Source organism: Lentibacillus sp. CBA3610, assembly GCF_013373365.1.
Taxonomy (GTDB): domain Bacteria; phylum Bacillota; class Bacilli; order Bacillales; family Amphibacillaceae; genus Lentibacillus.
Window position 1 is genome coordinate 2,767,981 of sequence record NZ_CP035925.1, and the last position, 115,343, is coordinate 2,883,323.

Here is a 115,343-nt window from a genome sequence, read left to right on the forward strand (position 1 = left end):
TCAATAAAAACAGAACGTCCTGTCCCCCTGCTCATCACGGAAGTATTCAGCCATAAGTCAAGCCTGGTCACGCCGACACGCATACGGGCACCCGGCGTTCGTTCATCTGTCCGAATACCATGGGCCGTCCTGCTTAAAAACCACGGACTCTTTTCATCCTCATAGTAAAAGGTCGTTACCTTCCTTCACGCGTCCGCTCACCAACACCGGCAAACACGGAAATACCACCATGTTCCTGGGCAACGTTGTTGATCAGTTCCTGAATCAGAACGGTTTTACCAACACCGGCACCTCCGAACAGGCCGATTTTTCCACCTCGTGTATACGGCGCTAATAGGTCAACAACCTTAATTCCGGTCTCCAGAATTTCAGTATCTGTTGTCAGGTTTTCAAATTTAGGCGGTTCACGGTGAATGGGGTCCCGTCTTACATCCGCCGGCACCGGATCCTCAAGGTCGATATGATCACCAAGAACATTGAAAACCCTGCTCAGTGTCACATCCCCAACCGGTACTGCAATTGGTGCACCTGTATCTTCAATTGCCATATTACGTTTCAAACCATCTGTGGAGTCCATGGCAATTGTACGAACTGCATTATCCCCAAGGTGAAGCGCTACTTCAAGTGTCAGGTTAATATCCGCATCATCTTCACCGGGCCGGACAACTAATGCATTATTAATATCAGGGAGCTGGCCTTCATCAAATTTAACGTCGACTACAGGTCCCATGACTTGTGTTATGTGTCCTTTGCTCATTAGTTTTCCCTCCTATCCTACTATCGAACGCCTCAAAGAGCTACTCAAGTGCAGCTACACCGCCAATGATCTCAGTGATTTCCTGTGTGATAGCTGCTTGGCGGGCACGGTTATACGATAATGTCAAGTCATCAATAAGTTCGTTCGCATTATCCGTAGCACTGCGCATAGCTGTCATCCGTGCAGCATGTTCACTCGCCTTTCCATCCAGTAAAGCGCCATAGATTAAACTTTCCGCGTATTGTGGCAAAAGCACTTCAAGAATCTGCTTTTGATTTGGTTCGTACTCATACTCACTGGTATCGTTATTTGCCTGTTCATCCATGTTGACCAGCGGAAGTAACTGTTTCGATGTCACTACTTGAGAAATGGCACTTACGTAATGGTTATAATAAATGGTCAGTTCATCAATTTCTTCATCAACAAACATCTGAACCGTTTCAGATGCCAGTTCTTTGATATCGTTAAAATTCGGCTGATCCGCCATTCCCAATACGCTTTTGACTACCGGCATGCCACGTTTTTGGAAAAATTCATAGCCGACACGGCCAACGACAATAATCATGTATTCCTCTGTTGACTGATGATTCTCTTGAATCGTTTCATACAGTTTTTTGAGGACAGAACTATTATAGGCGCCAGCCAAACCCTGGTCGGACGTGATGACAAAGTAGCCGGTTTTTTTCACTTCACGTTCCTGCAACATTGGGTGAACATCATCCATATCGATATTACTATTTGCAATACTGGCAACCACTTCCTGCATTTTTTCGCTGTAAGGCACAAATGATTTGGCATTTTCTTCTGCTCTGCTCATTTTAGAAGCGGAGACCATTTCCATTGCTTTCGTAATTTGTTTCGTTTTGGTTGTCGAATCAATCCGTTTTTGAATATCTCTAAGTGATGCCAAGCTTTTCACCACCCTTCCTTTCAGAGGTCGGAGGTTAGAAGTCAGAGGCCGGCAGACGTAACCGGATCCTCTTTATCCAAACTCTTTTGTATAGATGTTCAAAAAGTCCGGTGAAAATGACACATCATACAGGGGATCTTCTGTGCCTGCGATTACTCGGCACAAAAAAGATTGCTAAAACCGCCCACGTCCTGTGGCGGGCGCAGAAGTCACCACCTCCTGTGGAAGCTCGTTGGCTTGTTTTTGCGCTACTCATGTATCTAAATCCATACATTCGTTGCTCAAAACTGCGCCGCCTCGAACTTCTCGGTCCTTTTCATCCTCCTTTTTGAACACGCACTTATAGCTAATCATTATTGGTCACTTGGCAAGAAGGTTTTCTTGAATGCTTCGACTGCTTCTTTCATATCGTCATCCTCGGCTAATTTGCCGGTTTCACGAATGGTAGAAAGCAGCTCTTTCCGGTTTTCATCAAGCCAGATATGGAACTCGGACTCAAAACGTGTGATATCTTCAACCGGAATATCATCCAGAAGACCTTTTGTCAGGGCATAAATAATCATAACCTGTTTTTCGACAGCCAGTGGTTTATGCAATCCCTGCTTCAGAATTTCCACTGTACGTGCACCGCGATCAAGTTTAGCCTGGGTTGATTTGTCCAGGTCGGAACCGAATTGTGCAAAAGATTCCAATTCACGATACGATGCCAAATCAAGCCGCAATGTTCCGGCTACTTTCTTCATCGCTTTCAATTGGGCCGAACCACCGACACGTGATACGGAGAGACCGGCATTAATGGCTGGTCTGACACCTGAGGCAAACATGTCGGATTGCAGGAAGATTTGTCCGTCAGTAATTGAGATAACGTTCGTTGGGATATAGGCACCGATATCGCCTGCCTGTGTTTCAACAAACGGCAGTGCAGTCAGTGAGCCGCCACCTTTTTCATCATTCAGTTTTGCAGCACGTTCCAACAGACGTGAGTGCAAGTAGAAAACATCACCCGGGAATGCTTCACGGCCTGGCGGGCGGCGAAGCAACAAGGAAAGTTCACGGTATGCTGCTGCCTGCTTGGTTAAGTCGTCAAACACAACAAGCACATGTTTACCGTTGTACATGAATTCTTCACCCATCGATACACCTGCATATGGCGCCATGTAAAGAAGCGGTGCAGGTTCTGACGCGCCCGCAGATACAACAATGGTATTATCCAATGCGCCATAACGGCGGAACGTTTCAACCGTGCTCCTTACTGTTGATTCTTTTTGACCAATGGCTACATAAATACAAATCATATCCTGGTCTTTTTGGTTGAGGATCGTATCAACCGCGACAGTCGTTTTACCGGTCTGACGGGTCACCGATAATCAATTCACGCTGTCCGCGTCCAATCGGTACAAGTGCGTCAATTGCTTTAATCCCTGTCTGCAGGGGTTCATTAACTTCCTGCCGATCCATAATGGAAGGAGCAGGTGGCTCAATCGGCCGCACTTTTGTTGTTTCAACCGGACCTTTCCCGTCAATCGCCTGTCCCAATGGGTTAACGACACGTCCGAGCAGCTCCTCCCCTACAGGTACTTGCATAACCCGGCCTGTGCGGCGAACTTCATCGCCTTCGTTAATATCCGAAAATGGGCCCATGATGGTGATACCGACATTTCCTTCTTCAAGGTTTTGAGCCATACCCATGACACCGTTTGAGAACTCAAGAAGTTCACCGGACATCGCATCATCAAGCCCATGTGCACGTGCGATACCGTCACCGACTTCAATAACAGTGCCGACATCATTGACTTCAATTTCCGAGTCAAAATTCTCGATTTGCTGTTTGATCAGCGAACTGATTTCTTCAGCTTTAATGCTCATACCATTTCACCCCTATCGTCATTAGTCTGCTGTGACAACATTCCGCTCAATTCGTCTTAATTTGGCACTAATGGTTCCATCATAAATGGTGTTGCCGATTTGCAGTTTAATGCCACCAAGCACTGATGGATCCACAATCGTTTGAATCTTAACGGCCTGTTTATTAAAACGCTTTGCAAATGTCTCTTCAAGCTGTTTTCTTTCGTCATCCGACAATTCCCGAACTGAATATACTTTAGCTTCTGCAATTCCTTTCACATCATTTACCATCCGGGTAAAATGGTCAGTAATGGACGGCACGAGGCCAATGCGGTCACGGGTTATCAATAATTTCATCGTGTTTATCACATCATTCGAAAACCCTTGAAATACCTCGTCAATAAATGCTTTTTTCCTGTCATTATTAACACGCGGATGTTCCAGGAATGGTGCAAGCTGTTCATTTTCATCAAAAATCGATTTCAGGACATGAAACTCGCTGGCCAATTGCTCTAATATTCCTTTTTCGTCTCCGAGTTGGAAAAGAGCCTCTGCATAGCGATTGGCAACTACTTCACTCATTGCTCTTCTCCTACCTCTTTAATATATTCGTTAATCAGCTCTTCCTGATCCTGTTCACTGATTTCTTTTTCAATTACTTTACTGGCAATTAATACAGATAATGAAGCGACTTTGTCCTGAAGTGTCTGAATCGCTTTTTCTTTTTCATTTTCGATTTCTTCCTGTGCTGATTCCTTGATGCGATCTGCCTCTTGACGAGCGGATGCGATAATATCCTTCTCCTGTTTCTGGCCGGCATTTCTCGCATCTTCAATAATCTTCTGTGCTTCCTGTTTTGTCTGCTTCAGTTGTTCATTTGCCTCTGTCCGTGCCTTTTCAGCCTCCGCACGGTCCTGTTCAGCAGCTTCAATTTCGCCGGCGACATGCTCTTCACGTTTCTGCATGACGTTCAAGAGCGGTCCCCAGGCAAACTTTTTCAGTAACCATAGCAGTAACAGGAAGAAAAATAACTGGGTAAGCATGTCCCCAACCTGCAGTCCGCCAACGCTGGCTGCAATGACTGGAACACCAATAGATGAATGCACAGTACTCACTCCTTTCACAATACGTCGGGTTGGTTATATTCACAATGAATCATTTAAACGGTCATTGAATGTCACTTTTTTGCTGGTACTTGAAAAGGTTGGCTTTGAAAACATAAAGGATGGCGACAATCCGGGCTTCACCGGACTTCGCCATAACCATATGTCAATGCTCATTAATATAACCATAAAATGCGATAACAGCTGCGATAATTGGATCGCTTCAACTACCGCAACCCCGATAAACATTGTCATTTGAAGAGGGCCGCGCAATTCCGGCTGACGTGCAATCCCTTCTACTGTACGACTGACAATCATACCGTACCAAACTCGCTCCTCCTAAAGCGGCTAAACCGATTGCAATTGCTCCTGCTAAAGCTTCCATTGAAATTTCCTCCTTTTATTAGTAAAGCTGGTTTGTTTTTAATTAATGGTCTGTGCTCACTTTTTGAGACATGTATACCATTGTTAAAATAGTGAAAATAAAGGCCTGTATAGCGCCAATGAATAAACTGAATCCCTGCCATGCCATTAGTGGAACACCTGATCCAATAAAGGCAAAAGCGCCTCCGGATGTAGCCATCGACACGATTAATCCCAGTAAAATTTCGCCTGCATAAATGTTCCCAAACAGACGCAACACCAACGTTATCGTTTGGTAAACTCTCAAAGATATTAAAGGTAATAAGAACGGCATCGGACGCAAATAACTTTACCATATTCCTTGACCCCTTGACCTATACCGTAAAAATGGGTTAAAATAACAACCATCGCTGCAAGGTTAAGGTGATTCCGGCATCGCAGTTGTGATTTCCACCATAAATCATGCCGACAACCCCATTGTTGCGACACGAGGATTACTACAAATATGTAAGAAATTAGTGTGAGTCCCAGAGGCAGAAACACCTTGCCTGTTTTCCAGTCCATCGTGTCGCCGATCATACCTTTCACAAAGTCGATTAACCACTCCATGAAGTTTTGTACGCCTGTCGGTTTCATTTGCAGTTTGCGACTTCCAACAACACCAATGATAAAGACAATTAAAGATGCAACGGCTATCATTAGCACGTTCGATAGGTTGAAATCCAGCCAGGATATTCCAAACACATCATGAACGATTGGTGCTTCATGATTCAATTTCTTCACCTCTTTCTATGCTTGACTTTCAGGAAAATACCTTATTCTAGCTGTTTTCCTTTTGCGGTGAAGGTTCGGATTCCAAACTCCAGCATCATAATACAATAGGATGTTCCCAACCCGGCGACAACAGCGAGAATATGGAAATATTCCTCAAAACGCGATGCAATGACAATAGCTAGTCCCACTGCAGCTAAACGCGAAAAGGTTCCGATTCCGTAAACTGATTTTCCTTCAGCTACAGCCTCACCGAGTAGTCTGATTTTTCGCTGCAAAATCCACATATTAAAAAAGCTGGCTGAACTTCCGAGCAATAGACCGAGGAAAATCGTTGGGTATGAGGAGAATCCTGCTCCCAATACCAAGAGTGCAAGAAGGTACAACATCCACTTACGCTGACGTATTACCATTTGATTATAATGTGACATCGTTCACACTTCCCCCAATAGAGGATGCCCAAAATTTTGAACATATTTTATTTTCTGAGTAGTGAGCATCGTCACGCCATATGTCGCGTTAAAAGGATATGATTAACACAGCATAAATACGTTGCACCTATCATGACTGAATTTGGTGAAACCATTACCATTCCACACTAAGCTAGTGTACATTAGCCGCTATCTATTGTCAATTAGAATCGGGTCAAAAAACACGGCTGCCATGATAAGGGTTTATGCATCGTCAATGGGCTGGTTCCGACATGATTTAAGCACATCCTGATTACTTATTATATAGGAAAAAAGCCACTTTTGTTGTGAACATTATTTGACAATCTATTCCTTTTTTTGATATATATCTGAAATGTTTTTAGAGGGTCTCAGCCAATATGCCGTGCTGTCCTTATGATTGCTCCTCAATATAAATTCCGGTCTGATAGCTTTCCATTTCGCCGGTTTCGAGTTTAACATTGATAACAGCCAGATACTGCCCCGGTTTCCCAAGCTCCGATTGATCAATCTGACCCTTATTCAAACCTACCTGCAGATCATCCGATGTCAGCAGTGTCCGTTCATATACAAGCGTTTGCGGGTGATATAACATAACATCAATGCTCTCAGCCGGATCGGTCAAATAAAGCTGGTAAGCATATGTGTCATCAGAAAATGGCTTCAATGTGAAGTCAAATCCCATTGCTTTCGGGTGGTCGGCTGTTTGATTAACAAAAAGGTAAGGAAGCTGATATTTCTCATCCTGCTGGTTCAATGTCAGCCAGCCTTGATGAATACCTTTATCGATTTGATTTCCATTAACCTTCAACTCGATAGGAACGGTCGTTGTTTCTCCCTTCTCCAGTGTGAAACTTAACGGCAGATCCCAGGTCAGCCCTTTTTCTTTGTCCGGTATGGAAAATCTATACGTCTGTGGCTCATCGGATTTATTTTCAATTTTTATATCCATTGTTTTCGTTTTCTGATTTCCGCCGATTTTGCCGAATGATAATAATGGGTCTTCAATGACCGTTGTACTATTGATGGCTTTTTCCGGCTGAATGTTGCCGGCACCCTGTATTATCGGTTCATAGAATTCTGAACCACCATCCCGGACTCTTGTTGCTGTCGTTTTTAACGCACCGGTCAACTCGCTGGCTGTCCAATCGGGATGAGCTTCCATTAAAAGGGCCATCGCTCCGGTAACTTGTGGAGCTGCCATGCTCGTACCCTGCAGCTCCTGATAGCCACCGGGAATCGTGCTTAAGATGTTTGTACCAGGTGCGCTGACGTCCGGTTTCAAATCCCAGTTCACGGTAACAGGCCCCCTGGAACTGAAATCAGCCATCGTTTGTTCGGTCGTTTCATATTCTGTTTCAAGGTAAAGATTGTTATCTTGACCATTTTGCATGAGCCATTCACCATCTTCCCGAGCGATTGACGCAACAGGTATCTCAATGGAATCTTGTGTATCAGACATCATACCCTGAAAGTGGCCCGGTTCATTATTGTATATGACAGCGGCAACTGCACCTGCTTCCTGTGCCTTGAGAGCCATCTCGGAAAAAGGCATTTCACCGCGTTCCATCAGGGCAATCTTCCCTTGAGCGTTCTGCCCGTTAAAAACGTCCACGTCATAGCTTTTGCCCAGTTTCCATGGCTTCGATCCTCCCATTTCGATCAGAGGAATATGTTTGTCCTGCAGCGATTCCACTAAATATGGAACGGTCAGCGGATTTGACGTCGCACCGACAGAAAGGGCATTGGCCGCTGTTGCCGGCGAACCGACTGTCCAATTTTCCGGACCGGCATTGCCATTTGCTATGACTACAGGCACACCAAGATCCACAGCCCGATCAACTGCAACACTGGTCGGGAAATCCGGGCCATTCACAGCATTTCCCAACGACAGATTGATAATATCGGCACCATCGTCAACCGCCTGTTCCAATGCAGCAATCACTTGGACGGACGTACCCATACCACCCGGACCCAGTGCACGATAAGCATGAATGTCGGCATCCGGAGCAACTCCCTGCAACTCACCGTCTGCAGCTATGATGCCTGCAACATGAGTGCCATGCATCGTTGGCATTCCTTCTGAAGCTTTTGTTTCCATTGGATCGTCATCAAGATCTACCAAATCGTAACCACCGGCAAAATTTCCAGCGAGGTCCGGGTGGTCGTAATCAATTCCCGTATCAATCACCGCAACCTGAACACCTTCTCCTGTGTAGGACGTCCGATTCAGAGCTGACGGCATCACGCTATTTTCAGTTTCCTCCAGGGCCTCCAGCTGTGTTTCATAAGTGGTGACGGGATGAACGGCCTGGATGAAGTCAAGTGATTCTATTTGTTCAAATTGCCTCGGATCTGCTTTCAAGGCCAGACCATTGAATAATGTTTCATATGAAGCAATCACGTCGATCTGGGGATGATATGTTTCAAGATACATTTTATGTTCTTCCGGATTTCCATCGACTTCAATGATGATGGACGCTTCTTCTGTATTATCGGTCATTGCTGTAACGGATGCCGGGAAGAGCGATATGGTAATGGTAATTGTGAGGAGCATTAAGAAACGATGCATGAATGAGACTCCTTTTCATGTTGATATATAGAGGTAGTATTTGAAACAGAAAGGGTTAACATACATTTGGTGCCTGCATATACGTTATGAAAAATGTTGGCTTCGTCTGTCGATGGTTCGGGGACCAATTTTCCTGTTTGTGATCAGACGTTCTCCGTGCTCGCGCCCATAAGGCCCATGTTTCGGTTCTCGCGCCCATGTTTCGGTTTTCCAGCCCATGTTTTAGCTTTCCAGCCCATGTTTCGGCTTTCCCGGCCCATGTTTCGGCTTTTCAGCCCATGTTTCGGCTTTCCGGCCCATGTTTCGGTTTTCCCGGCCCATGTTTCGGCTTTCCAGCCCATGTTTCGGCTTTCCGGCCCATGTTTCGGTTTTCCGGCCCATGTTTTAGCTTTCCAGCCCATGTTTCGGCTTTCCAGCCCATGTTTTGGTTTTTCGGCACATGTTTTAGCTTTCCAGCCCATATTTTGTTTTCCAGCCCATGTTTCGGTTTTCCAGCCCATGTTTTCTCGCACGCGCTCATGTTTCCCGTCTAGTGCCCATATCCTCAGCCTTACATACTTGCCTGAACACAACAGAGGATCCGGCTCATCGCCGGATCCTCCTTTTTCTGTTTATTTAAAGTCTCACTTGAATTATTTCGTCCCATATAACCGGTCACCGGCATCACCAAGCCCGGGAATAATATAGCCGTGGTCACTCAACTTTTCATCAAGAGCACCAAGAAAAATATCAACATCAGGATGATCGTTTTGAATGACCTCCACGCCTTCTGGTGCTGCAACCAGGCACATCAGGCGTATTTGCTTTGCTCCGCGTTTTTTCAAGGAGTGGATGGCATCATTGGCCGATCCGCCCGTTGCCAGCATTGGATCAATAACAATCAATTCACGTTCTTCAATGTCAGAAGGCAGTTTAATGTAATATTCATGCGGTTTCAGGGTTTCCGGATCACGATATAAACCGACATGTCCGACGCGGGCAGCCGGAATCAATTTCAGCATCCCATCGACCATGCCAAGCCCGGCGCGCAGAATTGGTATCAGTCCGATTTTTTTGCCGGCAAGCACCTGTGCTTGGGCTTCCATTACCGGGGTTTCAACCGTTTTTTCCTGCAATGGCAAATTACGTGTGATTTCAAACGCCATCAGCATGGCAACCTCATCAACCAGTTCGCGGAATTCTTTTGTTCCGGTATGTTTGTCGCGTATGTACGTCAATTTGTGTTGAATTAACGGATGATCCAGTACGTGTACATTTCCCATTTCACCGATCACTCCTTAATATTATTGGCATCCTTCAAATTGTACTGAAAAATGGACATGCTTGCAAGTACGATTGAAAGTTGAAAAAAATATGTAATGTAAGCACAGGATTGATCTGATTCTCAAGTCTTGCAATCTTAGACGATGATTTTTGGCCGCTGCCAAAAATCGCCCCCCTTCTGAATTCCGGTACTATTGTTGCGCAAAATCATGTGCTGGTCGCGGAAAATAATATGTTTGAGTGCTCTTGCTTAAGGTTTGAGGCGGATTCGCTCAGGTTCAGACTGCTCTTGCTCTGGTTCAGAATGCTCCCGCTCTGGTTTGAGGCGATCTCGCTCAGATTTAGAGCTGATTCGCTCACTGTGCGAAATCCCCGTTTGTCGCGCGAATAACCTAATTATCGCGCGATTCACTTCCGAATAGCGCGATTCCCCACAATGAAAAAGGATGTCCCCCAAAAAGGAACATCCCTTCACTTACACATATAATGGAAATTGACCAGTCAGCGCTTTGACCCGTTCTTCTGCTTCACGCAAAACATTTTCATCCTCATGATTTCTCAAAACTGAGGCGATAATCCCGGCAATTTCTTTCATTTCCGCTTCTTTAAAGCCACGTGATGTCACAGCTGCCGTGCCGATACGCATGCCACTCGTGACAAATGGGCTTTCTGTATCAAATGGGATTGTATTTTTATTTGCGGTAATCCCGATATCATCCAGTACGTTTTCAGCGACTTTGCCGGTAAGATTTAATGGCGTGACATCAAGCAGCAATAGATGGTTATCCGTTCCACCTGATACGACGCGGACACCCTCATCCGTCAAGGCATCGCTTAATGCTTTTGCATTCTGGATGATTTGCTTCGAGTACGTCTTGAATTCATCAGACATGGCTTCTTTAAAGGAAACGGCTTTAGCTGCGATGACATGCATCAGCGGGCCGCCCTGCATACCCGGAAAGACGTTTTTATCGATTATCTTTGCATACGCATCTTTACATAAAATCATCCCGCCGCGTGGACCGCGCAACGTTTTATGTGTTGTTGTCGTTACAAAGTCAGCATACGCTACCGGATTTTGATGAAGTCCGGCTGCAACAAGTCCGGCAATGTGTGCCATGTCAACCAGCAGATATGCGCCTGTTTCATCGGCAATTTCCCGGAATTTGGCAAAATCAATTTCACGCGAATAGGCACTCGCACCAGCGACAATCAGTTTCGGTTGTACTTCCTTGGCACGCTCGAGTACGGCATCATAATCAAGCCGTTCTGTCTCCTGATCAACACCGTAATCAACGACATGATACATCTTTCCGCTGAAATTCACGGGGCTCCCATGTGTTAAGTGCCCGCCATGATTCAAATTCATGCCAAGAATGGTGTCTCCCGCTTCCAACACGGAAAAGTAGACTGCCATATTGGCCTGCGCACCGGAATGTGGCTGTACATTGGCATGGTCTGCACCGAAAAGTTCTTTCGCCCGGTCGCGTGCCAGATTTTCGGCGACGTCAACATACTCGCAGCCGCCATAATAGCGTTTGCCCGGATAGCCTTCTGCATACTTATTTGTGAGGACTGAACCCATGGCTTCCATAACAGCTTCGGATACAAAGTTTTCCGAGGCAATCAGTTCAATCTTTTCCTGCTGGCGTGTTTTTTCCCCGTGTATTGCTTCATACAATTCATGATCAGTCTGCTTTACATGTTCCATATGTCGTTCCCCCTTGTTTTATGGTGTCGTTTAATCTGCATTATCAATCAAATCAGCATCGCAACCTTGGATCCTGATGGATTGCCTATTCTGTAATGGCTTCGGCAGTTTCTTTATCATAGACTGCGCGCTTGCCGCCGATTAATTTTGGTCGGGTACGTGCAGCCGTCACCCGGGCGTTCCCTATGCTGCGCTGTTCAAACCGGAGCGGTACAGCAATCGGCTTTAAGTGCATGCCGATCATTGTTTCACCAATATCGATGCCGCTGTTTGCCTTAATGGTTTCAACAACGACAGGGTTTTTCATATTTTTATAGGCGAACGACGCCATTGAACCGCCTGCACGCGGAACCGGAATAGCGGTAACTTCCTCCAGGTTGTGGCGCTGCATTGTTTCCTTTTCCACCACCAGGGCGCGATTTAAATGTTCACAGCATTGGAAAGCAATCACAATACCAGTATCCGCTTGCAACGCTGACAGCTCTTCAAAAAGAATGGCGGCCAATTCCTCACTGCCGGACGTGCCAATTCGCTCACCTGAAACTTCGCTGGTGGAACAGCCGACAACAAATACATCACCTGCATTTAAATGACCGCTCCCGAGCCATTCAGTGGATATAGCCTCCATATCGCGCCTGACCTGCTCTTTGAAATCCATCACAACTCACCTGCCCCCTGTTTAGGTTCGCCATATGCATGACCTGCACTCTGCAGGCCGAAACGCCCACAACAACATTTCCAGGCTATTGACTCCTATCAATCTTTCGGGCCAGCTCATCAATATGCTTTTTTATCTCTCCCAATGTTTTCTGATAAATGCCCAAATCACCGCCAAACGGATCCGAGATATCATAATTGATTAAACTGGCTTCAAGCTTTTGAATGTTTTCCCAATCATTCTGCAAATATTTCTTAAGTTCTTGTTCAAGTTTATGATTGTCCATTTTATGCTGATTCTTTTGAATGTATTGCGATCGCTTCTCCTCATAATCAGCATACTGTTGTTTCAATTCATTCCAAATTTTTTTATCAGCATGGGAAACATATTCTTTTAATGTATAATATTTTTCCTGGAAATCAGGGTATTCCATGATCAGTGACTGTTTGTGCTGTGTTGTCATGGTAAGTACCAAATCTGCCCAATGCAGCAATTTAGCGGTTACCGGCTGTGATTTCGCAGTCAGCGTCACGCCCTCGCGTTTCAGCGCTTCAACAGCATGATCATTCGGGCGTTGATTTTTCACAGCAAAAATACCCGCCGATTGCACCTCTGCTTCGGGGATCCTATCTTTCAGCAGTGCTTCCGCCATCGGGCTTCGGCACGTATTTCCTGTACATATGAACAATATCTTCATTGGGAGACCTCCGTATTGAAATCCTATCCAAACTATATCATAGAATGGTATGGTTGTCAGAAAAAAATCAGGAAAAACACGTTATGGAAATCTGCTTGTTCCTGTCACCCAAGTTAAAATGATGGACTTTTTAACGACTCATCGAAAAAAAGACCCTCCATCATTTCACAGAGCGTCTTTAGCCAAACACTATATGTAATCCAAATCCGCAAAGTATGCTGCCGCCCAATATTTCACTGTACACACCGAGCAAGCCGTGCATTTTCCGTCCTAAAATCATACCAGCCCACGTAAGGATCATGCTGGCCATTCCGAAAAATAAGAGCGCAATAACTATTTTTACTTCCGATAAGCCAAGACTGAGGCCCACCGAAAAACTGTCCAGGCTGACACTCAACGCAAAAAAGATCAATCCGATTCCGACCGGTTGTACCAGTTTTTGTGATTCATGATTAAAGGCGGAAAAAATCATTTGTGCACCGATTCCAACAAGCAGCAATCCGCCGGTAAGTGTCGCAAAATCGCCAATCTGTGTCGAGATTGCCTGTCCCAGCACAATACCGATAAACGGCATAAGCATATGGAACAAACCGATAACGGCACCAACGATGGCAATCCGTTTCAGCCTGATTCGCTGCATTCCCATACCGAGACTAACAGAAAAAGCATCCATCCCTAAGGCAACCGCCATAAAAATTAATGAAACGATTTCACCTATATAATAAACCGACATCAAAATCCCCCTCAGACATGCTATTAGACTATATGCCTGTCCGAGGGTGAATATGAGTCAATCAGGTGACTCACAACCTGAAAATCAAGTTGTCCACAGGGTTCATATGCTGGATGATTTAACTGTCCACATACGCAGTGGCAGCTTTTTCCAAGCGATTCATGATAGCCTGTCCAATGTCTGTTCGCGGAAACGTTTCACACACAATCAGGTCTACATCCCCATTTTTAAATACACGCAATGCATCATACAGAGTTGCTGCAATATCACGCAAATCGGAGCCAAGCGTTATGATGCGGTCTGCCTGTAATCTATTTGCCGTTTGGGTACTGGCCATGACGCCAATTCGTTTCGCATCATCCCGTTCTCTATCAATGACCGCCTGAATGTTTTCCGGCGAACCAGCCACCAGCCACATGGGAACGTCAGGTGCATAGTGCTTATATTTCATCCCCGGGGCTTTAGGCTTGTCTGCCGTATTGGCCAGTGCCGGGTCAACCATAACAGAGCCTACTGCCATCTCGAGCTGCGCTTTCGTGATGCCGCCAGGTCTGAGGATTACCGGTATTTCCTGTGTACAATCAATGACCGTCGATTCCAATCCAACACCGGTTGCACCTGCATCAACCAATCCGGCAATTTTCCCCTGTAAGTCTGCCCAGACATGGTCAGCGGTTGTCGGACTTGGTTTTCCGGAAATATTCGCACTCGGAGCGGCAACGGGAATATCGCACGTCTTCAGCAGGTTTTGGGCAACCGGATGGTCCGGAATCCGCACCCCGATTGTGGATAACCCCGCCGTTACATTGCTCGCACACGTGCCATTACTCGGCAAAACGATCGTTATCGGTCCCGGTGTAAAGGTATCAATCAGCTTTTCAGCAACAGAAGGAAGGGTGGTAACCAATCTGCTCAGCTGCTTTTTCGTGGCAACATGAGCAATCAATGGATTATCTTCCGGTCTTCCTTTCGCTTCAAAAATACCTGAAACAGCCGCCTCATCCGTTGCATCTGCGCCAAGACCATAAACCGTTTCAGTCGGAAAAGCTACCGTCCGGCCGTTCCGTAATCGATCAGCCGCTTCTTCAATCGCCTGCTGTTCAGGCTGTCTTTCATCAATGTACCATCGTTTCGTCTGCATCCCTGCTGTCCCTCTTTCCTATCATGTCCTTTTTGAAAACGTGAAGGTATACTACAATTTGCGTATTATTAAGCATAAGTACGCTATTTTCCCATATTGTCTATCCTAAGCTAATTTTGCGGTTTCTTAAAGTATTAAAAAACCGGGACTTATCATGAGGTCTGTGTGCTCCACTTATGCACACGCAGGCCAAAAGAAAAGATAGCCTGCAGAAACTTTTCCACAGACTATCCACAATTCTCCGGAAACACTATTACTTCCACTTTAGTCGGTCATCATCCAAAAACTCCGGGCGTTAACACCAATGGCACCCGAGTAATATCAGCAAAAGCCGATTTAATTTTCCACAATGCTGTGCATAGTTTTTCAAGTTTGTTCACGTGTTTTTAACAGGTTTTCCACAACAAATTGTGCATGAATGTGGATAATGTGAAATTCCTTAGCTTATAACATATCAGGAAACGTTATACGTCCACCAGTTTCCTTCCTTATCAGGTGCTTCACTTACAAACGCGTTTTCTTTTTGTGGATAAAATTGCAATGCTTCAAGCAAAATATCGACCATTGGCTGATGACTGTGGACAAAAACTTGCTTGGCTTGTTTTTCTTTGGCCAATGCCAAGATCGTTTCCAATAAAACAGGCAAAGATGTTGCGGCATTTTTCGTCACGTAAAGTTGTTTCAGCCAGTAAATATCGTCATCAACCGTATCCAGAACAAAACAGCCCTCAATCTTCTCTTTCAGTTCCACGACATAGCCTTTCTCCAGCAATAGTCCCCGTTCGACGTCCTGGTTATGCTGCAAAAATTCTTCCAGTTTTTCCGTTGAAGCATGATTAGCTGCGATGATCTCCATTTTTTCCACCTCTATGATTTGAATTCTTTTCTAGTAAGTTATGCAGAAACTAGAAAATCTATGACCTAACTGAACCATTCAAAGAGAAAAAATTTAACCTCGGCCTCTTCCTCTTCATCTTTGTCTTCATCCTGTGTTTCTTCATCGGTTTCGGCTTCTTCCGCTTCAGCTACACTGGCGCCATTTGAAAAGTCCAGAAAGCAGAGTGGCGGGAATAACACACACCACCAGTTATCACCCTGACCTTCCCCAAGCGTAATCAAAACAGCCTCATATTCACCCGGGGGGTACATATATGAACCATAGAGTTTAGCCGGGAATGTAACATTTTTACCGTATTCAACATTGGCGTCCTGCTGATTATTTTCTGCTTCCAAGACGTCGTTCACAATCGTATTGATCTCCGGGATACGTGATTCAATCAGCTTTCTGGCTTCGTCGATGTCCGTCATGTGCTCTACCCACTCGGTTATGGCATTATTCACCTCATCACGGACCTTCCGCTTTAAAGCCTGATCCTCCTCACTGTCACTATTGGCCAGGATACGCAAACGAATCGCTTCATCCGGAATAACTTTTATATCAGACTGGGCGCTGTACCCATTTTCTTCACTAATACTCTTAACCGGCATGGCAAAAATAATAATAAAAATGATAATAGCCGATACTGCTAACTTTCGCATCGTAAAAAAACCCCTCTCCAATCTGAATGACGTTTCTCTTTAGAAACAGTTTGGACAGGGGGGATTCTTTTCATACTATGAATCTATTAATTTTTTGTGGGACATGGGGTCTGACCCCGCGTCCCACTGATAATCCGATCTTTTCCATTCATGTCTTTTATAATCGCAACATCCATTTCCGGAAAAGCCGTTTGTAATAGGGATTGGACATCTTTGCCTTGCTGATGGCCAATTTCAAAAAAACAAAAGCCGTCTTGTTTCAGGGTTTCAGGCAGCCTGCTAATGATTGCTTTGTACGAAGCCAGACCATTATTATCTGCAAAAAGTGCCTGTTCCGGTTCAAAATTTTTCACTGTATCGGATAGCTCTGTTTTTTCAGCTGGTGCGATATACGGTGGATTGGATACAATTATATCTGCTTGGATATGATGTTCGATCAGCGGCTCCACGTAATCACCCTCAAGGAAAATAACATGTGCACCTAATCGTTCCGCATTTTGACCGGCAATTTCAAGTGCATCCGGGGAAATATCGGTCGCATAAACGACTGCATTCGGCAGCTCCAGCGCCAACGTTACAGCGATGATCCCGCTTCCGGTTCCTATATCAACAATTGTGTGCGGTTCATCTGAGACTGTTTCCACAATATGCTGAATGAGTTCCTCTGTTTCTGGGCGCGGTATCAATGTATGTCCATTAACCTGGAAGCGACGGCTGTAAAAACAGGCATAACCGGTCATATGTTCAAGGGGCATCCCGGTTTTTGCATGCTCGGTTACAGCACGATTGAATTGATTGATGACATCTTCCGGTACCGGGTCGCGCATCATCATGAAAAATTTTGACCGTGACACACCTAGATAATACTGCAAAAGCAGTTCAGCCACTTTTGCCTCGCGATTATTTTCCTCTAAAAAAAGAGAAGCCCGGTGCAGGACTTCATGTAGCTTCGGTTCTTTATCCATTATCTTCATTCACCAATTTCTTCAAGTTTCTGTGTTTGTTCTTCCAGAAGCAGGGCATCGATAAACTCATCCAATTTCCCCTCCATCACCTGATCAAGCTTCTGAATCGTCAAGCCAATACGATGATCCGTTACACGGGTCTGTGGAAAATTGTATGTCCGAATACGTTCTGAACGGTCACCAGTACCCACTGCCGATTTACGATTCTCATCGATTTCTGCCTGAGCTTCTTGCTGGAACTTGTCATAAATCCGTGCACGCAGCACTTTCATCGCTTTTTCCCTGTTTTTGATTTGCGACTTTTCATCCTGACAGGATACAACAATTCCGGTCGGATCATGCGTTAGCCTGACAGCAGACATGGTCGTATTGACACTTTGGCCGCCGGGGCCGCTTGAAGCGAATGTGTCCATCCGAATATCCTTCTCATTGATATCCACTTCCACATCTTCAGCCTCAGGCAAAACAGCTACCGTAGCAGTCGAGGTATGAATTCGGCCGCCGGATTCTGTTTCCGGGACGCGCTGCACGCGGTGTGCACCATTTTCATACTTCAGTTTGGAGTAAGCGCCGGTACCTTTTACCATGAAAATAATTTCTTTATACCCGCCGACACCGGTTGACGTCGCTTCAACGACATCAATTTTCCAACCATGTGTTTCAGCGTATTTGCTGTACATACGGTAAAGGTCACCGGCAAATAAAGCTGCTTCATCTCCGCCGGCAGCTCCGCGAATTTCCATGAAGACATTCTTATCGTCATTCGGATCTTTCGGGAGGAGTAATATTCTTAAGTTCTCCTCAAGCTCTTGTTCTTTTTCGGAAAGATCCTCGATTTCGGCTTTTGCCATTTCCTGCATGTCATCATCGGATTCATCTTCAAGCATTTCTTTTGCATCTTTCAATTGTTTTTCCACGTCTTTATACGTTCGGTAAGTCTGTACAACCTCTTCAAGGTCAGACTGTTCTTTGGAATACTCACGCAGTTTTTTCGTATCACTTATAACATCAGGGTCACTTAGTAACTCGTTCAATTTATCATAGCGCTCTTCCAGCGATTGTAAACGGTCTAACACAACGGTCACCTCTTTTCGATTAACAGTCTAATTATAATATACTCATGCAGGGAGGTCAAAATTAGCAGGGGCTTAATCCCGAAGCAACCCGCTTCTCTACGGACATCACATAGAATCCTTCCCCCGAATGACCTCAAGCATCAATTCCAAACTTCGCTTCATTTCATCATAAAAAAGACTAAGGAGTGGATAAAAATCACCATTATCCGCCTGAGCCAATGCTTGATAATAATCCTCCCGTTTTTCATTTTTTATGACGATCGGAGGGTAACCGGCTTTCATGACAATCAAGTTCATGATCAGCCTGCCAACTCGACCATTCCCATCATCGAAAGGGTGAATCGCAACAAAGCGATGGTGTGCTTTTGCGGCTAATTCTACCGGATGGTATTGGTTGCCATTTTGAACTTCTCATCCATCAATTCCATGATCTCCGCCGACAGCGGTCTGTAGTCATCGAGTGTTTGTTTTAATACCGTTAGTTTACTTAGATCAACCATTTTACCAGCCCCCAAACAGGATTTCCGAAAAATTTGTCAACATTAGTATGTATGATAACCAAGCTTATTGCAATTGTTCCAAACAAGGGGCAGAGGCCAGAAGTCAGACTTGAGGAAATCGGCGAATTAGCCGATTTCAAGATTGAAGTCTTCATCTGAAATGTTATATTTCTGATCTCATAAAAAAGAGCGCCGCAGCACTCTTTTTTACTCAGATATTTCAGTTATGGCTTGTACATTTTTATGACCGGGCTTATTTGGAACGTCGTGATGGTGGCGGCACCTTGGTTCATACGATTCCGAAGCCCCCACCATGATGACCGGATCATCATATGATGCAGGTCTGCCATCAATCAAACGCTGCGTACGATTAGCCGGTGAACCGCAGATCGGGCAAATGGCGTTCAATTTTGAAATGGATTCGCTTTGTGCCATAAGTTTTGGCATTGGGCCGAATGGTTCCCCGCGGAAATTAGTGTCCAGACCCGCGGCAATGACACGAATTCCATCGTTTGCAAGCTCATTAGCTACTGAGATGATATTATCATCAAAGAATTGGGCTTCGTCAATTCCGATGACATCGATATGATGCTGCTGCAGGTATTCCAATATGTTATCCGAATCCTTCACCGGACGTGCAATAATTGACGTACCATTATGCGATATAACTGACTCTTCAGCATATCTGTCATCTATGACCGGTTTAAATACGCGTACCGATAAATTGGCATAAGTTGCACGGCGAACGCGTCGTATCAGTTCTTCTGATTTCCCGGAGAACATACTGCCGCAAATGACTTCAAGCCATCCGCTATGTTTCATCACGTACATATGCCGGAGCTCCCTTCCAAATCGTATTTCTATTATGTATGATTAGCTTATCGTTATTTCAGGCAAATTTTGAAAAAGTCATTTCCAGAGATATTCCCTGTTACAAAGTGAAAAAACAGGCAACGTGTAGACATATTGCCTGTTTTTTATATGAATCCTCAGCTTTTTATTTCATATTATATTTTCTCTTGAATCGGTCGACACGTCCACCGACTTTGTCAGCTTTTTGTTTTCCGGTATAGAATGGGTGTGAAGCTGAGCTGATTTCAACACGAATTAGCGGGTACGTGTTGCCATCTTCCCATTCAATTGTTTCTTCGGAAGATTGTGTTGAACCGCTCAAGAATTTATAATCTGAGCTTGTGTCCAGGAAAACAACTTTTCTGTATTCCGGATGAATTTCATTTTTCATATCCTTCCACTCCTTCTTGCCCTGAATCCTTATGCATTCAGAGTTATTATAAGAGCCGTTACAGGTCTCATGTCCTTATCTACAGAAAGATTATAACAGCGCAACGTTATGATTGCAATAGTCAATCATTGCCTGTCATTTTCTTCATACTTCAGCCTTTTTTCATACAAAATATCATATTTCAAAGAACCGTTTAGAAGGGCTAATTCACAAATTTGTTGCTTTTCGGGTTGCTAGCAAGGCTATATACCCTAAACTATTCCAAAACAACAAAGTTTAAGAAAACAGCCTTAAGCAAACAAACTACCCTTTCGTTCCCTTACGTTTCATTTCATCCTCCATTTGCTGGAAGAATTCATCGTTATTTTTCGTTGATCTGAGACGTTTCAGGAAGCGGTCGAGGAAATTATGGGAATCCTGCATTGTTTTCCGGATGGCCCAGATTTTGTCAAGATGATCTTTCGAGACAAGCAATTCCTCTTTCCGTGTACCGGATTTCAGTATATCAATAGATGGGAAAATCCGGCGTTCAGCGAGACTGCGATCCAAGTGCAGTTCCATATTGCCCGTTCCTTTAAACTCTTCATAGATAACATCGTCCATTCGGGAACCCGTGTCAATTAAAGCCGTCGCCAGGACGGTAAAACTGCCGCCTTCTTCGATATTCCGCGCTGCACCAAAAAAGCGTTTCGGGCGGTGGAATGCTGCTGGATCAATCCCGCCGGAAAGTGTCCGGCCGCTTGGCGGAATGACCAGATTGTAGGCACGGGCAAGCCGTGTGATGCTATCCATCAGGACAATGACATCACGCTTATGCTCCACCAGACGCATCGCCCGTTCCAGAACAAGTTCGGAAACTTTGATATGGCTTTCCGGAACCTCATCAAAAGTGGAGCTGACGACATCCACGTCCTCGTGAACCGAACGCTCAATGTCGGTTACTTCTTCAGGACGCTCGTCCACTAGTAAAATAATCAATTTAGCATGCGGATGGTTCGCTGAAATACTATTGGCAATTCCCTTCAGAAGCACTGTTTTACCGGCTTTTGGCGGTGCAACAATCAGTCCGCGCTGCCCAAAGCCAACCGGTGTCATCAGGTCAATAATCCGGGTCGACAAATTTTTGGTCTCGCGTTCCAGTTGCATGAAACGGTCAGGATATAATGCCGTGAGTGCCGGAAAATGCACACGTTCTTTTGACGTTTCGGGGTCCACCCCGTTCACTGCGTCAACATGCAGCAAGCCGTAATAACGTTCATTTTCTTTTGGCGGACGTACTTTGCCGGATACTTTATCCCCATTTCTTAAATCAAAACGGCGGATTTGTGATGCGGAAATATAAATATCTTCTGCACTTGGGGAATAATTGATTGGACGAAGAAAGCCAAATCCTTCTGAAGGTATTACTTCTAAAATCCCATCCATGAATAAATAACCGTCTTTTTCAGCCTGTGCTTTCAGAATTGAAAAAATGAGTTCTTTTTTTGTAAGTTTTGCATAATACGATACTTTGTATTCCCGTGCCAGAGCATAAATTTCCTTTAACGTTAATGTCTCCAGATGGGAAATAGTTAAGGATGCCATTAAATCACCACACCTATTCATTTTTAAATTGTTCAAAAAGTTTGTTGAAAATGATACAGAGGAACTTCGACCAAACATTGACATGTCCAATGGTGAACGGAGAAATCATCAACTCCGATAAAAGTCCATTGCTCACATTTGCAGAGCGGCTTCTTTTTCGGAGGTCGGCCCCTTAATCCACTTTTTAAACGTTTATTGATTATCGTGAAATTTATGAATGTTTCTCTTTCTATTTATTTGAATGGTAACTATAGGAAGAGTTTGCAGGAAGCTAGAATGGAAGTTTTCCTATTTTACAACTATCATTACCGGGTTTCCCCTTTAATAAACATATCCATCATACCTTTTTCTGGATTGATATTCAATACCATTTCACATATTTTTGCCTGCAGAATGGACGCCTGCATAATAATAGTTAAGGAAGCCAATCAATCATTTGGCTTCCTATCAGGTTATTTATAATTTAGTTCGATTAAGATTTAATCACGAGGTTAGGTTTTTTCTTGAGACTATGATCGCCATCAATAAAACGCACTGTTCCACTTTTAGCGCGCATAACCACCGTTTGTGTTGTTGCTTTTGCCCCTTTAAATTGAACACCTTGCAGCAATTCGCCATCAGTAATGCCGGTTGCAGCAAAAATAGCATCATCACCGCCGCAGAAATCGTCCATATAATAGACTTTATCCAAGTCGGGAATACCCATTTTATGGCAGCGTTCCACTTCTTCATCATTGGACGGGATGAGCTTTCCCTGGATTTCCCCGCCAAGACATTTTAATGCCGCTGCACTGAGAACACCCTCAGGAGCACCGCCGATTCCCATTAAAATATCAACACCGGTATCATCGAAAGCCGTATTCATAGCAGCAGCCACATCACCATCCGTGATTAATTTAATTCGTGCCCCGGCTGCACGGATTTCTTCAATTAACGTTTCATGCCGCGGACGATCCAGAACAATGGCCACGACATCCTCGACCGCTTTATTTTTTGCCTCAGCAACGGCTTTTAGATTGTCCAGTGTCGAAGCGTTAACATCAACTTTACCGACTGCTTCAGGACCGACGGCAATTTTTTTCATATACATGTCAGGTGCATGCAGCATGTCACCTTCATCGGCAATCGCAATGACAGCAAGTGCGTTCCATGTACCTTGTGCAACGATATTGGTGCCTTCTACCGGATCCACAGCAACATCGACTTTCGGACCAGAACCGGTGCCAAGTTTTTCACCAATATACAGCATTGGTGCTTCATCCTTCTCACCTTCACCAATAACAACGGTTCCCTGCATCGGGATTGTATCAAATACATCGCGCATAGCTGATGTAGCCGCATCGTCTGCCTCATTCTTTTTACCGCGTCCCATCCAGCGTGCAGATGATTGCGCCGCTGCTTCGGTAACGCGGACGAGTTCCATTGATAAACTTCTTTCCATATTTCCCTCTCCTTTTTTAAAAATATCCTCATCCCAAAAGGATTTACATATGGAGGGGCTTCTCTTTTTTAAGTTCTCCTCGTGTACTCATCAGGAATCTTGAAATTGTTCGATTTCCTGCTCGTTCATTTCTTCCCGCCATACATTGGCACCAAGGTTGTTTAATTTCTCAGTTATCTTCTCATAACCCCGGTCAATATGGTCGACGCCTGTGATTTCGGTAATGCCATTTGCCATCAGTCCGGCAACGATGAGTGATGCACCGGCACGCAAATCACTGGCTTTCACTCGTGCTCCTTCCAGCTGAACAGGTCCGCTTACAATCACTGATCCGCCTTCCACTTTTATGGCTGCATTCATGCGTCGTAATTCATCGATGTGTTTTAGGCGAGCGGAGTAAATCGTGTCCGTTATAATACCTGTATTGACTGCTTTCGTCAATAATGCTGTGAATGGCTGCTGGAGATCAGTCGGAAACCCGGGATAAACTAACGTTTTGACATCGACACTTTTAAGCGGATGCTTCGGAGCGATGTATAACTGCTCATCGTTTTCCTCCACTGTCACACCCATTTCTTCCAGTTTGGCCAATAATGGTTCCAGGTGCTGCGATATCACATTGTCAATGATCACTTCTTTGCCCTGCGCTGCAGAAGCTATGGCATATGTACCGGCTTCAATCCGATCAGGAATAATCGTATGCTGACAGCCATGCAGTGATTCGACACCTTCAATCCGGATCACATCTGTTCCGACACCTTTAATATTGGCTCCCATATTGGTCAGGAGTGTAGCAACATCAATGATTTCCGGTTCTTTTGCGGCATTTTCAATGATCGTTTTTCCTTTTGCTTTCACAGCAGCAAGCATAATATTAATGGTTGCACCTACACTGACAACATCAAGGTAAATTCTGGCACCACGGAGCTGATTAGCGCGGATATAAATAGCACCTTGCTCATTGGTTACTTCAGCTCCCAAAGCCTCAAACCCTTTAATGTGCTGATCAATCGGACGCGGTCCCAAATGACAGCCGCCAGGGAGGCCGATAACCGCCTGGTTGAATTTTCCAAGCATCGCACCCATAAAATAATAGGAAGCCCTGAGTTTTTTGACTTTTCCGTTTGGCAGGGGCATTGATACCATATTCTCCGGATCAATGTGCACCGTCTGCCCATCCCAGCTGACTTTCCCACCTATTTCTTCCAATAAATCACCAAGTGTATAAACGTCTGATATGTCAGGAAGTCCCTCAATCATGACGTGTGAATCGGCTAAAAGTGCGGCAGGCAGTAACGCAACAGCACTATTCTTTGCGCCGTTTACCCGTACCTTGCCATTTAATGAATGACCGCCTTCAATTAATATTTTTTGCATTTGCAGCACCCCGCTTCCGGACGTCTTACACTTCTGTCCCAGGTCTCCGTTTTTCTCCCTGCCCTGATTTTCCATTTGGATGTTTAGCAAAGTCAATTCTATTCAACCCGCACCCCGAATACACGTGCTCGTCACGTTGCAAGTTATTTCGGCGAAGCCTACGTTCCTCGCAACTCGAAGCTAATTCGGTGGATGATTTGCTCGTCGTGTTGCATGACTTTTCGGTGATGAAGCACTCCTCGCAGAAAAGCATTGCTCGTCGCTTTCCGAGGGCGGCTGGTACGCTTTTCAGATAATAGCCTTCTATTTTATGCATTCATTCTGTGCTAAGAGGCAGCAGAATCTCTATTTCTGTTTATTCCAGTCTGCCAGGAATTTTTCAATACCTTGATCTGTCAATGGATGTTTTACCAGAGAACCAAGCACTTTATATGGAATTGTGGCTATATGCGCACCATTAACAGCAGCATCTGTCACATGCAATGGATGCCTGATGGATGCCGCGATGATTTCCGCTCCAATATCGTGATAATCAAATATTTCCCTGATGGTAGAAATTAAGTCCATACCATCATGACCGATGTCGTCCAGACGGCCAAGGAAAGGCGAGACATATGATGCGCCTGCACGTGCAGCCAGCAGTGCCTGATTCGCATTAAAAATTAACGTAACGTTTGTTTTGATATTTAAATCGCTGAACGCTTTAACGGCTTTCAGACCTTCCAGCGTCATGGGAACTTTAACCGTAATGTTCGGTGCAATTGCAGCCAGTTCTTTCCCTTCTCTGATCATACCATCTGCATCTTCCGAAATAACTTCTGCACTGACGGATCCGGAAACTTCATCCGTAATTTCCTTCAACCGATCATGAAACGAAACACCTTCTTTGGATACAAGGCTCGGATTGGTCGTGACACCTGCCAGAATGCCCAGTTCATTGGCAGAGCGGATGTCATCAATGCTTGCAGAATCCAGGAAAAATTTCATCAGTAAAACCCTCGCTTTCTCAAATTTCACGGCCAATTCGAGGCAATACCAGAATTGCCCCGCAGCCATTATTATGACATTCGATTCTTAAAGTGCCATTACAGTATTATGGAATAGCCAAACGTGCGCATTTTTCAATTTTTCCATCGATACGTGTGGCATACAGTTCATGACTTAGAATAACATATAAATTAATTATAGTATAAGAATACCAACAAGAATTTAAAGGCGCAAGCTGCAAAATCAGATTGTCTGTAATCCGGCTCTTAATCAAAAATACAGCAGGAAAATCTGCTGCATTTTTCACCCTATATATGATGATTATGACAAAAATGACTATTAATTCAATATACGTTTGACAAAACTGTTAAGCTCTTGAATATTGAATGGTTTGGCAAATACCTCCTTTATTAAGCTGAATTGCTGCAGGTCTTTCCTGGCATCTTCAGCCAAACCACTCATAACAATTGCCGGGATATAAATCTGATTATGCTCCAATTGGTTTAACACTTCCAGACCATCAACCACCGGCAATTTGTAATCCAATATAAGCAAATCAAATGATTCACGGTATAGTTTGTCGAGAGCCTCTTTGCCTGTTTCAGCCGTCGTCACATCATACCCTTCTTCCATGAACACCTCCTGTATTAACATTCGTATTCCCGGTTGATCATCTACAACCAATATCTTCTTCGTCATGCTTGAGCCACCCCCTTACTCTATATCAAAATTCGACAAAAAATCCCAAAATCCTTCTTTTTAAAGAACACAGAATTCAATTTGACTATATAAAGGGGCAGCATTTTTATTTAAAAGACTGTTATCGAAATTTATCCTTCTTTAACTAAATTGGCGTTTTTAAAAGAACAGGCCTAAATAAAGAAACGAATAGTTGTTCTTTATCCAGGCCTTTCATCATGGGTCTTTTGATATGCTTTAAAATTCAATCACCGGTTATATACCTGGTGAATTTGGCTGTCATTTTTGGGAGGCGGCACCGACAAACCCCTGAAATAAGCCTTGTGGGCGGGTCGGGCGTGACTTGAATTCAGGATGGAATTGGCATGCGACAAACCACGGATGATCAGCCATTTCGATTGTTTCAACCAGCCGGTCATCCGGACTTGTTCCTGATAGAATCATGCCGTTTTCCTGCATTCGCTCCCTGTAATGATTATTAACTTCGTAACGGTGGCGATGGCGCTCATAGACAAGATCTTCTTCCCCATATGCTTGCTTTGTTTTCGTACCATCCATTAATTTGCATGGATAACTGCCAAGCCTTAATGTGCCGCCCAGGTCGGATATATTTTTCTGTTCAGGCAGCAGGTCAATAATCGGATGTGGGGTGTCCGGATCAATTTCAGCAGAATGCGCATTTTCCAACCCCAGTACATTTCGAGCAAATTCGACAGTCGCAAGCTGCATTCCGAGACAAATACCTAAAAATGGTTTCTTATTTTCACGGGCATAACGAATCGCTTCAAGTTTGCCCTCAATTCCGCGATCACCAAAACCGCCCGGGACAAGTATACCATCCACATCTTCAAGCTCACGTTTGATCGATTCATTATCCTGCTTTTCCGAGTTGATCCATTTAACCTGGATATCTGAATCATATGAAAAGCCGGCATGTTTTAATGCTTCAACAACAGAAAGATAAGCATCCGGGAGTTCAACATATTTTCCTACAAGGCCGATTACAGTGGTGTGAGGCAAATGGTGCACGCTTTCAATCAGTCCTTCCCATTCATGCATATCTGCTTCATCACAGTGAAGCCCCAGATGATCACAGGTCAATTGGTCCAGCTTCTGCTGTTGAAGTGCAATCGGTACCTGATACAATGTGTCTGCATCAAGCATCTCAATGACTGCCTGTTTATCCGTATCACAAAATAGCGCAATTTTTTCTTTCATTTCTTCGCTGATCGGCAGTTCCGAACGCAGAACAATCACATCCGGCTGAATGCCCAATGAGCGCAATTCCTTCACACTATGCTGGGTCGGCTTTGTTTTAACTTCGCCCGCCGCTTTAATATATGGCACAAGTGTACAGTGAATATACATGACATGTTCCCGGCCGATGTCACTTTTGATTTGCCGGATAGCTTCCAGAAATGGCAGTGACTCGATATCTCCGACTGTCCCGCCAATTTCCGTGATGACAACATCGGCTTTGGTCTCCTGTCCGGCACGGAAAACCTGTTCTTTAATTTCGTCAGTAATATGCGGAATGACCTGCACCGTTCCGCCGAGATAATCACCGCGCCGCTCTTTCTTAATGACACTTGAATAGACTTTCCCTGTCGTAATATTGCTGTATTTATTCAAATTAATATCGATGAATCGCTCGTAATGACCTAGATCAAGGTCTGTTTCCGCACCATCTTCCGTTACGAAAACTTCGCCATGCTGATACGGGCTCATCGTTCCGGGGTCAACGTTAATATACGGGTCGAACTTTTGGATGGTCACCTTCAATCCCCGATTTTTTAAAAGCCTGCCCAGTGACGCAGCGGTAATTCCTTTACCTAATGATGACACTACACCACCAGTCACAAAAATATACTTCGTCAATGATTCATCCCTCTTTCTATATAAAATGTAGTGTTTCGGCGATTACTCTGTTTAGGTTATATCGCTTTAGTGAAGGTTAAACATAACACTAAAAACAAGATTCTTTTCCTATCATTGTTGCTTATTGAACGCCGTAGTTGATATAAACTGCGACACACTGAAAAATAAATGAGTGCTGTGAGACCGCTCCGGAAATACACTCCGCTTTCCGCGGGCGGCTGGTGAGCCTCCTCGCGCTGTATGCTCGTCGTGTTGCAAGGTTTTTTCGGTGAAGCAGCACTCCTCGCAGAAAAGCTTTGCTCGTCGTGTTGCAAGAGAATTCGGCGGAGCAGCACTCCTCGCAACTCGAAGCTGATTCGTTGGATGTTGCGCTCGTCGCTCCGGGGTCTCACCTATGCCTGTCCTCCCGCCGGAGTCTCCGCGTATTTCCTCCGCTGTTCTTGACTTTCTGTACATTAAATGTTCTTTCACTAGGACAAAACACGTCACTAGCTGCGGAAAAATGCGAGACTCCTGCGGGAAAGGCAGGCTAAAACCGCGACGACAATCGCTAACGCCTGCATTAGCATGTCCTGTGCGTCGAACTGTCTGAAGACCCCGCAGTGAACGGGCTGAGCGAGGAGGCTGAAGCGTTCCCCGCGGAAAGCGATGAGCAAAACATCCACCGAGTAATCTGCGAGTTGCGAGGTGCTCCCTCACCGAAAGCACTTGCAACACGATGAGCACCCAGTATTTTTCCGTAGCGCCGAAATAGCACTTGGTCCCGATAAACTAGAAGAAAGACATTGCGAAAGTTACGTCGCAGTTTATGAAAACCGCTAAATAATTTTTTTCTTTAAAAAACCGTAAAAAAACGAAAAGCGCTCCCCCTTTGAACATAGGGGGAGCGCTGAGTATTCATTAATTTAGCGAGCCCAATAAAAATTGTACGCATCGGTATATAAAAAGTCAAGCAGCTTCTTTATTTATTTTCTTCCTCGTCATTTTCATCGTTGCTTTCATCTGCTTCTTCTTCGGCATCAAACTCATCATCAACTTCTTCAAATTCATCGTCAAAACCCTCGTATCCGCCAAGTTCTTCGGTATCATCCAGTATTTCCTCGTCAAAGGTGTCTGTCAGTACTTCGACATTATCAGTTGGCGCATCCAGGTTTTCCTCTTTAGACTCTTCACGGGGAGCCTCTTCTTCTTCTTTTTTATTCTTCTTTACCTTGGCTTTCTTCTTTTTCTTCTTAGGTGCCGGAGAAATGATTTCATCCATTTGTTCAACCGGATACCAGCGCTTCAACCCCCACACACCGGAACCGATTGTCAGAAATCTGCCATCTATTGTCAGATCCGTATAAAATTGCCCGATATACTCCTGTCTCTGTTCTTCGGTAAATTCTTTCATTTCAACTACTTGGTTGTAAAGATCATGGAAATCCTTTGCTTTTTGCTTGTCATGTAAAATCTCATTAGCCAGCTCAAGCATTGATGTGACTTCAAGTTCTTCGCGGCTGTAATTTTGCAGACTCACGATACCGCACTCCCTTTTCATATATTTCATAGTCAGGGCTGTAACGCCTGATCATTAACGGTGTTATAAATCGCTTAAATCGTACCATTCATTATAAACAAAAATGGGTAGAATATGCCAGTGTAAACAATAATTAAATCATGAAATATTTTGAGGTCTTTTTTGCATACTTTTGAAATGGCACACACCAAGCAAAACTCAGGGCCTGGCCTCGTTTTTCCAGAGGCCGGAAGCAAGAGGTCGGATTGGGTGACATCGGTGAGAGGGCCGATTTCTGTTTTTAAGACATCATTCTGAATTTTATATTTCCTGCCTCACAAAGATAGGAACCGGCTGTCTGCCGATTCCCTCCAATCCGACTTCTGGCATCTGACCTCTGTTTTTACATGTTCCTTCTGTACTGACCGCCCACTTCATAAAGTGCGTTCGTGATTTGACCGAGGCTGGCAACTTTCACTGTTTCCATTAATTCAGCAAAAATATTACCGCCTGATGCCGCCACCTTTTTCAGGCTTTCCAAGGCTGCATCTGTCTGCTCTTTATGCGCATCCTGGAATTTATGCAGCTCACTGATCTGGTGCTCTTTTTCCTCAGTGGATGCACGTGCCAGTTCCATGGAATTAATATCCTCTGCTGTAGTTGGATTCGGATTCACATACGTGTTGACACCGACAATCGGCAGCTCGCCGGAATGTTTTTTGCCTTCATAGTACAGTGACTCTTCCTGAATTTTACCGCGCTGGTATTGGCGTTCCATGGCCCCAAGTACACCGCCGCGGTCATTCATTTGTTCAAATTCCTGCAAGACCGCTTCCTCAACAAGATCCGTCAGTTCTTCCACAATAAAGGATCCTTGCAATGAATTCTCGGTTTTTGTCAGGCCAAACTCTTTATTGATGATCATCTGGATGGCCATTGCGCGCCTAACAGATTCCTCCGTTGGTGTCGTGATTGCTTCATCATATGCGTTCGTATGCAGTGAATTCGTATTGTCCTGAATCGCTAAGAGTGCCTGCAGGGTCGTGCGTATATCGTTAAAATCAATTTCCTGTGCGTGCAGCGAACGACCGGATGTCTGGATATGGTATTTCAGTTTCTGGCTCCGTTCATCAGCGCCATATTTATCCCGCATCGTTATCGCCCAAATCCGGCGGGCAACACGGCCGATCACGGTATATTCCGGATCCAGACCATTGGAAAAGAAAAACGATAAATTTTGGGCAAATTTATTAACATCCATACCGCGACTCAGATAATACTCCACATACGTGAATCCGTTGGCCAAGGTAAAGGCAAGCTGGGTAATCGGGTTCGCACCGGCTTCTGCGATATGATAGCCGGAAATCGAGACCGAGTAATAATTACGCACATCTTTATCGATAAAATACTGCTGAATGTCACCCATCATGCGCAGTGCAAATTCTGTAGAGAAAATACAGGTGTTTTGGCCCTGATCCTCTTTTAAAATATCCGCCTGAACTGTTCCGCGCACAACCGAAATCGTCTCATCCCTGATCGCTTCATATTCTTCCCGGCTTGGTTCACGGCCATTTTCTTCCTTGAATGTCGCAAGCTGCTGATCGATTGCTGTATTGAAAAACATCGCCAGAATGATCGGCGCCGGCCCATTGATCGTCATAGATACAGATGTTTTCGGATCAGTCAGGTCAAACCCATCGTACAGCTTTTTCATATCATCCAATGTACAAATGCTGACGCCGCTTTCCCCGACTTTTCCGTAAATATCCGGTCTTGGTGCCGGATCCTCTCCGTACAATGTTACCGAATCGAATGCCGTTGACAACCGTTTTGCTTCACTGTCTTCGGATAAATAGTGGAAGCGGCGATTGGTACGTTCCGGTGTACCCTCTCCGGCAAACTGGCGTGTCGGATCTTCCCCTTGGCGTTTAAACGGAAAAACACCTGCCGTAAACGGAAATGAACCCGGAAGATTTTCCTTCATCAGCCAGCTTAGGCGTTCGCCCCAATCCATCATCTGAGGCATGATGACTTTCGGGATTTTCAGACCGGAAATGGATTCGATATTAAGATCCGTCTCAATTTCCCTGTTACGGACTTTATAGGTTACTTTGTCGCCGCTATACTGCTCATTCAGATCATCCCATGAATCCAGCAATTTTTTGGCGTTTGGGTCCAATTTTTCCTCATATGTCTGAATCGCCTGATCAATTGCTGTGGTTTGGGCTTCATCAGCCAGCACATTTTTGGCGCCTTCCAGCTGATAAAGCTTGCGGGCTATATTACTTTGCTTGTTGGTGTTTTCATGGTAGCCACGGACATGCTGGGCAATCTCCCGCAAATAATGGCGCCGCTCGTTTGTAATGATCATGTTTTGTTTTTCAGCAATCGTATGCCGCTCGAAGTCAACGGTATTTTCCCAGCCGTGTCTATCATTCAACGTATCAATCATGGAAGCAAATAGCGCATTTGTCCCCGCATCATTAAACTGACTCGCGATCGTTCCAAAAACCGGGAATTTTTCCTTATCCTCGCCAAACAGCATGTGACTGCGCTGATACTGTTTTCGCACCTGATTCAGTGCATCCTCGGAGCCTTTTTGTTCAAATTTGTTGATTACAATAAAATCAGCAAAATCAATCATGTCAATTTTTTCAAGCTGTGACGGTGCGCCAAATTCAGCCGTCATGACATACATGGAAAGGTCGGTGACATCCGTAATCGCCGCATCACCCTGGCCAATGCCGCTTGTTTCAACAATAATGAAATCATAATTTGACGCGCGCAGTACATCAATGACTTCCTGAAGCGACTGGGATAGTTCCGTTCTGGAGCCTCGTGTTGCAAGCGACCGCATATAAACGCGATCGGTGAAAATCGCATTCATTCGGATACGGTCGCCAAGCAGTGCGCCGCCGGTTTTCTTTTTGGTCGGGTCGATGGAGATGATGGCAATTTTCCTGTCCGGTATTTCATTGATAAAGCGGCGGATCAGTTCATCGGTCAGTGAACTTTTACCGGCGCCGCCAGTCCCGGTGATGCCGAGAACCGGGGCATTGTTTGACTGTGACCGCAATGTGTTTAACAGAGATTCCTTTTCATCATCGCCGTTGTTTTCGATATAGGTGATCAGGCGGGCAATTGCCTGTCGCTCACCTGTTGCAAGCTTTTCCTGAGCATCCTTCAGGTCAACCGGCGGCAATACGTCACACTCCTCAAGCATGCTGTTAATCATGCCCTGAAGTCCCATTTCACGACCATTGTCCGGTGAAAAAATACTGGATACCCCATAATCCTCGAGTTCCTGGATTTCACGCGGAATGATGGTACCACCGCCACCGCCATAAACGTTAATATGACTGGCCCCCAATTCATTGAGCAAATCAATCATGTATTTGAAATACTCCACATGACCGCCCTGATAGGATGAGACGGCAATACCCTGGGCGTCCTCCTGAATCGCTGCATAGACGACTTCTTCCACTGAACGGTTATGCCCGAGGTGAACGACCTCTGCTCCGCTCGATTGAAGAATCCGCCGCATAATGTTGATGGAAGCATCGTGTCCATCATATAAACTTGATGCTGTTACAAACCGGACTGGATTAACGGGTTTATAAATCTGAGCTTGTTCCATGTAACCCCTCCTGTAAAAATTATGACTCACTGCGTCTCGTCACTTCGCACCCGCGTCAATTGACAAAGATTGCATCAGAAAATAAATCTGCCGTTCGATATACGTTTCCAATGTGAATTGCTTTTGCAGCATCCACCTTCTGAATCCCCACATCTGCCCTTGAACGAAAATATTATTGGCGATAAGGGCAGCATCCTGCTCGTTAATGGCATCCGGCAGACAGGTTGCGATTATCTCCTCAAGCATCGCAACCATATCCCGTTCTTTCTGCAGGACATATTCTTTCGTCTCTTTTTTAAGTGACTTGACTTCCTGATACATGATGACAATTTCCTCCTGCATGTCGTCCATCAGGCGAAAATACGATTCAACGACTTTTTCCAAATTGGCGACCGTCGGGTTTTGCCAGTCAATAGCTGCCTCCAGACGTTCCCTTACCTGGTGATAAATGGCATCACATACAAGAAACAGGACATCTTCTTTCGTCCGGATATATTCGTACAAAGTCCCGATACTGAACCCCGATTCCTTGGCGATCTCCCGCGTTGTCGTCCGGTGAAACCCTTTTTCCTTAAATAAGGTGATCGCTCCTTGAATCATTTGGTTCCGCCGCTTCTCCACCAGATCAGCATCTTTGACAGACGAAACGACCTGATTATTCGTCATTCAGTCGCCCCCTTCCTTTTTCCAGTGTTTAAAAATATCTTGTGCCCGTCTGTAAGGGTCATCATCTGCTTCAATCGTTATATCGTTTCTCGTGGCGTATGCTTTAATATCCCGCCAGAGTTCTTCGCGGATCAGTTCATAGACTTCCAGTTCCTGCTCCTGTTTCCGGCGTTTTTGGCCTTCTTCTGTACGGTACAGGTAATCATGATGTGCATTGATTTTTCCCCATAGTTCATCAATGCCTTTGTTTTCTGACGTGATTGTTTTGATAATCGGTGTTTTTTGAGCATCTTTAGACGTCATCATGACAAGCTCTTTCAGGAGACCTTTCAATTTCCCGACACCATCGAGATCGGCTTTGTTGATGACAAACAAATCGGCTATCTCCATAATGCCCGCCTTGAAAATTTGCAGTACATCACCACTGTTCGGTGTCAAAACGAGTGCAGTTGTATCAACGATCTTCATGATATCAAGCTCAGACTGGCCGACACCGACCGTTTCCACAATCACGACATCAAATCCGTATGCGTCACAAATCCGTACAGCATCTTTGGTTGCGCGGGCCAGACCTCCAAGACTTCCGCGTGTTGCCATGCTGCGGATATACACACCATCATCGGTGAAATGCTCATTCATGCGGACACGATCACCAAGAAGCGCACCACCACTGAACGGACTGGTTGGGTCGACTGCAATGACTGCAACCGTTTTGCCTTCATTACGGATATGCGTTATCATGCGATTCACAAGCGAGCTTTTGCCCGCACCCGGTGATCCGGTGACGCCTACAAAGTGAGCATGTTTCTGACTGGAGACAATATCACTGAGCATGGCGAGCTTATCCGGATCGTCATTCTCAACCATGGTGATGGCCCGGGCGAGTGCGCGTATGTTATGTTGTTTTAGCCCTTCAACGAGATGGTGCATAATGTTGACTCCTTTTTCGTTATTTGGTGGTGTCGCTCGGTTAGTGCTATATCTGATCGGTTCCGGTGCTTCTGGTGCGCGTGATGCGGCACGTTTATTGCACGATCCGGCTCGGTTGCTGCGCGAATTTTGGCGGTTGTTGCGCGTAATCTTAGGAAAGCCGCGCGAAATTCGGCTGTTGCTGCGCGAAATTTTAGGAAGTCGCGCGAAATCCGGCTGTTGCTGCGCGAAATTTTAGGGAGTCGCACGAAATCCGGCTGTTGCTGCGCGAAATTTTAGGAAGTCGCGCGAAATCCGGCTGTTGCTGCGCGAAATTTTAGGAAGTCGCACGAAATCCGGCTGTTGCTGCGCGAAATTTTAGGAAGTCGCGCAAAATTGGGCTGTTCTGCGCGAAATCTTAGGAGTGTCGCGCGAAATTGGGATTGCATCGCGCGAAATCCAGCCGTTGTTGCGCGAAATCATGGGATTAACGCGCGAATTTGTGACAACTTCAGCGAAAATATTGTGAACTTGAGCCGATTCTGTGACAATTTGAGCCAAATGAGCCTCTAAAACTATTTCGTCAGCATCCGTCCTATCACGAGACGCTGGATTTCGTTTGTCCCTTCATAAATTTGCGTAATTTTGGCATCGCGCATGTAACGCTCAACCGGATAATCTTTCGTATACCCGTAGCCGCCAAATACCTGCACAGCTTCTGTTGTTACACGCATAGCGGTATCACCGGCAAATAGTTTGGACATCGCGGATGCTTTACCATAGTCTTTACCTTCTGATTCCAGCCATGCCGCCTGATAGGTTAATAGACGGGATGCCTCTATTTCAGTAGCCATATCTGCTAGTTTAAACGAAATACCCTGGTTAGCAGCTATCGGCTTGCCGAACTGTTCACGTTCTTTCGCATAATCAGTGGCAGCATCCAGCGCACCCTGAGCAATTCCAAGTGCCTGTGCTGCGATACCATTACGGCCGCCATCAAGTGTCGACATAGCAATTTTAAATCCTTCCCCTTCTTCACCAAGCAGATTTTCTTTCGGAATGCGGCAGTCTTCAAAAATGAGCTCGGTCGTAGGGGAGGAACGGATGCCAAGTTTCTTTTCCTTTTTGCCTGTTGTGAACCCTTCTGTATCTTTTTCCACAATGAATGCGCTGATCCCTTTATGCCGTGCTTCCGGATCTGTCAGGGCAAAAACAATGTAGATGTCCGCCACGCCACCATTGGAAATCCAAACTTTATTGCCGTTCAGGACATAATCATCACCATCTTTTTTGGCAACAGTTTTCATACCTGCCGCATCACTGCCTGATCCCGGTTCGGAAAGTGCATAGGCGCCGAGTGCTTCACCGGTTGCCAGTCGGTACAGGAATGTTTTCTTCTGTTTCTCGTTACCATATTTGTATATGGGCCAGCTTGCCAGTGACAGGTGCGCTGATAATGTAACACCTGTTGATGCACAAACCCGTGACAATTCTTCAACAGCAATGACATAACTGACAAAATCAGAGCCAATCCCGCCGTATTCCTCCGGCCAGGGGATGCCGGTGAGCCCCAGTTCAGCCATTTTGTCAAAAATATCCCTGTCAAAACGTTCTTCCTCATCACGTTCAGCTGCCGTTGGTTCCACATCGTTCTCGGCAAAGTCACGAACCATCTTGCGCAGCATTTCCTGTTCTTCGGTCAATTGAAAATTCATTTTTTTATCCCCTTTCAAATCGGTTAGTACATCAATGAAGGCTGTTTTCTAAAAGATTGTTGTTCCTGCCACAAAATCCATAAACGGCGACGTAAGTGCTTTGTTGATCTCGGTATCGTTTGTTGCTTTCTGCCCCCGCAGCCCGTACACACTTCGCTTTCCGGGGGCGGCTGGTGAGCCTCCTCGTGCTTACGCACTGCGGGGTCTCACCGATGCCTCAGCTCCCCCAGGAGTCTTCGTGTGTACGGGCTGCTAGTGAGAAAATATTTGCTTTAATATTTCCTTCAAGAAGCAATAAACAAATGTATTGAAAGATTATAAAGCACAACGCGAGCGTAGGAAATACACGAAGACTCCTGAGAGAATAGTGACCAATGTGAGACCCCGCAGCGACGAGCAGAACATCCACCGAGTAGGCTGCGAGTTGCGAGGAGTGCTGCTTCGCCGAACACACTTGCAACACGACGAGCACACAGGGACGAACGAGGAGGCTCACGGGTCACCCGCGGAAAGCGGAGCATATTTCCGAAGCGGTGTAATCGCACTCACTCAACGTTGTCAGTGTGTCGCAGTTTATATCTACTGTTAGGTTAAACAACAACAAAGTTTCCGAAAAGAGCCTCAATGAAAAATTGGTTGAATCGAAAAAAATTATCCTTACTCCGGAATCAGTCCAGCAAATTTTTAGCTATGACAATACGCTGAATTTCATTTGTTCCTTCATAGATTTCCGTTACCTTGGCGTCGCGGAAGAAGCGTTCAACCGGATAATCCTCCGTGTAGCCATAGCCGCCGTACACTTGCACAGCTTCGACAGCGGTTTTTCGTGCTGTTTTTGATGCATACATCTTGGCCATGGATGCTTGTTTACTGCTTGGGACACCTTGCTCAACTAATGCTGCAGCTTGATAAACCAATAGTTTGGCAGCTTCGACTTCTGTTGCCATATCTGCAAGTTTAAATGCCATTCCCTGATTGTTGGCGATTGGTTGACCGAATTGCTCCCGCTCTTTTGCATAGTTCGTTGCATGCTCAAGAGCCGCTTCACCGATGCCTAAAGCCTGAGCAGCAATACCGATGCGCCCGACATTCAAATTGGCCATCGCAATCTTGAACCCATTCCCCTCATCGCCGAGAAGCTGCTCTTTTGGAACACTACAGTTATCAAAACTCAGCTGAACTGTATTCGAACCATGCAAACCCATTTTCTTTTCAGCTTTACCAATCCCCAGACCGGGGGTGTCTTTTTCCACAATAAATGCACTGATGCCTTTCGATCCCGGTTCATCACTTGTACGGGCAAACGTTATATATGTATCTGCCTCCCCGCCATTGGTTATGAATATCTTGGAACCGTTCAGAATATAGTTGTCACCATCTTTTATGGCTTTTGTCCGCATATTGGCTGCGTCGGACCCGGCGCCAGGCTCTGTTAATGCAAATGCGCCAAGGTATTCGCCTGTAGCAAGTTTAGGGAGATAATAGCGCTTCTGCTCGTCACTGCCAAAATTTAAAATCGGATTGGTGCCAACTGATGTATGAACGGACAAAATAACGCCGAGTGTCGCGCTTACTTTGGACAATTCATTAATAGCGATAATATATGACGTATAATCCATGCCACTTCCGTCATATTTTTCCGGGATGGGAATTCCCATCAATCCAAGCTCACCCATTTTTTGGACGATTTCAGCGGGGAAACGATCTTCCTCTTCCATCCGCTTTATTTCCGGCTGTACTTCATTCAGCGCAAAATCCCGGACCATTTTGCGCATCATTTCCTGTTCTTCGGTTAAGTGAAGGTTCATGTACTAAGCACTCCTATTGGTGAATCGTGGTCGTCATGCCTATTTTCATTTAGTTATACTGATAAAAGCCCCTGCCTGATTTTTTACCGAGCCAGCCTGCGTTGACATATTTCCTTAATAGCGGACATGGGCGATATTTGCTGTCACCAAATCCGTTATGAAGCACTTCCATAATATATAGGCACGTATCCAGCCCGATGAAATCAGCCAATGTCAGCGGACCCATTGGGTGGTTCATGCCAAGTTTCATGACGGTATCGATATCTTCAACAGAAGCGACACCTTCATACAGGGCATAAATTGCTTCATTGATCATTGGCATCAAAATCCGGTTGGCCGCGAAACCAGGAAAATCATTCACTTCCACAGCCGTTTTGGAAAGGTTTCTTGCCATATCGGCCACTGCCTGGTATGTTTCGTCACTCGTCTGCAGTCCCCGGATCACCTCAACAAGTTTCATGACCGGTACTGGATTCATGAAGTGCATCCCAATAACCTGATCAGGCCTGTTTGTTTCAGCTGCCATTTCGGTGATTGGAAGTGACGATGTGTTGGTTGCCAGAATCGCACGTTCAGGTGCATTTGCATCCAAATCACGAAATACGTTTGATTTCACGTCCATATTTTCAACAATCGCTTCAATTGCCATATCACAATGTGCGATTTCCTGCATGTCTGTTGTTGTCTTAAGCCTTGAAAGTGTATCGCTTTTGTTCTGTTCGCTGATGCGGTCTTTTTCAACCGATCGCGTCAAATGCTTCTCAATGTTGCTAAGACCTTTTTCAAGTGCATCCTCACTAACGTCATTTAACAAAACGTTATAACCGGATTGAGCGCAGACCTGAGCAATACCTGAGCCCATCTGGCCCGCACCGATTACCATTACGTTTTTGATTGCCATTGGGTTGATTCCCTCCTCCTGAAATTACATAAAAAATTTGTGCGTGAATTTGGCTTTCCACTCATAAGTTGATGCTTTAACATTGAGCTTTGTTGAATTTCTCGTAAACTTTGGCGTTTTTCTCGTGAGCTTTGGCGATTCTCTCACAAACTTTGGCGTTTTCCTCGTAAACTTTGGCGATTCTGCATCAAACTTTGGCGCTTTTGGCGAAAAAACCAAAACCCGATTCAAGACGGATTACTGCTTTGGAACTTCTATCAGCATGGCATCCCCCTGTCCGCCGCCGCTGCAGATGGCTGCAATGCCAAGTCCGCCGCCACGCCGTTTCAGTTCATGAACCAATGTCAAAATAATACGTGCACCACTTGCGCCGATTGGATGACCCAATGCGACCGCCCCGCCGTTAACGTTGATTTTTTCCGGATCGATGTCCGCAATTTGGCCGCTCGCGAGTGATACGGCTGCAAACGCCTCGTTAATTTCATACAAGTCAATATCATCTTTCGTATAGCCGGTTTTTTTGAATAATTTATTAATCACCAGTCCTGGCGTTTTCGGAAAATCGCTCGACGCCACACCAACTTCTGCGTGGCCGTGAATTGTTGCCAGTGGTGTTTTCCCAAGTTGTTCCGCAGTTTCATCAGCCATTACGACAAAAGCGCCTGCCCCGTCATTGACACCGGGTGCATTGCCCGCCGTAATCGTGCCGTCCCGGCCAAATGCAGGTCGCAGTTTAGCCAAAGCCTCAGCACTTGTATCTTTTCGCGGCGCTTCATCGGTATCGACCACAATTGGATCACCTTTACGCTGCGGTACTTCAACCGAAACGATTTCTTCAGCAAATTTGTCGTCCTCTATTGCTTTAACGGCGCGTTGGTGACTGCGGTATGACCACTCGTCCTGTGCTTCCCGCGTCAGACCATATTCCTCGGCGGTCTTGTTGCCGTGGCTGCCCATGTGAACATCCTCAAATGCACACGTCAGACCATCATGGACCATCATATCAACGACTTTTTTATCACCCATCCGATTCCCCCAGCGCGCATCCGGCAGCAGATATGGCGCATTGCTCATACTTTCCATACCACCGGCCACAATAATGTCTTCATCGCCCAGACGAATCAGCTGGTCAGCAAGCGTGACACTGCGCAATCCCGATGCACAGACTTTATTGATTGTCTCCGTTTTGACCTCCCACGGAATGCCTGCTTCACGCGCTGCCTGCCGGGAAGGGATCTGTCCCTGTCCGCCCTGCAGTACATTGCCCATAATCACCTCATAAACTTTTTCGCCATCCAATCCAGCTCGCTCAAGCGCCTCCCGGATTGCTGTGCCGCCAAGCTGTGAGGCAGTTATCGTCCGCAGCGATCCCCCGAATTTACCGAATGGCGTTCTGGCTCCTGATACAATGACCGTCTTGCGCATACAATCAACATCCCTTCTTTAAAATAGATTTATAGTTTCATATGATAACGCTTACCCCTCTATCAAAAATCGATTGAACTACAGCATTATGCGGATTTCAGCGTTTTGATTGAACGCTCGCTCAGGTTCAGTTTCAAAATCAAGAGGGGCGTTATAAACTGCCCCTCTTATTTAGACTGACTTGCTATCTCAATGGTTGATTGTTTCGGTGCTCCTTCTGCGCGAATTCGAAGCTGCGTTGTGCGAAATCGAATTTCACATCGCGCGAAACGGAAATGGCGCTGCACGACATCAGATGAAGGGCAAGCGATTTTGGTGATTTGCCGCGCGAATTGTAAATCCATTCTGCGAGCTTTCGCATTTCAAAATCAAAGCACCTGTATTAAGCCGTTTTCTGTTCATCTTCCACAAGTACGGACAATGCCAGAATCTCAGCAACATCCATGGTACTGATATCTTCTTCAACCTCTTTTGCTTTCGTCCCATCACTCAGCATTGTCAGACAAAATGGGCATGCACTGGATATCATCGTTGATTCCGTTTCCATTGCCTGTTCGGTCCGTGCGACGTTAATGCGGTTGCCTGTTGTGTCTTCTGTCCACATTAGACCGCCGCCGGCACCACAGCACATACCATTTTCCCTGCTGCGATTCATCTCGACCAAATCAAGTCCCGGAATTGACTTCAGAATCTCACGCGGCGGATCATAAACGCCGTTGTAACGCCCTAAATAACAGGAGTCATGATACGTAAGCTTCTGATTGATTTCACGCTGCGGCTTCAGTTTACCGTTCATCACCAGATCATACAGCATTTGCGTATGGTGATAAACTTCTGCTTCAAAACCAAAATCAGGATATTCATTCTTAAATATATTATACGCGTGCGGGTCAATCGTAACAATCTTCTTAACATCGTTTTTCTCAAATTCTTTAATATTTTTCTCAGCGATTTCCTGGAATAAAAACTCATTGCCAATACGGCGTGCCGTATCACCGGAGTTTTGTTCCTTATTTCCAAGAATAGCAAAACTGATGCCTGCCTGGTTCATCAATTTGGCAAACGCAAGCGCAATTTTTTGACTGCGGTTGTCAAATGATCCCATTGAGCTTACCCAGAAAAGATATTCAAAATCTTTATCTTCTTTTTTCAGCTCTTTAACCGTTGGGATATACGCATCCTCATCCTGCTCGCGCCATTTGATGCGGTCTTTTTTGGAAAGTCCCCAAGGATTGCCTTGACGTTCGATATTCATCACCGCACGCTGGGCATCCTGATCCATTTTACCTTCTGTCATAACAAGATAACGGCGCATATCGATAATCGTGCCAACGTGCTCATTCATAACCGGGCATGCATCTTCACACGCACGGCAAGTTGTGCAGCCTTCAAGCTCTTCCTGTGTGATAACATCACCGATCAGGCTGACGCTTTCCATGCCTGCAGCTGCCTCATTTGCGCCGGCAGCACCCAAATTGCCTTTCGTGTTTGAAAAAGCATATTCCGGCACCCATGCAGACTTTCCTGTGACGGCTGCTCCTTTTTCCGTTAGATGATCGCGGACTTTGATCATGATATCCATCGGCGAGAGCATTTTACCGGTGCCTGAAGCGGGACAGACATCTGTACAGCGTCCGCATTCAACGCATGCATAAAAGTCAATCATCTGATGCTGTTCGAAGTCTTCCACTTTTCCAACACCGAATGACATCTCATCTTCGTTTTCTTCATCATCAACATCAAAATTAATCGGCTTCAGCTTCCCTGGCACGCGTTTACTCAAAAACACGTTGATTGGCGCTGCAATCAGGTGTGCGTGCTTGGATTGCGGCACGTAGACTAAAAACGCCAGGATCACAACAGTGTGAATCCACCAGAACACGTAGAACATAGCGGCCGCAGCTGAAGGCGTGAGCCATCCAAAGGCATAAGCTATTAAACTGGCAACCGGCTCTGTCCATGTCAGGGCTTCACCATGCCAGAGGATCGCCATTCCATTTCCGAACAGCACAGAAAGCATCAATGTCCCGATAAACAATAGAACAAGTCCTGCTTTAAAACCGCGCTTCAAACGGACAAGATTTTCTACATAGCGGCGGTAGAATGCCCACACTACCGCTACCAGTATCATTAAGGTTACAAGTTCCTGGAAAAACGTAAACCCCGGATAAAAAAACCCGAATGGCAAATGACTGCCTGGTGCCAACCCTTTCACAAACATGTCGATCGCACCAAATTGTACGAGTATAAAGCCATAGAACATCATGACATGAATCGTGCCTGACTTTTTATCCTTCAGCAGCTTGGACTGGCCAAAAACAATTTTCCCTATACGTCGGAACCGCTCTTTAAAGTCCCTGTCAAACTCGGATTTTTTTCCAAGTTTAATATAGGAAACACGCGTCGCAATGACTTTAGCGAATAAGTATACCCCATAGGCGACAATTGCTATAAATGCCAGCCAGTTGATAAGTAACAATGTGTCCATCATTCGCTCCCCCTTTGTTATAGTATAACGGATTTTGTTAGCGATTGCATTATTTTGAAAATAAAGTCTGGCTTCAATTTATGAATACTTCTCCCGCTGATTGTCAGTTGGCTGCCATTACCCTTATCACTTACTTCCAGCTGGAAGAGAGGTAAAAATGCAAGCACTAAACTTTTATGTTATTACTATTACTTTATATGATGAATGATCATTCAGTCAACAGATTTATAGAAAGTTTAGAAACTATTTCACTATTACAATCGAAACGAAAGGGCAAAAAGGGGCACATTTTTTTCAGAAATTTATGCCCCTTTTTAGTAAGATTTTTCGATTGTAGTAAAAAGAAGGTGTCTTGGTGAAGTTGATCAGCACTCCAGATTAAAGGCTGTATCGTGCGAGTTCAGACGGTTGTTGCGTGAATTAATAAGGGAGCAGCGCGATTTCGCAGTGCTGCCGCGCGATTTGGAAGCATTGTTGCGCGAAATCAGGGCGTCGCCGGGCGAAATTGCATGATAGCTGCGCGAAATAATGTGATCATCGCGCGAAATCGCCCCATTTCCGCGCGAACCAGCACATTTCCCGGGCGTGCCGCACTGCGAGAAAAAACTTGCAGAAGCTCGTCACCTCTGCAAGTTTCGATAAATTTACATTTTCACCGGTGCACTGATCCCGATCAGCCCGAGACCATTTGCCAGTGTGATCCGTACAGCTTTCATCAATCCGATACGTGCTTCCGTTAACGCCGGATTGTCCGGATCGAGCACTTTTTCCGCATTGTAGAAGCTATGCAAGAGAGAGGCCAGATCAAATACGTACTGCGTCACTTTATGCGGTGCATATTTTTCGGCAGCATCAGCTACTGTCTGTGGGAATTCGCCCAATTTTTTCAGTAAGTCTGTTTCTTTTTCAGATGTTAGAAGTTCAGCGTTAATCTCTCCGCTGGCAGAAAAGCCTTTCGCTTCCGCCTGCTCCAGCATTGTACAGATCCGGGCGTGGGCGTACTGGACATAGTAAATCGGATTGTCATTTGACTGGGAACGGGCCAGATCCAAATTAAAATCGAATTGTGTATCGTTGGAGCGCATCACAAAAAAATAACGGGTGGCGTCAATACCGACTTCTTCCATCAAATCGCGCAATGCGACCGCATTACCGGTCCGTTTGCTCATACGGACTTTTTCGCCGCCCTCAAACAGGCTGACCGTCTGAATAATTTCGACAGCAAATTTTTCGGCAGGATAGCCAAGTGCCTGAATCGCTGCACGCATCCGGGATATATAGCCATGATGGTCGGATCCCCATACATTGATGATTTTATCAAAACCGCGTTCGAGTTTATTTTTGTGATAGGCGATATCCGGTGTCAAATATGTGTAGTTGCCGTCCTGCTTGATCAGCACACGGTCTTTGTCATCGCCAAAATCGGTGGATCGGAACCATGTCGCTCCGTCCTGTTCATAGACATAACCGCCGTCCCGCAATGTCTGAACAGCCTCTTCCACCTTGTTGTTATCATACAAGGACTGTTCTGAAAACCAGTTGTCAAAGGTAACGCGGAAATCGGCCAAGTCCTGTTCCAGATTGCCAAGCGCGTGCTTCAAGCCATATTCTTTGAAAAAGGCCAAACGCTCCTGTCTGTCTGCATAAACCCACTTATCACTGTGCTCATCTGCTAACTTATGGCCGATGGCGACAATATCATCGCCGCGATATCCGTCTTCAGGCATGTCAGCTTCATGGCCGAGAGCTTCTAAGTATCGTGTTTCAACAGACAGGGCCAAATTATCAATCTGGCTGCCGGCATCATTAATGTAGTATTCACGCTGCACCTCATAGCCCGCCGCTTCCAGGACATTGCAAAAGACATCACCATACGCTGCGCCCCGGGCATGACCGAGATGCAAATCACCGGTCGGGTTTACGGATACAAATTCAACCTGGACCTTTTCGCCCTGGCCATGATCTGTGCGTCCATAAGCATCTCCAGCTCCTAAAATCGTCGGAATCAATTCACCAAGAAAATCATTTTTCATGAAAAAATTGATGAAACCGGGTCCGGCAATCTCAATCTTTTCAACATTTGCCTCAGCTTCATCCAGTTCCGCCACAATATCCTCTGCAATCTGTCTTGGTGCTTTTTTGGCGATCCGTGCAAGCTGCATCGCAATGTTTGTTGCAAAATCACCATGCGCTTTTTCTTTAGGTTTTTCGAGCGTCACATCCGGGAGCACATCCTCTCCGGCCAGACCCGCTTTCAGGACGGCTGCAGTGATTTCCTGTTTTAATGTCTCTTCTATTTGTGATAATGCATTGCTCATCAGGCATCCTCCTTATGTCGAATCGTTAACGTCAGCTGATGCTTGCGTTCATCCGCTCCGTTAAGCTTCACGTTATAGTCAATTCTCAGAAAACCGTTTTGCTCCCCGGACAACGGCTGATAGTTAATTGCTTTTGTGAATGTTTCCATATGTATGTTGCCATACGGATGCTGAAAGACATTTTCCGTTGTCTGCCGGTCGCGGAATTGCTGATTCATACTGACTAGTCCAGTTCGTTTAACCGTTACTTTATCCTTATGAATCGTCACCATATTTTTGATGGGCGATTCATCTTCAGCTTTTTCTTTATAGGTTAAAACGTCCATCGTATCTGTTTGAAAAAATCGGCCAGTCTGCCTGATAGTATTGTATTCCATCTGTCCATTATCATCAATAGCCGTCTTGAGTTCGACAGCAACTTGCTTCGAATTCCCATCCATCAAAATCGCTCCTGCTTGATATGATTAACCTATTATAGCGATAAATGCCCAGTGATTTCAATATATAAACCGGGCAACATTTATAAATATAACCCGACCACTCAAATGACTTCCAAAATGTATTAATTCTGTCCAGGTGTTTTTTTGAAAATAATTCATGTGTCTATACCATTTAATAAACCATCCCAAGTTTAATTCCGATTATTTTTCCCCATAATGAAACTAGTGAACATGTTCGTGAATGGGGCTAAAAGCTATGAAATCATTATTGCGTTTAAACGGGAATATGCACCGGCTGTTTTACCTTATACCGCTGGGGCTGTTTGCATTAGGGCTGCTTCTGCTTGCCGGGGTCTATTTTGTCAGTTTCCTATTGGGGCCGCCGCAGCTTACCAATGATCAGAACACCATTTATTACAGCATCGATGGCGAGATGATTGGTGAAGAAAGTGGTACAGAAAGCCGGTATTGGGTGGACTTGGAAAACATGTCACCACATTTGATTGATGCAACCCTGGCGATTGAGGATAAATATTTTTACGACCATAACGGTTTTGACCTGCAGCGAATTGTCGGTGCAGCCGTTTCTGATATCAAAAGTTTGTCACTGGATGAAGGTGCGAGTACATTGTCCCAGCAATATGCCCGTAATCTGTTTTTGACTCACGAAAAAACATGGGCACGCAAACTGAAGGAAGCGTTTTATACGGTAAGGCTGGAAATGTATTATACGAAAGATGAGCTGCTCGAAGGTTATTTGAACACGATTTATTACGGGCACGGTGCACACGGAGTGGAAGCAGCCAGCAGGTACTTTTTTGATAAATCAGCAAACGAATTGACATTGGCGGAATCTTCCATGCTGGCAGCTATTCCGAAAGGCCCTTCATACTACTCACCATTTAATCAACCGGAAAATGCCGAAAATCGTCAACAACGGATTTTAAGCCTGATGCGGGAAAACAATCAGATATCCGATCAGGCTTATTTCCTTGCTGTCAGGGAACAATTGGCTTTCACTGACCCGGAAGAGCGGGAAAGTGTGTCAGTCGCTCCCCATTTCCAGGATGAGGTATTAAGAGAGACAGCCAATATTTTGGAACTTGATCCTGAAAAAGTACGTTCGGGCGGCTATCAAATTTATACAACCCTTGATTCCGGGCTGCAGCATCAAATGGAGGAAAATACGAAAAGCGTTATCCAGTCCGGAAGCGAGATCGAAATTGGTGCCATGGCTATGAACCCGGAAACAGGCGGGATTCGGGCTTTAATCGGCGGCAAAGACTATACAGACAGCCCGTTCAACCGTGCAGTTAATGCTGAAAGGATGCCGGGATCTGCTTTTAAGCCATTTTTATATTATGCAGCATTGAATAACGGCTATACACCGACGACGATGCTGATGAGCAAACCGACCGCATTCAGACTGGAAGATGGTGACGTTTATCAGCCGAGCAACTATAACGGTTATTATGCCAATGAGCAAATACCCCTTGCCCAGGCTCTGGCCCTGTCTGACAATATATATGCTGTTAAAACGAATTTGTTTCTTGGACCGGAACAACTCGTTAATACAGCTGAAACATTCGGCTTTAACAGTGACCTGCCCGCCGTCCCTTCCCTCGCATTAGGCTCTGCAGCAGTAACGGTCGAGGATATGGTCACCGGATACGGGATGCTGGCCAATGGCGGCTATGATATCGAAGGACATACAGTCGCGAAAATTGTGGACAGACATGGCGATACCGTTTTTGAACGGGAGCATGAAGAGCGCGAACAGGTACTGGACCCGCAATCAACCTTTGTATTAACCCAGCTGATGACGGGGATGTTTGATGAATCATTGGATGGGTATATGGCTGTAACCGGCTCTTCCATTGCCGATCAGCTCAGCAGAAAATATGCCGGCAAGTCCGGTACCACCGAAACAGACAGCTGGATGATGGGATACAGCCCGTCACTGGTCACAGGCGTTTGGACAGGGTATGACAGAAACGAGCCAATCACGAAGGCTGCCGAAGAAGCTTATGCCAAGGATATCTGGGCTTCGTTTATGGAAGATGCACACGACAACGCTGATGAGCCAACGCTTCGATGTACCACCAGGGTTGTTGGCGTTGCGATTGATCCGGAGCGGCAAACGGGCACACTTATTGCAACACAAGCCGAGTTTATGTATTTTAAAGAAGGGAATGAACCTGAGGAACACTGTACCATCCATATGCATGATGAAGAGGAGCAGCAGGAGGACAACGAGAACGGGAATGATCAAGAGGAAGATGATCAAGGGTTATTTGAACGCGTGTTTGATGTGCTGTTTTGATTGAGCCGCGAGGGCGTTCCCTAGGAGCCTTGGACAGAAGTATGCCGTAATTTATGTAAAATAATGTATATTCGATAATTGATTAAAATTGCTTTAAATATGCTTTGGATGAAATCGCCTAATACCCTTTCAATGCAGGGTTTATAAGGTTTTAACCATAGAAAAAGCACTCTTTTAATGGTACAATGTTTTTTGAGAGAAAAACAAACCAACGAAGAGTGCTTTGATTTCATTGTACCTTATTTTGTTTAAAAACGCCACAGTTTAGCCACTCTTCGTTGGAATCTCAAAAACGAGGAGAAGATTAAATGGCACAACGAAACCCCGATGCCCCTAATCAGATTGTTCTTTTCCAGGATTATTACAGGACAAGATTGAACATAAGCCACATGCTGCCGGTTCTTTTCGTACTTTGGCAGAGGAGTTGGATCTGACTACTATGAACGCTTACGAATGGGGCGCCACCTTACACCCCGCCGTATCGTACGGCTGTTATTTTTTACGCCATGTACCATGGACATTATGCAGCTCAGAAGATCTGTCGGTTTGCCGAGGACAAGTATTGGCGCACAGTGGATATTATCCGGCATGCGTATGCCAAAGTTATAAAACAGTAGAACGAACGATAGATGCTCCTTTTGGCTGAAGTGGGACGCCTTTTCATTCAAGTCATTGGAATCTGTGAGGGTTGTCTGATTGGCGACAACGCATGCATATTTGATGGTACAAGTCAAAGCCAATGCCTCGAAGCACAAAGCGATGGAGTTTTATGAGGCACTGACAAAGAAAATCGATTCGCCAACAAACGATATGGAAGCATTATATGACGTTATTAAACCATACATAGATGAGTGGAGCAGATGCCGGACCATAAGCTGAAAAGCTTTGTATAACATGAAACAGGCGGAGCAAGTGCAGCGTCTTTTGCGGAAACAGCATCAATCAGAATTACAACAAAGGACAGCAGGGTATTCAACCTCGATTCAGAGGTAGAGGAAACGAAACGAAGCATGGTTACGATGAAGAAGTGGTTAAAATCCAGTTGCCTGTTTAAATGATGTGCCCAGCGGAATCATTTGAACTGACAGTGGATGTCTTGACGACGTCGCATTTACACAGGATACTTCACACGATGGGAACAGGCAAACACAACTGGAGCAAAAAGTGGCAAGAGGAAAATGGGAATAAAAAGATCCACCAGGAAACAAATCAATTTTACAGATCCAGATTCAAGTATCCATGCTTACGAAACCATGGTGTGCAGCAATGTTTACAACATTCTCGCCTGGTTGATGTCAAAGCGCATATTATCCTTGGTGCACATACAAGCAACAATGCTTCCGATCACTTGGGGTTTACAACAACGTTGGAACATGGCGGAAATGTGCGGCTCGTTAAAAGACATACAAGCCGGCGCCGATGCCGTTTTTTCTCAGCCAATAATAATTGCTTTCAATGAGAAGGAAAGGGACGGACTTTTATGCCTCGTACGCCGTAGCGAAATCCCGTATGCCAAGGATAAAGTTTTGCGTATGGATGCACAGAGTGATACTACACATGCCCAGAGGGCCAGATGCTTTCACGGCAGAAACAAAGAAATCAGGGAAAGATTGGAGAATACAGCAATAAAAGAAGCCTGCCAGTCCTGCCGCTTAGCCCGCACTGTACGAAAGCAAAAGACGGTAATTCGGAAAATAGAAAGGGATATGGAAATGACCCTATCAGGGAAGAAGCGAAAGCGAGGCTGACAGTGAGAAAGGTAAAGAATTCTGAAACAGAGAAAAGCGTCCCGGAACCTGGTATGGGCAACATTCAAGTGCAGGATGAGTGGGAACAGATGCATGGACGTGGGGATGGACAATGCTTTCACGGTGATTCAAATTGCACTGCGTTCATGCACAATATCCGGAAATCGTGGAAAGTCTACTTTACAGTCCGTCGTATCATGAAACGTCCACCAGAAGGAACATTATACAAGGATACCGGCTAATAAAGCAGACTTAATGAGAGGAGGTGAATAACGTTTTCGCTTCAAGAAATTAAAATACATAGTGAAGCTTATTTGGTGTGCCTTTTTTAAATGTCCTCTAATTCTTACATTAAACAAGCCAAAATGAAAACCCGGGCGTTTTTTTAAAGAAAACTTTTGTCCAAGACTCCTAGGCTGAAGCCAAACCACAAATCCAATAGCAATACAAAAAGGGCTGACCCTCTGTGACGGGTCAGCCCTTTTTGTGTCCTAGTAATTCATGAGTTAGCCCATGTATACATATTTTACAAATTCACTGTTTAAAGTACAAGATTTTAATGAATTGTTCATAAATAAGTCACAAAAAATTCAAAGTCTATCAGCAGGAAAAATTACCGCTGAATAACAGATCACTCAACATTTAACGCATTTTTCAGTTCATCAGTGGAATTTTTCCACATATCGCCGCCTTCAAAATCAGCCAGGAAATCATGCAGCAGTTTTTTGGAGTGATCGTCCATATGTTCAACGACGATTTGTCCTTTTAAGGATTTTTCCATATGTTTAACATGCTCCGGCATCGATTTGTAAGCACGTTTGATCGACCGGTCAACCAGGAGTTCACTCCCGCCTACACCTGCAAAATACGGCCCGTTTTGACCTTTTTCCACCGTTACCCAGACAATCCAATAGCGTTTGCCGTTCGCTACAACTTCTCTGTCATTCTGGAATTTTACACGCCGCTCAACAGCACTTCGGGCATGCATCGCTTCCATGTCGACATAAGCTTGGCCTTCATTCGGGTCAACAATCACCGATGACATATTTTCAAGACTGATCGAGCCGATGCCATAACCGTCATGTCCATCGTTTGGATCGTCTTTTATAATCGTAAATTTATTAGTCTTCTGCTGGTTGGAAGATTGATCTGCCATTACAAGAACCCTCCTAGTCTATATTGGCTCTTATTGTAGCATATCATTTGAACACTTTTCATTCAAAGGTTACTGCACAAGCCTTATTTGCGTAATGTATTCAAATGCTTCATCTATTTCCGAGTCGGTATAGTTTTGCTTCGGCTTGACTGTATGGATTTTTTTCACGATTTCATCTGCCGGCTGCCCTTCAAAATAAAGCATCGTTGAAACAAGCTCGAGAAACCGTGAACTTTTCGCCTTCAGCAACTCAATCTTCTCTGTCATATCCGGCATTTCAATTTGAAACTGGTCTAAAAAAGCTTTCCCATCACCGGTAATCTGATAATGATATTGGACATAATTGCTTTTCATTTCCTTTTCCTCGGAGATAAACCCGAGATCACACAGTTCCTCAACCCGTAATGAAAGTTCATCCGAATAAGGGCCATAAAAATGAAATTGGTATTTTTCTTCAAATGGAACGTGGCATTTTTGCAGAATATAGATCATTTTTTGCATTTTTTTCCGTCCGGTTATGTCATTTGCTGCTGAAAAAAAGTGCATGAGTTTCGCATGATTAGTCAGCATTTTTTCCCTCTCCTTTCGATTGTTCAAGATTTAACAGTTCCATAATGCGTTGTTTGACCGGGTCGTTATTATGAAGTCCCGCCAGCAAATCGCCCGGAAAATACAGCTTATGATCTGTGCGCTTTTTGCCGGATATGGCCTCAACAATGTCCGAGTTCCGGGACAGCTCCTTCAACCTCCCGTCAGGCAACAGCAAATTAATCGGCAAGCGCTCATCCTCTTCACCCGGCCGGTAAAAATCATACGGCAGGTCTGATGATGAATCGACTTCCAAATAATAGTCCGGATTAATTCCGGCCTCCTCAAACAGCTGTGAAAGCTCCTTCCATTCCTTCATCTGCAGGTTCGGATTAAACTCAATATACTTAAACAGGCGGCGGTTCATGAAACGTTCGCACAAATCCCTGAGTATAGCGTCGTCCTCCTCCTGCCAAAGCTGAAAGTAATAGAAGACAATCGACTCATCCAGCTTCAGATAATCCGTAAGGCCGACATCTTCTTTAAAAAATGAAGTGAAATGAAACGGTTTTAATTTGAATGTATAATTGTTTTCAAACAAATACTTGGCACGATGGAGGATTTTTGACAAAATGACCTCGGCACTGCGTGTAACCGGGTGAAAGTAAACTTGCCAGTACATCTGATAACGGCTCATAATATAGTCCTCAACCGCATGCATGCCACTTGATTTGATCACAACCTGGTCCTCAATCGGGCGCATCACACGCAGTATCCGTTCCATATCAAAATGGCCGTAGCTGACTCCTGTGAAATAAGCATCCCGCTGCAGGTAGTCCATCCGATCTGCATCAATCTGGCTGGAAATGAGACTGACGACCAGTTTATCTTCATAGGTCTTATCAATCACATCAGCAACTTTTCGTGAAAATCCCGTCTCCACCCGTTCAAGAATTTTATGTATGTGTGTATCACCCAGTATAATCTGCTGTGTGAAATGTTCGTGATCCAATTTAAAGGCTTTTTCAAATGAGTGTGAAAACGGTCCGTGTCCCAAATCATGCAAGAGTGCCGCACACAGGCAAAGCAATCGCTCATCATCATTCCAGTCATCGCGGTTTTCGAAATTGCCTATGATACGCCGGATAATTTCATAAACGCCGAGTGAATGATTAAAGCGGCTATGCTCAGCACCGTGGAATGTCAGATAGGATGTGCCCAGCTGCTTGATCCGCCTTAATCGCTGAAATTCAGGTGTGGCAATCAGATCCCAGATGACCCGGTCCTGGACATGGACATACCGGTGCACCGGATCTTTAAAAACTTTTTCCTCATGTAATTGTTCGTCTTTATATGGCATTTTTCAACCCGTTCCTATTCGACAATGTTATGATTTATTATATAATAGTTACCCTAAGGATGAAAGGTTTAATCAAAGGTGAAAACAGATGAAAAATTGGAGAGATGTGGTCGCTCACCGGCAATTTCGCTATCTTGACCACTCAGAAAAAAAATATTTCCACGGAAAATCATATACAGCTCTGACGTCGTTTGCTGTCGATGATGTACTTGCACTGTTTACCCGCGGTGAGAATGCTGATCCCGCACTCCGGCTTTGGGTGCATCCGGACACAGTCGTACTGGGTATTCCTGATTCACGGCTGCCATATTTGGAAGAAGGTGTGCAGCTGCTGTCTGAACGCGGCTATTATACGATGGTGCGAAATTCCGGCGGCCTGGCTGTTGCGCTCGATGCTGGTGTATTGAACATTTCACTCGTTCTGCCCAATGTGAAAGGGATATCAATTTATGACTGCTATGAGGCCATGGTAAGCTTTATCCGCTACACATTGCAGGATTTAACGGATGACATTGAAGCATATGAAATCGTCGGATCGTATTGCCCCGGTGATTATGACTTGAGCATTGGCGGGCGAAAATTTGCCGGTATTTCGCAGCGCCGTGTCAAGGATGGAGCGGCCATCCAAATCTATTTGGACGTCGAGGGAAAGGACCGGGAACGCGCACAGCTGATCAGGGATTTTTATGATATTGCCCGAAAAGGCGAAGAAACGAAATTTGATTATCCGGACGTAAATCCATCAGTCATGGCTTCGCTCGCGGAACTGCTTCGTGTGGAATTGACGGTTGATGACATGAAACAGCGTGTGCTGCTTGCACTGGACGCTGTGAGCGACCAAATTGTGACCGACGATTTTTCTGACGACGAGCTGGTGCAGTTTGAAAAGCGCTATAAGCAGATGGTGAAGCGGAATGAGGATGTCGCCGGGATGCAGTAGTTCATACATTTTCTTGCCATTAAGCCGCTCCGGATGAAGTGTGCTTTTCGCGCTCATGTGATGTTTGACGGGCTCATGTTTTGGTTTTCCGGCCCATGTTTTCCCTCTCGCGCCCATGTTGACGTCCGGCGAGCCCATGTTTTGGTTTTCTGGCCCATGTTTTGGTTTTCTGGCCCATGTTTTCATTTTCGCGCCCATGTTGACGTCCGGCGAGCCCATGTTTTGGTTTTCCGGCCCATGTTTTCATTTTCACGCCCATGTTGACGTCCGGCAGGCACATGTTTTGGTTTTCCGGCCCATGTTTTCCGTTTCACGCCCATATTGACGTCCGGCGAGCCCATGTTTTGGTTTTCTGGCCCATGTTTCAGCTCTCGCGCCCATGTTGACGTCCGACCGGCACATGTTTTGGTTTTCTGGCCCATGTTTTCATTTTCACGCCCATGTTGACGTCCGGCGAGCCCATGTTTTGGTTTCCTGGCCCATGTTTTCCTCCTCGCGCCCATATTGACGTCCGACCGGCACATGTTTTGGTTTTCTGGCCCATACTCGTAATCTCGCGCGATTTATGTCCGTCTTCTACTCCAATTCAATTTCGCCGTGAAAGGCCCCTGCAAATCTCCACCATTACGATGCTTTATCCATTTTACTGACAATTAACAGATAAATCCCTACACCGCCAAAACTGATAAATGCGCTTAAAACAAGCATCGTCTTCTGATCCATAGCAGTCATCCCAAGCAGGGGTTCTGGCAATATTAAAAGCGCCAAAATAATCGGTACTACCCATGTCTTAGCCCACCAGGAGACGCCGAACAGAAAAACACCTGTTATAACTGCAGTCAAAACCGTTCCCATTGTGTCAAAGTGAATCACTGGCGTTTCAACAGCACGGTTTAAATAAATCAACCCGAAAAACAAAGCGAGTGGAACGAAAGCCAATGCAGACAGCACACCAATCTCTTTCCGCTTAGAAAGCTGATTCGCAGCGATGTATTTAAACGCAGTGAACGTACCGGCTATAAAAATACCGCCGATGACAACATGTCCGATCAGTTCAAGCAATGAATAGGACAGTGTTCCTTCCATCAGATCATTGGCTATGGTGAACGAAAATGCTCCCAGGATAATGATCACGATGTACTTAATCCACGATTTGTAATCAACCGGCATTTCATCTGACAGCTGTTCCATATATTCCTGTGGCGAACGGCCGACAACTTTCCCGATCGATTTTCCGTTTGTCTCCGCTTCCAGCAAATGGACTTCCAATTCCTCGACGATTTCATCTATTTCGTCTGCGTACTTGCCGCTGGAAAATAAATAAACGCGCAAATCTTCTATAAATCTCCTGCTCTTTGCGGACAGTTTTGATTTTGCATTCATACGCTCATCCCCTTTCCTGAATTTGATCGGATTCGGTTTCATGTTTCAGCACGCGATTGACATTCCCCTGTAAACCGTCCCACCGCTGGATAAACTGCTCTAATTCCTGTTCGCCTTTTGTTGTCAGCGAATAATACTTCCTTTTCGGCCCGGCTGTTGATTTTTTCCGGGTGGATGTCACGAGCTCCTCTTTCTGCATCCTAAGTAAAAGCGGGTAAATTGTCCCTTCACTTAAGGAGTCGAATCCATACAATTCCAGCTGTTCAGCCAACTCATAACCGTACACTTCCCTGTCCTTAATGATCGCCAGCAGACAGCCATCCAGAATCCCTTTCATCATTTGTGTTGTTGACAAAGGCATTTCACCTCACTTATATATCTTGCATTGCAAGGTATATAAGTATTGTATATTTAAATATCTTGTAATGCAAGGTATTTTTTGTGATGATTTTACATTCTTATCATGACAGCAGATAATCAGGTCATTCTATCAACAATTCATGTAGCATTTTGACGTTTAATCTTCGGGTTTATTCTTATCCAGATTATCGTTATCCGTTGACGATTTGATGATCCCGCCCATATTTCAGTTTTCACGCCCAAAATATGTGCTTCCGGCCCAAGTTTTCCGTTTCACGCCCATGTTGACGTCCGGCGAGCCCATGTTTTGGTTTCCTGGCCCATGTTTTCCTCCTCGCGCCCATATTGACGTCCGACCGGCACATGTTTTGGTTTTCTGGCCCATGTTTTCATTTTCACGCCCATGTTGACGTCCGGCAGGCCCATGTTTTGGATTTCCGGCCCATGTTTTCCTCCTCGCGCCCATATTGACGTTCGACCGGCACATGTTTTGGTTTTCTGGCCCATGTTTTCATTTTCACGCCCATGTTGACGTCCGGCGAGCCCATGTTTTGGATTTCTGGCCCATGTTTTCCTCCTCGCGCCCATGTTGACGTTCGACCGGCCCATGTTTTCCGTTTCACGCCCATATTGACGTCCGGCGAGCCCATGTTAAGCTGGTCGCGCTCATGTCTGCAGCAGACGTGCCCATGTTCTGGTGCCACCCCACCCTTTCTCGAGCTCATGATTTGATTTTCACGCCCATGTTGGTGCTGTTCCGAACATGCTTAGCAATATTCATTATATCACCACTGGAGAATCCCACTACTATTAACGCAAAACACTGCCACCGGATATTTTCACAGATTCTCCCACAATATTTGCTCCAGCATCCGTTAATAAAAAGGCGATGGTATTGGCAACTTCACTTGGGCTGGTCATACGTCCTGATGGATTGGAATCCTTTAATCACTTTGACGTGTACGGTCTTGCCGGTCCGCTTTTCTGAGGCAGAGGCTCTTCCATTTCGTATCACAAACCGGGACTGACAGCATTCACCGCACGCCATGTTCATTGCTTCCAAAGCCATTGCATGTGTGAGCCGGTCATGCAAATTTCGACCGGCATAAGCGGTCCGCCGTAAGTACACGCAAGACTGACAATGATGTGACATTGACAATAGCACCTTTTTTCTGCTGTTTCATTGATTCATAAATTAATTGGGTTAACAGAACGGTTGATGTGTAATTCAGATGCATTACCGTTCCAATCTTCCTGCCCAAGCTGTTCAACAGGGCCGCCGCCTGATGCCGGCATTATTGACAAGCATCGAAATCGGTCCGCATGCTTTTTCAGCACTGTTCTACAAGTCTTTCCGCTCTTCTTCCTTCCGAGATCTGCTGTATGTATGAATTATGTGAGCATCTGGCACAGTCTGATGATCTCGGCTGCAAGATCGTTCAGCTATTCTGGCGTCTGCCGGTCACTGTGATGGACGCTCCATCTCAGCAAGTACTTTTTGCGGTTTAGAGCCATACCGGCCTGTTGCCCAGTAACCAGAGCGTGTTTCCCCTTCAAAGCATCATGTGCAAATCGCCATACTCTCATCTCCTCCAATATGAATGGTTAGTTATCGGTTTCCGACTTATCGTCTTTCTATCTAACAGAAGAGCGCACAGTCCTGATTGTACGCTCTTCTACACTCGTTTTAACTTGTGCTGCTGGTTACCATTGCCAGATTATACATCCTCTGCCAACTGCACCGCGTGACAGATCATTAACTGGCTTGTTCAGCCCTTTGCAAATTGGGCGACTGCCTCAAATTCACAAGCCGCTGAGCAATTTTATAACCGATGTTCCCCTGATTCAAGACTTGGAAAATGAGACGTTGGCGTCCACCCTTTGATGTCAGAATCGGGGTGCTTTTTTTCGCGGCAACGCTCCGGCACGAATGCTGCATCCAAACTGAATTCACATCAATACGAGTGATGGATCTTTCCTGCCAAATTGAGCGCTTCGACCACTTTCTCAGTTTCTTCTGACTCAGCCGATCCTTTCGTGGAAAGCTGAGCATAGCAATCCGTGGGTCAACATCGACAGTTTGGCTGTATTTCGCACTTTCACGGCAATTTCCGGCCAAATCTGGCTATCAGGATTCATATGATCGCAGTCAGCGAACATATTTTTCATCATTGCGACCATGATAGACACGGATGTTTTCTTATGCCGTCTTTTGTTTTAATGATTTGCAATGCAGGTCGTACCGTATCAGCGGTTGAATGGGTTGCGCCGCTCACAAGCCGTTCTGCCTGATTCATGTAGACAAGCATCGTCCCCAAGTATTTCATCCAGCGGCTTGACGTGCCTGATCAGTGGTTACCTTTCCTTTGCGGCGTTCAACATCTGTCAAATTCCGGCTCCGGATAATCATGCGGGTCCATCAACACACACGAGGTGACGTCAACGTCTGCGGATTCAGCTTTTTGCCTGATTTCTTCCGCATCACCAAGCAATATCGGTTTCACGATCCCGGCAGCACCCAACTGACTGGCAGCTGTTAAAATCCGTTTATCCCGCCCTTCCGGAAAAACGATTGTTTTATTTTCATTCTTTAATTGATCCTTTATCTGGTCAAAAAGATTACTCATAACGAGCACCTCCCATATTCTATAATAAACGAATCACGTTCGCTTGAAAACAATTGTCACACATACTTTTTGACAGAACCATGACAAGGCATTTTAATTCATGCTTATCCTACCCTAAATATGATATAGTTAAACCGTATTGGAATTACCAGGCTGACGATTTGGTGTCGCCTCGACCGGGAGCAAATCACCGAATCGTCAAAGCCCTTAATGGACAACCATCAGATATGACGTTTTAAAAATAGACAATGAAGGAGAGATTTATTATGGCAGCTGAAGCAGTTAAAACATTGGATGGCTGGTATTGCCTGCATGACATGCGCACCATCGACTGGACATCATGGAAAATGGTATCCACAGAAGAAAGACAGGAAGCCATCGATGAATTCAAAAACCTGCTGACAAAATGGGAAGAAGTCGAAGCGGCTGAAAACGGGAGTCATGTTCTCTATAAGGTGGTCGGTCAAAAAGCTGATTTGATGTTCATGTTTTTGCGTCCAACCATGAACGAACTGACCGATATTGAAACAGAATTCAACAAATCAAAATTTGCCGAATTTCTGCGCCCGGCCTATTCGTATGTTTCCGTTATAGAGCTGTCGCAATATAGCGGTAACAGTTCAGAGGATGATCCAAAGGTACGGGAACGCCTTTATCCAATATTGCCAAAGTGGGAGCATATGTGCTTTTACCCGATGGACAAACGGCGTGAGGGAGACGAGAACTGGTATTCACTCGATTTTAAAGAACGGACGCGGCTGTTGTATGAGCACTCTAAGACCGGTCGTCAATATGCGGGTGAAGTAAAACAGTTTATTACCGGATCATTTGGCTTTGACGACTGGGAATGGGGCGTCACCCTGTTTGCCCATGACGTGTTACAGCTGAAAAAACTCGTTTATGAAATGCGTTTTGACGAGGTGACTGCGCTTTATGGCGAATTCGGTGCATTTTACGTCGGCAATCATCTGGCGAAAGAGGCTATTGATTCGTACTTACAGGTTTAAAAAGCCAACGCTGTTTTGTTACCTTCCATAAACATTAAAGATATAAGTTAAAATGACCATCAATTTGGTGGTCATTTTTTAATGTTGTGTGGAATATCTTTTAACGTTTGTATAGTATTTTGCAGACTTAAGTTACAAACATAATTTATTACTGCCAGCCATTTAGATTCAGAATAAACACAATGCCAGTCCAGAAATTGTCATAAATTATAGCAAACTTTTTTCTCCGCACCTGTCATCAATTTCCCCTCCTGTTCATACATATATCTTGGAGACCAAAACAGCATGACACAACAGAAACGAGGCATTTTTTATGGCAGTCATCCAACATACCGAAGAAGATGTCAAATTGCTGGCACGATTAATGCGCGCTGAGGCAGAAGGTGATGGGCAGCTCGGCATGCTGATGGTCGGGAATACCGGTGTTAACCGGGGCATTGCCGATTGTTTGGATTTCACAGATATTAATACAGTCAGACGAATGGTCTTTCAAAGCCCGGGCGGATTCGAGGCAACGCAAAAAGGTATTTTTACCAGCGGGCGAGACAGCAGGATATACGTCTTGCCAGAAGAGTGATAAATGGTGAACGATTCCATCCTGCAACCAATTCATTATGGTTTTTCAGACCACAAGGCAATTGCCCGGAACAGTGGTTTGGACAGTGGAACACCGGCAGATTTAAATCCCACTGCTATTTCGCACCTGCTTCGTCTGAATGTCCAAGAGTTTATTAATCATTACAGGAGGTTTTTTCATGAGTGAGAAAGACAACAATGCGAATTATCCGTACACAAACTACTATCAGGGATATCCTTATCCATATTATTATTACCCACAATCATCTCCAGCTTATTATCCCGTTTACGATCCACGGCAGGAAACGCAACCCCCGCAAACCCAGCAGCAACAGCAGCAGGCACAGACACAGGACGTCCCGGGTATGCTGCCAATGGAACAATCGTACATTGAAAATATTTTACGGTTAAACGAAGGAAAACGTGCGACGGTTTACATGACGTTTGAAAATAATGAAGAGTGGAACGCTAGAGTTTTTCGAGGAGTCGTTGAAGCAGCCGGAAGAGATCACATCATATTGCGTGACCCGCAAACAGGCAGAAGATACCTGCTCTTAATGATCTATTTGGATTATGTGACATTTGATGAAGAACTGAACTATGAATACCCATACGGTAATGGCAGCCAAATGGCACAATACCCCCCGAGGTAAAGCGAAACTTCATTCAGCGGAACGCTTTTCTCCGCTGAATGTTAGTGAGACTTATCGGACATTTATGGATAGTTGGCCGCCGTTCTTTGGCGGGTTACTGTTCATTACATGCGGGTAAAAAAAGGTGACCATCAGCCCTTCAAATTAATTTGCAAACCAACCTCAACCCTGACTTTTCTAAATGAAGCGCTCGTTGCTCATCGGGCGCTTGCATTGTTTCGTACACAAAGGGGCCATTGTTATGCGAAATCCGTATGAAAAATACATACGCATGGAATTGCTGACGCTGGCACTGGCTGTCGTAATCGGATTGATCGCCATCCTGCAGGGGTATGTGGTCATCATACTATTGTCCATGTATTTGCTTGCATTCAGCATATTTTGCGAAGGTTTCCTGCAGCTCAATACCAATAGAGGTATGGATGGTATCAAACAGTTTGTTAAAGCCGGGATGCTGATGCTTTTGGCTACTATTCTGTTTTTCTCCCTATAATGGTGTGTTAAAGGAGATCAAGTAATCTGTTTCACTATTACAATCGAAACAAAAAGGGGCATATTTTTAGAAACTTGTGCTCCTTTTTAGTGAGTTTTTTCGACTGTAGTAAAAAGAAGGTATGTTGTCGCGGTCATGGTTGGGTATGCTTGTCCGCGCGAAATCGGGTGGTTGTCACGCGAAATTCAGGCATCGTTGCGCGAAATCATGAAGTTGTCGTGCGATTTTGCCCCTTTCCCGCGCGAATCAGCACATTTACCGGGTGTGCCGTGCTCCGCTGATGAGTCCATGAAAATACCACAGTGACAGGAGTTGCGGCAGCCAAACATAGCTATGTTTGGACCACCCTATTTCCTTATAAATACTTTATCCCGCATGTAAAGGGCAGTAAACTCCCAAAGAACGGAAGCTAACTGCCCTTAAATGTCCGATTCTGTTCGGGCCTGCACGATGCAGGTCACAAAGGCGTTGCAACAGGACGCCTGAGGTTTTAGCCTTTGTTCCTTATTATCATCGGGGAAAAACGCCCCGATGAATGAAGTTTCACTTTACAACGGCATACCCGATCAGTACCCAGCCAATCAGAAAAGCAACACCGCCAAATGGCGTAATCATGGCAAATGTTTTGACACTGGTGGTCGAATAGATATAAAGACTGCCTGAAAACAGGATAATACCGATGAAGAACATCCAGCCTGCCCACATCATACCGCTGCTTTCAATTTTAGCCAGCAGTATTCCGGTAACGAATAAAGCCATCGTGTGGAACATTTGATAATTGACTGCTTTCTCCCATGTTCCCAGTTGTTTTTCAGATAGCCTTCCTTCAAGACCATGCGCTCCGAATGCACCAAGGGCTACCGCCAGAAAACCATTAATCGCTCCGAGAATCAGGAATAATTTCATATGGTTGCTCAAGTCCTTTCATTCCATTGTTAAAAGTCAAATATTGAATCGCCATTGGCCCCGTCATGATTAACAGTCGTTTGTACCGGCTTCGATGATTGTTCAGCAGACTTATCGCCCATCATCGCTTTCATCTCCCCGGCGGTTATATCATGTCCGGAACCCGATTCAGCAACAGATTGTTCCTCCATTAATAATTCAGAAAGCAGCTGGATATTGGCAATATGTTTCCTCATGACACTCTCATTTGCAGATTTCCGCTGTGCTTCTTCCAATTCCCGCTTCATTTTTTGCAGAATCGTATCCGTTGCAACTGCCATTTCGGCCACTCCTTTAACGTCACAAAATTTTAATTATGCTAAGTGATATTTGTCAGCATTTCTTAGAAAAAACTCGGCTGCCGTCTAGTCTTTTCAGAGATCAGAGGCCGGGAGTCAGGTTGGAAGAAATCGGCGAACTAGCCGATTACTTTAGTTAAAACAGCCCTGAATTTTATACTTTCCTATTTTATAAAAAAAGTGATGCAAACAATCGATCTTGAAAAAACTTCACAAACCAGTATAACATGAAGCTATTTTTCACCAATAAAAAAGCCTTGGCCGCTCCTCCAAGACTTTTTGAAAGTATTATTATGGACCTGCACTTACACCTTTTTGTTCTTCTTCCGTATAGCGTTTATAAACCCATTGCAAAAAGACAAGTTCGTTTTCATGAAGCTCCCTGCCAAGTTGCTCTTCTGTCGTTTTTCTTACCTGCAAAAAGCTTTCCATAACGCTACATTCCCCCTAAGATTGACGTAAGGCGTATACAATACCGTGTTTAATTATACAGTTAATTTCCAACAATATCAATACCGAATTTTAAATTTACAAAATATACTGATAATCGACATTTCACGATAAAGTGAAACTTCAATCAGCGGAGTGGTTTTCCCCACTGATTGTTAGCCCGAACAGAATCGGACAATCACGGCCAGTTAGCCGCCGTGTTTTGGCGGGTTACTGCCCGTTATATGCGGGGTATTTTTTAACTTTCCTGCTGTTTACGTTCATCTAGCTGTGTTTCCAATTCAGAAATACGGGCACGCAGCTCGTTAATATCTTCTTTTGTTGCTAAACCGAGGTCCTTAGCCATCTTCTGGGTCTGTTCAAATTGCTTCGTGTTCCATTCATCCGTTTTCATTTCACCTTTGTCCATAAAATTACGCATAACTGTTCGGGCCTGATCCTGTGTCAATTCATTTTTCTCAACCATTTCCTGTAATTTTTTGTCTAATTTTTCCTTCCCGGTAACAGCTGCACCAAGTCCTAAAAGAAATCCCTTTTTCAAAAAATCACTCATTATCCACACGCTCCTTTTGAATAGATGAAATCGTTATACTCGCAAACGTAACCATGAGGGGCCAGCATATGAAAAACGCCAACAAAGTTATATAACTAAACCAATTTTAACATGTTCACAAAAAGTATAATAATGAATTGGTTCTCCTTATTGTCTTTTCCCGTAAAAAAGTTTATTTAAACCACTTCAGAATTTCATGCAGGCAGGATATTTTAATAACATGTGCTATGTGCTAATGTTATATTCGCTGAAAGCCTCTCATATGATTGCCATCCTCTAATCGTTTATAAATTCGAACTAGTCAGTTTGCATCACTTCGTATATAATGGAGAAAATACAACTCTATGCGGGGGAAGCTTATGGAAAAGAAATCATATAACGTAAGTGATCATTTAAAGTTTATTATCCCGTCACTTCTCGGGATCTTCCTGTTCATGACACCGGTCAGCACCGGGGACGGTTTGACAATACCAATTGGTGTCTTAGCAAATTGGATTCAGGCGCTGCTGACTGATCATCTTTCCTTAATCATGATGGTCATCATAGTATTGACAGCTATATTAACGGTTTTCGCCAGAATACAGGGTCCGAATGTTTTTGCTGACACGCCTTTCTTTCAGGATTTATTTTACAAAAGTATGTTTTGGACGATAACACGGGTTGTTGCAGCTGTTTTCGCTGTTATGGTATTTTTCCGGCTGGGTCCTGAATTCATTCATAGTGACGTTACCGGACAGACGCTATTAGGGGACCTTTTGCATGTCTTGTTTGCCGTCTTTCTGTTTGCCGGTCTGTTTTTGCCTTTATTAATGAATTACGGTTTGCTGGATTTATTCGGTACATTAATGACCAAAATCATGCGCCCATTATTTAAACTTCCCGGACGTTCATCGATTGATGCATTGGCATCATGGGTTGGAGATGGCACCATTGGGGTGTTGATGACAAGTAAACAGTACGAAGGTGGCTATTATACGAAACGTGAAGCTGCTGTTATCGGTACAACGTTCTCTGTCGTTTCGATTACATTTACACTTGTCATTGTCAGTGAAGTCGGCCTTGGGCATATGTTTGTACCCTTTTATTTAACAGTCATTGCCGCCGGGTTTATCGCAGCACTCATTATGCCGCGAATTCCGCCGTTATCACGAAAAGCAGGCACATATCTAAGTGAATCAGCGGCTGGAACAGAAGAGGAAATTCCACAAGGTTATAACAGTTTTACACTTGGTTATGAAAGAGCACTGAACAAAGCGAGTAAGCAAACGAGTATCTATAAATTTTTTAAAGAAGGCGGACAGAACATTCTCGATATGTGGATGGGGGTTGCACCCATTGTCATGGCTTTTGGTCTGATTGCCCTGGTTATTGCTGAATATACACCAGTATTCGGCTGGCTTGGGCTCCCGTTTGTCCCGCTTCTGGAATTGATGCAAGTGCCATTCGCAAAAGAGGCATCTGAAACCATGTTAATCGGTTTTGCGGATATGTTCCTTCCTGCCGTCATCGGTGCATCAATCGAAGCAGAAATCACCAGGTTTATTATTGGCGCATTATCCGTAACCCAATTGATTTACATGTCAGAGGTCGGCGGCCTATTGCTCGGCTCCAAAGTCCCGGTTTCATTGAAGGATCTGTTTATCATATTCCTGCTGCGGACCATCATCACATTGCCGATCATCACGCTGATTGCCCATATGATATTTTAATCATACGAAAACTGCCCCGTCTTATTATGACAGGGCATTTTTTGTATCTTTTTATATCAGGGGGAATCCTTCATTTTATTTTAACGAAACGTTTGCTTTGTTGTATCCTTTATTTTATCTGTGCTTAATGACGTGTTTTTAGGTATCTCTTCATCCGCTTCTTCATGCTGGGAGGCCTCTTCCACCAATTCTCCTTGATAGCCAAGCTGCTCAGCCATTTGCTGCATGAATTCATAAAAGCTGTGGCGTTTGTCCGGACCGGCATGATAGATACCTGTCAATTCATTTTTTACAAATTCGGCAACTGCCATGGCTAAGTCATTGACATGAACAAATGTCCTGATTAAATCATCACGATACGCCACTGTTTTTCCTAAACGCAATTGGGCTATCAACTTATCGGTTCGGTCATCCAATTGACCGATTTTATTTTCACCATAAATCGGACCGGCCCTTAAAATAGCGTAATTGGTTAATTCCTGCGTGATAAAGTGTTCAGCCTTGACTTTCGCATTTGCATAGGTGCTGAACACATGATCCTCAGGTAACCTGGAAATGGGATCATCTTCATTATACGGTCCGTTGCCCGCCGTAAACACATAGTCTGACGACATATAAACCAATTTTGTTTGTGGTGTCAGATGTGTTATTAAATGTGAAAGTCCCTCTTGAATCAGTTCATCTTCATACGGTCCGCTCATGACCGACCAAACCACAACATCCGGCTGTGTTTGTTTATAAAACTCCGAAAACGATTCAGGCTGATTCACATCTAATTTATATAGATCATCGAACACTGCCGGATCTTCCAGGTACGTGCCAGTGACTTCCGTATTCGGGGTCTCTTGCAATATTTGATAAATCGATGCACCTGCATATCCGCTAGCGCCAAACACACATACCTTCATTTGTGCCACCATCCTTTAAATAGTGTTTCAAGCACTTGCATTATTTCCGTAGTGCTGCTTCCGATGACGGTTATTAAATTTGTCTTTCAAAATGGACATTTTTCCTTCAATAACAGGCTGCCAGATACCCTGAACCGGTCTGCTTGATAGAACTAGTACAATCATTGCTGACATAACAGCAAGCCCAAGCAGGTCTATGACACTATTAACTGTGAATAAATCGGCCTCCCGGAAAAATTGAACAAAAAATCCGTGCAATAAATAGACGTATAGTGTTCTTGTTCCCAAAACAGTTAATCTACTGCGTTTAGCAGGAATCCAAGCTAATACACTGGCCGCCATGACTGCTGACGTTACATAAACAAGCAGCCTTGCGATGATACCATATTCCGGAAGTCCTAAGCTGCTGTAGGATTTGGATGCCAATAACCAGCCCGTGTTGAAGTCCGGTGCATAATAGATCGCAACGGCCGCAACAGCCATGACAACCACCGCCGCTATCCGCAGCTGAAGTCGCTTAAGCCACATGAGGTGGTTTTGTGTCAGCCAATATCCCATAAGGAAAAATGGGAAAAAGACAAATGTCCGTGACAAGCTGAATGTGTGGCCGATCTCACCAAAATAACCAACAATTAATCCGATTCCAACCGATATGGAAAGTCCCATTAAGGCTGGCATTTTTTTGAACCAAATCAGTAACATGTGCCAGCTGAATAAACTGAATAAAAACCACAGCGACCAATGCGGATAAAACATCTCAGTCTGCCAGCCATCTTTACCGATTAAAACATAATAACCTGTATAAAGAATTTGAAAAATCAAGTATGGCACCAATAATTTTTGGGCTAATTTCATGATATATTTTATATTCCCTGATCCCTTTGCAAAAAAACCTGCCAGAAAAATGAATGCCGGCATATGGAACGTATATATCCAGAGATAAAGGGTGTTTACGCCTGCAGATTCACTCACGAATGGCTGGATGACGTGACCAAACACAACAAGGAAAATCAAGATCAATTTCGCATTATCAAAATACGCATTCCTTTCCACATTCTTCATCCCTTTACGTTTATATTCCTGAAGCTTTCTATACCACTATACCCTATGTGAATCTGTATTACTTCAGGTAAATGTCATTTGTTATTGAATCGTAAATGGAATGAAAAAAATAACACGATTTTGCCACTTTTTTGTTTTATAACGGGTGGTAAAATGCTGTTTTATTGCTAATTTGCTGACTACTCCGCCACTTTTTTCTTCTCCTTCTGTGCTGTTGCTTTTTTCCGTTTCGCTTTCGGTTTCGTATCTTTTTGTGCACGATTGAGGGATTCCTGAAGTGCATCCATCAGGTTGGTGACATTATCCGGTGTCTGTTTTTCTTCAGCCGTTGTCACCTCATCACCATTCTTCTTCGCTTCAATCAAATCCATTAGTGCTGTCCGGTACTCATCATGATACTTTTCCGGGTCGAATTCGGCTGACATTTGATCAATCAGCATTTTTGCCGTTTCCAGTTCTTTTTCCTCGGGGTTGTTTTCTGCCGGTACGTTCGGAACATCTTTCACGTCCCGCACTTCATCCGGGTAATGAATGGTTTCCACAACAAGTGTATTCTGATAAATCCGGATAACAGCCAACTGTTCTTTTGAGCGGATCATCATTTTGGCGATGCCGATTTTCCCGGTATCTTCAAGTGCTGAGCGGAGAAGGCCGTATGATTTTGCTCCGCCTTCATTCGGCGACAGATAATAACTCTTTTCAAAATAAATCGGGTCAATCTCATCCAAATTAACAAAATCCATAATTTCAACAGCTTTATCCGTTTGTTCCTTCTTTAAATTTTCCAGTTCCTCATCATCAAGCACGACAAATTTATTTTTGGCATATTCATATGCTTTGACGATTTCATCATTCTCGATTTCACGATTACAGTTTGGACATACTTTTTGATATTTGACCGGTGTCTGGCATTCCTTATGAAGATTCCTCAATTTCACATCCTTATTCTCCGTTGCGGCATGCATCTTTACCGGGATATTTACGAGTCCAAAACTGATTGTCCCTTTCCACATAGTATGCATGAAAAAAGCCCTCCTTTTTCGTATAGTTTGGCTTTTGCTGCATGAATTTATCCAGTCCAATGCGGGCATTTTATGAAGAGAGGTGTTTGATGTGCGATTAATGAAGCCGATTGCCAGTGACGAGACTCCCGGAAGTGAGGAATGGGCCTATGAAGTGAAGTATGACGGCTTCCGCTGTGTGCTGCATTGGGAAGACGATTCAATTCGCCTGGTCAGCAGAAATGATGTCGACTTGAGCAGCAATTTTCCGGAGATCATTGAGGCTTGTCAGGCGCAGCAGCCACTGGTTAAGAAGGTTTTGCCGCTGAAAATTGACGGGGAATTGGTTGTCCTGAATAATGCGTACCAGGCGAATTTTCCCTGGATTCAAAAACGTGGCCGTTTAAAAAAGAGCCACATGATCAAGGAGGCGGCGTCAGCACGCCCTGCCAGCTTCATGGCGTTTGATCTGCTTTCGTATGGGGGTACTGTAACCGTTGAGCAAACATTTGATCAGCGTAAGAGAAAGCTTGCTGACATCTTTGGTGATACGGGTAAATTGGGCGAGCATCTTCATTATGTCAGCTATTGGGAGAATGCCGGGGAGCTGTGGCGGCACATATTTAACCATAAAGGTGAGGGAATCGTTGCCAAACGGAAAGACAGCCGGTATCAGTCCGGCAAACAACACCATGACTGGTTCAAGATCAAAAACTGGCGCGCGATTAAAGGTTTCCTGACGTTTTATGATCCGGAAAATGATTACTTTACTGTCTGTGTTTATCAGGGAGATGACGTGGTGGACATAGGCAAATGTAAGCACGGGCTTGATGAAGAGGCTTTTGCTGCATTAAGCGATTTATTTTTATCAAATGGAAGGAAAGAAAACGGTGGCTGCCGCCTTCCACCGGCCATTTGCGCTGAAATACACACGTTGGATTTGCTGAAAGGTGAACTTCGTGAACCAGAATTCAGCCAGCTGCTCCCGAGGTGGTCTTCAGGCGATTGTACCTGGGAAAGATTGCAACTGGACCTGGCCATGCTGCCGGAAAACGTTGAACCCTCGAATACCGATAAAGTGTTTTGGCCATCGCCGGAGTTGACGAAGGGCGATTTACTCGTATATATGCGGGAAATTGCGCCATATATGATTCCGTTTTTAAATGAGCGGCTGCTGACGATTATTCGCAGTCCGGATGGGGTCCGCGGTGAATCGTTTTTCCAGAAACATCTGCCTGACTATGCGCCGGATTTTATCAAAGGGGTCAGGCAGGATGGAGAAATGCGCTTTATCTGCAATGATCTCGATTCCTTGTTGTGGTTTGCCAACCATGGGACGATGGAATATCATATTCCGTTTCAAACGGCCCGAAGCGGTAATCCGCATGAAATTGTTTTTGATCTGGACCCACCTGATCGGGAGCGATTTCCGCTTGCCGTAAAGGCCGCTAAACTGTTGAAGCAACTACTGGATGACCTTGAGCTGATTTCATTTGTCAAAACATCCGGCGGAAAAGGGCTGCAGATTCATATTCCCATCCCGGCCGACAGCATGACTTATGAGGAGACTGGTGTGTTCACCCAAGCCATTGCCTGGACACTGGAAAAAGGCTATCCGGATTTATTTACGACTGAACGTTTTAAGGATAAGCGCGGTGACCGGCTGTATATCGATTATTTGCAGCATGGAAAAGATAAAACGCTGGTAGCACCCTACTCACCACGAAATCGGCAGGACGCCACGGTCGCGGCACCATTGTTCTGGAATGAGATTAGAGACGATTTACGGCCCGGGATGTTCAGGATTAATAATGTGGCCGAGCGTGTTCAAAAAGTCGGATGTCCGTTTGCAGGCTATTTCGAAATTGGTGAGCAGCAAGTGATGGATAAAGTATTGGGAATGATTCAGAGTTGAGGATTTTCGGCGGCTGCCGAAAATCCATCTATTTGATCCGCTCACGTGAGGGAAGTTCTCGCACGATTTGGTGTGTTGCACCTTCGTGCTACTCGGTGCAAAACACGCCAAACAGGAAACAGCCGCCCCAAATCCGGAGCGGCTGCTTAATAATCACTTAAACAGCTGTTTCCTGTTCAATCGCTGTTTTGTCATTGTACGTTTTTAAGTTAAGCTTTTTCATAATTCGAGCTGTTAACGTTCCTGACAGCATTGAGTCATTTACGTTTAAAGCTGTTCTGCCCATGTCAATCAACGCTTCAATCGAAATCAATAGACCAGCTAAGGCAACCGGCAGTCCCATTGTTGAAAGCACAATCAAGGCTGCAAACGTTGCACCGCCGCCAACACCTGCTACGCCAAACGAGCTGATGCCGATGATCAGAACCAGCTGAATGATAAATTCCGGTGTCATTGGATTGATACCGACTGAAGGAGCAATCATGACCGCAAGCATGGCAGGGTAAATTCCCGCACAGCCATTTTGTCCGATTGTTGCACCAAATGATGCTGACATATTAGCGATCCCCTGATCAACACCAAGCGAATTCCTTTGTGCCTGGATATTTAATGGAATCGTTCCAGCGCTTGAGCGTGATGTAAAGGCAAACGTCAGCACAGGTAATACTTTTTTCAAATACGTCATTGGATTCAGGCCAAACACGCCAACCAGCAAAAGATGTATGATGAACATAACAAACAGCGCTGCATAGGATGCAATCACAAATTTGCCAAGTTCAAGAATGCCTGCTAACTCCGTCGTTGCAACAGTGTTTGCCATCAGTGCTAATACCCCAAATGGCGTCAGACGCAAAATCAGTGTCACAATCCGCATCACGACAGCGAACACGGCATTGACACCTTTTGTGAATAGCGCTGCTTCATCCGGCTTTTTCCGCCGCAGCCCCAATACAGCAATTCCGACAATCATTGAGAAGATGACAATCGCAATAACCGAGGTCGGACGGTCCTGTGTCATATCCTGAAATATATTGGATGGAATGGATACAAGAAGCCCGAATAATAACTCATCCGGATCATCTTGCCAAAGATCTGAATGAATTTTTCCAGATTAAATAAATGACTGAATAATCGATACCATGACAAGCGTATGTGACACATATCATCATTAATAGTTGGATAATAGCCGCTTCCGACAATGTCATACACCAGGCAGTAGTCTGGGTCATCACCTTCTGAGTTCGCACCCATATATACCTGTAAAATAACGCCAAAGACACAATTCCGAGACCAAGCCCGGTAAATACACGTTTACTGAACGAATAATGCTTTTTGCTGCATTCGGATTAAAAGACCCACCAAAAGAAAACAGAACAAGCACGTCAGAAAAAATATAGAATGTTAATCCCATTCCCGCTCCCCTTTAGTTTATCAGTTTTTTTAGTTTTGGCGGAGGACAAGTAGTCTGCCCCCATGCTCCTAATTAACTTATAATTCCTATAAAGTTTAGTTTACTTTAATAATATACAGTCACGTTGCAGTATATGTCAAACTAACTGTTTTCTTTTGCGGCTTTCCTTCAAAATGGTAATGTATGTAAAATTGGTTGTTCAAAAAAAGTCCCGGTAACATTGAGACGACATTCGAATTTTCTTTCGTTGTTTTTCTTCCTTTTTGAAACACGTATGTAAAGGACGATAGAAAAGGAACGGTTTCACATGAAGGACATCTATTATGTGGAAAGACTGGATCAGTTAAAAGGTGCTCAGTTGATCCGCTGAGAGTCAAGAATTTATGGAACGGACCACGGTGCCCAAAACCGGAAAAATGCTCGCCGTCAAACTTGATCTGCCTGCATCTAAAATGCGTTATCACCTGACTGCTCTGGAAAAAGCCGGTCTGGTGGAAATCGAACGAACAGAAGTGATCAATGGTATTGTGCAAAAATTTTATCGGCCAATTGCCAAAGATATTCGCCGAGAAGGTATCTCCCTTATTCAGTACACAGGAAAAAGCAACAATGGAGCCATTCGCGCTCTGCAAATGGCGCTTGAAAGGTTCTGAAGCGGAACGCAGCAGCTCCTGAAAAACAGAAACAGAGGACCGACCTCAGAACCAGATGAACTGACCCCATATCTTCCTATCTGTATCTTTAAAAAAAGAAGATTAATAGTATAGCCCAAGAAAAAAAATGATTGAACTCATCGAATTTTTAAAAAGAGCATGATCCAGCAAACAGATGTGGCTAAAAAACGTTTCATTTTAATATCACAGGGTTCCCGGCTGACGAAAAAGACTAGAAAAACCAGTTGGTATATAGTCTCGTCTTATAAAGAATGTCGAAGTTTTTCTTTTAACGTTTTTTCATAATTTGAAAACTTCTCGACAAATATGGGCCAGGTTTTCCGTCTCCTGGAATCCATACACCTTCATAACTAAAAAGTTAGCCATTCGCCTCCTGGGTCCTTCCGCGAAATACCCCTTTGCTTGAGGACCTCCATGACCATCCACCAGCAGACCAAGACTGACGATGAACGTTATAAACGAGGCAGTGATGATGGTGTATCTTAGCGGGATGATTTCACCGGTAAAAATTCCGATTTAGCAGAATAAAAGGCAAATTCTGAAAAAGCACTCAGTGTTCCGAACACACCATATATCCGTCCGATCATATCTCCGGCATGTTAATTTGGAAGAACGTCATGAAACCTGCAATTGGAAAATGAATTAAAAAACCGATAATGATGAAACGACAGCCACCGACCAGAAATGAAAAGGAGAATGCATAAATCAGATACCGACCGCGGTAAACAATGAAGCCCGCCGCCAATCAAAAAATCTTAATGACAGCTTTTTTTGATAGTACCGATAGAATGATAGCCCCCAATAACCGAACCCACCCCCGAATGCTTACCAACAAACCCATAATCACTTTCCTGACCAATCCCAGCGTCTGCTGGATAAACACAACCTCCTGTGCATCCATGCCCATAAAGAAATAACATGAGCATATAAATCAAATACAATAATCAGAAAATATATAAGGGAAAATTCCGAACTGAAATGAAATACACCTTTCCAGTCATCTTTAAAGGTTTTCCAATTAAATCCCGGGGTGCCCGGCTCGGCTGCAATAATGGGCAAGAAATAGCATAATGACTACCGAAACAAGAAACGAGACGGCCGTCAGCCAAATAATGGCACCTGCCGACATGACGACAAGCAGTGCTCCGGCAATAGCGGGGCCGACCAATTAAAAGCAACCTGAACATAAACAAGACTGGAATACGAATTATATGCCTTTCGATCCTCTTTAAGGTACAAGTTTCGTGATGTAAGTGACCCGATGCAGGGTCAAAAAATGCCTTTGCCACCGACAGGAGAAATAAGCAACCATAAATAACCGGAATAGATGAAACACAAGCGGAATGATTGCCATAAATACAGGCTCTGACTAACAGTAGCGATCATGATTTTTCTTTTGTGCCAGACGGTCAATCAACGTCCCCCGCCAGAACTTTGTCAAAAGAAGAAGCCAGTGGGCCCCATATCCAAAGCCCCTGCAACCGCAGCCCGGTGAATTTTGGTTTACCTGCAGGATCAGGACATTAATCGCAATAAGGTAGATAAAATTCCCCCAGGCGCGAAAATACCAACGCCGATAACAGCAAGTAAAGGCATGTTCCATTTCGTTATGAATGCTTTCCAGGATTGGCCGCAAATCAAAACACCTCTCCCCCATAAAAAAAACGATTATCCGTATTATTTTATTTCAAATCATATTAAAATTTTAATACGATTATACCACTTACACCCAAAAAGTGAACAGGGCAGGGGTCAGACCCCGTGTCCCAGGTTTTTAATTGAATAGTCGCCTGTAATTCCATTTCCACATTGCCTTAACGGCACGGGAAATCATACAGCTTGATTCTTTTTCCCTTTTCACAATTCTGCAGCTTTTTACAGTCGTTTTCTTCAGCACCTTCCTTCAGGGCCACATATGGTTTATGGATGATTTTTTCATATGTGAAGACACCATCTGTGACATCCACTATGCCCTCAGAATCCAGTGACATCTCTTTTAGCGGAAGTTCCGCCCGTTCAATCATAGCCGCGAGTGTTATCAAATAACATGTAGCAGCTGCGCCCAATAACATTTCATCCGGGTTTGTCCCCTCGCCTGGACCATCCATTTCCGGCGGTATCGAGATTTTCGTCTGCAGATTTCCTGCATCAATTAATCCAGTACTATTCCTGCCACCCGGCCAATCAGCTTTCAAATGAAAATGATGTTGTGTCATTAAGCCACCCCCACTTAAAATTCATGCTTGATTCATACCCTAAAAAATATAACTCATGCCAATGCCAAGGATAACACCGATTATGACAACGAGCCACGCTGGTGTTTTTCAAAGATGCAGCAGTCCAAACAGAACATTGTCATATGCCTTTCAGAAATTAGATGAAGGACATTTTTCGGCATCAATTGATTGTGAAAGCAATTCCCCCGGTCCATTCCATGCAACTTAAAGCTGCAATCGACTGTGAGCCTGTTCTCTCGTGCATTTCCAGCGATCTTGAAGACCGTTTTGATCATGACAAGCCTTCTCTCGTGCACCTCAAACGATCTTGAAGACCGTTTTGACCGTGACAGGCCTTCTCTCGTGCATTTTAAACGATCTTGAAGACCGTTTTGATCATGACAAGCCTTCTCTCGTGCACCTCAAACGATCTTGAAGACTGCTTTGATCGTGACAGGCCTTCTCTCGTGCACTTAAACGATATTATAGAACGTTTTGACCGTGACAAGTCTTCTCTCGTGCATTTTAAACGATCTTGAAGACCGTTTTGATCATGACAAGCCTGCTCTCGTGCACCTCAAACGATCTTGAAGACTGTTTTGATCGTGACAGGCCTTCTCTCGTGCACTTCAAACGATCTTGAAGTGTGATTTAACCATGACGGCCAGTGTCACACGGTCATTCGCATTTTTATAACAGCAATCGAGCGGAGTGTTATTTAACCTGGACTGGCAAAATCATCCTTACAAAACACAAAAACAGCAGGGAAAATTTATTATAAATTCTCCTGCTGTTTTATTGCCTTGATAACTACAACCTGCTCATGCTGCAAAAGAGAGCAGTTCACCGATGCACCGGTGATTTTCTATCCACTACTGCCTGTCCAATATTTCCTTCAGCACTCTGGCCTGGTTATGCTCCTCATCTTTCGCCGCAAACAGCAGTGTCAGATGTTTATCATGTTCGTTGGTCAAGCTTTTTAATGTCTGCAATTCTTCCTGCTTCCGCCCTTCCTTTAGCTCTTCTTTATATTTTTGCTTAAATTCATCATATTTATCAGGATCATGTCCGAACCATTTACGTAAATCATTGGACGGTCCAATTTCTTTCAGCCAGTGATCCAGCTTTGCGTCATCTTTTGAAACACCTCTTGGCCATACACGATCCACCAATACACGCAAGCCATCATTCGGTTCAGCCTGATCATAAATCCGCTTCATATTGACAGGCATCTGTTCACCACTCCTTTAAATCACTTTTTTCTTTACGAACTCTCGTGCTGTGGCGTTTTTTCATCGACCTTGCCGGATGCAAACCAGCCAATGACTGCTACTGATACCAATACGGTATAAAATATAAGCTTCCACGCCGTTGAATGCGGAAAGGCATGTGGGATCAAGCCAATATCGTCATGTGCCAATACAAGCAGTGACAGTTTGACACCAACCCAGCCGACAATGGCAAATGCTGCAATTTCAAGACCCGGCCGTTTCTGTAACAATTCCACAAAAATATTGGCAGCAAACCTCATAATGATCAGACCAATCATACCACCCGCAAAGACAACAGCAAACTGGCCGCCATCCAGACTGCCAATGTCCGGCAACGCGGTCGGTGGCAATGCGACCGCCAAGGCAACTGCTGCCAAAATCGAATCAACGGCAAAAGCAAGATCCGCAAACTCCACTTTGACAACCGTCATCCAGAACCCGCTTCCGGCTTTTTCAGGATTCGCTTGAGCGTCATCGTCACCTTTTTTGCTTGAAAACCTGTCATATAAATTTTTACCCGATATACCTAACAAATAGAGTGCTCCCAGGGCTTGTACCTGCCAGAAGTCAACTAAAAATGAAATCATGAACAATGAACCAAATCGCAGTATAAACGCTCCCGCTAAGCCGTAAAACAGAGCTTTTTTCCGTTGCTTTTCCGGGAGGTGTTTCACCATGATTGCCAGTACCAATGCATTATCAGCTGCCAACAGACCTTCCAGACCAATCAGTATGACCAGTACCCACAAATATTCGATCAGCAATTGTGCTTCCACCAGAATCTCTCCTCAAAATTAAAAATGGTCCCCACCAACAGGTAAGGACCATGAAAAAAAGACCCTTACCTTTAGTGGTAAAGGTCTCGCTAACAACATTTGTTGCCAATTAAGCCGGGGATGATATCCATCCCGAAATGACGACTTGAATTGTACAGCTACTCCCCTTCAATTATCGAAAACTATGCTATACTAATTAAACCGCTAAATTCTTAAAATGTCAACATCGAATGGCAAATTGGCCCCTAAATATTCAACATCTGTGCTGCTTAAATTTGGTGTATGACGTTTTCCATATGAGCTTTCAAATCGACTAATCGGGTTTTAGCTGCTTGTTCACTTTCATCACACACGGCAAAATAACATTTGATTTTTGGCTCGGTACCGGACGGCCGCAAACATACCCAACTGTCGCTATCCAAAATGAATTTGACCACATTTTCCTCAGGCAGATCAATCGGTTCTGTCCGGCCACTTTTCAATGTGCGCTCACCTGATGCGTAATCCTCGACCGATTCGACCTGTAAGCCACCAATTTCCTGCAGCGGCTCTTTCCGGATACTTTCCATAATCGCAGCAATTTTTTCCGATCCTTCTTTTCCTTTTAACGTCAGTGACAGCATATCTTCCAGGTAATAACCGTGTGTTTCATACAGCAGGTGAAGGGCATCGAATAGTGTCTTGTCCTTTTTTTTCCAATAATAGGCCATTTCCGCGGCTAAGACTGCTGCCTGGACAGCATCTTTATCACGTGCAAAATCACTGATCAAATAACCGTAGCTTTCCTCATAGCCGAAAATGAATGTTTCATCCGTTTCGTCAAATTGCCGGATCTTGTCGCCGATATATTTAAATCCTGTTAATGTATCAATGGTCTTAACACCATAATAATCAGCAATTTTCCGCCCTAATTCGGATGTAACGATTGTTTTGAGCATCCGGCCGTTTTTCAGTGAGTCCGAGTCGCTATGTGAGAGAATGTAATCCAGCATTAAAGCCCCGAGCTGATTTCCGGTTAACACCGTATAGTCACCGGATAAGTCTTTAGCAGCGATTCCCAGCCGGTCCGCATCAGGGTCTGTACCAATTAAAATCTCACCGCCCGTCTGTTTTCCCAGTTCCATCGCCATCGTAAATGCCTGAGGCTCTTCCGGGTTAGGTGATTCAACCGTTGAAAATTCCGGATCTGCTGCAGCCTGTTCCTCGACAACATCCACCTGCTGAAAATTCAGCTGCTTCAAACCTTTCAGCACTAAATCATGTGCCGTTCCATGCAACGGTGTGAACACAATCTGCAAATCTTTATGCGCGTTTTGTTCGTCAACACCCAGTTTTGAAATGCCCGCAAGCTTCTCAAGATAAGCATGATCAATTTCCTGTCCGATCCATGTCAATACGTTTTGTTCTTCCAGTTGCTTATGGTCAAGATACGGCACTGTTAATTCATCTTCTACCTGCTGGATATATCCGGTGATGTCACGGGCTTCATCCGGTGTTATTTGACCGCCGTCTTCATTGTAAACTTTAAATCCATTATATTCCGGCGGGTTATGGCTTGCGGTTATCATGACACCTGCCACTGTCTCCAAATGCCGTACAGCAAAGGAAAGCAGCGGCGTCGGGTGCAATGTGTCAAATACATACGCCTTAATCCCATGTGCACCAAGGACTTTAGCTGTTTCAAGCGCAAACACACGTGACATATACCGTGAATCATAGGACACAGCAACACCACGATTGTTCACGTCGGCAAAATGATTTTTTAAATAATTGGCAAGTCCATTCACTGCTTTCCTGACCGTATATATATTCATCCGATTAATCCCCGGCCCGAGAACACCCCGCATACCCCCGGTTCCAAAGGCTAATTCAGTATAAAACGCATCCTCCAGCCAATCCCGATGGCCATTCATCTTTTCTAAATCCTGTTTCAAATCCGGATCAAGATCTCGATATGTACGCCATTTTTCAAAAACATTTTCCCATTCACTCATACGTCCTCACCCTTCTCGCATACTATCTTGCCTGAAATTCTATCATACTTTTGACCCGTATTCTATGTTTCTATGTTTATCCTGTTATCATTAAGTATAAAATAGGGAATAGACTTTCTATTAAGTGCTGATAAAGTTAGAATAGAATAATAACTATTTAAATTGGAAAGATGTGATCACATTGATGCAAAAACGGTGGTTTCAATTTTTAATCGTCCTTATTCTTGTTTTTCTGTTAATATTACTCATACGGGCTGCTGACTTCCTTTTCGACCCTATCTTTACATACGTTGGTGCCGTTGCATTTCCGATAATTGGTTCCGGTGTGCTTTTTTACTTATCACGGCCACTGATGCATTTATTGGAAAAACTGAAATTGCACCGCATCGTGGCAATCATTGGCGTCTTCCTGATTCTGGCAGCTGCTGTCTATATTGTCGCCAGATACATTGTTCCGATTCTCGAGACCCAGTTTTCAAATTTGATCAACAACATACCGACGATGGTTTCGGGCATACAGGACCTTATTGCGTACTGGCAGTCCAATCAAAATTTGATTCCTGATGAAATCAATGAGACCATCAATAATCTGACATCTAATCTGCAATCTTATATTGAAATGGCTATGTCTTTCATTTTTGGCTTTATAGGTGAATTCATCAGTATTATATTTGCGCTGATACTCATCCCGTTTTTCCTGTTTTTCATGTTGAAGGATGGGGAAAAATTCGTTCCGTTTATTACGCAGTTTTTTGAAAAAAAGAAAGCAGACAATATTCGTTCGCTTTTATCCAAAATCGACGAAACGTTAACATCCTTTATTCAGGGGCAGTTGATTGTTGCGCTCTGTATCGGCATTTTGTTGTACCTCGGTTATTTGATGATCGGTCTGAATTATGCCCTGACACTGGCCATGTTCGGCGCAATTATTTGTGTGATTCCATTTATTGGTCCCTATATTGCTGTCATACCGGGAATGATCGTGGGATTGTTCCAGGATCCGCTCATGCCGATTTGGGTAGCCATTATCATGATTGTTGCCCAGCAAATTGAAGGCAACCTGGTATCGCCGAATGTTATGGGCAAGGCGCTGCATTTGCATCCATTAACCGTTATTACAGTTGTACTTGCTGCCGGCAGTATCGGCGGCTTTCTGGGTATGCTGTTCGCCATCCCGTTCTATGCAGTCGTCAAAACGATTATCAGCCATTTTTACGAAACCTATCAGGATGCACAGAGAGATGAAAAAGATGCTTTAATCTGATATGAACACGATAGTTCTCACAAAATATACTGCCGTCCCATGACAAAGAAGCAAATTGAAGCAGAAATGGCGGAATTAAAATCGGATTATGTACGGATACAAGGTGATGTTGAAAAAGCAACATCATTTGGCGTCAATACCTCGACCGGAGAAAAAAAGATGGTAGAGATTGAGGAGCGCATGAAAGAATTGAACCAAAAATTGGATGAGATTGAATAACTATACCCGGGGCACCTGTAACAGGTGGCCCGGTTTTTTTGATCATACAGAAGAACCATTCTATAATTTTATTTCGGGAACATGTTTCGGCTTTCCCGCCCATGTTTTCAATTTCGAGCCCATGTTCCGTCGCTCGCGCCCATATTTTCGATTTCACGCCCATGTTCCGTCGCTCTCCGCCCATGTTTTCGATTTCACGCCCATGTTTTGACGCTCGCGCCCATATTATCGATTTCACGCCCATGTTCTGCTGTCCCCGCCCATATTTTCGATTTCACGCCCATGTTCTGCGGCTCTCCGCCCATGTTTTCGATTTCACGCCCATGTTTTGACGCTCGCGCCCATATTTTCGATTTCACGCCCATGTTCTGCGGCTCTCCGCCCATGTTCCAGCAGCCCTACCTATAACCCCGCTCTTGAGAATAAAGAGTGTCGGAGTTTTTATTAATTCATTCAGTACTTCCTGGCATTAAAAGGCATTAAAAAGGACTGCCCCTCTCAGGACAGCCCTCTTTAACTTTTTTTCCCATTACCATTACGCTGGTTTTCCAGACGTTTCTCGATCTTTTTCTGTTCTTTTACCGGTGGTGTCAAACTAACAACGGTATCACCCGGTTCAGGAGTTATTCGCAATTCCTCCGAGTAAAATTTCATCCTGCCTGAAGGTTTCATAACATATAGCAGCACCGTATCATCATCTTTCTCATTCAAGTACTGTTTATAAGGATATTGATTGGTAATCGCCGTCTGCCGGAACACGTAATTTTCTCTGGTCTTCTGATTTAAATCTTCCAGTGATAATTCCTGTCTGAACAAGATTCTTCCACCGACTTTATTGACAATATCACCCATTCCATTAAGGTCATGGCGATATGGACTCACTTTAAATACATTCGTTCTGCCATACTCCGGCATGAACGTTGTACAGATGAGTGCATTGTATGAGTTATACTCGGTGGCGGCAATCATGTACTCATAAGGCATTGTATCCAGCTGGTATTCTGTCTGCTCCGACAGCATCTGCCCATGATAGAAAGGAACGCCTGCTTCACGGGCTTTCCGCAATTTTTCCCAGGATGAATCAACGATAATAACCGGTGCCCTCACTTTTTGCAGTGATTTGGCGAGATTCACCGTGAAATTATTGCTCCCGACAATCAATGTACCGGGTCTGCCCTCTTTGGAAAGATGCAATTTCTTCGCAAGCCAGCCAATCGAAAATCCATGGGCAACAACAGTTGTAAACACTAATGCAAAGGTAATAGTTGTAATAAGCGACGCATCCGCATAACCTGCTTCACTCAGTATTGAAGCAAAATAGCCGGACACGGTTAAGGCAACAATCCCTCTTGGCGCAATCCATCCAAGCAGCAACTTTTCATTTAAAGCCAAGTTCGTTCCGATAGTTGAGAGAAAAATTGACAACGGACGAACGATAAACATCATTAACAATACATACCCCATAATATTCGGGTCAAATACTTGCAACAGTGTATCCACTTGCAACGAGGCCGTCAGCATAATGAATATGGCCGAAATCAGCAACATCGAAACATTTTCTTTGAAATGACGCATATCCTGAACCGAACTGATTCCCATGTTGGCAAGTGTCATCCCCATTGCCGTAACAGCCAGCAGTCCTGTTTCATGTACGATCTCATCTGCAAGCGTAAAGCAGGCAATAACAACGATAAAGACAGCGGGGGATTTTAAAAACTCCGGAATATAGCCATTTTCGAACATCCAGCCGATTCCACGACCGCATGCCCAGCCTAAGATACCGGCAAAAACCGAGGCAGCAAAGAAAATGAACAATGCTGTGCCATCCGGGTTTTCTGCTGTCAAAAATGTTATGATTTCAAAAGCAAAAACAGCAAGCAGTGCACCAATCGGATCAACTATAATTCCTTCCCACTTAAGAATCTTGGCGGGGCGGGGTTTTAATTTTGATTGGCGCAAGAGCGGCATAATAACGGTTGGTCCAGTTACAATAAATAACCCGCCAATGACGAATGCAGCAGCCCAATTCAGACCTGCCACATAATGAGCCGCCAGCGACCCCAGGATCCAGGCGATAAAAGCTCCGATTGTCGAAATCCGGAAAACCGGCCGCCCAAGACCGCGGATTTCCTTGAAACTCAAATTCAGACTGCCTTCAAACAAGATGATGGCAACCGCAACGGATATAATCGGATTATATAAAGGGCCAAAGTCTTCTTCAGGATTTAAAATTCCCAGGATTGGACCTGCAAGCAACCCGGTAATGGACATGATAACAATCGCCGGCATTCTGTAACGCCAGGCAACCCACTGGGAACCTATCCCCAAAAGACCGATTAACATGACCTCAAACAAAAGAGATGGAACCATATCTGTCCCCCCTTAAATTTATAGTTTCCAGAAACACACAGGATATAAGGTGAATTTCCTATCAATCGAGTGCTTCAACATAAAGTACATAGAAGTGCTGCCGGCCGCATAGAACAAGGCAAGCTCCGACAGTAATGCTTCATACGAAGAAGAGGCGCTTTTCTTTTTCGAAGGACATCACTTACTTAGCCTGCCTGGCAACTGTTCACCTTTAATGGATTTAACTTTCAATGACACATAAGATACAGTTATTTTAAATGGGTAAACGGTGTATGTAAACAATTTTATTTGAAAAAATATATATCTGATTTTTATAACCATCACAAAAACGTCATATTTCCCCTTCAAATTGCGTTGACAAACGCTATCTGACTTGTTAAGCTATTTCTTGTTTTACGACATTTTCCGACACTTTAAATCAAGTTTTCTGATTATTTTATCTTTTGGGTAAAATACTATTAGACTGAAAGGACCAAATATCATGAAAAAAGATACCGTCATCATTGGCTTTATGTTGTTCGCACTCTTTTTTGGCGCAGGAAATCTTATTTACCCGCCGACATTGGGGATCGAATCCGGGACGTCTTACTGGGCGGCGATTGCCGGTTTTATTATTACTGGTGTCGGATTGCCGATACTTGCTGTTATGGCCGTTTCGTTTGTTAAAAATGACGCCAGAGAGTTGGGTGATCGCGTCCATCCGCTCTTTGGACTTATTTTCACATCAATGGTGTACCTGACGATCGGCCCGGTTTTCGCTATTCCCCGTGCAGCCACGGTAGCATTTGAAATGGCGGTCGAACCATTTATCACCGGAACAGGTATTTTATTATTCCTGTTTACGACCATTTTTTTCGTGCTCGTTTATCTGGCCAGTCTGAATCCGTCCAAAATGGTCGACCGAATCGGCCAGTATTTAACACCTATTTTATTGGCGGCCATTGTTATACTTTGTATTGGCGGATTCATGATGATGACGGCTGCAGCGGGAGCACCTGCTGACAAATATACAGATTCGCCGCTTTTCTCCGGTTTTGTTGAAGGTTATTTGACGATGGACGCTATTGCGGCGTTAGCTTTTGGGATTATCATTGTCAATGCGTTTAAAGAACGCGGGGTTACGACACAGAAAGGTTTGATTCAATCAACACTGAAAGCCGGGTTGGTTGCTGGGATTAGTCTGACAGCTGTCTATACTTCCATTGGCTGGATTGGCTCAAGAATGGCATCTGCAGGTGACTTTTCCAATGGCGGGGCGATTTTGTCAGCGGCTGCCGAGACGATGTTTGGCAGTTTTGGTGCCCTGCTGCTAGGGGTGATTGTTGCGCTGGCGTGTTATACGACATCAGTCGGATTGGTCGTTGCCTGTGGCCAGTTTTTCCATCGAGTGACCGGTCTTTCATACAAATGGATCATTGCTATTGTGACACTTATCAGTTACCTGGTTGCCAATCAGGGCTTGAATACGATCATCAATGTTTCGGTTCCGGTACTCACGTTTATTTATCCGATTGCCATTGTGCTTATTATCATGACTTTTCTGCATAAATGGTTTGGCGGCTCAAGGAGAGTTTATCAGGGTGCGATTCTGGTGACGGGTGTTGTTGCTCTCTATGATGGACTGGCAGCGTTTGGCCTTAAGATGCCAGCTGTTACATCGGTCATGGAGTACTTGCCGTTTTTCTCAATTGGCCTGGGTTGGATTGTTCCGGCCGTTGTTGGCGGACTAATCGGATACCTGTTCAGAGGACGATCAGGACTACCCCATTCGAACTAGTATTTTAAAAAGGAAAAACGCCTGTACAGGTCAACCTTTGTGCAGGCGTTTTTTAATTGACATTTTGGAAGCATTTGCATATAATCATCTCAAATCTATTCTTTTCCCCTCGTTTAAGCGTGCTTACCTACAATTTTTAACCTCAGTAAAGATTGGCATTCCTTTTGAAATTCATGGTATATGATTTGTTCGATCGTTCCCTTATTCTAAAATCCCGACTTATTAATAGCTTCATATTCTTTGTCCGGGCTTGTCTTATATTTATTTTACACCTCCCCAGTAATCTATTAATAAAGAGCATCCGGATTATTCAAGGTGCTGATCAATAATTATACGTCCTTAGTCATCAAACGCCCTTCATATGATGCTTTTCCAGGTCATACCCATTCAGATTACAATTGTTTTTTCTATGGGTTGCCATTCAAAAAATATGTTAGGATAGTAAAAGGTTAAAAGGAGAATCGGTACTATGACAGAACAGGCTGAACATATTTTAAAGACATATTTTGGCTATGATACCTTCCGTGCCGGCCAGAAACAGACAATCGACAACATAACCGGCCGGCATAACACACTCGCGGTAATGCCCACGGGTGGAGGCAAATCACTATGTTACCAGATTCCAGGTATGGCATTAGACGGAACTGCGATCATTATTTCACCGCTCATTTCACTTATGAAAGACCAGGTTGATGCATTACAGGCGTTGGGAATTCCGGCAACCTACATAAACAGTTCGCTTTCAGCAAGTGAGCAGCAATCACGTTTGAACGATATCGGGGCAGGCAGCTATAAATTCGTTTATGTGGCACCCGAGCGCTTTGAATCGTCATTATTTATTTCGACGATGAAAAAAATCCGGATTTCACTGGTAGCGTTTGATGAAGCACACTGTATCTCCCAATGGGGACATGATTTCAGGCCAAGTTACCGGTCAATCATCCCAAATTTAAAACAGCTGCCGGAGATTCCTGTTACGGTCGCTTTGACAGCTACAGCAACCGAAGACGTGATAGCAGACATCCAAACATTATTACATATTGACAATGACTCTATTATTAAAACAGGCTTTGAACGGGAAAATTTATCGTTTCATGTGGTAAAAGGAAAAGATAAACCGACTTATATCCGCTCGTTTATGAAGGAACATCAGGATGAATCCGGCATTATATACACAGCAACGCGGAAACAGGCGGATACACTGTATGAACAATTGGCAAAACGCGGGATCCCGGCAGCCAAATACCATGCCGGACTTACTGAAAATGAACGAAAACAGGCCCAGGCAGCATTCATTCACGATGAAAAAACCGTCATGATCGCAACAAACGCATTTGGGATGGGAATCGATAAATCCAATGTACGATTTATTATTCATTACGCCATGCCAATGACGATTGAAGCCTATTATCAGGAAGCAGGCAGAGCCGGACGTGACGGGGAGCATAGTGATTGTATCCTGCTGTTTTCCCCGCAGGATGTTCAGCTGCAAAAATTTTTAATTGAGCAGTCATTGATGGATGACGATGCCAAGCAGAATGAATACCGCAAACTGCAGGCGATGATCAACTATTGCCATACGCATGGATGCCTGACATCGTATATACTTGATTATTTTAATGACGAGGAAGCCGCCGGAAGCACATGCGACCGCTGCAGCAATTGCCTTCACCGCCGGGACCGTGTTGACATGACAGAAGAAGCTCAAATGATCTTGTCGTGCGTCAAACGGATGGGTGAACGTTTTGGTGTAAGCATGACGGCAAAAGTGCTGAAGGGATCAAAGGATAGCCGGTTGCGTCAATTTCGCCTGCATACGATTTCCACTTATGGCATCCTGTCTGCCTATACGGAAAAAGAACTCACAGAACGGATTCAGTTTTTAGTTGCAGAACAATTACTGGCAACACAGGAAGGCAAATTCCCGACGTTGCAGTTGAATCAAAATTCAGTAGATGTGCTGAAAGGTAAACAGACTGTTTGGATGTATACAGCACCCATCCCAGCGAATGAAACAGCTGATTATCAGGAAGAACTATTTGCTTCATTGCGGAATCTGCGGAAACAAATGGCGGATGAACAAAACGTTCCCCCATACATATTGTTCTCCGATGCCACGTTAAAGGAACTCAGCCGCTATTTACCGGAAACGAAAGAAGATATGCTTGCCATTAAAGGCATCGGAGAGAAGAAATACGAACAATATGGTGAAGCGTTTCTTGCAGTTATTCGTGACTGGCACGCCAATCATCCGGACACTGCCAGACCGGTTAAAATAGCCGGGACTGACGCTGTTCCCAAAAAAGAAAAACAAGCTGACGACCGTCCCAGCCATGTGATCAGTTATACGATGTTCCAGTCCGGCAAGCCGATCAAAGATATTGCCGCGATCAGGGAACTGACACCACAGACGATTGAGGGACATCTTTTCAAAGCATTTAAAGATGGGCACCCGATTGCATGGGAGATATTTTTTAACCAGGAAGATGAAAAAACGATTTTAACAGCGCGGAGAGAGGTGGATGAGCCAAAGCTGAAACCGTTGAAAGAGGCACTGCCAGATGACTATGATTATACAACAATAAAAGCCGTTTTGGTGAAGAACGGGCTGATGTGATGCCGCTCTAATACTATCAAATACGAAAACAAAAGGTGCCATGATTTACAAAAACATGGCACCTTTTTTGTTTAAGTTTAATTTTTGTTGCTGCCGGGAAGCTGCCGGCTGAAGTAAGATGAACCTGAGCTGGGGCGCAGCGATTTTCCATTGGTTGTTGTACGGTGCTCGCGCGAATTGTAGACGTTCTCGCATGGTGTGCCGCTGTTCTCGCACGATTTGAGATCGCTCTCGCTCGGTTTGACGCTGTCCTCGCACGATTTGAAGACGATCTCGAGCGATTAGATGCTGATTTCGCACGGCCCACCCTTACATGAGTTCGTTAACACTATTACCCTTTTACGTTCAATGCCCATGTTCCATTACGAAATACGGCTTCTGTTGTACCGTCATCCAAAACGCCGTCAATGTCCAGCTTATTCGATCCAATCATAAAGTCAACGTGGTTTAAGCTGTCATTAACACCATGCGAATCAAGTGCTTCATCGTCCATTTCCGCTCCACCTTCAAGATTGGTTGGATAGGCTTTACCCAAAGCGATGTGACAGGATGCATTTTCATCATAAAGTGTATTGTAAAAGATCAGCCCTGACTGGGACACCGGTGATTCGTCCGGAACAAGCGCGACTTCTCCCAGACGGCGTGAGCCTTCATCTGTTTCCAGCAGATGTTTTAATGTTTCTTCACCCTGCTCAGCCTGATAATCAACCACCTTACCGTCTTTGAATGTCAGACTGAAATTGTCAATCAGACTGCCGCCATAGTTGAGTGGCTTCGTGCTGGAGACCGTCCCATTGACACCATATTTGTGCGGCAAGGAGAAGACTTCCTCTGTCGGCATATTCGGATTAAATGTCGTGCCCTGTTCAGAAACTGCTGAACCACCTTTCCAGATATGACCGTCCGGAAGCTCAATTGCCAAATCAGTCCCTGGCGCTTTGAATACAAGCTTGGTATATTTTTTCCGATTTAAAATTTCACGGGCCGTTTCTAATGTTTTATTGTGCTCATCCCATGCGGCAATCGGGTCGTCCTGATCAACACGGACGATTGTCGCAATGGCATCCCATAGACTTTCCACAGCATCCTCACGTGATTTTTCGGGGAAAATTTTCTGTGCCCAGTCACCGGTCGGAATGGTGATGATTGACCAGGTAATACGATCGTTCATTGTATATTGACGAAAATTTTTCATCGCCTGTGCCGACGCTTTATTGGCCATGGCCACTCGGGATGAATCGATATCTTTTAGCAAATCCGGATTCGTTGACCGGATGGACAGCACTGCCGCACCGTCTTCCGCATATGTATCAAGCAGCTTGACCTTCCATTCCGGAAACGTTCCAATCACCTCATCCGGTGCATTTTCATACTTCAATAACGTCAATTCATCATCTTCCCAGTTGATATGTACATCCTTCGCTCCCATTTCATACGCCTTTTTGGCAACAGTTCGGGTGAAATCTGCTCCCTCAATCGGCGCATTGATCATGAGCGCTTGATTTTTTTGTAAATTAACACCGGTCCGCAGTGCGAGCTCAGCATATTTTTCCTTCATTTTTTGATCTGCCATACAGTTACCTCCAAAATAGTTAATGACATGACTATTATTTCATAAATCGAAAAAACCACCAAATGATATCGTACAGTGCTTTTTCGTAAATCTCGTTTACACTTGCCATACAGTTGATATAAACTGCGACACATTCTAAGTTCTTTTGGCAGTATTTAGTGACGCTGCCTAACCACGCAGCTGGAATATACTCGCTTTCCGTGGGCTCACGGGTCACCCGCGGAAAGCGACGAGCGAAACACCCACCGAGTAAGCTACGAGTTGCGAGGAGTGCTGCTCCGCCGAATTCTCTTGCAACACGACGAGCACCAAGTGTATTTCCGGAGCGGTGTCACAGCACTCATATATTTTTCAGTGTGTCACAGTCTATAGATTAACCGCCTGAAACAATAAAAAATTCGATTTACCAAAAGATATACATGTGGTATGATTGTAATAGGTTACTTTTAGTAATCATATTATGATTAATCAGAAAGAGGGTGATCTTGGTGACTGATTTATGTCCGCGTTTTGAAGGTGCCATGGAGATTATCAGCAAACGCTGGGTTGGTTTAATACTGTTTCAGCTGCTTGACGGTACCAAACGTTTTTCTGAAATGGAAACAGATTTGCCAATAAGTGGACGATTGCTCTCTGATCGACTGAAAATGCTGGAAAAGGAAGGCATTGTTGAACGTAATATATACTCTGAATTTCCAGTCCGCATTGAGTACTCTTTATCTGAAAAAGGAAGAGCCCTCAAGCCGGTCATTCAGGAAATTCAAAATTGGGCAAATGATTGGGTATCACCTGAACATCTTAACGAAAATAAAGCTTAATGTGGAGCCTGGCTATTGGGCTCTTTTTCTATGTCGTTTCCAGGTTGGTAAGCATGAGTTGCGCACAACAAATGACACATCTTGTCCGTGACTCCGGGTTAGTATGAAACTTAGCAGGGGGGCAACAACCCCTGCTCAATGAACTTTCGCTTTTTTGAATAAACGTTACATCAGCGACAAAATGTCTGGCCGATTCAGGCAATCAACGTAACCCTAATCCCCCTCATTCCATGGATAGTCAGTTCCAAACGTTGCAGCCATTTCTTTAGAATGTTTACGCCGTTTTTTACGTTCGGCTGCCCGCTCTGATGCTGATTCATGTAATTGCTTTTCTTGAGAAGAGACAGGATAAACCTGGGGGACAGAGGTTGGCTTGCCATTATCATCAACAGCTACAAAAGTCAGAAAAGCTGTCGTGCAAACTTTACGGTTGCCGGTGAGAAGGTTCTCCGTTACAGCTTTAACAAACACTTCCATTGATGTATCGTGTGCCCAGGTTACAAATGCCTCAACACATACGGAGTCACCCTCTTTGACAGGTGCCAGAAAATCAACTGAATCCGTCGATGCTGTAACAACCGGCTTCCGTGAATGTCTGACAGCCGCGATTGCAGCAACATCATCAATATGAGCCATCAGCTTACCGCCGAAAAGTGTTCCATGATTATTCGTATCCGGCGGCAGCACGTGGGATGTTTTAACTGTCAGTGAATTTTTGCAAGGTTTTTTGTCCATATCAGTTCCTCCGTTTCATGACCTTTGCTAGGAGCCTTGGACAGAAGTATGCCGTAATTTATGTAAAATAATGTATATTCGATAATTGATTAAAATTGCTTTAAAATATGCTTTGGATGAAATCGCCTAATACCCTTTCAATGCAGGGTTTATAAGGTTTTTAACCATAGAAAAAGCACTCTTTAATGGTACAATGTTTTTTGAGAGAAAAACAAACCAACGAAGAGTGCTTTGATTTCATGTACCTTATTTTTGTTTAAAAACGCCACAGTTTAGCCACTCTTCGTTGGAATCTCAAAACGAGGAGAGATTAAATGGCACAACGAAACCCCGATGCCCCTAATCAGATTGTTCTTTTTCCAGGAATTATTACAGGACAAGATTGAACATAAGCCCACATGCTGCCCGGTTTCTTTCGTACTTGGCAGAGGAGTTGGATCTGACCTACTATGACGCTTACGAATGGGGGCGCCACCTTACACCCGCCGTATCGTAACGGCTGTTATTTTTTTACGCCATGTACCATGGACATTTATGCAGCTCAGAAGATCTGTCGGTTTGCCGAGGACAGTATTGGCGCACAGTGATATTATCCGGCAATGCGTATGCCAAGTTATAAACAGTAGAACGAACGATAGATGCTCTTTTGGCTGAAGTGGACCGCCTTTTCATTCAAGTCATTGAATCTGTGAAGGTTGTCCCCTGATTGGCCGACAACGCAATGCATATTGATGGTACAAAAGTCAAAGCCAATGCCTCGAAGCACAAAGCGATGAGTTATGAGCACCTGACAAAGAAAATCGATCGCCAAACAAACGATATGGAAGCATTATATGACGTTATTAAACCATACATAGATGAAGTGGAGCAGATGCCGGACCATAAGCTGAAAGCTTGTATACATGAACAGGCGGAGCAAGTGCAGCGTCTTTTGCGGAAACAGCATCAATCAGAATTACAACAAAAGGAACAGCAGGTATTCAACCTCGATTCAGAGGTAGAGGAAACCGAAACGAAGCATGGTTACGATGAAGAAGTGTTAAAATCCAGTTGCCCTGTTTTAAATGATGTGCCAGCGGAATCATTTGAACTGACAGTGGATGTCTTGAACGACGTCGCATTTACACAGGATCGAATTCACACGATGGAACAGGCAAAAACAACACTGGAGCAAAGTGGGCAAGAGGAAAAATGGGGAATAAAAAGATCCCACCAGGAAAACAAATCAATTTTACAGATCCAGATTCAAGTATCATGCTTACGAAACACCATGGTGTGCAGCAATGTTACAACCATCTCGCCTGGGTTGATGTCAAAGCGCATATTATCCTTGGTGCACATACAAGCAACAATGCTTCCGATCAACTTGGGTTACAACCAACGTTGGAACATGCGGAAAAAATGTGCGGCTCGTTAAAAGACATACAAGCCGGCGCCGATGCCGGTTTTTTCTCAGCCAATAATATTGCTTTCATGAGAAGGAAAGGGACGGACTTTTATGCCTCGTACGCCGTAGCGAAATCCCCGTATGCCAAGGATAAGTTTGCGTATGATGCACAGAGTGATACCTACACATGCCCAGAGGGCCAGATGCTTTCACGGCAGAAAACAAAGAAATCAGGAAAGATTGGAGAATACAGCAATAAAGAAGCCTGCCAGTCCTGCCCGCTTAGCCCGCACTGTACGAAAGCAAAAGACGGTATTCGGAAAATAGAAAGGGATATGGAAAATGACCCTATCAGGGAAGAAGCGAAAGCGAAGGCTGACAGTGAGAAAGGTAAAGAAATTCTGAAACAGAGAAAAAGCGTCCCGGAACCTGTATGGGGCAACACATTCAAGTGCAGGATGAGTGGAAACAGATGCATGGACGTGGGATGGACAATGCTTCACGTGAATTCAAATTGCACTGCGTCATGCACAATATCCGGAAAATCGTGAAAGTCTACTTTAACAGTCCGTCGTATCATGAAACCGTCCACCAGAAGGAACAATTATACAAGGATACCGGCTAATAAAGCAGACTTAATGAGAGGAGGTGAATAACGTTTCGCTCAAGAAATTAAAAAATAACATAGTGAAGCTTATTTGGTGTGCCTTTTTTAAATGTCCTCTAATTCTTACATTAAACAAGCCAAAATGAAAACCCGGGCGTTTTTTTAAAGAAAACTTTTGTCCAAGACTCCTAGCATTTTCCCCATTTTTGAGTTCTTTACCCTTAAAGTATTGGTGAAAGAAGTCTCGAGATCGATTCTTTAAATCGAACGCCCAATGAGCGCTTCTTATATAATTCTTTTGTCATTTGAGTGGAGTGCTCGATATCTTGTTCAAATGCTTCCAATAATCTCTCCGACAGCCCTTCATCATACAGAAAAGCGTTAACCTCAAAATTCAGACGAAAACTGCGCACATCAATGTTTGCTGTGCCGACTGAAGCAATCTTTCCATCAACAATAATCGTTTTCGCATGCAGGAAGCCATTTTGATAGATATAGACTTCCGCCCCTGCATTCAGAAGATCACCAATATACGATAATGTCGCCCAATAGACGAATGGATGGTCAGGCTTATTGGGAATCATGATTTTTATATCAACCCCTGATAACTTGGCAATCCGAAGTATATCCTGGAGACTGTCATCCGGAATAAAGTACGGCGTCTGGATATATACATACTCTTTAGCCGACATAATCATTTTTATATAGCCGTTCTTAATCTGTTCCCAGTCAGAGTCCGGACCGCTGGATACGATTTGTATCCCGACATCACCGTCTATTTCATAAGCATAATAGCGCTCGTCATAAACTATATCGTTTCGGGATGCCTGGTTCCAATCCAGAATAAAGCGGGTCTGCATGTTCGCAACTGCATCCCCAACGATTCGCAAATGGGTATCACGCCAGTAGCCAAATTTTTTATTGTAACCAAGATATTCATCACCTATATTAAATCCGCCGATATAACCGATTTTGCCGTCAATGATAGCCAATTTCCGGTGGTTCCGGTAATTAATCTTAAAATTGACTTTCGGAATCTTCGGCGGAAAAAATGATTCAATCTCAACGCCCGCATTTCGCAGACGATGAAGAAACTTTTTACTGATCCCTCTTGACCCCATATCATCAAATAATACCCGAACTTCCACACCTTGTTTTGCCTTACGTGTCAGTATCTCCGCAGTTCTTTTTCCGAGGCGGTCATGGCGCAGGATATAATATAGCAGGTGAATATGGTCTGCCGCTTTTTCCAAATCCTGAAGAAGTGCTTCAAACTTTTCCTTGCCATCTGTAAAAATGCGGACACTGTTATCCTGTGTGAAAATGGCATCATCACTGCGCAGGTGCAAATAATATAAATCTTTATATTTCGCCAGCTCCTCATTTTTATAGCGGAAATTATCATTTTCCAATGCGCGTAATTGTTCCTGCACGGTGAATTTAACACCTAATTTTGCTTTGGTATCCCAGGTGAAAATTCGCTGCCCGCTGATGCGTCTGCCAAAAATTAAATACAATATAAATCCTGCAATCGGAATAAAAAGCAGTACCATCAGCCATGCCCATGTTGAGGAGGCATCCTTGCGTTCCAGAAAGATAATGGTAAATGCCAATACAATATTCATAAAAAGAATGAATCCTAAAAACACCGTCACAAAGTCCACGAACAAAACCTCTCTTTATTTACAATCACCTGTCCCTTTAATATAGCATAATTTTTCCATCATCGTTAGTCCGGTTATTTGAAAATTTACTCAGAAGCCACGTATTGATGACTGTAAGATAAGGTTTAGAAGATAAAATACGCCTGTACCGGAATACGATTTGTACAGGCGTGTTTACCCCGTATTTAACTTGCTGTAACATTCCTCTGACCTGTGATGTCACTTCATTTATATTCTGTCTTTTTACGGTCTGTTACACATGGAAAAATATTCCTTCACATGACAGAATGGATTATAGTCGGTCCAGTGCCTGCTCCAGGTCTCCCCAGATATCATCCCACGCCTCAAGCCCGACAGATAAGCGAATAAGCTGATCCGTTATCCCCATTTCCAGCCGTGAGCTTTCAGGAACGACTGCATGCGTCATCGTGGCCGGATGCTGAATTAATGTTTCAGCATCACCAAGGCTGACAGCAATTTTCACAAAGCCGAGATTGTTCAGTAGTTTCTGAGCATCCTTCTTTGTCCCTTTTATCTCAAAAGAAATGATTCCTCCGCCGCGTTTCATTTGTTTTTGGCGAATATGATAATCAGGATGGTTTGCATCATTCGGGTAAATGACGCGGGATACTTTCGGATGGCTGCGCAGCTTAACATCAATTTTTTCCGCGTTATCACAATGACGGTCGACCCGGATCGGCAGCGTTTTCAGTCCTCTGATTAAGAGCCATGCATCAAGCGGGGACATAATGCCTCCTATATCTTTTTGTGTGGTCATTTGCACGTCATCCAAAAAGTCTTTTTTTCCGACAGCGACCCCGGCAATCACATCGCCATGCCCGCCAATATATTTAGTTGCACTGTGGATAACGACGTCACAGCTGAGTTCAAGCGGCCGCTGCAGATAGGGGGACGCAAACGTGTTATCCACCACGACCGGAATATCATGTTCGTGCGCCACTTCCGCAACCATTTGCAAATCGATCAGTTTCATGGTTGGGTTGATGGGTGTCTCGACATAAACACAGGCAGTCTCCGGTCTAATTAGTTCGCGCAATTCATCTTTTGTTTCCATCGTCGAAAAATCATGTGAAATGTTGTATTTTTCATTCATCATACTTAATAAACCAAAAGTGCAGCCATATAACCCAGAGGAACAAACGATGTGATCATTTGCTTTCGTCAAGGCAACCAGAATGGCCGAAACCGCCGCCATACCGGAAGCAAAACCCAGCGCGCGTTCCCCTTTCTCCAAAGCAGCCATTTTTTCCTCCAGCACAGTGACGGTCGGATTTCCCAGCCTCGAATACATGTAGCCTTCTTCCTCACCTGCAAAACGGCGTTCTCCCTCTTCTGCTGTTTCAAATGTGAATGTGGATGTCTGGAAAAGCGGTGCAGCAAGACTTCCCAGCATATCAGCAGATTCATAGCCATCATGAATGACCGATGTTTCAAACTGCTTATGATGTTTCATTCGTAATCCCCCTTGTAAAATCTTATACTAATAGTTTATTGCATTAGTATCACTTTTGAAAGCGTTTTCCAGGAAATGTCGGCAGAAAAAATACTAAGAAACGCTTGACGAAAAGACCAAATCATGTATATAATGTTCATTAAATTAATAACATTTTGCATCTCTTATCAAGAGCGGTGGAGGGATTAGGCCCTGTGAAGCCCGGCAACCATTAAGGCAAGAAAATTTGCCTTGAAAGGTGCTAAATCCTACAGATCAGGCGGGATCTGGAAGATAAGAGGAGGACCGGTTACATAAACAACCCTCTTCTTATATGAAGGGGGTTTTTGTTGTCCCCTCCCCCAGGCCGCTTAACCTTGTCTTTTCAGGACAGATAATTTCTTAAGGAGGAATCTTTCATGACCAATTTTCACCTGCACAACCAGGAAACACAATTACTTCACGGAGGCCAGGAACCGGATCCGGCAACTGGTTCACGGGCAGTTCCAATCTACCAGACAACTTCCTATGTGTTCCGGGATACCGAGCACGCTCAAAACCTGTTTGGACTGGCGGAACCGGGGAACATCTACAGCCGTATCATGAACCCGACCATCGATGCTTTTGAGAAGCGTATGGCCTTGCTCGAGGATGGTGTTGCAGCCGTTGCCACAGCATCCGGTATGTCCGCGATCACACTAAGCATCCTGAATCTTGCCGGGAGCGGCGATGAAATTATCGCTGACAGCAATCTTTACGGCGGCACATATAACCTGTTTGCCAAAACGTTGCCGCGGTACGGGATTGATGTCAAGCTTGTTGATGGGACAGACCTTGAAAGTATCGAAAACGCCATCACTGATAAAACCAAGGCGATTTTTGGCGAAATCATTACCAACCCAAGCCTGAATGTATTAGATGTGGAAGCACTTGCCGAGATTGCCCATAACCATGATATCCCGCTCATCATTGACAATACATTTGCCACGCCATATGGCACTAAGCCACTTTCCTGGGGAGCTGACATTGTTGTTCATTCGGCCACTAAATGGATCGGCGGACACGGCACAGCAATTGCGGGTGTCGTGATTGATGGCGGCAGATTCAATTGGGGCAATGGCAAATTCCCTGACTACACCGAACCGGATGAAAGTTATAATGGTCTGCGTTATGTTGATGTTGGTCCGGATGCTTTTGCAACAAAATTGCGTGTCCAGCTGCTGAGAGATATCGGACCTGCCTTAAGCCCGCAGAATGCATTCCTGCTGCTGCAAGGTCTGGAAACATTGCATTTAAGAGTTGAGCGCCACAACCAGAACGCTGAAGTGGTGGCCAATTACCTGGAAAACCACCCGGCCGTCGAATGGGTTAACTATCCGGGCTTAAAAGGACATCCATCCCACGAATTAGCCGGCAAATACTTGCAAAAGGGTTATGGCTCGATTATTACGTTTGGCATTAAAGGCGGGCGTGATGCAGGCAGACAATTAATCGACAATATTACGTTGTGGTCACACGTTGCCAATGTCGGCGATGCCAAATCACTGATCATCCACCCCGCATCAACGACCCATCAGCAGCTGAGCGAAGAAGATTTGAAAAAAAGCGGTGTAACAGAGGAATTAGTCCGCCTGTCAATCGGACTGGAATCACCAAAAGATACACTGGCTGATCTGGATCAGGCAATCGCCAAAGCAACCGGTGAGGCCTTAACCATCGAGCCAACCGAGGAAGACGCTATCCAATGGCTGCTTGCTTCACCGTTCGACCGTACCAATGGCGACATTCGTCAAAAAACAATCGCTGTTTTCGGATTGGATAACACTGATGATGCCTTTTATCAAAACGTTAAGCAGCTGCAGAAGCTTGGATTTAACATTGTACCCATCACCTCATCCGAAAAAGAGATTTTAAATAATGAAACATTCGATCAACTAAGCAGTGTACCGGTGAGCATTGACGCTGTATTGACAAATGACCATACGCTTCCAGCACAAACAATTGAGCAGTTAACTAATAAAGAAGGCAAAATCCTTTGGGCGGAAAACGCTGCCGCAGCAGATCAGACATTGGAAAACGCCCAGGCAGCCGGAATAACGGTTATTTCCGACAAAAGTGCATATAAGGAAGCCATTCGCATTCGGGAAAATGGTGCCCAAAAAACGTTTGCACACGTTTAGGTTTCAGGAATTGTTAAGTAAAAATTCGTCTTCACACGAAGGCGAATTTTTTACGTTTAATTTTTATATATAGTGGGGATTAGCCAAGCATGACCATGGTATAATAAAATAGAAATGAATAAGCCAATACTCACTAAAGCTGTTGCATGTATACAACTGTGACACCGGAAGAAAAACTTAACTATAGGTGTGAAATTCATGAAAAGAAGATATGTGTTCATCATTTTGGGATTACTGTTAGCAGGCATAACGGTTTTTCTGGCATTCGGTCAAACGGAAACAACGATTAATAAATCAAGTGATGACACTGCACAATATAATCAGGAAGAGGATACAGAAAAGTCTGCTGATGAAACGGACAATCAGGGAGAAACATCACACGGTGAAGCGTCCGCTGAAGCGAGTGAAGAGCCCATCAGCCAATTACAGGCGCTTTTAAATGCTGCAGTCCAGCGTACCATTGATTTTTTCACAAACCGGGATGCACACATTACAGCCATTGGTGATTCATTGACTCAAGGTGTTGGGGATGATGTCGTGGACGGCGGTTATATCGGAATTTTGGATAATCGGATTAATGAACAAAGTCAACTTGTATCATTTGATAATTACGGGAAACGCGGCAACCGCTCTAACCAGTTATTGAATCGGCTCAAGGATCCGGAGATTGAACAATCCATTGAGAATGCTGATATGGTTCTGATTACGGTTGGTGCAAATGATATTATGCAAGTTGTAAAAGAAAATTTCACCAACTTGCAGGTTAATGATTTCACACCTGCCAAAGATCTCTATGAAGCCAATCTGCAACAGATTTTCGAAAAAATTAATGATTTGAATGTTGATGCCGAGATTTATTTAGTTGGTATCTATAATCCTTTTTTAAACTACTTTGAGGGTATTGACGAACTCGACATGATTGTCAGCAGCTGGAACCAAACCAGCCAAAATGTAACTGAACAATATGATAATACAACGTTTATACCCATTGCTGATTTATTCGACGAAGGGGAGAATGATTTATTCGCCGACGATAATTTCCATCCCAATCATCGGGGATATCAGCTATTTGCCAGACGGGTACTGGAATATTTGCCTAATCAGTAGGGGGCGGGTGCTGTGCCGAAACATGAAAAACGAAAAAATAAGTGGAAACGATTGTTCTTCTGGCTGCTTGGACTTAATGTTGCGGCATTCCTGCTCATCACAGCATTGATCTTCTGGCCTGTATCCCATACTGAGACACCAGAGCCTTCAGATGAGAACACTGAACGCAGTACAGAGTTTACGGTACGTACGACCAAGCAAAATTTAAATGAGCTTGTCAATGCTTATATTGATAAACTTTTAGAAGGAAGCAGTCACCAGTACAGTGTTTCACTGGATGAAGATGTCGAACTGGTCGGACAGCTTCCTGTATTTTCATCAAGTGTACCGGTTTCCGTTCGTTTAGAACCGCTTGTCCAGGAAAACGGTGATGTCGTCTTACAGCAAAAGTCGATATCAATCGGGCAGCTCTCACTGCCAAACCAGAAAATTATGGAGTATCTTGACAGGTATTTGCCAATGCCGGAGTGGGTTACGATTGATCCGGCAAATGAAGAAATCTATGTGGCCGTTACTGATATGGAAATCAGGAGTAACTTCCACGTCAGTGTGGAACATATCGATCTGGAAGCTAACGACCTGGCCTTCAATATTGAAGTGCCGTACCAGTCGCTGGGGATTGAAGCGCAGGAAGTTGAGTAAAGGAATCGGACATATGGATAACGGGGTCAGTGCTGGGAGGGGAAAATGCAAATATCAAGGAAAAAAGCACACTAACTGGAATCCTTCTCACCTGTAAGTTAACAATATAAATAGCAAACAAAAACGCTCAGATATATTTCGAGCGTTTTTGAAGCGTTATAATTTATTTTTCCTTTTCCACAATCACGCCCGATTCGGCAGATCATTTTAACTACCTTTTCCTCGTAAACGATCATTATTGGGTGAGAAAATACAGTTGATATCCTAGAAAGATGGCGACTCCACAAATAATCACTGCTGAAATTCTATTTACAACAATACACGCTCCCGTTGATCCAATTAATTCGGAGGTTGCAGAATACCTTATGGAATTGGTTTGAGAAAAACGTTCAATTTCACTTCATGGCGTCTTTCGCGTTGGCTTTAAAGGATTACTTACCGTCCGTTCTTGGCAATGAATAGAGACCTTTATTAAATTGTTCCCATAAATTAGGTGGTAAATCATGTTTATCTTCTCTATAAGGGTCGAATTTCGACATGATTTCGTCCGCTTTACCATTCTGTATTTTATTAACGAAATTATGATCTAATAGAATTTCTCTGCCTAATGCTATTAGGTCAACATTTCTTGATTCTACAGCCTCTAATGCGTCTTCTGCATTAAATATTGATCCAATACCAACTAATGGCATACGACCATCAATCCATTGGTGAAGTAATTTAATTCTTTCTTCGCCTTGATACTTACCTTCACGCGTTTTAGAGTGTACGTCCATTAATGAAACATGTAAGAAATCTAACGGTTTTTCAATTAAATTTTTCACCAATTCTTCTGTGATTTCCATCGTTATACCTGGCGTTTCTGCTTCTTCTGGTGAAAATCTATATCCAACAATGAATTTCTCATCTGCATGAGCTTTAACCGTATGAACAACCTCATCAACAACTTTCATTGGGAATTTGAATCTGTTTTCTCCCCACTCATCATCACGACGATTATAATATGGTGAAACAAATTGTTGGATGAGATAATGGTTTGCCCCGTGTATTTCTACACCATCAAACCCTGCTTCGATCACTCTGCGTGTTGCCTTGCCAAATGCTCTAATGGTGTGTTCAATTTCTTCTTGCGTAATTTCCCTGGCATAATGTTCCTCTTTTTCATAGGATGGACTATGTTTCTCATCACCTTGCAAGGTTATAGGACTTGGGGCAACTACATCTCCATTTGGTGTTAGATATGGCATTGACTGTGCCCCGCCATGATGTATTTGTACAATCGCTGTTGCCCCATTTTGCTTCATCGCTTCAGCTAACCGTTTTAAACCATCAAGGTCTGAATCACGTGCAACGGAAGGCTGACCAGGAAATGCTTTTCCCAAATCAGTCACATTACTGGCCGCAGAAATAGCTAATCCAACATCTTTAGAACGTTGTTCGATATAATCAATTTCCACATCAGAAATTGTACCATCATCGTTGGAAGAAACATGAGTGAGTGGTGCTAAAACAAATCTATTTCTTAATTCTATTTTGTTAGGTAATGTTACTTTTTCAAATAAAGGTTCAAACTTCTTATCCATTACTACAATGCCTCCTATAAATTTACATGTTTGACATGTATCCTTACCTGAACAATCATTTTTAAAAGCCTTATTCAACAAGCCTTTTAATATTTTGTATATCCTTCACGCTTAGTGAAGACTGTAAGTGATCATTAATTACCATTTGCATCTCACGAATGCAATGTTCCCCTTTTTTCGTAAGGAAGACATCAACCGATCGCTTATCATTTGCATACGTTTGGCGTTCAACTAACGACCCGCCTCGATATTGTTCAAGTCTTGTAACTAAGCGTGATAAAGCACTATGGCTAAGACTTACTTTTGGAACTAAATCTGATAACTTCATCCTCTTTTGTTCTGAATGTGTCAAGTAATACATAAGGTAAAATTCTTTAATTCCTAATTGAAATTGTTCTTGAAGTTTATAATCCATTGCTTTCAGTAAACGGTCGTGATATTTCGTCAGATTAAGCCAAGCATTAAACAACTCATTATTATTCATGACTATATTCCTTTCAAGACAGCAAGCTTTGATAGACAAAGCTTGAAGATAATTTGAAATAAAGCGGACGCCCTGATGATCACTGAGCACGTAAACTAATCATTGCGTAAACAATTCCTGTTTATTATGGGGCAAAACAGTCAATGTCTGTTTTTATCCACTATAAATTTGGAAGGGATGTGTTATAAAACGCAATATTGAATCCCAAGTATGCACATTTTTATTTATGATGTGATTTTACTTTCTTTCAAACTAATCTCCTTCTTTTTTAATCTTAATTTATTTTACTTAATGAGATCATAACAAAAAATATATGCATGCGCAAACATATTTTGAGGTTAACTTCTACACTTTCTCATCTTTATCAATCTGGCCCTATTCAGAAGGACGCACTAATCGATTAGCGCGCCCAATTCTGGAATAGTCCTTTTCTATTATTGGCTGGTATTAATGGAATACTATTGGCGACAAGAATTCCGCTATAAACAACAGCTTATTTTCTTTCTATTAACCAAACATATTCATGTCACTCATAGTTTTAATTAAAGCCCGTCCGTAATTATAAAGACTTACAACTGTACTTACATTCTCATTTGCATTTTTTGCTTTTTCAGCAATATCATTGACCATGCCTTTTGCTTCTTCTTCTGTTGCAGCTTTTATTACGTTCAACATTTCTTTATAGAGTTCCAATGCTTCTCTGTTTATTTCGTTTCCTTCTCTAATTAAGTTAATCATTTCGGGAATGTGTCGAGTATTTTCTGCTGTCTGCCTTGCATACTTGGTTCTTTCTTTGTCACGCTGAATTGCTTCCTGTTCCTTTCTAGCTTTATCTTCGTTTATCCTATTCATATCTTCTTCCAGTCGCTTCATCTGTGAATTCACTTGCCTGTTTACTAGATTAAAATCACTGACTCCAGTTAGATCTTTGTTCAATTTAATATTAAATTTACCATCATTCATACTGACACACCCTTCCATGTGATCTATTTAAATGCGTATTATCCCGAATTCAAGGTTTCCAGATTATGGATCTATAAGCCAAGTGAAGACGCATTTCTTATTCATGAAAAACGCCCGATTGTTGTACTGTCAGTTATTAACACTAGATCAGAATTTAGGAAAACAATTTGAAAGGCAACAAACATTATAATTACACCAGCAATCTGATATAATGAAATAAAGGCGGTGATTCTTATGTTAAAACAGCAAAACAATGAATCCAAACGAAAATACGGCTGGGTTGACAAATGGGCCAAGATGACCGGTGAGCGAGCCAGAATTGATGCTAAAGTTAATAACACATATATTATATACGACAAAAATGGTGTGCTTGTAAAGGAATACCCCAATGGTAAAATTATTCCTTTCCATAATGTTGGTGATTCTTGATGCACACGCATCAGCCAATACTCTTTGTGTTTGCAGGCAATAACGGTAGTGGTAAAAGCACTATTCGCAATTTGATTATCGACAAAATTGGTGTTGATATTAACATAGATGCCGATGCTATTGCACGACGATTGGATCCAGAAAATCCGACTGCAAAAAGAGTTACCGCGGGAAAAGAAGTCATTAAATCAGTTAATCAATATATAAAAGAAGGTAAAGATTTTTCAATTGAAACAACCCTTGCTGGGAAGAATGCGGTTAAACAAATATCGAAAGCCAAAGAATATGGTTATGAAGTGACTATGTTTTACATTGCACTCAATAATGTTAGCAAAAATATTGAAAGAGTTGCAATGAGGGTTAAGAATGGCGGTCATCATATCCCAACTGAAGATATTCTCAGAAGGGATGAAACGTCATTTAAACACCTTTATGAATACGCACCTATTATCGATAACATTGTTCTGATTGATAATAGTAAAGACGGTGGAGAAATTATACTAGAAATAAATGACGGAAAAACAACTTTTGGAGTTAATCAGCTCCCCCATTGGGCGCTGCCTCTATATCAGCAATTTCAGAAGAAACCACCAACAGAACTATAATCGAACCAATTTTACAGACGTGGAAAATTGGTTCGGTTATAAAAATTTTGGGGTTATCAAATGTTATTTATTCCGGATAAGTTAGCAATAGGTAAGCCTTTGAAATTATCTCCAGCTTTTCCCCTGCTCCGCACCGAACGTGCCAGTTTCCCAGCATTCGGCGGTCCATCTACCGATGTATAATTGATTATAAGTTCTTCGTTACTTTTAGACGTGAGATAGTTCTACCTTTTCCAGCCCGCATTCCATTCGGTATTGATTTAGTTTCTTTATTATTGAGTTATTCAATCCGAATTTCTGTGTTTCGGATGCAATGATTTCGTTATCTTTACGATGTACTAGCCGATGTATGTCCTTATGAGGATACGAAGATTGTTGAACTTATCCGTTCTCCAAAAGATGTTTAGGTGTATAATGATGACAGTGAACTTCGTAGGCAGTTAAATCCCAACCTGTGATTTCGCATTTCCCCATTTTCATACTGAAACGGCTAATGCGATTATCCATGTATTCAACTGTTCTATCTGGAAGATTTGCCTTCATTAGTACGCTGATTTCAAATTCAATATTTGGCTGTAATTTATCGTAAATTTCTCCTGGCCTTCTTCTGTAAAAAGAGATAATGATGGACTAAAGTTCATGGCATTTACTGTTTTGACGTTTCCTATAGGAAACAGGTGTAACAGTGGCAATTTTGAACGTCTTAAATCCTTTACTATAAAACTTCTTATAGGTTGAAGTAGGATTTGATTGGATGTCCATATTTCCCAACAGTACGAAGGCGATTGTACAGAAAGGCTTTTAGATCATAGGCAAGACGTGAGAATTCTGGATTGACATGTGTCGCTCTGTTAAAATAATTGTGAATACCTAAAACAAAACTGTTAAAGCGTAAAGCATTTTGGACTGTAGGGGAGTCTTTCAACTTTCGGATGTGCCTTTTGGCTTGTTCTTTAAGTTTCTCCCTTTTCTTACGTTTGATGCCTGTATGGGCAACTCTTTTATCCTTCTTCACATTTGCTTTAATGGTAAACCCTAAGAATTCGGATTCTCTTTTTCGCAAATTCACAATCTGCGACTTTTCTGGTGAGATATCCAGTTTTAAACGTTCTTTAATATATAATCTAACTGCATGGTACCACTTTTGGGCTGTTTTTCCATCTCGACAGAGAATTTTAAAATCGTCCGCATAGCGGACAAGGTAACCTTCTTTAAGGTTTGTACGTTTTTTCGCATTTCTTTCTCCAGCTTGAGATTTGTAGTTTTCGAGAAAGGGAAAAACTCCCACTGACCTGCAACCCACTGGTCTAAATCGTTTAATACAACGTTCGCTAATATCGTCCGATAAATACCGCCCTGGGTTATACCCTAGAAGGCACCCCTTCTTTATCAATTTCAGCTTTGAGCATCTTAGATATACAAGCCAATACTTTTCTATCATGGATACCTAAATTCCATAACTGTTTGATGAGAAGTGTATGATTAACATTATCGAAAAAGCTCTTGATATCAACGTCCACAACATAATGAAGCTGCGATTGATAATTAGAAATTGTACTCTTTGCCATAGCATTATGAGTAAGACCGTAAACGGTCTGAATCCATAGCTATGTTTATAAAAGTGGGCTTCAGCAATTGGCTCAAGAACTTGTTTAAAACACTGTTGAATAATACGGTCAAGGATACATGGAATGCCAAGTGGTCTTAATTTACCATTTTCCTTTTCAATCCATTTTCTTCTAACCTTCTTAGGATGATAGTTTTTTAGTTTTGTTTGGATTATTTTCACTAATTCATTTTCCGTAATCCTTTTGATGTCTTTGATGGTTTTTCCATCTGTTCCAGATGTTTTCGAAACCTTTATTAGATTTGACATCCGATAGCTAGTAAAATATTCTCTCGTGATGTAATCATTTCATATAAATGGTTAAATGAATCGTTTGTTACTAGCCCTCTTGTGTAAATCCGTAAAGTTTTTCCGTCATATTGTAGTAATCCAATATCTTAAAGTTGACACTGTGGCATCCCTCCCAAAGAGTGATGTTCCCACATTCCTACCCGATCGGTGTCATTCACGTGAAGAAAATAATCATTCTAATTCGCTAGACTTGGGGCTGTTCCTCCACTCCCATTACAGAGATTCATCAGTCGTACCCCTACCTTCGCAAGGATAAATGTATTTCGGCTTTAGCCTTATTACAAACGTTTCGGATGACAGTCCTTCTTTCAACGTTCCTTACTTCCCAAGTACCTTACAACGTAGCTATCCATTTTAGACGTAGGTGCTTCCTTTAAGCCTGCGAGCACGATACCGCCATTGTTCGGTATAGCGTATTTCAGAGGGCGCAGTTTTACTCTACACCACTCGCCCCAACGTTAGCTGGGACATAGCTTTACACTATGTTCAAACTTTAGACCCTTACATTCGGAAGTTTGTCAGTTCGCTTCTAGTGGAACATTCTCACCGTGTCTACTTTTTCAGCCATCCGGCATATCAGTTAGCATACCCTTTCCAATTGGATTGGATTTAGCCTTCCTTCTGCCGACTCTACCTGTGCTTCGTACCCCATGAACTGTCATTCATGACGCACGCAGGAATATTGATGGGGTGGTTTCAGGAAACATGGTTCCGTCATTCCCATCCTCCGTTGTAACGTTAGAATTAATAGAATTCCCCGCATGTTCACCCTTCAAAGGGTTTATAGCGGAACTTGTCGCGCGCGCCCGTTTGTGTAACAAAAAGGTTCATTCTCCATATACCTTTATAAGTATTTGTCAAACCAAGAAAGCACCCGATCGTAATAATCCTGTAAATTTTCTTTTTGCCACGTCCCTTGCCAATGACCTTCATCGTAAAGAACCATCTCAGCTGTTTTATCCAATCGTTTAAGAGACGAAAAAATTGGTCCTGCTTCATTACGACATAAATTATCACGAGTTCCTTGCACAACAAGTACTGGAGTTTTTATTTTGTGGAAATCAAATAATGGGGAATTTCTAATATATCGGTCTCTATTCTCCCATAAAGTCGCACCCATATTCACTTGCCCATCCTCAATTAATCCATAATTATTATAGAAACAATCATAATCAAAATCTGTATACAAACTTATTAAATTCCCAATACCAGCAGATACGACAGCAGCTTTAAAACGCTGTAATCTCGTAATAGCAATCAGTGTTGAATAACCGCCAAAAGAATGGCCTATAATCCCGATTCTGTCGGAATCTATACAGGATGCTCTGCAAGCGCGTTAAAAGCAGATTTTCAATTCCATCAGTGATTTCCAACTTGCCGTTTGGTCTTCGTGCCATTGGAAGATCAGGCAAAAATACAGCATATCCATGGGATGCAAATAGCTGATGGTTATCAGCTGCTGAAAGACTTAAACCAAAAAATCGTACGTTTTGTGATTGCATTGAACCGCCATATACACGCATAATCGCTGGAACTTGACCTTCCCTATTTTTTGGTAAAAGCAAAGCACCTCTTCGTTTTTTCCCTCCTTTTGTCCATGTGATTAACTGCGTTGATCCTATCTCCACTTTAGTTTGCAATTTTGTAAATTCAACAATGCATGAACCTGTTTTGGATGCTATATCAAACACTCTTATTGCTGGAGGCTGATCAGCAGCCTGAGTCCAATAGATAATCATGTCAACATTATCACTTTTCCCGCATACTGCTCCTCCCCCATACCACGGCAAGTGCCTTCAATCCTCCACTATTTTCTCTGTTTCTCCAGTTGTATAATTTACTCTCCAGAATCCATCGAGTGCTTCTGCCGGATCGCTAGTTTGAACAATGACATTTGTTCCAGATTGATTTCCTTCAGGCAAAATCGCAGTAACTTTCCGCTCACGAGGTAAAGTAAACTTTTCGATATGCCCGGTTAACGAGAAATAACACCATAAATCCCCATTAGCTACCATCAAAATTGCACCATTTGACATTGGAAAAGGACCTTCGTAATCTCGCCCAAAAGAGATGTCTTTTTGTTCATAAAGACGTTTTTGATTTGATGAAGCAAGATCAACTAACCATAGACTGCCATCTGACAAAGGGCCAGTCGTGGAATAATAAATTGATTGATCATTGTGACTCCATGAAAAACTCATGCCATAATTCATACGAATTCGTTCAGCAATACACTGCTGTTCACCATGGCGTTCCTTAGTTTTCAAGGGAGAGATCCACAAGTCGAACACATTTTGTTGTGTATTTTTCTTTTCTTCTCCCAAACAACTTGTAAAAACAATATGCTCCCCATCATTAGCAAGAGCCATTCCGACCGGCCTCAATCCGCTGCTAAGAATGGTAGAAGCCTCCGTTTCAATATCAATCATAACAATATCAGCTCGATAAATATTTACCCAGGACTGTTGATTTTTTTCCTTTTCTTCTACCGTATTTCCCATTGTGGTAAACACCTTAGGCTTTGAATTGGAAGAATTCTGATTATGACCAGTTTTTGAGAATGAGTTGAAGCCATTATCTGGCATGGATTTAATGATAACGGAGCCCCCATCCTTCGTCCAAATCGGTTTTTCGAATCCAAAGAAAGGGCGGGCAATGATATCAGATATAATGTTTAAGTTTCGATTTAAAGCAAACCACAGACAAAGGCGAGCTGCACCATCTATATCAGCAAAAAAAGCGAGAATTGTACCATTCAGGTGACCATACTCCTGCCAACTGCTATCAGATTTGAGGAGCAACCTGAAAACACTTTCTAATACAAAATTATAAAACCCATGGGATTACCTTTAACAGCCTCAGACACCCCGACTGATTCTTTTCCTTCAGATGTTCCACTTGTACAAAAAGCCAGCCATTTATTATCTGCTGATATAGACATATGAACTCGATCAGCAGGTTCTTCGATGCATAAAACATCTTCAAGCGTCAAGGTTTTATTCATTGAATCCCCCATAAATTAATTTTTTGGCTCATGTCACTTCTATGCAATTCTTCCAACTTAGATACATTATGAAATGATATTCAGCTATCCTGCCTAATTGAAATTATTCCCTTAAATGGCCTTTATCTACAATACGGGCGCAGATCTTTATTACAGAAAAGCGCCCAATTGATGAACATTTAGTAACTTAATTCTGTTTGATTTTAAAACCTTTACTGTATATAGTATTTTCTTAAACTGAACCCGTTCACTTTTGACTAGCATGAATAAGGCTAATACGTTGTCATATACTACCAGTAACAGCATTGCTAAGGAGAGTGGGCAAATTGTTAGGTTTTAAAAGTAAAGTCTTGATAACAATAATTTTTATTAGTGGCTTAATTCTATTCCTAATCGTTGATTTCAATGGAAAGTCTTTGGCTCAAGATAATACATTTGAGCAGCAAATTAAAAATTTTGGAGAAAAACAAACAAACAAAGTTCCTGAAGACTACACACCAGAAGAGGCAATGGAAAATGGTGATATTACTCCAACTAACATCACTCCAAAGCAACGTGAAAAAATCAATCAATTTAAGAAGAACGTCAAGAATGGTAATCCTGACTTTATTCGATTTACCCAATTTTCAAAGTCTGGAGACCCAATAATTACTGAATTCCAATTTAACGGTGACCTTATATACTATCGTTGGGATAGTACAAGAGATGAAAGCGGGGATCATATAGCAGAAAATATGGAATACAGGGGAACGATTTAGCGTACAAGAAGATTACTGTAAGAAGCTTGTAGACAATCCGAAAATGCCGTATATCACAAACTGTTATAAGTATGAAAGTCATGAGTTTTAATTTATTCCATTCTTAAATGTAGATTAATTTGCACCGCAATTGTGGTGCTTTTGTTATACAAAAAATAACACAGTACGGCAAGAACTCAGTAATTATTCGTATATGCTTTTAATTTTATTATTTAACTAAAGCGCCCGATTGCTTAATATTTGGCTACGCCTCTCTTTCAGGCTCTTCAGGCCATATATGGATAACTAAATATGCGACAATAGCAAATACTATAGAAACCCAGAGTGGAAAAATTTCTAGAAACCAAACATTCCCGTAATTATAAGCAATGCCTAGAAAATAATAGCTTTTCATCACGCTGCCAAACGATTCCGATTCAGTAACATTTATAAACCAATTGGTGGTTGTTAATAAGCACATTGGCTATTACCCATCCTTTTTTAGATACCAAGGACGTTTTTCTACAGAATTACTTGTTGTCATTATGCTTTTATACCACCTTCCAATTACTTCGTTAAATGGCCTTTTTTCAAACATGAGCGCTGATTTCATTCCGGAAATGCGCCCGATCGTATGAAACTACTACTACCTTAAATTAAGAAAAAGAAAAGGAATCATTAATATCAAAATTACACCTACAACAGTCAAGGATATAATTTTAGTTAAATCTTTTTTCACTTCTTTTTCCAAAAAAACACCACCTAAAATATTTTACATTTTTTTCCATAATTGCGCCCGTTAACGGCATAGTCAAATCAAAGTTTATACAGAAAAATTTAGTAAGACATGAGGGAATCGACTAGATTCCATTGGAACCACCGTCCATGACCATCCGTATCGCCAATAATTAACTTTGTTTCTTTACCATCTATCCAATAATCAAGGTGTAATGCTTTATCCCAGATATTATTGTAGACGTGAACAACTTCTCTTTTTTTACCTATGCCCTCGATTTTATTCAATAAATCTAATTTCACATCTTTTGGTAATTGGTTCGCTACACGTGTATGGAAAATACATATTGCTTGATCAGAAGGTATTTCCTTTGCGATTCCCTCAATCAATGAAACGCCGTCACCCTCGATAAGATTTGGTGGTTGTTTTTTAAAAAGTTCAACCGCATCATCAAAAAGCCTTAATCTTTCTTTATGTTCTGGCCAAATGAGTGATTTCAGCCAGCTATATTCTTCATCATCATTAAGATTAGGGATATTTAAGTCTAAACCTATTTTGTTAGTGACAGGAGGGACTGAATATGGGATTTCCGGTAGTTTACCTTTAACCTCTGAAGTGATATGTACTTTTGAATTAACATCTCCGAATATCCTGTCAGTCCCATATGAATAGCTATATTGATCCCACATCAATTGTAAACCTGCACTTGTGCCGATTTCGATCATAGCCAGGGGTTTGTTCACTTGCTTATAAGCATAACAAAATGTTGGGTAAAGGTAAGCGCTCCGTCTCACTTCATTTGTCTGCACTAATTTACTTCTTAGAATGTCTATAATTTGTTCCTTATTTTTTAAGCAAAAATCTTTGAATAAAGGAAAAGAGTCTTTATTATTTTTTGGCGGATTAGTTATACTTGGATAATAATATTTCAACTCATGATTTAATCCTTGTAATAGTAAATGATGAACAGCCCCAAATAACATGTTTGGTCTGGGCTGTCCTTCTCTTACAAAAGTAGATAACTCTAGTAGTTGCTCATCAGAAGCTACTTGTAAGGATAGAAATTCATACAATTCACTCGTACCTTTGCATTCTTCCTCAGCAAATTTTTTAAAACTTTGAGACAGAACTTGTTGATCCACACAACTCCTCCTCTACTCTGTTTGCATTGTTCTGGATAGGCGCCCGATAACAGCACAGCTATAAATATGCTGGCAAATAATGTTTATACATTTCGACTGCATCTGTATGGTTTCTAAGGGTAGAGAGTGTTTTAGGGTGAGGATTGACATAAATCATAGGATAATCTTTTTCATCCTTATCTTCGTTCACCTTAAAGGCTAACTTTTCTTCGTCGATTGAAAATTGTGCATCAATACCCTTTTTGTTTCCACGGGCATCTATCCGAATCCATTTATTTTTAGAGCTTAAGAAAATTGCATTTAAAGCGTGAATACAATAGCCTTTCTCTGGTGTGTCAAATAGCATTAAACGTTGGTAACAAAATCCTGTGGAGATATTTTGCGAACGTAATAAAGCAGCCAGTAAATTTGATTTTGCATAACAAATACCCTCTCTATAGTTCAAGGTATCAGAAGCGTCACATGTTCCCCGTTCTCCCTTAATATCCCAAGAGTGATCAACTTGATCTCTAACAAATTTAAAAGCTATTTCAGCTTTTTCAATTTCTGATTGAGATTGATTGAATAGTTCAGTAATCTTTTCTTGTACTTTAGGGTGGGAATAATTGATTTCTTTAGTATCACATAAATAATCATTTATCAAACCAGACTCGCAAACCAACTCCATAAACACCCTCCATTTATATGTAAATTACATTTAGGATACATTGTGTAGCCACAATTTCAAAGCCCGAATTTTAATAGTTAAACTCACTTTAGACGCATTGAGTTATTCAACAATATGGCCCGATTGTTGTAGACGAACGCACTTCATTTAGTTTAACACAAATAAATTCACAACTTCTAAAAACTCAGAAATCTTATTCAGTTTTTATGAATTAAACCATAATTATCATTAAATACTATTGCAAATAACCAGCGTTTTGGCAGGCATATTGTACATAAATTTAGGTATTTTTGATAATTCATATTTTAATTGGTATGTTATTTCATTATATAATTACATTTCCTTTTATTCTAAGCGGTCGGAGTCAGTCCACATAAATTTCAAGCATTTGACTGATCTGATTCTTTATCCGTTCCTGCAGGTGCTCCGGCGACAGCACTTTTGCCCGGTTACCCCAAGTTAGGATCCAGTTAACCAATCCTTCTGAGAGCTTAGCTTTAGTTGACAGCACAAAATGTTCATCATCCAGCTCCCTGATATCCGCATCATGGCCAAAGCGATCCAGTACTACATTAACCAAACTATTATGAAAGCGGATTTTGATGCGCATTTCCTCACCGGCAAACATATGAAAGCTTTGATCAACATATTCCTGCAAATTGAACGCCCGTTTTTTGAACGTTTCATCCGTCACGGCAATATTACGGATTCGATCAAGGCGGTAATGCCGTATTTCATTCGTATCCTGAAATACACCAATCAAATAGTAAAAATCATTTTGCCAGATAAGCGCATACGGTTCCACATGGTAGCGGCTGCCATTACGATGATAGACAAATTCTTTTTTAACATTGAATTTACCGTACTGATATGTAAGAACTTTCCCCTCTGAAATGGCCCTATGTACACTGTCAATATTCAGTTTAACCCGTTCATAATCGATGTTGGCTGATTGGCTGAATACAATTGGCTCCGGAAATGTTTTGGCAATATGCGTGCTTGTCAGGGTTTTAACCTTTTTAATCAGCTTTTCCTTTTCGTTCGTTGTGATAAACCGTGCTGACAAAATCGCATCGTTAATTAACCTTAATTGATAGGTTTCAAACAGCCGTGTCTGATGGCTATACTTGATTTTACCGTATCGCCCCTGATTCCGGACAATTTCAAAATCCATACTATCCAGCGTTTCCAGATCCCGTTTGATTGTCCGTTTATCAAATGTGGCGTCACCGGTCACCGAACGAAGCTTTTCAATTAACTCATCGATCCCCAGGTCATGATAGTCATCCGTTTCGTTAAATAAAATCTCCCGTAATTGAAGTAAACGATAATTGCTTCCCCGTTCCATAAAATATCCCCCCTGAAGATTAAGATCTCTATTAGCCAATGTAAAGCTCTTTTCATCTGATGACAAGCCTTTTAACTGTTTTCTCTTATACAAATAAACACTTCCAGCAAAACCCGTATACGTTGACTAAATGCCTTAAATCCCTTAAGCTAACGGTGATTATAATTATTGGAGGACGTTTACGGATGCTAACGGTTAATAATGTAAGTCTGCGTTATGCTGATAAAAAATTGTTTGAAGATGTGAACCTGAAATTCACGCCAGGTAATTGCTATGGGGTTATTGGCGCAAATGGTGCCGGCAAATCCACTTTCCTCAGAGTGCTCTCAGGTGAGGTAGATCCGCAATCGGGCAATGTCTCCAAATCCCCGGATGAGCGGATAGCCGTACTCAAACAAGAACATTTTGCTTATGATGACTATGAGGTACTGGAAACCGTCCTAATGGGACATGAGCGTTTATATGAAGTTAAACGGGAGAAAGATGCCATTTATATGAAGCCTGATTTTTCCGAGGATGACGGGATGCGCGCTGCTGAACTTGAGGGTGAATTTGCTGAAATGAACGGCTGGGAAGCAGAGTCCGATGCAGCCGTTCTATTAAAAGGACTCGGTGTTGATGAATCCCTTCATTCAGCAAAAATGGCGGATTTGCCCGAGGACCAGAAAGTCAAAGTCTTACTTGCACAAGCACTCTATGGAAACCCGGATATTTTACTTCTGGACGAACCGACAAACGGTTTGGACATTCACGCCATTCAGTGGCTGGAAGATTTTTTGATCGACTTTGAAAATACAGTGATCGTTGTTTCGCATGACCGCCACTTCTTAAATAAGGTATGCACACACATTGCAGATGTTGACTACGGAAAAATTGAGATTTACGTCGGTAACTATGATTTCTGGTATGAGTCCAGCCAGCTGGCGAAGAAAATGGCACAGGAAGAAAATAAGAAAAAGGAAGAAAAAATCAAGGATCTGAAAGCATTTATCGAGCGATTCAGTGCCAATGCGTCGAAATCAAGGCAGGCTACATCACGGAAAAAACTTCTGGACAGCATTACGCTTGATGACATTAAACCATCATCGCGGAAATATCCATATATTAATTTTACACCAGACCGGGAAATCGGCAATGATCTGCTGTTCGTCGAAGGGCTGACCAAAACCATTAATGGGGAAAAAGTGCTGGACAATGTCAGCTTTACCGTTAATAAAGATGATAAAATTGCCTTTGTCGGCAAAAACGACATAGCCAAAACAACGCTGTTTGAAATCCTGATGGGTAATATGGAACCTGATGCCGGAACGTTTAAGTGGGGTGTGACCACTTCACAATCGTATTTCCCAAGGGATAATTCAGCCTACTTTGATGGCAATGATCTGCCATTGGTCGACTGGCTCCGGCAATATTCCCCGGAAGACGAAACGGAAACCTTTTTACGAGGCTTTCTCGGACGCATGCTGTTCTCCGGTGATCAAGCATTGAAGAAGGCAAGTGTCCTATCCGGCGGTGAGCGTGTCCGCTGCGTGCTGTCGAAAATGATGCTCTCAGGCGCCAATGTTCTGGTTATGGATGAACCAACGAACCACCTGGATTTAGAGTCCATCACATCATTGAATAACGGACTTAAAAAATTCAAAGGATCGATTTTGTTCACGTCACACGACCATGAATTTATTCAAACGATCGCCAACCGCCTGATTGAAATCACGCCTCAAGGCATTGTTGATAAAGAAATGAGCTATGACGACTATATTGCGGATAAAGAATTGCAAGAGAAAGTTGAAGCTATGTATGCGAGCTGACTTGATGACGGTTTGAGGTGTTGCTCGCACGATTCGAAGCGGACGCCGCACGTTTTGCGGTGGGTCTCGCACGATTTGGAGCGGACGCCGCACGTTTTGCGGTGGGTCTCGCACGATTTGGAGCTGACATCGCACGATTTGACGCTAATGTCGCACGGGATTAATTCTCTCCCGTACTTCTGAATACTAAAAAAACGTTCCCTTAACCTCGGGGGAACGTTTTTTATATCCTACTTAACCTGCAGTTTCGTCAGCATATCCGCTGTCATTTTGTCGATATCATATTCAGCCTTAAAGCCCCATTCTTCTGCTGCCGCGGATGAATCCAGATTATCCGGCCAGCTTTCGGCGATCTGCTGACGGACAGGATCAACATCATAAGCCAGCTCAAATTCCGGTATGTGCTTCCGGATTGCCTTGGCAAAATCCTCCGGGGCCGCCGATATAGCTGAAATATTATAGGCATTGCGGTGGACAAGCTTCCCCGGATCTGCTTCCATCAGCTGAATGATCGCATTCAAAGCATCCGGCATATACATCATATCCATATACGTGTTTTGGGCAATGTATGATGTGTATGTTTTATGTTTCATGGCTTCATAATAAATCTCCACAGCATAATCGGTCGTTCCCCCGCCCGGTGGTGTCACATGGGAAATAAGGCCGGGATAACGGACGCCGCGTGTATCCACGCCATAGCGGTAATAGTAATAATCGCACAGCAACTCACCTGCCACTTTATTAACACCATACATCGTCGTCGGCCGCATAATCGTTTTCTGTGGTGTATTCTTTTTTGGGGTTGTCGGACCGAATGCGCCAATCGAACTTGGGGTAAAGAACTGCAAATCCAGATCCCTGGCTGCTTCCAGGGCATTTATCAGACCGCCCATGTTCAAATCCCATGCTATTTTCGGGACAGCCTCTGCCTTGGCTGACAATAATGCGGCCAAGTGCATAATCGTATCCACCTTATGTTTTTTGGCAGCATCATGTATGGCTTTTTCATCGGTCACATCAACAATTTCAAACGGACCTTCCTCCCCGTCTTTTTTCCAGAGGTCGGAGCCGATGACATTGGATGTTCCGTAATATTCCCGT

103 protein-coding genes, 8 pseudogenes and 1 riboswitch (2 of these 112 only partly in view) are annotated in these 115,343 nt (G+C 43.6%); of the genes and pseudogenes, 26 read left to right on the top strand and 85 right to left on the bottom strand.

Annotated features, from left to right (window positions below; all coding sequences use genetic code 11):
• From Len3610_RS21115 to meaB, 35 genes and pseudogenes are all read right to left on the bottom strand, one after another.
• Positions 1-116, bottom strand: the 5' portion of a protein-coding gene (locus Len3610_RS21115; RefSeq protein WP_303700397.1) for a hypothetical protein. Its footprint begins 136 nt before the window's first position; the window shows 116 of its 252 coding nt (coding positions 1-116); the start codon lies at positions 114-116; its stop codon lies beyond the left edge, outside the window.
• 59 nt (positions 117-175) lie between these two features.
• Positions 176-757, bottom strand: coding sequence for a F0F1 ATP synthase subunit beta (locus Len3610_RS21120; RefSeq protein WP_255259625.1), 582 nt, complete (start codon positions 755-757; stop codon positions 176-178).
• 40 nt (positions 758-797) lie between these two features.
• Complete coding sequence (gene atpG / locus Len3610_RS13560) at positions 798-1,667, bottom strand: ATP synthase F1 subunit gamma (protein WP_176448427.1); 870 nt, start codon at positions 1,665-1,667, stop codon at positions 798-800.
• Positions 1,668-2,020: 353 nt separating this feature from the next.
• Positions 2,021-3,533, bottom strand: a pseudogene (atpA, locus tag Len3610_RS13565) (F0F1 ATP synthase subunit alpha).
• Between the two features lie 21 nt (positions 3,534-3,554).
• On the bottom strand, positions 3,555-4,094 hold the full coding sequence (locus tag Len3610_RS13570; protein ID WP_176448428.1) for a F0F1 ATP synthase subunit delta: 540 nt from the start codon (positions 4,092-4,094) through the stop codon (positions 3,555-3,557).
• The gene (locus Len3610_RS13575; protein ID WP_176448429.1) at positions 4,091-4,618 is read right to left on the bottom strand and encodes a F0F1 ATP synthase subunit B; all 528 of its coding nucleotides are present in this window, start codon (positions 4,616-4,618) and stop codon (positions 4,091-4,093) included. Before Len3610_RS13575 ends, Len3610_RS13570 begins: the two co-directional genes overlap by 4 nt.
• Before the next feature lie 180 nt (positions 4,619-4,798).
• Positions 4,799-5,000, bottom strand: a pseudogene (gene atpE, locus Len3610_RS21125) (F0F1 ATP synthase subunit C); the annotation flags it as partial.
• Between the two features lie 42 nt (positions 5,001-5,042).
• Positions 5,043-5,677 (bottom strand): annotated as a pseudogene (atpB, locus tag Len3610_RS13585) (F0F1 ATP synthase subunit A).
• 116 nt (positions 5,678-5,793) lie between these two features.
• On the bottom strand, positions 5,794-6,180 hold the full coding sequence (locus Len3610_RS13590; protein WP_176448430.1) for an ATP synthase subunit I: 387 nt from the start codon (positions 6,178-6,180) through the stop codon (positions 5,794-5,796).
• A gap of 412 nt (positions 6,181-6,592) precedes the next feature.
• Positions 6,593-8,770 (bottom strand): S8 family serine peptidase, encoded by a 2,178-nt coding sequence (locus tag Len3610_RS13595; RefSeq protein ID WP_176448431.1) that lies wholly within the window; start codon positions 8,768-8,770, stop codon positions 6,593-6,595.
• A gap of 143 nt (positions 8,771-8,913) precedes the next feature.
• Positions 8,914-9,282 (bottom strand): hypothetical protein, encoded by a 369-nt coding sequence (locus tag Len3610_RS13600; protein WP_176448432.1) that lies wholly within the window; start codon positions 9,280-9,282, stop codon positions 8,914-8,916.
• Positions 9,283-9,402: 120 nt separating this feature from the next.
• Complete coding sequence (gene upp / locus Len3610_RS13605; RefSeq protein WP_176448433.1) at positions 9,403-10,032, bottom strand: uracil phosphoribosyltransferase; 630 nt, start codon at positions 10,030-10,032, stop codon at positions 9,403-9,405.
• A gap of 476 nt (positions 10,033-10,508) precedes the next feature.
• Positions 10,509-11,744 (bottom strand): serine hydroxymethyltransferase, encoded by a 1,236-nt coding sequence (gene glyA / locus Len3610_RS13610; protein ID WP_176448434.1) that lies wholly within the window; start codon positions 11,742-11,744, stop codon positions 10,509-10,511.
• 85 nt (positions 11,745-11,829) lie between these two features.
• Positions 11,830-12,402 (bottom strand): TIGR01440 family protein, encoded by a 573-nt coding sequence (locus tag Len3610_RS13615; protein WP_176449682.1) that lies wholly within the window; start codon positions 12,400-12,402, stop codon positions 11,830-11,832.
• A gap of 85 nt (positions 12,403-12,487) precedes the next feature.
• Entirely contained in the window at positions 12,488-13,099 is a 612-nt protein-coding gene (locus tag Len3610_RS13620) for a low molecular weight protein arginine phosphatase (protein ID WP_176448435.1), read from the bottom strand.
• 178 nt (positions 13,100-13,277) lie between these two features.
• On the bottom strand, positions 13,278-13,832 hold the full coding sequence (locus Len3610_RS13625; protein WP_176448436.1) for a manganese efflux pump MntP: 555 nt from the start codon (positions 13,830-13,832) through the stop codon (positions 13,278-13,280).
• Between the two features lie 118 nt (positions 13,833-13,950).
• Complete coding sequence (locus Len3610_RS13630; RefSeq protein WP_176448437.1) at positions 13,951-14,973, bottom strand: L-threonylcarbamoyladenylate synthase; 1,023 nt, start codon at positions 14,971-14,973, stop codon at positions 13,951-13,953.
• A gap of 454 nt (positions 14,974-15,427) precedes the next feature.
• The gene (locus Len3610_RS13635) at positions 15,428-15,829 is read right to left on the bottom strand and encodes a GNAT family N-acetyltransferase (protein ID WP_176448438.1); all 402 of its coding nucleotides are present in this window, start codon (positions 15,827-15,829) and stop codon (positions 15,428-15,430) included.
• A gap of 65 nt (positions 15,830-15,894) precedes the next feature.
• Complete coding sequence (gene spoIIR, locus Len3610_RS13640; RefSeq protein ID WP_176448439.1) at positions 15,895-16,512, bottom strand: stage II sporulation protein R; 618 nt, start codon at positions 16,510-16,512, stop codon at positions 15,895-15,897.
• 86 nt (positions 16,513-16,598) lie between these two features.
• Positions 16,599-17,477, bottom strand: coding sequence for a peptide chain release factor N(5)-glutamine methyltransferase (gene prmC / locus Len3610_RS13645; RefSeq protein ID WP_176448440.1), 879 nt, complete (start codon positions 17,475-17,477; stop codon positions 16,599-16,601).
• Between the two features lie 5 nt (positions 17,478-17,482).
• Positions 17,483-18,553 carry a peptide chain release factor 1 gene (gene prfA, locus Len3610_RS13650; RefSeq protein WP_176448441.1) on the bottom strand — a complete coding sequence of 357 codons (1,071 nt, stop codon included), beginning with the start codon at positions 18,551-18,553 and terminating at the stop codon, positions 17,483-17,485.
• Positions 18,554-18,658: 105 nt separating this feature from the next.
• Positions 18,659-18,850 carry a hypothetical protein gene (locus Len3610_RS13655; protein WP_255259626.1) on the bottom strand — a complete coding sequence of 64 codons (192 nt, stop codon included), beginning with the start codon at positions 18,848-18,850 and terminating at the stop codon, positions 18,659-18,661.
• 80 nt (positions 18,851-18,930) lie between these two features.
• Positions 18,931-19,053 (bottom strand): hypothetical protein, encoded by a 123-nt coding sequence (locus Len3610_RS21130; RefSeq protein WP_255259627.1) that lies wholly within the window; start codon positions 19,051-19,053, stop codon positions 18,931-18,933.
• A 207-nt stretch (positions 19,054-19,260) separates the two neighbouring features.
• Entirely contained in the window at positions 19,261-19,884 is a 624-nt protein-coding gene (locus tag Len3610_RS13660; protein WP_176448442.1) for a thymidine kinase, read from the bottom strand.
• A 166-nt stretch (positions 19,885-20,050) separates the two neighbouring features.
• On the bottom strand, positions 20,051-20,296 hold the full coding sequence (locus tag Len3610_RS13665; protein ID WP_176448443.1) for a type B 50S ribosomal protein L31: 246 nt from the start codon (positions 20,294-20,296) through the stop codon (positions 20,051-20,053).
• Between the two features lie 303 nt (positions 20,297-20,599).
• Entirely contained in the window at positions 20,600-21,880 is a 1,281-nt protein-coding gene (gene rho, locus Len3610_RS13670) for a transcription termination factor Rho (protein ID WP_176448444.1), read from the bottom strand.
• A 472-nt stretch (positions 21,881-22,352) separates the two neighbouring features.
• Positions 22,353-23,321 (bottom strand): class II fructose-bisphosphatase, encoded by a 969-nt coding sequence (gene glpX / locus Len3610_RS13675; protein ID WP_176448445.1) that lies wholly within the window; start codon positions 23,319-23,321, stop codon positions 22,353-22,355.
• A gap of 90 nt (positions 23,322-23,411) precedes the next feature.
• Positions 23,412-24,698, bottom strand: coding sequence for a UDP-N-acetylglucosamine 1-carboxyvinyltransferase (locus Len3610_RS13680; RefSeq protein ID WP_176449683.1), 1,287 nt, complete (start codon positions 24,696-24,698; stop codon positions 23,412-23,414).
• 345 nt (positions 24,699-25,043) lie between these two features.
• A complete protein-coding gene (gene fsa, locus Len3610_RS13685; protein WP_176448446.1) occupies positions 25,044-25,685 on the bottom strand; it encodes a fructose-6-phosphate aldolase in 642 nt (213 codons plus the stop codon).
• A gap of 339 nt (positions 25,686-26,024) precedes the next feature.
• Complete coding sequence (locus tag Len3610_RS13690) at positions 26,025-26,384, bottom strand: response regulator (RefSeq protein WP_176448447.1); 360 nt, start codon at positions 26,382-26,384, stop codon at positions 26,025-26,027.
• 279 nt (positions 26,385-26,663) lie between these two features.
• A complete protein-coding gene (locus tag Len3610_RS13695; protein ID WP_176448448.1) occupies positions 26,664-28,262 on the bottom strand; it encodes a CTP synthase in 1,599 nt (532 codons plus the stop codon).
• A 961-nt stretch (positions 28,263-29,223) separates the two neighbouring features.
• On the bottom strand, positions 29,224-29,781 hold the full coding sequence (gene rpoE / locus Len3610_RS13700) for a DNA-directed RNA polymerase subunit delta (RefSeq protein WP_176448449.1): 558 nt from the start codon (positions 29,779-29,781) through the stop codon (positions 29,224-29,226).
• Between the two features lie 382 nt (positions 29,782-30,163).
• The gene (gene icmF, locus Len3610_RS13705; protein ID WP_176448450.1) at positions 30,164-33,397 is read right to left on the bottom strand and encodes a fused isobutyryl-CoA mutase/GTPase IcmF; all 3,234 of its coding nucleotides are present in this window, start codon (positions 33,395-33,397) and stop codon (positions 30,164-30,166) included.
• 39 nt (positions 33,398-33,436) lie between these two features.
• Positions 33,437-34,063: a TetR/AcrR family transcriptional regulator gene (locus Len3610_RS13710; protein WP_176448451.1), complete on the bottom strand. Its 627-nt coding sequence runs from the start codon at positions 34,061-34,063 to the stop codon at positions 33,437-33,439.
• Positions 34,064-34,993 carry a methylmalonyl Co-A mutase-associated GTPase MeaB gene (gene meaB, locus Len3610_RS13715; protein ID WP_176448452.1) on the bottom strand — a complete coding sequence of 310 codons (930 nt, stop codon included), beginning with the start codon at positions 34,991-34,993 and terminating at the stop codon, positions 34,064-34,066.
• 1 nt (position 34,994) lies between these two features.
• Between meaB and Len3610_RS13720 the strand changes: the two genes are divergently transcribed.
• Positions 34,995-35,231, top strand: a complete 237-nt coding sequence (locus tag Len3610_RS13720) for a hypothetical protein (protein WP_176448453.1) — start codon at positions 34,995-34,997, stop codon at positions 35,229-35,231.
• Positions 35,232-35,547: 316 nt separating this feature from the next.
• Here the strand turns inward: Len3610_RS13720 and Len3610_RS13725 are convergent, their stop codons facing one another.
• The 7 genes from Len3610_RS13725 to Len3610_RS13755 all read right to left on the bottom strand — a co-directional run bounded on the left by Len3610_RS13725 (position 35,548) and on the right by Len3610_RS13755 (position 46,067).
• Positions 35,548-36,687, bottom strand: a complete 1,140-nt coding sequence (locus Len3610_RS13725) for an acyl-CoA dehydrogenase (RefSeq protein WP_176448454.1) — start codon at positions 36,685-36,687, stop codon at positions 35,548-35,550.
• A 668-nt stretch (positions 36,688-37,355) separates the two neighbouring features.
• The gene (locus Len3610_RS13730; RefSeq protein WP_176448455.1) at positions 37,356-38,495 is read right to left on the bottom strand and encodes an acyl-CoA dehydrogenase; all 1,140 of its coding nucleotides are present in this window, start codon (positions 38,493-38,495) and stop codon (positions 37,356-37,358) included.
• A gap of 49 nt (positions 38,496-38,544) precedes the next feature.
• The gene (locus Len3610_RS13735; RefSeq protein ID WP_176448456.1) at positions 38,545-39,396 is read right to left on the bottom strand and encodes a 3-hydroxybutyryl-CoA dehydrogenase; all 852 of its coding nucleotides are present in this window, start codon (positions 39,394-39,396) and stop codon (positions 38,545-38,547) included.
• 237 nt (positions 39,397-39,633) lie between these two features.
• The gene (locus Len3610_RS13740) at positions 39,634-40,821 is read right to left on the bottom strand and encodes an acetyl-CoA C-acetyltransferase (RefSeq protein ID WP_176448457.1); all 1,188 of its coding nucleotides are present in this window, start codon (positions 40,819-40,821) and stop codon (positions 39,634-39,636) included.
• 382 nt (positions 40,822-41,203) lie between these two features.
• Complete coding sequence (locus Len3610_RS13745) at positions 41,204-43,309, bottom strand: heterodisulfide reductase-related iron-sulfur binding cluster (RefSeq protein ID WP_176449684.1); 2,106 nt, start codon at positions 43,307-43,309, stop codon at positions 41,204-41,206.
• Positions 43,310-43,953: 644 nt separating this feature from the next.
• On the bottom strand, positions 43,954-45,627 hold the full coding sequence (gene argS / locus Len3610_RS13750; RefSeq protein WP_176448458.1) for an arginine--tRNA ligase: 1,674 nt from the start codon (positions 45,625-45,627) through the stop codon (positions 43,954-43,956).
• Entirely contained in the window at positions 45,627-46,067 is a 441-nt protein-coding gene (locus Len3610_RS13755; RefSeq protein ID WP_176448459.1) for a YwiB family protein, read from the bottom strand. The genes argS and Len3610_RS13755 overlap by 1 nt, the downstream gene beginning before the upstream one ends.
• A 256-nt stretch (positions 46,068-46,323) precedes the next feature.
• Here Len3610_RS13755 and Len3610_RS13760 point away from each other — a divergent pair, with 256 nt between their 5' ends.
• The 3 genes and pseudogenes from Len3610_RS13760 to Len3610_RS13770 form a co-directional block, all read left to right on the top strand.
• Positions 46,324-48,390, top strand: a complete 2,067-nt coding sequence (locus Len3610_RS13760; protein WP_176448460.1) for a transglycosylase domain-containing protein — start codon at positions 46,324-46,326, stop codon at positions 48,388-48,390.
• Positions 48,391-49,086: 696 nt separating this feature from the next.
• Positions 49,087-49,269, top strand: coding sequence for a hypothetical protein (locus Len3610_RS13765; protein ID WP_176448461.1), 183 nt, complete (start codon positions 49,087-49,089; stop codon positions 49,267-49,269).
• A gap of 688 nt (positions 49,270-49,957) precedes the next feature.
• Positions 49,958-50,380, top strand: a pseudogene (locus tag Len3610_RS13770) (hypothetical protein); the annotation flags it as partial.
• 389 nt (positions 50,381-50,769) lie between these two features.
• On the opposite strand, the gene Len3610_RS13775 reads toward Len3610_RS13770, so the two are convergent.
• The 3 genes from Len3610_RS13775 to Len3610_RS13785 form a co-directional block, all read right to left on the bottom strand.
• Positions 50,770-51,294, bottom strand: a complete 525-nt coding sequence (locus Len3610_RS13775) for a YwhD family protein (protein ID WP_176448463.1) — start codon at positions 51,292-51,294, stop codon at positions 50,770-50,772.
• A 69-nt stretch (positions 51,295-51,363) separates the two neighbouring features.
• Positions 51,364-51,864, bottom strand: coding sequence for a YwgA family protein (locus Len3610_RS13780; RefSeq protein ID WP_176448464.1), 501 nt, complete (start codon positions 51,862-51,864; stop codon positions 51,364-51,366).
• Positions 51,854-53,182, bottom strand: coding sequence for an HD domain-containing protein (locus Len3610_RS13785; RefSeq protein WP_176448465.1), 1,329 nt, complete (start codon positions 53,180-53,182; stop codon positions 51,854-51,856). The genes Len3610_RS13780 and Len3610_RS13785 overlap by 11 nt, the downstream gene beginning before the upstream one ends.
• A gap of 88 nt (positions 53,183-53,270) precedes the next feature.
• On the opposite strand from Len3610_RS13785, the gene Len3610_RS13790 reads away from it, so the two are divergent.
• Entirely contained in the window at positions 53,271-54,122 is an 852-nt protein-coding gene (locus tag Len3610_RS13790) for a lipoate--protein ligase family protein (RefSeq protein ID WP_176448466.1), read from the top strand.
• A gap of 182 nt (positions 54,123-54,304) precedes the next feature.
• Here the strand turns inward: Len3610_RS13790 and Len3610_RS13795 are convergent, their stop codons facing one another.
• The 9 genes and pseudogenes from Len3610_RS13795 to Len3610_RS21140 all read right to left on the bottom strand — a co-directional run bounded on the left by Len3610_RS13795 (position 54,305) and on the right by Len3610_RS21140 (position 58,492).
• Complete coding sequence (locus tag Len3610_RS13795; RefSeq protein WP_176448467.1) at positions 54,305-54,646, bottom strand: hypothetical protein; 342 nt, start codon at positions 54,644-54,646, stop codon at positions 54,305-54,307.
• 100 nt (positions 54,647-54,746) lie between these two features.
• The gene (locus tag Len3610_RS13800) at positions 54,747-55,505 is read right to left on the bottom strand and encodes an HAAS domain-containing protein (RefSeq protein ID WP_176448468.1); all 759 of its coding nucleotides are present in this window, start codon (positions 55,503-55,505) and stop codon (positions 54,747-54,749) included.
• A gap of 4 nt (positions 55,506-55,509) precedes the next feature.
• Positions 55,510-55,860 (bottom strand): PadR family transcriptional regulator, encoded by a 351-nt coding sequence (locus Len3610_RS13805; protein WP_176448469.1) that lies wholly within the window; start codon positions 55,858-55,860, stop codon positions 55,510-55,512.
• 278 nt (positions 55,861-56,138) lie between these two features.
• Positions 56,139-56,270: a hypothetical protein gene (locus tag Len3610_RS21135; RefSeq protein WP_255259628.1), complete on the bottom strand. Its 132-nt coding sequence runs from the start codon at positions 56,268-56,270 to the stop codon at positions 56,139-56,141.
• Positions 56,261-56,569, bottom strand: a complete 309-nt coding sequence (locus Len3610_RS13810; RefSeq protein ID WP_176448470.1) for a hypothetical protein — start codon at positions 56,567-56,569, stop codon at positions 56,261-56,263. Before Len3610_RS13810 ends, Len3610_RS21135 begins: the two co-directional genes overlap by 10 nt.
• A 106-nt stretch (positions 56,570-56,675) precedes the next feature.
• Positions 56,676-56,795: pseudogene (locus Len3610_RS21465) on the bottom strand (SDR family NAD(P)-dependent oxidoreductase); the annotation flags it as partial.
• A gap of 155 nt (positions 56,796-56,950) precedes the next feature.
• Positions 56,951-57,136, bottom strand: coding sequence for an SDR family NAD(P)-dependent oxidoreductase (locus Len3610_RS13820; RefSeq protein WP_176448472.1), 186 nt, complete (start codon positions 57,134-57,136; stop codon positions 56,951-56,953).
• A gap of 485 nt (positions 57,137-57,621) precedes the next feature.
• Positions 57,622-57,918 carry a hypothetical protein gene (locus Len3610_RS21885; RefSeq protein WP_369693696.1) on the bottom strand — a complete coding sequence of 99 codons (297 nt, stop codon included), beginning with the start codon at positions 57,916-57,918 and terminating at the stop codon, positions 57,622-57,624.
• A gap of 115 nt (positions 57,919-58,033) precedes the next feature.
• A pseudogene (locus Len3610_RS21140) lies at positions 58,034-58,492 on the bottom strand (phosphate acyltransferase).
• A 266-nt stretch (positions 58,493-58,758) separates the two neighbouring features.
• Here Len3610_RS21140 and hemQ point away from each other — a divergent pair.
• The 4 genes and pseudogenes from hemQ (at position 58,759) to Len3610_RS13845 (ending at position 61,221) form a co-directional block, all read left to right on the top strand.
• Positions 58,759-59,499 carry a hydrogen peroxide-dependent heme synthase gene (gene hemQ, locus Len3610_RS13830; protein ID WP_176448473.1) on the top strand — a complete coding sequence of 247 codons (741 nt, stop codon included), beginning with the start codon at positions 58,759-58,761 and terminating at the stop codon, positions 59,497-59,499.
• A 313-nt stretch (positions 59,500-59,812) separates the two neighbouring features.
• Positions 59,813-60,234 (top strand): annotated as a pseudogene (locus tag Len3610_RS13835) (cell wall hydrolase).
• A gap of 20 nt (positions 60,235-60,254) precedes the next feature.
• Positions 60,255-60,728, top strand: coding sequence for a spore coat protein GerQ (gene gerQ / locus Len3610_RS13840; protein ID WP_176448474.1), 474 nt, complete (start codon positions 60,255-60,257; stop codon positions 60,726-60,728).
• 241 nt (positions 60,729-60,969) lie between these two features.
• Positions 60,970-61,221: a hypothetical protein gene (locus Len3610_RS13845; protein ID WP_176448475.1), complete on the top strand. Its 252-nt coding sequence runs from the start codon at positions 60,970-60,972 to the stop codon at positions 61,219-61,221.
• A gap of 543 nt (positions 61,222-61,764) precedes the next feature.
• Here the strand turns inward: Len3610_RS13845 and Len3610_RS13850 are convergent.
• The 4 genes from Len3610_RS13850 to Len3610_RS13865 all read right to left on the bottom strand — a co-directional run bounded on the left by Len3610_RS13850 (position 61,765) and on the right by Len3610_RS13865 (position 63,468).
• On the bottom strand, positions 61,765-62,127 hold the full coding sequence (locus tag Len3610_RS13850; protein ID WP_176449685.1) for a DUF423 domain-containing protein: 363 nt from the start codon (positions 62,125-62,127) through the stop codon (positions 61,765-61,767).
• 29 nt (positions 62,128-62,156) lie between these two features.
• Positions 62,157-62,447, bottom strand: a complete 291-nt coding sequence (locus Len3610_RS13855; protein ID WP_176448476.1) for a YwdI family protein — start codon at positions 62,445-62,447, stop codon at positions 62,157-62,159.
• A 309-nt stretch (positions 62,448-62,756) separates the two neighbouring features.
• The gene (locus Len3610_RS13860; RefSeq protein WP_176448477.1) at positions 62,757-62,897 is read right to left on the bottom strand and encodes a hypothetical protein; all 141 of its coding nucleotides are present in this window, start codon (positions 62,895-62,897) and stop codon (positions 62,757-62,759) included.
• A 256-nt stretch (positions 62,898-63,153) separates the two neighbouring features.
• Complete coding sequence (locus Len3610_RS13865) at positions 63,154-63,468, bottom strand: phasin family protein (protein ID WP_176448478.1); 315 nt, start codon at positions 63,466-63,468, stop codon at positions 63,154-63,156.
• Between the two features lie 359 nt (positions 63,469-63,827).
• Here Len3610_RS13865 and Len3610_RS13870 point away from each other — a divergent pair, with 359 nt between their 5' ends.
• Positions 63,828-65,177 carry a YjiH family protein gene (locus Len3610_RS13870; RefSeq protein WP_176448479.1) on the top strand — a complete coding sequence of 450 codons (1,350 nt, stop codon included), beginning with the start codon at positions 63,828-63,830 and terminating at the stop codon, positions 65,175-65,177.
• A gap of 80 nt (positions 65,178-65,257) precedes the next feature.
• On the opposite strand, the gene Len3610_RS13875 is transcribed toward Len3610_RS13870, so the two are convergent.
• From Len3610_RS13875 to Len3610_RS13885, 3 genes are all read right to left on the bottom strand, one after another.
• The gene (locus Len3610_RS13875; RefSeq protein WP_176448480.1) at positions 65,258-66,085 is read right to left on the bottom strand and encodes a sugar nucleotide-binding protein; all 828 of its coding nucleotides are present in this window, start codon (positions 66,083-66,085) and stop codon (positions 65,258-65,260) included.
• A gap of 27 nt (positions 66,086-66,112) precedes the next feature.
• Positions 66,113-67,138, bottom strand: coding sequence for an acyltransferase family protein (locus Len3610_RS13880; protein ID WP_176448481.1), 1,026 nt, complete (start codon positions 67,136-67,138; stop codon positions 66,113-66,115).
• A gap of 188 nt (positions 67,139-67,326) precedes the next feature.
• Entirely contained in the window at positions 67,327-68,169 is an 843-nt protein-coding gene (locus tag Len3610_RS13885) for a non-homologous end joining protein Ku (protein WP_176448482.1), read from the bottom strand.
• Between the two features lie 100 nt (positions 68,170-68,269).
• Between Len3610_RS13885 and Len3610_RS13890 the strand changes: the two genes are divergently transcribed.
• Positions 68,270-70,063, top strand: a complete 1,794-nt coding sequence (locus tag Len3610_RS13890) for a DNA ligase D (protein ID WP_369693697.1) — start codon at positions 68,270-68,272, stop codon at positions 70,061-70,063.
• Between the two features lie 157 nt (positions 70,064-70,220).
• On the opposite strand, the pseudogene Len3610_RS13895 reads toward Len3610_RS13890, so the two are convergent.
• A pseudogene (locus tag Len3610_RS13895) lies at positions 70,221-71,404 on the bottom strand (cation:dicarboxylase symporter family transporter).
• A 453-nt stretch (positions 71,405-71,857) separates the two neighbouring features.
• Between Len3610_RS13895 and Len3610_RS13900 the strand changes: the two are divergent.
• Positions 71,858-72,127 (top strand): winged helix-turn-helix domain-containing protein, encoded by a 270-nt coding sequence (locus tag Len3610_RS13900; protein WP_176448484.1) that lies wholly within the window; start codon positions 71,858-71,860, stop codon positions 72,125-72,127.
• A gap of 1,039 nt (positions 72,128-73,166) precedes the next feature.
• Here Len3610_RS13900 and Len3610_RS13905 read toward each other — a convergent pair.
• From Len3610_RS13905 to Len3610_RS13925, 5 genes are all read right to left on the bottom strand, one after another.
• Positions 73,167-73,316, bottom strand: a complete 150-nt coding sequence (locus Len3610_RS13905) for a hypothetical protein (RefSeq protein ID WP_176448485.1) — start codon at positions 73,314-73,316, stop codon at positions 73,167-73,169.
• 646 nt (positions 73,317-73,962) lie between these two features.
• Positions 73,963-74,364 (bottom strand): SACOL1771 family peroxiredoxin, encoded by a 402-nt coding sequence (locus Len3610_RS13910; protein WP_369693581.1) that lies wholly within the window; start codon positions 74,362-74,364, stop codon positions 73,963-73,965.
• Positions 74,365-75,236: 872 nt separating this feature from the next.
• Entirely contained in the window at positions 75,237-75,596 is a 360-nt protein-coding gene (locus Len3610_RS13915; RefSeq protein ID WP_176448486.1) for a DUF488 domain-containing protein, read from the bottom strand.
• 32 nt (positions 75,597-75,628) lie between these two features.
• The gene (locus Len3610_RS13920) at positions 75,629-76,411 is read right to left on the bottom strand and encodes a TerC family protein (RefSeq protein ID WP_176448487.1); all 783 of its coding nucleotides are present in this window, start codon (positions 76,409-76,411) and stop codon (positions 75,629-75,631) included.
• A gap of 269 nt (positions 76,412-76,680) precedes the next feature.
• Positions 76,681-78,405: a phospho-sugar mutase gene (locus Len3610_RS13925; RefSeq protein ID WP_176448488.1), complete on the bottom strand. Its 1,725-nt coding sequence runs from the start codon at positions 78,403-78,405 to the stop codon at positions 76,681-76,683.
• A 184-nt stretch (positions 78,406-78,589) separates the two neighbouring features.
• On the opposite strand from Len3610_RS13925, the gene Len3610_RS13930 reads away from it, so the two are divergent.
• On the top strand, positions 78,590-79,669 hold the full coding sequence (locus tag Len3610_RS13930) for an AI-2E family transporter (RefSeq protein ID WP_369693698.1): 1,080 nt from the start codon (positions 78,590-78,592) through the stop codon (positions 79,667-79,669).
• A gap of 39 nt (positions 79,670-79,708) precedes the next feature.
• Positions 79,709-79,888 carry an SE1832 family protein gene (locus Len3610_RS13935; protein ID WP_176448490.1) on the top strand — a complete coding sequence of 60 codons (180 nt, stop codon included), beginning with the start codon at positions 79,709-79,711 and terminating at the stop codon, positions 79,886-79,888.
• Positions 79,889-80,082: 194 nt separating this feature from the next.
• On the opposite strand, the gene Len3610_RS13940 is transcribed toward Len3610_RS13935, so the two are convergent.
• The gene (locus Len3610_RS13940) at positions 80,083-80,274 is read right to left on the bottom strand and encodes a hypothetical protein (RefSeq protein WP_176448491.1); all 192 of its coding nucleotides are present in this window, start codon (positions 80,272-80,274) and stop codon (positions 80,083-80,085) included.
• Positions 80,275-80,401: 127 nt separating this feature from the next.
• A complete protein-coding gene (locus tag Len3610_RS13945) occupies positions 80,402-82,258 on the bottom strand; it encodes a cation:proton antiporter (protein ID WP_176448492.1) in 1,857 nt (618 codons plus the stop codon).
• Between the two features lie 481 nt (positions 82,259-82,739).
• Between Len3610_RS13945 and brnQ the strand changes: the two genes are divergently transcribed.
• Positions 82,740-84,035, top strand: a complete 1,296-nt coding sequence (brnQ, locus tag Len3610_RS13950) for a branched-chain amino acid transport system II carrier protein (RefSeq protein WP_176448493.1) — start codon at positions 82,740-82,742, stop codon at positions 84,033-84,035.
• A gap of 469 nt (positions 84,036-84,504) precedes the next feature.
• Complete coding sequence (gene recQ / locus Len3610_RS13955; RefSeq protein ID WP_176448494.1) at positions 84,505-86,652, top strand: DNA helicase RecQ; 2,148 nt, start codon at positions 84,505-84,507, stop codon at positions 86,650-86,652.
• Positions 86,653-86,983: 331 nt separating this feature from the next.
• Here recQ and Len3610_RS13960 read toward each other — a convergent pair whose 3' ends face one another.
• Positions 86,984-88,225, bottom strand: coding sequence for an aminopeptidase (locus Len3610_RS13960; RefSeq protein ID WP_176448495.1), 1,242 nt, complete (start codon positions 88,223-88,225; stop codon positions 86,984-86,986).
• Between the two features lie 482 nt (positions 88,226-88,707).
• Between Len3610_RS13960 and Len3610_RS13965 the strand changes: the two genes are divergently transcribed.
• Entirely contained in the window at positions 88,708-89,043 is a 336-nt protein-coding gene (locus Len3610_RS13965; RefSeq protein ID WP_176449686.1) for a winged helix-turn-helix transcriptional regulator, read from the top strand.
• Between the two features lie 213 nt (positions 89,044-89,256).
• On the opposite strand, the gene Len3610_RS13970 is transcribed toward Len3610_RS13965, so the two are convergent.
• Positions 89,257-89,778, bottom strand: coding sequence for an acyl-CoA thioesterase (locus Len3610_RS13970; RefSeq protein ID WP_176448496.1), 522 nt, complete (start codon positions 89,776-89,778; stop codon positions 89,257-89,259).
• Between the two features lie 706 nt (positions 89,779-90,484).
• On the opposite strand from Len3610_RS13970, the gene Len3610_RS21890 reads away from it, so the two are divergent.
• Both Len3610_RS21890 and Len3610_RS13975 read left to right on the top strand, forming a co-directional pair.
• On the top strand, positions 90,485-91,195 hold the full coding sequence (locus Len3610_RS21890) for a hypothetical protein (protein WP_369693582.1): 711 nt from the start codon (positions 90,485-90,487) through the stop codon (positions 91,193-91,195).
• Positions 91,180-91,716, top strand: coding sequence for a transposase (locus Len3610_RS13975; RefSeq protein ID WP_369693583.1), 537 nt, complete (start codon positions 91,180-91,182; stop codon positions 91,714-91,716). Before Len3610_RS21890 ends, Len3610_RS13975 begins: the two co-directional genes overlap by 16 nt.
• A 277-nt stretch (positions 91,717-91,993) precedes the next feature.
• Here Len3610_RS13975 and cls read toward each other — a convergent pair whose 3' ends face one another.
• Together cls and megL are read right to left on the bottom strand one after the other, a co-directional pair.
• Complete coding sequence (gene cls, locus Len3610_RS13980) at positions 91,994-93,436, bottom strand: cardiolipin synthase (protein WP_176448498.1); 1,443 nt, start codon at positions 93,434-93,436, stop codon at positions 91,994-91,996.
• A gap of 292 nt (positions 93,437-93,728) precedes the next feature.
• Positions 93,729-94,910, bottom strand: coding sequence for a methionine gamma-lyase (gene megL, locus Len3610_RS13985; RefSeq protein ID WP_176448499.1), 1,182 nt, complete (start codon positions 94,908-94,910; stop codon positions 93,729-93,731).
• A 161-nt stretch (positions 94,911-95,071) separates the two neighbouring features.
• Positions 95,072-95,190, top strand: a riboswitch (SAM riboswitch).
• Between the two features lie 118 nt (positions 95,191-95,308).
• Between megL and Len3610_RS13990 the strand changes: the two genes are divergently transcribed.
• The 3 genes from Len3610_RS13990 (at position 95,309) to Len3610_RS14000 (ending at position 98,818) form a co-directional block, all read left to right on the top strand.
• Positions 95,309-97,069 (top strand): PLP-dependent aspartate aminotransferase family protein, encoded by a 1,761-nt coding sequence (locus Len3610_RS13990; RefSeq protein ID WP_176448500.1) that lies wholly within the window; start codon positions 95,309-95,311, stop codon positions 97,067-97,069.
• 198 nt (positions 97,070-97,267) lie between these two features.
• Positions 97,268-98,176 carry an SGNH/GDSL hydrolase family protein gene (locus Len3610_RS13995; protein ID WP_176448501.1) on the top strand — a complete coding sequence of 303 codons (909 nt, stop codon included), beginning with the start codon at positions 97,268-97,270 and terminating at the stop codon, positions 98,174-98,176.
• Positions 98,177-98,188: 12 nt separating this feature from the next.
• Entirely contained in the window at positions 98,189-98,818 is a 630-nt protein-coding gene (locus Len3610_RS14000; RefSeq protein ID WP_176448502.1) for a YpmS family protein, read from the top strand.
• A gap of 431 nt (positions 98,819-99,249) precedes the next feature.
• On the opposite strand, the gene Len3610_RS14005 is transcribed toward Len3610_RS14000, so the two are convergent.
• The 3 genes from Len3610_RS14005 to Len3610_RS14015 all read right to left on the bottom strand — a co-directional run bounded on the left by Len3610_RS14005 (position 99,250) and on the right by Len3610_RS14015 (position 101,848).
• Positions 99,250-100,401, bottom strand: coding sequence for an NADH-dependent flavin oxidoreductase (locus Len3610_RS14005; protein ID WP_176448503.1), 1,152 nt, complete (start codon positions 100,399-100,401; stop codon positions 99,250-99,252).
• Positions 100,402-100,471: 70 nt separating this feature from the next.
• Positions 100,472-100,885: a MarR family winged helix-turn-helix transcriptional regulator gene (locus tag Len3610_RS14010; protein ID WP_176448504.1), complete on the bottom strand. Its 414-nt coding sequence runs from the start codon at positions 100,883-100,885 to the stop codon at positions 100,472-100,474.
• Positions 100,886-101,392: 507 nt separating this feature from the next.
• On the bottom strand, positions 101,393-101,848 hold the full coding sequence (locus Len3610_RS14015; RefSeq protein WP_176448505.1) for a hypothetical protein: 456 nt from the start codon (positions 101,846-101,848) through the stop codon (positions 101,393-101,395).
• A gap of 234 nt (positions 101,849-102,082) precedes the next feature.
• Here Len3610_RS14015 and Len3610_RS14020 point away from each other — a divergent pair, with 234 nt between their 5' ends.
• Together Len3610_RS14020 and Len3610_RS14025 are read left to right on the top strand one after the other, a co-directional pair.
• Positions 102,083-102,277 (top strand): hypothetical protein, encoded by a 195-nt coding sequence (locus Len3610_RS14020; protein ID WP_176448506.1) that lies wholly within the window; start codon positions 102,083-102,085, stop codon positions 102,275-102,277.
• Positions 102,277-102,882, top strand: a complete 606-nt coding sequence (locus tag Len3610_RS14025; RefSeq protein WP_176448507.1) for an ATPase — start codon at positions 102,277-102,279, stop codon at positions 102,880-102,882. Before Len3610_RS14020 ends, Len3610_RS14025 begins: the two co-directional genes overlap by 1 nt.
• Before the next feature lie 727 nt (positions 102,883-103,609).
• On the opposite strand, the gene Len3610_RS21145 is transcribed toward Len3610_RS14025, so the two are convergent.
• The 5 genes from Len3610_RS21145 to Len3610_RS14050 all read right to left on the bottom strand — a co-directional run bounded on the left by Len3610_RS21145 (position 103,610) and on the right by Len3610_RS14050 (position 107,804).
• A complete protein-coding gene (locus Len3610_RS21145) occupies positions 103,610-104,170 on the bottom strand; it encodes a reverse transcriptase domain-containing protein (protein ID WP_255259629.1) in 561 nt (186 codons plus the stop codon).
• Positions 104,171-105,644: 1,474 nt separating this feature from the next.
• The gene (locus Len3610_RS14035) at positions 105,645-106,115 is read right to left on the bottom strand and encodes an alpha/beta hydrolase family protein (RefSeq protein ID WP_176449687.1); all 471 of its coding nucleotides are present in this window, start codon (positions 106,113-106,115) and stop codon (positions 105,645-105,647) included.
• A complete protein-coding gene (locus Len3610_RS14040; RefSeq protein ID WP_176448508.1) occupies positions 106,030-106,590 on the bottom strand; it encodes an alpha/beta hydrolase family protein in 561 nt (186 codons plus the stop codon). The genes Len3610_RS14035 and Len3610_RS14040 overlap by 86 nt, the downstream gene beginning before the upstream one ends.
• A gap of 6 nt (positions 106,591-106,596) precedes the next feature.
• Positions 106,597-107,601 carry a TolB-like translocation protein gene (locus tag Len3610_RS14045; RefSeq protein ID WP_176448509.1) on the bottom strand — a complete coding sequence of 335 codons (1,005 nt, stop codon included), beginning with the start codon at positions 107,599-107,601 and terminating at the stop codon, positions 106,597-106,599.
• 14 nt (positions 107,602-107,615) lie between these two features.
• Positions 107,616-107,804 (bottom strand): hypothetical protein, encoded by a 189-nt coding sequence (locus Len3610_RS14050; RefSeq protein WP_176448510.1) that lies wholly within the window; start codon positions 107,802-107,804, stop codon positions 107,616-107,618.
• Positions 107,805-108,130: 326 nt separating this feature from the next.
• Here Len3610_RS14050 and Len3610_RS14055 point away from each other — a divergent pair, with 326 nt between their 5' ends.
• The gene (locus Len3610_RS14055; protein ID WP_176448511.1) at positions 108,131-108,562 is read left to right on the top strand and encodes a DUF4362 domain-containing protein; all 432 of its coding nucleotides are present in this window, start codon (positions 108,131-108,133) and stop codon (positions 108,560-108,562) included.
• An 816-nt stretch (positions 108,563-109,378) separates the two neighbouring features.
• Here Len3610_RS14055 and Len3610_RS14060 read toward each other — a convergent pair.
• The 3 genes from Len3610_RS14060 to Len3610_RS14070 all read right to left on the bottom strand — a co-directional run bounded on the left by Len3610_RS14060 (position 109,379) and on the right by Len3610_RS14070 (position 112,434).
• Complete coding sequence (locus Len3610_RS14060; RefSeq protein WP_176448512.1) at positions 109,379-110,419, bottom strand: DUF2332 domain-containing protein; 1,041 nt, start codon at positions 110,417-110,419, stop codon at positions 109,379-109,381.
• A gap of 58 nt (positions 110,420-110,477) precedes the next feature.
• On the bottom strand, positions 110,478-111,086 hold the full coding sequence (locus Len3610_RS14065) for a transglutaminase-like domain-containing protein (protein ID WP_176448513.1): 609 nt from the start codon (positions 111,084-111,086) through the stop codon (positions 110,478-110,480).
• A gap of 364 nt (positions 111,087-111,450) precedes the next feature.
• The gene (locus Len3610_RS14070) at positions 111,451-112,434 is read right to left on the bottom strand and encodes a helix-turn-helix transcriptional regulator (RefSeq protein ID WP_176448514.1); all 984 of its coding nucleotides are present in this window, start codon (positions 112,432-112,434) and stop codon (positions 111,451-111,453) included.
• Positions 112,435-112,619: 185 nt separating this feature from the next.
• Between Len3610_RS14070 and Len3610_RS14075 the strand changes: the two genes are divergently transcribed.
• Positions 112,620-114,242, top strand: a complete 1,623-nt coding sequence (locus Len3610_RS14075) for an ABC-F family ATP-binding cassette domain-containing protein (protein WP_176448515.1) — start codon at positions 112,620-112,622, stop codon at positions 114,240-114,242.
• Between the two features lie 230 nt (positions 114,243-114,472).
• On the opposite strand, the gene Len3610_RS14080 is transcribed toward Len3610_RS14075, so the two are convergent.
• Positions 114,473-115,343, bottom strand: the 3' portion of a protein-coding gene (locus tag Len3610_RS14080) for an L-threonine 3-dehydrogenase (RefSeq protein ID WP_176448516.1). The gene runs 62 nt beyond the window's last position; only the last 871 of its 933 coding nucleotides appear in the window; its start codon lies off the right edge, out of view — the gene reads right to left on this strand; it ends in the stop codon at positions 114,473-114,475.

Bases quoted from the DNA above. Each gene is read 5' to 3' on its own strand.
- Len3610_RS13865 (WP_176448478.1), bottom strand. From the start codon at position 63,468: ATGAGTGATTTTTTGAAAAAGGGATTTCTTTTAGGACTTGGTGCAGCT.
- spoIIR (WP_176448439.1), bottom strand. From the start codon at position 16,512: ATGCGAAAGTTAGCAGTATCGGCTATTATCATTTTTATTATTATTTTT.
- rho (WP_176448444.1), bottom strand. From the start codon at position 21,880: ATGGCATCCTTAACTATTTCCCATCTGGAGACATTAACGTTAAAGGAA.
- Len3610_RS13885 (WP_176448482.1), bottom strand. From the start codon at position 68,169: ATGCATACTATGTGGAAAGGGACAATCAGTTTTGGACTCGTAAATATC.
- glpX (WP_176448445.1), bottom strand. From the start codon at position 23,321: ATGGAAAGAAGTTTATCAATGGAACTCGTCCGCGTTACCGAAGCAGCG.
- upp (WP_176448433.1), bottom strand. From the start codon at position 10,032: ATGGGAAATGTACACGTACTGGATCATCCGTTAATTCAACACAAATTG.
- Len3610_RS13795 (WP_176448467.1), bottom strand. From the start codon at position 54,646: ATGTGCCGGTCGGACGTCAATATGGGCGCGAGGAGGAAAACATGGGCC.
- Len3610_RS13960 (WP_176448495.1), bottom strand. From the start codon at position 88,225: ATGGCAGATCAAAAAATGAAGGAAAAATATGCTGAGCTCGCACTGCGG.
- Len3610_RS13930 (WP_369693698.1), top strand. From the start codon at position 78,590: ATGCAAAAACGGTGGTTTCAATTTTTAATCGTCCTTATTCTTGTTTTT.
- Len3610_RS13660 (WP_176448442.1), bottom strand. From the start codon at position 19,884: ATGTACGTGATGAAACATAGCGGATGGCTTGAAGTCATTTGCGGCAGT.
- Len3610_RS13915 (WP_176448486.1), bottom strand. From the start codon at position 75,596: ATGCCTGTCAATATGAAGCGGATTTATGATCAGGCTGAACCGAATGAT.
- Len3610_RS21885 (WP_369693696.1), bottom strand. From the start codon at position 57,918: ATGCTCAGCTTTCCACGAAAGGATCGGCTGAGTCAGAAGAAACTGAGA.
- Len3610_RS21130 (WP_255259627.1), bottom strand. From the start codon at position 19,053: ATGGTTGATCTAAGTAAACTAACGGTATTAAAACAAACACTCGATGAC.
- Len3610_RS13635 (WP_176448438.1), bottom strand. From the start codon at position 15,829: ATGGAGATCATCGCAGCTAATCATGCTTCAACGGAAAAACTGGAAGAA.
- Len3610_RS13925 (WP_176448488.1), bottom strand. From the start codon at position 78,405: ATGAGTGAATGGGAAAATGTTTTTGAAAAATGGCGTACATATCGAGAT.
- Len3610_RS13845 (WP_176448475.1), top strand. From the start codon at position 60,970: ATGCGAAATCCGTATGAAAAATACATACGCATGGAATTGCTGACGCTG.
- Len3610_RS13850 (WP_176449685.1), bottom strand. From the start codon at position 62,127: ATGAAATTATTCCTGATTCTCGGAGCGATTAATGGTTTTCTGGCGGTA.
- Len3610_RS14010 (WP_176448504.1), bottom strand. From the start codon at position 100,885: ATGAATAATAATGAGTTGTTTAATGCTTGGCTTAATCTGACGAAATAT.
- Len3610_RS13655 (WP_255259626.1), bottom strand. From the start codon at position 18,850: ATGAACTTGATTGTCATGAAAGCCGGTTACCCTCCGATCGTCATAAAA.
- Len3610_RS13890 (WP_369693697.1), top strand. From the start codon at position 68,270: ATGAAGCCGATTGCCAGTGACGAGACTCCCGGAAGTGAGGAATGGGCC.
- Len3610_RS14050 (WP_176448510.1), bottom strand. From the start codon at position 107,804: ATGAATAAAACCTTGACGCTTGAAGATGTTTTATGCATCGAAGAACCT.
- recQ (WP_176448494.1), top strand. From the start codon at position 84,505: ATGACAGAACAGGCTGAACATATTTTAAAGACATATTTTGGCTATGAT.
- Len3610_RS13725 (WP_176448454.1), bottom strand. From the start codon at position 36,687: ATGAATTTTCAATTGACCGAAGAACAGGAAATGCTGCGCAAGATGGTT.
- meaB (WP_176448452.1), bottom strand. From the start codon at position 34,993: ATGCACCATCTCGTTGAAGGGCTAAAACAACATAACATACGCGCACTC.
- Len3610_RS13690 (WP_176448447.1), bottom strand. From the start codon at position 26,384: ATGACGAAGAAGATATTGGTTGTAGATGATCAACCGGGAATACGAATG.
- Len3610_RS13775 (WP_176448463.1), bottom strand. From the start codon at position 51,294: ATGGCAGATCAATCTTCCAACCAGCAGAAGACTAATAAATTTACGATT.
- Len3610_RS13595 (WP_176448431.1), bottom strand. From the start codon at position 8,770: ATGCATCGTTTCTTAATGCTCCTCACAATTACCATTACCATATCGCTC.
- Len3610_RS13995 (WP_176448501.1), top strand. From the start codon at position 97,268: ATGAAAAGAAGATATGTGTTCATCATTTTGGGATTACTGTTAGCAGGC.
- Len3610_RS21135 (WP_255259628.1), bottom strand. From the start codon at position 56,270: ATGGGCGTGAAAATGAAAACATGGGCCAGAAAACCAAAACATGTGCCG.
- gerQ (WP_176448474.1), top strand. From the start codon at position 60,255: ATGAGTGAGAAAGACAACAATGCGAATTATCCGTACACAAACTACTAT.
- Len3610_RS13940 (WP_176448491.1), bottom strand. From the start codon at position 80,274: ATGGGCGGAGAGCCGCAGAACATGGGCGTGAAATCGAAAATATGGGCG.
- Len3610_RS13570 (WP_176448428.1), bottom strand. From the start codon at position 4,094: ATGAGTGAAGTAGTTGCCAATCGCTATGCAGAGGCTCTTTTCCAACTC.
- Len3610_RS13910 (WP_369693581.1), bottom strand. From the start codon at position 74,364: ATGACACAACATCATTTTCATTTGAAAGCTGATTGGCCGGGTGGCAGG.
- Len3610_RS13970 (WP_176448496.1), bottom strand. From the start codon at position 89,778: ATGGACAAAAAACCTTGCAAAAATTCACTGACAGTTAAAACATCCCAC.
- Len3610_RS13720 (WP_176448453.1), top strand. From the start codon at position 34,995: ATGTTGACTCCTTTTTCGTTATTTGGTGGTGTCGCTCGGTTAGTGCTA.
- Len3610_RS13900 (WP_176448484.1), top strand. From the start codon at position 71,858: ATGGAACGGACCACGGTGCCCAAAACCGGAAAAATGCTCGCCGTCAAA.
- fsa (WP_176448446.1), bottom strand. From the start codon at position 25,685: ATGAAATTTTTCCTGGATTCTGCAAGCATTGATGACATCCGCTCTGCC.
- Len3610_RS13710 (WP_176448451.1), bottom strand. From the start codon at position 34,063: ATGACGAATAATCAGGTCGTTTCGTCTGTCAAAGATGCTGATCTGGTG.
- Len3610_RS13760 (WP_176448460.1), top strand. From the start codon at position 46,324: ATGAAATCATTATTGCGTTTAAACGGGAATATGCACCGGCTGTTTTAC.
- Len3610_RS13615 (WP_176449682.1), bottom strand. From the start codon at position 12,402: ATGGATTTCAAAGAGCAGGTCAGGCGCGATATGGAGGCTATATCCACT.
- argS (WP_176448458.1), bottom strand. From the start codon at position 45,627: ATGAGCAATGCATTATCACAAATAGAAGAGACATTAAAACAGGAAATC.
- prmC (WP_176448440.1), bottom strand. From the start codon at position 17,477: ATGGATAAAGAACCGAAGCTACATGAAGTCCTGCACCGGGCTTCTCTT.
- Len3610_RS13625 (WP_176448436.1), bottom strand. From the start codon at position 13,832: ATGTCGGTTTATTATATAGGTGAAATCGTTTCATTAATTTTTATGGCG.
- Len3610_RS13780 (WP_176448464.1), bottom strand. From the start codon at position 51,864: ATGCTGACTAATCATGCGAAACTCATGCACTTTTTTTCAGCAGCAAAT.
- brnQ (WP_176448493.1), top strand. From the start codon at position 82,740: ATGAAAAAAGATACCGTCATCATTGGCTTTATGTTGTTCGCACTCTTT.
- Len3610_RS13990 (WP_176448500.1), top strand. From the start codon at position 95,309: ATGACCAATTTTCACCTGCACAACCAGGAAACACAATTACTTCACGGA.
- Len3610_RS13755 (WP_176448459.1), bottom strand. From the start codon at position 46,067: ATGGATGGGAATTCGAAGCAAGTTGCTGTCGAACTCAAGACGGCTATT.
- Len3610_RS14020 (WP_176448506.1), top strand. From the start codon at position 102,083: ATGTTAAAACAGCAAAACAATGAATCCAAACGAAAATACGGCTGGGTT.
- Len3610_RS13800 (WP_176448468.1), bottom strand. From the start codon at position 55,505: ATGAATGCAAAATCAAAACTGTCCGCAAAGAGCAGGAGATTTATAGAA.
- icmF (WP_176448450.1), bottom strand. From the start codon at position 33,397: ATGGAACAAGCTCAGATTTATAAACCCGTTAATCCAGTCCGGTTTGTA.
- Len3610_RS13665 (WP_176448443.1), bottom strand. From the start codon at position 20,296: ATGAAAAATGAAATTCATCCGGAATACAGAAAAGTTGTTTTCCTGGAC.
- Len3610_RS13975 (WP_369693583.1), top strand. From the start codon at position 91,180: ATGTGCGGCTCGTTAAAAGACATACAAGCCGGCGCCGATGCCGGTTTT.
- Len3610_RS14065 (WP_176448513.1), bottom strand. From the start codon at position 111,086: ATGGAGTTGGTTTGCGAGTCTGGTTTGATAAATGATTATTTATGTGAT.
- Len3610_RS13945 (WP_176448492.1), bottom strand. From the start codon at position 82,258: ATGGTTCCATCTCTTTTGTTTGAGGTCATGTTAATCGGTCTTTTGGGG.
- Len3610_RS13630 (WP_176448437.1), bottom strand. From the start codon at position 14,973: ATGCAGACGAAACGATGGTACATTGATGAAAGACAGCCTGAACAGCAG.
- Len3610_RS13870 (WP_176448479.1), top strand. From the start codon at position 63,828: ATGGAAAAGAAATCATATAACGTAAGTGATCATTTAAAGTTTATTATC.
- Len3610_RS13740 (WP_176448457.1), bottom strand. From the start codon at position 40,821: ATGCGCAAGACGGTCATTGTATCAGGAGCCAGAACGCCATTCGGTAAA.
- Len3610_RS14025 (WP_176448507.1), top strand. From the start codon at position 102,277: ATGCACACGCATCAGCCAATACTCTTTGTGTTTGCAGGCAATAACGGT.
- Len3610_RS13730 (WP_176448455.1), bottom strand. From the start codon at position 38,495: ATGAACCTTCACTTAACCGAAGAACAGGAAATGATGCGCAAAATGGTC.
- megL (WP_176448499.1), bottom strand. From the start codon at position 94,910: ATGAAACATCATAAGCAGTTTGAAACATCGGTCATTCATGATGGCTAT.
- Len3610_RS13855 (WP_176448476.1), bottom strand. From the start codon at position 62,447: ATGGCAGTTGCAACGGATACGATTCTGCAAAAAATGAAGCGGGAATTG.
- Len3610_RS13680 (WP_176449683.1), bottom strand. From the start codon at position 24,698: ATGCAAAAAATATTAATTGAAGGCGGTCATTCATTAAATGGCAAGGTA.
- Len3610_RS13735 (WP_176448456.1), bottom strand. From the start codon at position 39,396: ATGGCAATCAAAAACGTAATGGTAATCGGTGCGGGCCAGATGGGCTCA.
- Len3610_RS14015 (WP_176448505.1), bottom strand. From the start codon at position 101,848: ATGAATGATGGTAAATTTAATATTAAATTGAACAAAGATCTAACTGGA.
- Len3610_RS13620 (WP_176448435.1), bottom strand. From the start codon at position 13,099: ATGAAGATATTGTTCATATGTACAGGAAATACGTGCCGAAGCCCGATG.
- Len3610_RS13590 (WP_176448430.1), bottom strand. From the start codon at position 6,180: ATGTCACATTATAATCAAATGGTAATACGTCAGCGTAAGTGGATGTTG.
- Len3610_RS13790 (WP_176448466.1), top strand. From the start codon at position 53,271: ATGAAAAATTGGAGAGATGTGGTCGCTCACCGGCAATTTCGCTATCTT.
- Len3610_RS13875 (WP_176448480.1), bottom strand. From the start codon at position 66,085: ATGAAGGTATGTGTGTTTGGCGCTAGCGGATATGCAGGTGCATCGATT.
- Len3610_RS13785 (WP_176448465.1), bottom strand. From the start codon at position 53,182: ATGCCATATAAAGACGAACAATTACATGAGGAAAAAGTTTTTAAAGAT.
- Len3610_RS14075 (WP_176448515.1), top strand. From the start codon at position 112,620: ATGCTAACGGTTAATAATGTAAGTCTGCGTTATGCTGATAAAAAATTG.
- Len3610_RS13860 (WP_176448477.1), bottom strand. From the start codon at position 62,897: ATGGAAAGCTTTTTGCAGGTAAGAAAAACGACAGAAGAGCAACTTGGC.
- Len3610_RS21120 (WP_255259625.1), bottom strand. From the start codon at position 757: ATGAGCAAAGGACACATAACACAAGTCATGGGACCTGTAGTCGACGTT.
- Len3610_RS14005 (WP_176448503.1), bottom strand. From the start codon at position 100,401: ATGGATAAGAAGTTTGAACCTTTATTTGAAAAAGTAACATTACCTAAC.
- Len3610_RS14070 (WP_176448514.1), bottom strand. From the start codon at position 112,434: ATGGAACGGGGAAGCAATTATCGTTTACTTCAATTACGGGAGATTTTA.
- Len3610_RS13745 (WP_176449684.1), bottom strand. From the start codon at position 43,309: ATGGACACATTGTTACTTATCAACTGGCTGGCATTTATAGCAATTGTC.
- glyA (WP_176448434.1), bottom strand. From the start codon at position 11,744: ATGGAACATGTAAAGCAGACTGATCATGAATTGTATGAAGCAATACAC.
- hemQ (WP_176448473.1), top strand. From the start codon at position 58,759: ATGGCAGCTGAAGCAGTTAAAACATTGGATGGCTGGTATTGCCTGCAT.
- Len3610_RS13935 (WP_176448490.1), top strand. From the start codon at position 79,709: ATGACAAAGAAGCAAATTGAAGCAGAAATGGCGGAATTAAAATCGGAT.